Raw genomic sequence first — 115,343 nt, 5'->3', positions numbered from 1 at the left:
CATCTGCACCGCGGCCAGCGGATTCTCGAGCTCACGATCGCCCGAGTAACGCTTGTCGCCGAGCATCTCACCCTCAGGTCCCCAATAGATGTCCTCTTCCGGCTCCCAGATGTCGGCGCGGCCGAAGCCCATCCCGAAAGGCTTGAGGCCCATCGACTCGATGGCGCAGTTGCCGGTGAACACGAAGAGGTCGGCCCAGGAGATCGTGTTGCCGTACTTCTGCTTGATGGGCCACAGCAGGCGGCGCGCCTTGTCGAGGTTGCCGTTGTCCGGCCAGCTGTTGAGCGGCGCGAAGCGCTGCGTGCCGCCAGAGGCGCCGCCGCGACCGTCGCCGGTGCGGTAGGTGCCGGCGGCGTGCCAGGCCATGCGGATGAAGAAGGGACCGTAGTGCCCGTAGTCCGCCGGCCACCAATCCTGGGAGTCGGTCATCAGGGCGATGACATCGGCCTTGAGTGCCTCGACGTCGAGCTTCTTGAACTCCTCGGAGTATTCGAAGTCGATGCCCATCGGGTTCGACAGCGACGAATGCTGGTGCAGGATGCCGAGGTTCAGTTGGTTCGGCCACCACTCGCGATTGCTGTGGCCGATTGCGGGCTTGGCGGTGCTGCCGCCGTGCGCGACGGGGCATTTCCCGGCGCTCGCGCCAGACTTCGATTCCATGGCTGTTGGGTCTCCGCAGACGTTCGGTGGGGGTCGGCTACTGTGAACTCCGACGCCAAAATCCGCATCCGCAGCGGTTGGTTCCCGTTGGCGCTAGGGCCGCGTGACCGAAGGCGCCTCGCCGGCGAAGTGCTTCTGCTGGCAGCTCTCGCAGATGCTGTGCGTGACCTCGACGTGGTGCTCCTTGAAATACTGCTCGATCTTCGTCCAGTAGCCCTGGTCGTCGCGCACGTTGTGGCACCAGGCGCAGATGGGTAGCATGCCCGAGAGCTGCTGCACGTCAGCCAAAGCCTCACGCAATTCCTGGTTGCCAAGGCGCAGGTAGGCCACCAGCACGGACACGAAGAGCGCCACCATGAAGAAGCTCACCTCGACGTCGCCGAGCACCTGCACGAAGTCGTAGCGCTGCTGTGGGGTGCCGCCTCCGATCAGCTGCAGCGCCAAGGCCGTGCGATACGTGTGAAACAGCCCCTGCAGCACGAAGACCACGGCGGTGAACCGCGTGAGCCGCTGCAGCGTGAGCCGTGAGGTCCATAACGCGTAGGCCGAAGCCGCCGAGAGCGGCCCCCAAATCGCACCGTTGACGACGGTGCGCCAGCTCGAGGCGGCGTCGGTCGCGAGGAAGTAGGCGAGAAACCCGGCGTGGATGAGCACGGCCAGGCCAATCAAGCGCGGGCGCGGCGATGCCCCGGCCGTGCGACGCGAGGCGGTGAGCAGGAGGCCGTGGCCCACCGTGACCAGCAGGGTCGGGAAGAAGCGCGCCGACCAGTACGGCATCACCTCTCGCAGGGCGAACAGGAGATCGGCGAAGGTCAGCACCCACGCCGCGACGATCCAGTCGCGGATGTCGAAGCTGGCCGAGTGGTCGCGCCAATACTGCGTCAACAGCACGGCGAGGATCAGCGCGATGCCGAGATTGATGGCGTAGACCACCGGGGCCATCGGGATCACGGCGAAGCTCCCAGTTCGCGCATCCACGCCCCGATTGCGCGTTCGAAGTAGCGGGCGTTGAACAAGGTCCAGTCTTCGAGCCCGGCCGGCATGGCAAAGCGCTTGCCCGCCTCCTCGGCGCTTGCCCCGCGCGCAACGGCCGCCCGCGCCGCCTCCTCCACGCGGTCCAGCAGGCCAATGAATCGATCGAGGCCGGCGGCATCCGTGCGCCCGCCGTGTCCCGACACATACACGCGCTGATTCATCGCCCGCAGACGCCGCACCGACGGCCCGAGCCGCGATGGGATCGCATCCACGAAGTTCGGAAACATCCCGTACCAGACGAGATCGCCGCAGAACACGACGCCTGCATCCTCGACCACGACCACCAGGTCAGACGGCGTGTGCCCCGACATCGCGACCAGACGCAGACGTCGGCCACCCAAGTCCAGCACGCGCTCCTCATCGGCGGCGACCAGCTGGGCATCGCCGAGCAGCTCGGCGGGCGCGCTGGCATTGCGCTCCAACACGAGGTCGCGCGTGCCGGCCGTGCAGAGCAAGGCCGCGCCATTCTCTCGCGCCCCGCGGAGGCCACCAGTATGGTCGCCGTGGAAATGCGTGAGCACCACGTGCGTGGGCTCTCGCTTGGTCAGCACGCGCGACTGCTCGCGCACCCAGCGTGCGCCGACATCCCCCGCAAAGGCCTCGACCATCAGCACGCCATCGCGTCCAGCGACGAGGCCGCCGTTGCATAGCGTGGTGCGATCGGTCAACGGAGCGGCGAGGTGCGCCCACACACCGCTGCCGACGGACTCCATCACACCCCAGGGCTCGTGCTCTCGCGCCAGGGAGAACCCTGACAGCGCCGCCACCGCGCCGCTGGCGCTCTGCACGAATCGGCGACGATCCATGCTACAGAGTATCGGCGCGGCGCACGGCGTTCAGCAGCACGTCCACACCGTTGGCCACGTCCTTGGCCTTCGTGAATTCCCGCGGCGAATGGCTGATGCCACCCACCGACGGCACGAAGATCATCGCCATGGGGCAAATGAGCCCGAGCTCCTGCGCATCGTGCCCCGCCCCGCTCGGCATCCGCTGCGAGCTCAATCCCAACGAGTCGGCGCTGGCGTCGATGGCGGCCATCAAGCGGTCATCGGACATCGCGGGCTTGGAGCGTATCAGTTCCTGGAACTCGAAGGTGGTACCGGTGGACTGCCCGATCTCGCTCGCGATCTGCCGGAAGCGCGCCGCGAAGCGGTCCAGCTTGGCCTCGTCGAGGTCGCGGAGGTCGATGGACGTCTCGACGCGGCCGGGGATCACGTTCTGCGTGTTCGGACTGGGGATCATCCGGCCCACGGTCACCACCTGCCGCCCGGGCTCGGCGCGCACCGTCTCGTTGAGCGCCACCGCGAACTTTGATGCCGCCAACAGCGCGTCTTGCCGCTGGTCCATCGGCGTGGTGCCGGCGTGGTTGGCGAAACCGGTCACGGTCACCGTGTACCAGCGCAGGCCGACAATGCCGATCACCGTGCCGATGTCGCGCCCCGTGCGCTCCAGCGTGCCGCCCTGCTCAATGTGCAGTTCGAGGTAGCAGTGCACGCTGCCCTTGCGCCGCACCGCGGTCTCCAAGCGCGCGATGTCGCCGCCGATGCGTCCGATGCCCTCGCGGATGCTGACGCCGGAGCGGGCGACTGCATCGAGATTCACGGTCGCGACTTCACCGACGGCGCACTTGCTGCCGACGGTGCCGCCTTCCTCGTTGGCCCAGACGACGACATCGAGTGGATGTTGCAGCGCTTCACCGCGCTCCTTCAGCGTGCGCGCCACTTCGATCGCGGCGAAGGACCCCACCGGTCCGTCGAAGTTGCCGCCGTCGGTCACCGAGTCCACGTGCGAACCGATGATGATCGGCGTCGCGTCGCGCTGGCTGCCGTCGATGCGCGCCCAGATGTTGCCGGCGGCATCGACGCGCGTGGCAAGGCCCGCGTCGGCAAACAGCTGCTGGGTGAAGCGCCGGCCGGCGAGGTCCGCGTCCGAGTAGGCGACGCGATTGATGCCACCGGCGCTGCGGCCCACCTGGTCGAAGCGTGAGAGCCATTCGTTCACCCGCGCGCCGTCTGCGTGCAGCGCTGTCACGCGCCGAGACGCACCGGCGTGGCGCAGGATCATCGGGGCGGACGCGAGGGCAGCGGAGCGGGACAGAAACTCTCGACGCTGCACAGCGGCTCCGGCGTGATGGGGGCGACGGCTACGCTGCTATCACCGCCGACAGCAGCTCGTTCGTGAAAGATATCTCGTCTTCGATCACCGTGTGCGGCATGCCCGGATAGATCCGCATCGTGACGGCGGCGCCCATCCGCTCGAACTGCGCTGCCGTCTCGCGCACCCGCGACTCCGGAATGTGCGCGTCGACATCGCTGCAGCCGAGGAACACCGGCGTACCGGCAAAGTCACCGTCGGCCGACCACTGCGTGCCGTCCGGACCGACCAGTCCGCCCGAGTACGCGACGACCGCTCCGTATCGCCCCGGACGGCGCTGCGCCGCCGTGGAGGCGAGGCAGGCGCCCTGTGAGAAGCCGAGCAATACCACGCGTTCCTGAGGGACTCCAGCGGCGATTGCGTCATCCACCAAACCGTGCACCACCGAGAGCGCCGAGGTGATGCCTGGCTCGTTCCGCTCGATAGGCGCCATGAAACTGTAGGGATACCACGCGCCACCGTTTGCATCCGGCGCGAGATAGCACACGCCGGGATGCTCGAGCACGTCAACCAATGTCAGGATGCTCGCCGCAGAGGCCCCGCGGCCGTGCGCGAGGATAACTGCGGCCTTGGCTTGGTCGAGTGGCGTACCGCGCTGGAGTACCGGCTGGCCGGCGTGTGGTGGGACTGGTGTCGTCACGGTGAAGGGAGACGGGTTCTGCCCCAGAAACCTTCCGGCGTCTCGAGCAGTTCCTCGAGGCCCGTGCGCGTGATGGCCGCCGCAGCCTCCTGGTCGGCGAAGGTCAGCACGCGCTCCTCGTTCACCGAGAGCACCACGCGGTCGCGCATCAGCACGCGGCCGTCCACCAGCACCGTCGCGACATCATTGCCATTCGCGAAGTACGCCACGCGGTACAGCGGCATGTTCATCGGCACCATATGGGGCTTGAACCAATCAATGAGGATCACGTCCGCGCGCTTGCCTGGCTCCAGCGAACCGATCTCGTCCTCCATGCCCAGTGCGCGCGCCGCATCAACCGTCACCATCTCCAGCACCTTGCCCGCCGGCAGCACGGAGGCATCGCGAAAATGGAAGCGATGGTAGCGCATCGCCTGGAACATGTGGCGGAACATGTCGTAGCTGCGGTCGGGCGCCACGCCGTCCGAGCCGAGCATCACGGTGACACCGGCGTCGATCAGCTCGGTCGTCGGATTGCGCCCGCGAATCGAAAACACCGCGCTTGGATTGTGCGCGATCCGCGTGTTCGTACGCGCGAGGATCTGAATCTCCTCGTTGGTCAGTTCCGTGGCGTGCGAGAAGATCACGTCCGGGCCGGAAATGCCCAGCACCTCGTGCTGGAACTTGACCGTGCCGCGCGTATGCCCGTCCTGCGCAAAGAGTGCGCCATGCTTGCGCGCCAGTGCCAAAGCCGCTGCCGCCTCACGCTTCAGCTCCTCCAACTCGGCGCCACGCGGCGGCGCCGGCGAGACCGTCACCGTCGGGAACACCACCGCCGCCTTCACGCGCGAGTCGGGGTTCGCGTTCCATTTGGTCAACAGCGAGTCCGACACCGCCATCTGCTGCTCGAAGCTCACGCTGGTCTCGGTGGCCACACCACCATCCCACTGCGTGAAGGTCTTCGGGAAGGGTGGCCGTCGCGGCCCCACGGCAAGGATCCAGCGCAGGCCAACGGTGTCGAGCGCCGACATGTAGGCCTCGCCGTAGCGCACCTGGTCCGTGCGGTGGACGTTGTCGCCGCCGCCGAACAATGTGAGCGAGGTCGTGACGCCGAACTTGAGCTTCTCCACCGCGGTCAGCAGCGCGTCCGCACGCCAGAAGTCCACGGTGGAGCCGTTGGCGTAGATCTTCTCGGTGGCTGGATACCAACCGCCGTTGTCCGTGCCCATCGTCTTCACAAGGCCGTGCCCGGCGTGGCCGTGGCCATCCACGAGTCCCGGCATCACGATCTTCCGCGTGGCGTCGATGGTCTCGTTGGCGCGGTACTTGGCGCGCAGGTCGGCCGTGCTGCCCACCTCGACGATGCGCGTGCCACGGATCGCCACGGCACCATCCTCGATCACGCGGCGGCCCGAGTCCATCGTGATCACCGTGCCATTGGCAATCAGGATGTCCACGCGCTCGACGCTGGGCGCATCGCCCGACTGACAGGCAAGGGCTCCGAGCGCCAGGACACAAGCGATCAGCGGGCGAGTTCGAACCATCGTCAGCTCTCCTGGGTTGCGACCTGTGGGGTGGGCGCCAACCCGCCGGCCATCCGACGCGACGCCTCGATCTGCAGCAGCCACACGTTGAACAGGCAATGCAGCGACGTGGCCACGACGCTCGAGTACCAGAGCCACTCAAGCTTGAATCCGGGCAGGCTCGCCACCCAGAAGGCACCGGCGGCGAACACGCCGAGGCGCACGCCGCTGGAGATCACGGTGGGCACGGTGTTGCCCATCGCCTGGAACATGCCCGAGCAGGTGAAGATGATGCCCGAGGCCACGAAGTTCCACGAGATGATACGCAGGAACAGCGCGGCCACGCGAATCACTTCCGGATCATCCGTGAACGGCGAGGCGAGCCACTCCGGACGCCAGTGCGCGAAGCCCGTGGCCAGCGCCATCAACACGGTGCCAATCTTGATGGCCTCGAAGAAGGTCTGGCGCACACGGTCCGGCAGTCCGGCCGCGAGGTTTTGCCCCGCGATCGGCGCCGCCGCAAACGCCACTGCCATCACCGGCAGGAAGATCGCCTGCATCATCCGCTGTCCCACGCCGAAGCCCGCCTGCGCGGCCGAGCCGAAGTTGCGGATCAAGTAGTAGTTGATGCCGATCGAGAAGAACAGCAACAGGAACTCACCGCCCGCCGGCACACCGATGCGCATCATCCGGCCCCAAGTCGGCAGGTGCGGCTTGAGCTGCGTTCGGTCCAGCGCCACGTAGTGCTCGAGGCGCACGAAGTACCAGAGTAGCACCACCACCGCGACGAGCACGGAGATGGCCGTCGCCAGCGAGGCACCCAACACGCCGAGCGGCCGGCCGGTGCCCCAGCCCGCAATCAGGATCGGTGAGAGAATCGCGTTGAGCACCACCGTCAGCACCTGCACGATCATCGTCGGCTTGGTGATGCCCGTGCCGCGCAGCGCCGAGCCGATGGAGATCAGCGCGAACTGCAGGCCCATCGCCGGAAGGAACCAGACCATATAGTCGCGTCCCGCCTGCTGCGTGGGCGCGTCCGCGGCGAGCGTCATCAGATAGCGGTCGGCGAACAACCAGCCGCTGATCATCACGGCGGCGAAGGCGATCGCCGAGAGTGTGAGGCTCTGGTTGAAGATCAGGTTGGCATCCGCACGGTCCTTGCGGCCCGCCGCGTGCGCGATCGGCACCATCGTGCCGATGCCGAGCACCTGCGTCAGCGCCATGACAATGAACTGCAGGTTGCCCGCGGCGCTGACGCCGGCGAGGGCCACGTCGCCGAGGCGGCCGACGAAGTACAGGTCGACGAGGTAATACAGCGTCTGGAACACCATCCCGATGGCCATCGGGACGGCCATGCGGATGATGTGCTTGGGGATGGACCCCGTGGTCAGGTCGTGCACGAAACGCTCGAGGGGAAGACGGTACGCGGAATCTACAGCGGCTTCCGGTGAGCGCTTGGCGGTTCGCTAGGGGAACAGGCCCTCGACACCCGACGAGACCACCGGATACTCCTCGGCGCTGCGCCAGGGCAGCGTGGGCCACCAGCGTTCCAGTGGCGGCGGCAGCAGCGGGTCGACCATTGCGCCGGGTCTCGGCATCGCGAGGGACACGCCTTCACGCTCCGCGGCGGCCATCACCCGCTCGGCGGGTTCCGTCCATCCGTGCAGCGCGAGGTCGAAGGTCCCCCAGTGGATGGGCAGCATCAGGCCGCCGCGGGACATTCGATGCGCCCGCACCGCCTGCTCCGGGCCCATGTGCACGTCGCGCCAGAGATGGCTGTAGGCGCCGATCTCGAACATCGAGATGTCAAACGGGCCAAGGCGCTCGCCGACGACTGCGAACTCCGGCGCCAGGGAGCTGTCGCCGGCATAGTAGACTCGGCGCTCGCGGCCCGTGAGCGCATAGCCGCACCAGAGCCTGCGGTCGCGATCCGTGAACAGCGCCGACCGACCGCTGAAGTGGCGGGCCGGGGTGAGTGTCACCGTCACGTGCTGCAACTGCACCTGCTCCCACCACGAACGTTCGGTGACCTGCGCCTCGGGCACACCCCAGCCGGCGAGCAGCGCCGTCATTCCTGTCGGCGCGATGAACGGCAGGCCGCGCGACGCGAGGGTTCGGATGGTCGCCTTGTCGAGGTGGTCGTAGTGGTCGTGCGTGAGCAGCACCGCGTCGAGCGCAGGCAACGCATCAAGCGCAAGCGGCGGCGGAAAGAATCGTCGTGGCCCGAAGGCTTGACTGATTGAGGCGCGCTCGGCCCACACGGGATCCGTGAGTACCCGCACGCCTTCGACTTCGATGAGCAGCGTGGCGTGCCCCAGCCAGGTGACGCGAACGCCGTGTGCGGGCGCGACGGCGAAGTCGGCCCGCGCACGGCGTTCGATGGGGACTGGCTGCTCTGGCGCCGTCACGAAGCGCTCCGTGAACAGCGCGCGCAGCACCGCAAAGGGATTTGGCTGCCGGACGGGCAGCGCATTGCGGAACCGGCCGCTCCGTGGATCGCGGAGCGGCCGTTCCGGCGTCATTGGCCCTGGATGATCTGCCAGACGGCCGGCAGCGAGCCCAGCAACCACACGAGGCCCGCGCCCATGTAGGCCTTCGACTTCTCCACCTTCGCCGCGCTCACGAGTCCGATTGCGATCAGGATCGTGATCCATATGGTGAAGATGTCAATGCGACCGACGAAGTTGTAGATGCCCTGCGGCATCTCCGGGTCGAGGAAGCGCCCGACACCCCAGGAGAACTGATAGCGTCCCGTCCAGCTGGCCGTATCGAAGATCAGGCCCTGCACCGAGACGAGCAGCATCTCCAGCACCCGCGGCACATAGGCCAGCGATCCAATCATCACGCCCTTGCCGAAGCTGATCTCGCCGCCCATCACTTTGCCGGCGATCATCACGACGAGGCCCAGCAGTAGCAGGATCACCGGCATGAAGACGAGGCCGCCGTACTTCATCGAGGCCTCCATCATCGATCGCATGCCGTCGAGTTGGTCCGCCGTCAGGTTGGGGTTCTTGTCCATGGCCTGTGAGACGGCCAGCGCCACCTGGGCATCGAACACGCCCTGCATCATGCCGATGCTCGCGAAGTACAGCGCACACATGAGCACGGCGACGACAAAGAACGGTGCCCAGTAGCCGCCATTGGCGCGCCGGGCGAAGACCTTGGACGGGGTGAACCAGATGTCAATCAGATCCTCGACCAACGAGGCCTGCTCGGGCGGGGAGGTGACCGGTGCTTCGTCCGTCATCTCAGCTCCTGAAGGAGGGAGAAAAGTGTGGGGAGCCCCAACAAGTTGGGGCTCCCCACGGGGCGAGGCAAATGTTCGTGCTGTCCGGAGGCCTCGCTACGGCGTCACCGTGACCTGCATCGAGTCGGCGACGCCTTCGCCAGCCAAGACAATCCAGGTACTCCCGGCGGCCTGCGCGCGAATCGTGACCAAGGACGGCCCGGGTCGGCCATCCACGGACGCGATGGCCGGGTTGCGCGACGTGACAGTTCCGAAGCGGAAGCTTCCGCCCGGCAGATTGACGGGGTTGGAGAGCGGATCGCGCAGCGTGAAGGCCAGCGAGGTCGTGTTCCCCAATCCACTCAGCGCCTGGCAGCCAGGCGTTCGTTCGCAGCTCAGCGTCGCCGACACCGGGCGCTGGCGCAACACCACGGTCCCGGTGATGCTCGGGGCATACGGAGCGTTTGAGATGTATGCGCGCCAGGTCGCCACGGTCGGGATCAACCCGACCGCTGTCGTCGTACGGAACTCGCCTTCCGCCTCCGGCACCAGGCCGTACTGGCCGAACTTGATGAGCACGGGCGCCGATAGTGTCTCCCAGACGATGATGGCGCCCTCAGGCGGTTGCGGACGGCTCCGGATGACGATGCTGAACGTCTGCAGGGCCGCATCGATCGTGTCCGGCGAGCTGACAATCTCGAATTTGCTGCCGGACGCCGAATCGAAGTAGTTGCTCGGCTCGAGGGGCGGTTCGATACAGGAGGCGAGAAGCCCGGTGCTGGCGACGACGGCAAGGACTGGAAATCGCATGGGTGCGGCTAGAAGAAGGAGATGGAAAAGCCGAGGCCGCGGGGAGCGACGCCGACGCTGACGCGCCGCTGTGCATCGCTGGCATAGACTTGCATCGACGCGATTCGCTTGGCGTAGCGCGACTCCTGCCACAGCGCGTGCGCAATCGTCGCGCCCCAGACCACGTAGGTGGCGACTCCCACGACGTTGGCCAGCTCGTGTGCGCTGCGGGCCGTCTCGAACTCGGCGGACGGATCGCCCACCACGGCCTCGTATTCCTTGCGCAGCCGATCCGCATTGAGGTGGAGCGCCACGGAACCGATTGCGGTGCCAAGCACGAGCGCGGCCGGCATCACGCCGGAGCCGGAATAGTCGGCACGCAGTCGCCGGTGCGCACGGCCCGGGACCAGTCCAAGGACAGCCACCTCGCCAAGGGGCCAGGGCTCGCAGCGCGCCGGCGGCCGCACCTCCTCCATCAGCCGCTTCGTGGTGCTCGGTGCGCCCGCCGGAAGAGCCAGGCAGGGCTCTTCCTCCATGACTTTCCGCAGTGCCATGCTCGCCGCAGCTTCGTCGCCCAGCTCCGCGAAAGTGAGGCCGACCTGCAACCCGCTGGTGACACGGTCGGCCGAGGACAGGCGACGCCCAGCCAGCCGGGCAACGGCTTGGGCGGTGGCATCCGAATAGGCGCCGGCCTCGAAGCTGCTGCGCGATTCCCGCAGCGCCACGTTCTCCGGCGGCGGCAACGCGACCGCGAATCCCGTTCTGCCGGTAGCGGTGGCCAAGCGCTGGGCGCGCCAGGCAAGCAGCTCCCTCCGCAGCAGGTCCGTCAGTTCTTCCTTGAACGCAATCACCTCGGGAACGTCGTGCTCGGCGTTGTAGACCTTGAGCGAGAGCACGGGCGGCGTGCTGTCGCGCGGCGCGAGGTTCTCGGCGGAGAGGTACACACGAAGGGCGAAGAGGCCGTCCTGATCCACGTAGGCCGGCGCCAGGCGCGTGATCGCGGCGCTGCCGACGAGCGCCGGCTCCACTCTCGTGCTGCCGACAAAGACCTCCACGCTCTTGGCGTCCTGAGAGGCCAGCCCCAGCGTGTCCATCGAGGTGATGAGGCCCGCCTCGACCACGAGGCGTTCGCTCTTCTTCTCGATGCAGCCGCTGCGCCGCGTCGGCACCGGGACGATGGTGATGGACACCAGGGGTTGGCCAGCCGTCGCCTGCTCGAAGGACTGGAAGGCCCGCCCTTCGACAGCGCGCGCGAGGTACGGCGCGTCCAACCGAAGGCGCTCACTGCATCGCTCGAGCGCCTTGAGGAGTGAATCTGCGAAGCCAGGACGTCCGCGCGACACGGCAGACTGGACGAGGGCCAGGTACTGCTTCCCCTCGTGCAGGAACGGCGCGGCAACCACGCCACCAGCGCCAGCGGCGCGGTAGGCAGCGAAGCCGGCATCGCGGCTGTCCCAACTGATTGAGGACGGAGGCTCGATGGGCGGGCGCGGTGGGGCTCCAGTCGTGGGTGCCTGGGCTCTCAGGCCCACGGCGACGAGCAGGCACAGGGAGACGAGCAGCGAACGCGTCATCATGGGAGGCTGGTGATGGAAAGCGAATACATACCGATGTCGCAGGATGGCCGATCACGACGGCCGGTCACCACGATCTCGACGAAATCGTGAACAAGTACTTCCACGACGATCTGATCACCGGACCATGCGATCTCGCGCGTCTCGCCGGCCGCCGAGCGCACAATCAGCGGTGGATCGTCGTCCGCGACGCAGAGGTCGCCCGACGGCGGACCGCGGTACGAGACGCGGAACGTGGTGCCAGGCGGCGCATCGACGCGGAACCTATCGACGTCGTAGGGTGTCAGCGTCTCATTGATGGAGTCGCCGATGGCGAGTTGGGTGGGAACCAGCTCCGGCATCGAATCGATCGAGACGGCAATCACGCGGTAGCCGCCGGGGGCAGGCGCCGCCGCAGGCGAGAAGATCCGGCCGTGCAGTCGCACGGGCAGCACGCTGTCCGCGGGTACGGCGCGGTCGAAGAGCACGGTGGCGTATCCCTCGAGTCCCACCGCGTTCTGCCAATCCCCGACGGTGTAGACCACCGTGCCCACGGAGCCGGAGTCCGCCTCCAGCCCCACCAGCACCTGCGTCGCCTTGGATTGCGCCGGCAGCCGAAATACGTCGAGATCCCCCGGCGCATCGAGCCGCTCACCCGTCACCCAGGTATTCAGCGGCAGGTCGGGAGACACCCATTCGGGCGTCGAGTCCACGATCCAGGCAGTCAGGGCGTAGCTGGGCGTGGTGCCGTCGAGCGATCGCACGCGAAGCGCGAGGGCTCCACGCTCCGACGCGGGCGCTGGATGGATCGACGACCGGAACCCATCAGGTCCCGGCGCACCGAGCTCCGTCAGATGCGGCACGCCAAGGCCAAGGTCCGAGCCCAGCACCGTGATGCTCGTCGATGCGCTGGTCCGGAGCGCCAGATACTTGCCCTCCGGAACCGAGATTCGGAAATCGTCGACGTCGCCGGGAAAGTCGATGCTCTCAGCCGTGACCGTCACACCGTGGGTGAGCTCCGATGGGACGTTCTCGGGTTCCGTCGCGGGCCTCAAGAGGGTGAGCTCGTACCCGACGCGTAAGCCGTCGCGGTCGCCCGTGGTCGGCGCGTGAACGCGGATGATGGCGTCGCCCTCCTGCAGCGCCGGGGTCTGCGACTCCAGAATCGTCGTGCCGGAAATCGGGACCTCCGTGGGAGCCACACCAGGCAGCTGCACCGTGAGCGTGAGTGGCTGGTTCGGCACCGCATCCGGCACGACCCGTGCGCGCACGCCGCCGCCCGCCAGCACCGCGACGCGGAACTCATCCACGTCGCCCACTTCATCCACCTGCTCAACGACGGGCACATCGAGCGTCAGCCGCTCCGCCGCCAACTCCGGCGTCCGGGGCACGAGTAGGGGTAGCAGGGTGTAGGTCCCGCCCGACCATCCGGATATCGGCTCCAGCCGACTGACCGCGACGGTGAAGCGCGTGCTTGCCGTGGGTTCCAGGACCAGCGAGCGGGAATACTGCGGGTAGTTCGGCGCCGACTGGAAGCTGCTGAGGGGCGCGGTCACTGCCGAGGTTGCGCGCAGCAGGACCTGCGTCGACGGGGTGGCGCCGGCCATTGCCATGAACAGCACGACACGCTGATTCGCCATGACGTCAAGCACGAAGTGGTCGACGTCAAAGGCATCGTCCATCGCCTCGACAGTGGCGACATCGAGACGCAGCGTATCCGATGCCGCTTCCGGGCGCGTGGTGAGCGCTTCTGCCGTCAGTGTGAACGCCAGCGAACCGCTGCCTGCAGCGCGCGAGAGCTCGACCTCCAGTAGCGTGGCCACCGCCATCGCCCCGACCAGCGTCGCGTCGCGCGTCGGCGATGGCGCGGCTCCGTCGCTCGAGACGCGGGCAAGTTCAATCCCCGACGCACCGGTACGCACAACGGCAAGGACGGTGTCGGCGCTTGAGCCGCCAGTGCCTTGGAGGGCAAGGCGAATCGCGCGGCCTTCGGGTGCCTCGAGCAGGACGCGCACCGTGCCCGTCGCCGGAACCGTGCCCTGCAGGCTGGCGCCTAGCTGCAGGTCCGCTACGGGCTCCTCGCCCGGCTGTGGTCGCGTGATCGCGCCGTCGCTGCAGGAGATGCCGCCGACCACGGCCGCGCCGACAACGGCCGCCGCGACGAGACGCCAATGGGCCATCCGCGCCACGCTTGACTCCAAGAACGAGAATTGACGAACATCGCGTGAGTTGAGCGACGCGGAGTCTGCGTCCCAGACCTCAAGCTGTCAACGGCACTTTTGTGCCAGAATGCGCGAAGACCACCGCCGCGCGATGCGACAGTGGTCCCATTGGTGGCAAGACGCAGCCACGTCGACGCATCACACGGGCGGACGCCGATCCCTCATCTCACGCTGCCGACGCTCCACCTGCTCGCGGCGCATCGCATCGGGCGGCCCGGCCTGGCCGCGGGGAGCCATCGCGGCGCCCGGACGCTGCCCGGGCCGAGCCCCGCGCGCGGGACCTGCGCCCCGCACCCCACCCCGCGCCCCGCGCTGCTGCATCGCGCGCTCGTACCCGCGACGCTCGGCCTGCATCTCGCGCACCTTCTGGCGCTGGGCATCGTTCAGCACCCGCTCGGCTGCCGCACGCGACACCGAGTCGCGCTGGCGCAGCTGCTCCATCTGCGGCCGCAGGGCCTGCATCCGCTGCTGCATCGCGGCGCGGAGCGAGTCGCGACCCGCCTGCGTGGCCGCCGGCCGCTCACCACGCTCGGTGCGCTGACGCAGCTCCGTGCGGAGTCGCTCCTGCTGCTCGCGCATGGCCGCACCGGTGCGCTGGCGGTCGGCGAACAGGACGCGCTCAATGGAATCCAGCTGCGCGACCTGGCGCGGCGTCAGCTCCAGCGCGCGCCGCGCATTGAGGAGTTCGGTGACGCCAAGCGGGCGCGAGGCCGCGGCGCCAGGACGCTCGGGCGCGCGGCGGACCGTGCCGGCCTGCGCCTGCGCCGACGTGGCCGCCAGGGCCAGGGCGGTCCCGCCGAGTAGTGCGGCGGTCGTGAGGCTGCGGAGAGTGCTACGCATCGTGCTGCTCCTGAGGATGTTTCGTAACGGTGGGGGCACCGTGGACACCTAGGCAGACGCGCCCCTCACGGAATCGTTAAGATTCCGGCCTTATGCCCGCCCTGTTCCACGATCGCGCGCGCTTTCCCCGCGGATTCCGCTGCGCCAGCCGGAATGTCGGCCTCAAGCCGGAAGCGAAGGACCTGACGCTGTTCGTCTCCGAGGTCGAGGCGAGCGCCGCCGCCGTCTTCACGCGGAACCACTTCCCCGGCGCGCCCATCATCCTGGGGCGCGAGACCCTCAAGGGCGGCCGCCTGCGCGCGATCATCGCCAACAGCAAGGTCAGCAATGTGGCCACCGGCGCGGCGGGCGTGGAGAACGCGCGCCGCATGGCCGCGGCCGCCGCCAAGGAGCTGGGCACCGAGGCGAACCGCGTCCTCGTCAGCTCGACCGGCGTCATCGGCGTGCCGCTGCCGATCGAGAAGATCGAGCGCGGCGTGGTCGGGATGTCCGCCGACCTCCAGGACAATCCCTTGGTCGGCGCCGAAGGCATCATGACCACGGACACCTTCCCGAAGGCGATCTCGTGCAGCGTCGGCGATGCCACCATCACCTGGGTGGCGAAGGGCTCGGGAATGATCGAGCCCAACATGGCCACGATGCTGGCCTACATCTTTACCGACGCCGACCTCGACGCCTCCACGCTGCAGCGGCTGCTTGCCGACGCCGTCGGTCGCTCCTTCAATATGCTGAGCGTCGACACGGACACGTCCACGTCGGACACCTGCGCCATCCTGGCGAACGGCTTGGCCGGCGCGGTCGATGAACTGCAGTTCCGCGAAGCCCTACTGGCCGGTTGTCTCAAGATGACCGAGACGCTCGGCCGCGATGGCGAAGGGGCCGAGCACCTGCTGCGGGTCACCGTGCGCGGGGCCCGCGACGACGGTGAGGCGCGCAAGATCGCAAAGTCGGTGGTGAACTCACCGTTGGTGAAGACGATGGTGCACGGCGCGGACCCCAACGTCGGCCGCCTGTTGATGGCGGTGGGCAAGTGCTTCGACTGCATGATCCGGCCGGCGACCACGGATGCCTGGATCAACGGGCACCAGGTCGTGCGCAACGGCGAGCGCCTGTCCTTCGATGACGCCACGGTGCGGGCGGCGTTGAGTACCGAGGTGGTGGACCTCGAAATCGCCCTCGGCGTCGGCGATGCGCGTGCGGTGGCCTACGGCTGCGATCTCACCAAGGGCTACGTCGAGGAGAATGCGTCGTACTACTCAAGCTGACATCGGTTTCGATTCTCAACTGCATCGCCACAGAGGCACAGAGACACAGAGGGGTCGGTTCGTTCGAACGCCCTCTGTGTCTCTGTGCCTCTGTGGCCATCTGGTAGAAGCCTTCCGGGGCGCAGGACCCGGCGTTACCGCTCCGCCGGCAGCCGCTGCCTCTCCCGGTCCGCCATCAACTTGGTGACGAAGCGCTGGCCTTCCGAGATGCGCTCCACCTCGATGGCGATGGCATCCACGCCGGATTCAAGGCGGCGCAAGCGATCCGCCGTGTCCTTGTCGATCGTGTTCGTCACCGGCCCCTGCGTCGCGCGACGCCAGAAGAGGCGGGCGATCGAGATCGAGATGGGGGCCAGCACGAATATCGTGAAGACCACCGCGATAGCTGTGATGTCCGGTCGCATGGTGACATTGGGAAAGGTGACCCCCGAACCGCTAGACGTCTCTCGCAGATACTGGCCGGGCGCCGACGCCATCAGTTGACCCGTGCGCTCGATGTTGGACTCGATCTGCAGGATGCGCGCGTCCAACTGCTGCAGGCGCGCCTCCAGGCCCGGTCGCTCGGCCGCCGAGGCCTCGGCGAGCTGGGCAGCGATCTCGTCGCGCCGTCCCTGTGCGGAGATCAGCTGGTTGGACAGTTCCGTGCGCTGGGCGCGCAGGGCCTGCACGTCCGCCAGCGACTGCGGCACACCATTGATGATGGCCGTCGGCGCCGGCGCCTCCTGCGGGAGCTGTGGGATCGGCGGCGGCGGGGCCGGGGCCTGAGTCTGGGCGGCTTGAAGGGCTGGCATGAGCATTCCTACGGGCGAGGCGGGGTCCGGGTGTCAGGACGCGGAGCCGGGGGTCGTTCCGTGCCCGGACGCGCCAAGGAACGGTAGTACTCCTCCACCTCGGCGCGATACTCGCTCGGCACGGGTGAACGGGCCCCCAGCGCATTGCGCGACCCCGACTGCGGCGACAACTGGCGGTTCAGCGAGAGCTCGAAGGACTTGAGGCGCTCGAGCACGTCGGCCTGCAGCCGCTCGCTGGCCCGTGCATCGGAGATGCTGCGAGCCGACTCCAACTGCCTGAGGTCGCGAATCGCGCGGTCGAGTTCGGTTACGTCGACGCCTTGCTCGCGCGCCAAGTCGCGCAACTGCTCGGCCGCCTGTCGGCGAAGCCCGAACTCTCGGGAGAACTGACGCGCGTCGCCGGAGGAGAGATTGCCTGGCGTGCCGCCAGCGATTGCGCGCTGACCGTCGGCTCCGCGCTGCTGGCCGCCGCCTTGCTGGCCGCCTTGCTGGCCGCCTTGCTGGCCACCCTGCTGGCCCTGCTGCCCTTGCTGCCCTTGCTGCCCCTGCTGCCCCTGCTGGCCCTGCTGGCCCTGCTGGCCCTGCTGGCCCCGCTGCCCCTGCTGCCCCTGCTGGCCCTGCTGGCCCTGCTGGCCCTGCTGGCCCTGCTGGCCCTGCTGGCCCTGCTCACCTTGCTGTTCGCCTTGCGCGCCGCCCTCGCGCGCCTGCTGCATCCGCTCCTGCAGCGACTCCACACCTTGCACCAGCGCACGCGCCGATTCCCGCGCGCGCTCCTGTTGCCGTGCGGCTGACTCGCCACGCAATGCGCGCTCCGCGCCCTGCAGACTCTCCCGCATCCGTTCAAGGTCCTGCCCGATCTGATCCTCAAACGCGTTCGCATACTCAGGCGATCCACTGCGCATCACGCTGCGCGAGAACTGGATCTTGTCGCGAATGCGCTGATCGCGAATCACGTCAGCCCCTTCGCGCAGTTGGCTCGCCGCTTCGGGCTGGTCGCGCCGCGCCTCGCGTGACATCCGATCCGCATCGGCCTCGAGACGCTCCACGTCCTGGGCCAGTTCCTGCTTCTCACGATTCAAGCGATCCAGCGATTGTGCGCGCTGCTGCCCCGACTCGCGCTGCGCGCGCGACACGCCTTCCGCTACCTGTTCCTGGCGACGCTCGATATCCTCGGCGCGGTCCGCCAGCTCGCGCACGCCATCGGCCAGACCTTGGCTGCGCGCGTCCTCAAGCCGCCGCGCGGCACGCTCCAACTGCTCCAACGCCTGTTGGCCCTGGGCCTCGGAGCCCGTCGCCGCCTGACGCATTGCGTCGGCGGCCTGCTGCATCTGCCGCGCGGCCTCGGCCAACTGCGGATCTTGCCGCTCACGCGACAAGCGCTCGAGGCGACGCGCCTCCTCCTCTGCCTCGCGTGCCAGGTCACGCTGCGAACCCCCACCACCGCCGGACGCCGAGCGATTCATGCGGTCGCGCATCGCCTCTGCCTGGCGTTGCATCCGCTCGTTCTCCTGCTGCTGCCGGCTGGCCAACTGGCGCAGGCGCTCCAGCGTCTCGTCCACCTCGCGCGCGCGCGAGGCTTCCTCACCGCTGGCGCCTTGCTGCACGGACTCGTACTGGTTGCGCATCCGGTCCGTCTCCAGCTCGAACAGGTCGGCAAGATCCTCGGCGTTCGGCTGTTCACCGCCGCCGCCACCACCGCCGCCGCCCTGCTGTTGCTGCTGCAACTGCACATCGCGATACGCCGCGTCGGCGCGCTGCACCAAGGCCAAGGCGCGCTGCTCGTGCGGCAGCGCCTCGCGCGGATTCCGGCGGCCCAGCTGTTCCTCTGCCGAGCGCATGGCCGTCACGGCGGAGTCGAGCGCCGCGGCGATCGATGCCATCGTCGAGTCGGATCCAGCCACGCCGCGTCCCACCATCTGGGTCACCAGCGTCGAGACTTCTTCGCGCAGTCCACCTTGGGCAATCGCCAGCGTGGTCGCGTCCTCGCTGCGGCGGCGCTCCTCGGTGCGCGCGCTGTCGCGCATCACGTTGTAGGTGCCGGCAACAATGTCACGCTGCCGCCGCACGAAATCGCCCGCCGACTGCGCCTCGCCGCCCTGCCCTCCCTCTCCGGCACCGCCGGACTCCGCCTGCCGGTAATTCCTTGTGAAGGGCCGTACTTCCATGAAATAGATGTCGCTCTGCGCTGACTGCCCCGTGCCGTCGGTGGCCGCCGCATAGTAGGCGACGAGGTCCCCGGGCTTGAGGTTGATCTCCTCGAGCAACAACGTGTGCGCGCCTTGTGCTTCCATCCGCGGCGCGCTGTTGGCCGCACGGATGGTCACGCTCTGCTCCGGACCGCCATTCACGGCATAGCGCAACTCGATGCCGCGCACGCCATAATCGTCCGACGCAACCGCCTCGATCGTGATCTCATCAAACGGGCCGACCTTGGTGTCGCGGCCCGGCGTCTCGATGCGCACACCCGGAGGCCGGTCCTCCAACGCCTCCACGGCATACTGGATTCCTCCACTCACGCGGCGCCCGTCCTCAGACACGAGGTCGACGCGATAGAACCCACTGCGCTGCACGCGGAAGGAGCCACTCAACTGGCCGTCGGCGCCGAGCGTGAGTGGCACCGTCGTGCCGTCGTCGAAGGTCAGCGTGCCCTCACGCACCGGCCGAGTGACGGCGGGTCGGATGATGGCCGTCGTGCCGCGCACCGCGGCGATGTCGCCGCCGTCCTCGATCGACTCGGGCTCAAGCCCCGTGTACGCCGGATAGCGCAGTTCCACCCCCAGGCGCTCCACCGCCGGCAGGTCGCTCACGCGGATGCGGTGCGTGCGCGAGCGCACCCCTGCGGCCTCCACGTAGTACTCGGTCGGGGCGACAATATCGAAGAGCCGACTCGTGAAGGCATCGGCGTCGCGGCCCATCGGCAGGCGCACCCACTCGGCGGCACTGTCGGCTCGGAACACGAGCTCGGCGCCATCGGCGCTGAAGTGCTGTAGCGCGGCGCGAACATCGAGGGCTCCACCACGCGGCACGGTGACATCACCGGGGTCCACCGACACCAGCGGCGCAGGCGGCGTCGCCGCCACGGCAATGCTCCACGGGGCGAACAGCACGCGCCCCGCATCGCGTAGGCCGCCTGGCCCGAACAGCAGGGCCGCAAGCAACACGGCCGCGGCTCCGGCCAGCAGCTGCATCGCGCGCTTCTCCCGCGGCGCCTCCACGCGACGCGCCGCCGCCATCGGGCGAAGCTGTTGCACCGCGCCATCAATGACGCGTCGTGCCAGCGCCTCCGAACCGCCGATGTCGTGCCGCTGCTCGACCGCCGTCACCAACGCCTGCCGCAGCTCCGGGGCGTGCCGCTCCACGTAGAGCGCAAACTCGGCGTCCGACGCGCGCCGCAGCAGCGGCCGCACGAGGAACCAGTACGAGGCCACGATGACGACGAGGTAGCCGGCCACGCGCGTCGCCAGCACCGCCGGCCCCGTGATGCCCATCGTCCGCGTGATCAGCGCGCCAACGGCAAGCGCCGCGATCACCGCGATGAGCACGGCACCCGCGCCTTCCAGCGCGAGCCGTCGATTCCGTTGCCGCCGCAACTGTGCGAGCAGCCCGTCCAGTGCCTGTACCGATGTCACGTGACCTCCCCCTGCAACTGTTCGATGCTCGCACGTCTCGCCTGCGCGCGCCAGCCCCGACTGCTGAGCCAGGTCTCCGCCAAGAGGCAGAGCAAGGCTCCCAACAGGAGCAGGCGCCAGCCGCGCTGGCGAGTCTCCAACTCCAGGGCGGCCGCCTGCGCAGACTCGGCCACCCCCACGGCACTACCCTCGCTGGCGCCCAACAGCAACTCGCGCGGGTCAGCCTGTGTCAGATCCGACTCTTCGGCGGGCGCATTTGCCGCGACGATGGCGCGCGGCGCACCATCGACGCGCCCTTCGTAGGCGGCATAGATGCCGGGCTGCTCGAGCATCACGGACGCGGCACCATCCTCGGGCCGGATCAGCGCGCCGTCCGGCGCCACGACCACGGGTGAGCGGCGGACGCCGCGCGGGACCCAGGCTTCCCCGGTCCGACGCGCGGCAGGCGCGCCTTCGTGTCCGGATCCGTACAACGCCAATCGCCGTACCAGCGGCAGGAAGGCGGGCTGCAGCACCAAGTCGGCCTCGCGCGCATCGAGTGGCAGGGCGCTCACGATCACGCGGCCCTCGCCCTCCGCGCGTTCGAGCACGGCGGCGGCGCCATCATCGAAGCGGGCCAGGACATCGCTGCCGGCGGCCGGTTCCAAGCGTGCGTAGCTCCAGAAGCGCGGCGCGCCGAGTGCGGCTGGCGTCGTGCGGAACGGAGTGAAGAGCGGGTGGTCGCCGCGATGCTCACCGAGCACGCCTCCACCGGCAGCGCGGCGGTCGGCAAGGCCAACCGCAGTCGCAGCGCCGAACGCCAACGCCGCGCGACGTGCCGCGACACGGCCTCCGACGTAGTGCACGAGTCCGCCTCCCGCGCGGACCCAGTTGGCCAGGGCCTCGTCGCCAGGTGCGGGCACATCCCAGAGCACGACCATCGCCGCGCGGTCCAAGGTTGCGGCGTCGAGGGCAGCATTGCGCCGCTCGACGCGAACTTCGGGCGAACGGCCGATCGACAATGCACGCTCGAAGAACAACAGTTCGTCGCGGTCCAGGTTGCCCGGCAGCAGCGCCACCACGCGGATGGCGTCCTCGGCGGCGACGGTGAAGGCGAAGCGATCATCGCCGGGCAACTCGTCGGCGGTGAGTCGGACTTCGCCACGGACCAGGCCCGCCGGCGCGGGTACCGGATCGAACACGACGCCGCGCTCTCCGCCGGCGGCCAGGGTCAACTCGCGCGTGGCAACTTCGCGTCCGCCCAGCACGAGGGTCGCGCGCAGCGCGCGCGAGGCATCGAGTTCGTGCGCGACCAGTCGCGCCTGCACCTGCAGCGACGCGCGACCGTCCGAGGACACGCGACGCGCCTCGACGTCGGAGATTGCCACGTTTGGACGGCGCGCGGCGGCGACGACAACAGTGCGCAACGGCGCATCCTGCGGCCACTCGAGCCCCGCGGTGCCAGCCAGACCCGAACGTTGCAGGTCACTTACCAGGACCACCTCGGGCGCGGCGGGCGGCGCCGTGCTCAGCAGCCCGCGCGCAGCGCGTAACGCGGCACCCATCCGGGTGCCGCGTGGTCCGGGCGTGATTGCGTCTAGTACGGCGCGTAGGCTGCCATGGTCCGTCGTCCAGCCCTGCGCCACCGACGCTTCGTCATCAAAGGTCACCAGCGCGACGTGGTCGCCCGCGCGCAACCCGTCCAGCACCGCGCGCGCCGAGTCCAAGGCTGCCGCCCAAGTGGAGCCGTGCGACATCGAGAGTGAACGGTCGAGTACCAGCACGACGGCGCGCGTGCGCGCGCCGGGATCAACCGCGCTGACGCGACCGAAGTAGGGGCGCGCGAATGCGGCGACAAGCAGCGCAACCGCCGCGGCGCGCAACAACAGGAGCGGCCAGTCCGTGATGCGTCGACGATCAGACGTCCGGATTGGCAGCCGCACGAGGAACATCAACGACGGGAAGCGGGTCGGCGTCTCCTCGTTCCGGTCGCGGAGATGCATCAGCACGGGCACGCCGACTGCGACGAGCCCTGCGAGGAATGCCGGTACGAGAAAGCCCACTAGCGCACCCGCCCCGTCGAGAGCCGGTGGTCGAGGTAGGTGTGCAGCGCGCGGTCCAGCGGCTCGTTAGTGCGCAGGCGGATGTAGTCGGCACCGGCAGCCTTCATGCGCTTCTCCAGTGCCTCGACGTGCTCACGCCACAGTCCGAGATAGCGCTCGCGCGCCTCCTCGGGCCGCAACGGAAGGCGGATGTCACGTTCGCCATCCTCGAACACCAGCGGCGCATCGTATGGAAACTCCTCCTCCGCAGGGTCCACCAAGTGGAACACCATCACGTCGTGGCCGCGTGCACGCAGCGTGTCCACCGAGCGCCCGATGGCCTGGGGGTCATCGTACAGATCCGACACCAGCACGATGATGCCCGCGCGAGTCGCGAGGTCCGCCACACGATCGATGCAGCGCGGGATCGTGCCCTCGCCCGCAGCGGTCGCGCGGCCCAGCGCGTGCATCACCAGCTGCAGGTGTCGCGTGGACGGCGGGACCATCTCCTTCAGGCCGTCAGCGAACAGTGCAAGGCCGACGCGGTCGCCCTGCCGCTGCGCCAACCACGTAAGCGCGGCGACGAGCATGCGCCCGTAGGTGAACTTGTGCACGCCGCTGCCGGCATAGTCGAGACTGCCGGAGCAGTCGAGCGCAAACACCACGCCGGCGTTCGTGTCCGCGTCGTACTCCTTTACATAGAAACGGTCGGTGCGCGCGTAGGCCTTCCAATCGATGCGCCGCAGGTCATCGCCGGGCTGATATGCCCGGTGCTCGGCGAAATCCAGCGAGAGCCCTTTGCGCGCCGAGCGATGCAGGCCGTGCAGGAAGCCGTCGACGACCGTCCGCGCGAGCAGCGGCAGGTCGGCGATCCGCGCCAGCAGCGCGGGATCGAGCAGGGTGGTCGGCGCGACGGCGGTCATCGGATCCTAGAGCTTGGACGCCGGCTTCGGCACGGCGTTCACGAGCCGGTCGATCAGCGCATCGGCCGTGACCTTCTCGGACTGTGCCTGGAAGTTGAGGATCAATCGGTGCCGCAGCACGGGACGCGCCAACGCGGCGACGTCCTCGTAGGTGGCGTGGCTGCGGCCCTGCAGCAGCGCACGCGCCTTCGCCCCCAGCACCAACGACTGCGCGGCGCGCACGGAGGCGCCGTACGAGAGCCACTTAGTCACGTCGGCCACGGCGGTCGCGCCATTCGGGCGCGTAGCCCGTGTAATCGCCACGGCGTAGCGCGTGACGGGATCGGACACCGGCACGCGACGCACCACGCGCTGGTACGCGAGGATCTCGTCGCGCGAGACCACGGGTTGCACGGCGGAGCCCGGTAGGCCGGTTGTGCCCTTCACCACCGCGACCTCATCCTCTTCGGGCAGATAATCCAGCAGCACCTCGAGCATGAAGCGATCGAGCTGCGCCTCGGGCAGCGGATACGTGCCCTCGAGCTCAATCGGATTCTGCGTCGCGAAGACAAAGAACGGCGGCTCCAGCGTGTAGGTGCGCCCTTGCACCGTCACGCGCTTCTCCTGCATCGCCTCCAGCAGCGCGGACTGCGTCTTGGGCGGCGTGCGATTGATTTCGTCGGCCAGCAGCACGTTGGCGAACACCGGGCCGCGCATGAACGCGAGTCGCCGCTGCCCCGTGGCCGGATCGTCCTGGATCACGTCCGTGCCCGTGACGTCGGAGGGCATCAGGTCCGGCGTGAACTGGATGCGCGAGAAGGAGAGATCCAACGCCTGCGCCAGCGTCGAGATGAGCAGCGTCTTGGCCAGGCCGGGCACGCCGACCAGCAGGCAGTTGCCGCCGGCGAAGAGCGCGATCAGCGCCTGCTCCACCACGGCGTCCTGCCCCACGATCACCTTGCGCAACTCGCTGGCGATCTGCCCAGAGGCGGCATGCAGGCGGTCGGCCAACTGGCCGTCGTCGAGGGCGTCGAGCGAAGTGGATGCGGTGGTCTCGGTCACGTCTCTCCCCGTGGATGGGTTTGGTGCGGTGCTCAGCGCGTCAGTGCGTAGACGATGTAGTTGATGCCCAGCTTGTACGATTCGTTGGACAGGTCGATCGGGAACATCCCCTCGCCCGAGTACTCCCAGTACTCCGAGAGGTCATTGTTGTAGTTCGCGATGACCAACATCCGCTTGCGCGGGTCATTGTCCTCGAACAGGGCCCAGAACTCGGCCTTCACCCCGTAGTACGGATGGTCATAGTCCAGCGATGGGATCTTGAAGAACGAGTCGAAGATTGGATGCTCAGCCGTGAGTCGGATGAGCCGCAATTCGGGCATCACGCGGCGGAGCTGCCGTTCGAAGTTGTTCCAGGCCTGACCCGCGAAGTCGTCGAAGATGACGAAGCCTCCCTTGAGCAGATAGGCGCGCAGGCCAGCGGTCTCCGCCTCGTTCGGGCTCCAGTAGCCGGCCTCGGCCATGTAGGCGACGGGATACTTGAAGAGCTCCGGGTCGTTGAGCGAGATCACTACGCTCTCCGCCATGCGAACACGCACCGTGCTGATTTCCCCGAGGATCTTGGAGAAGTTGCGCTCGCCGCGCGGGTAGTCGTGCGCCCAGGGGACATCACGGCCGCGGCGCCCGCCAAATGCATCGATGGACATCGAATACCGGATGCGCGCGAAGGTCCAGCGGCCGTCGTATGGCACGTTCGGTGGCAGGTCCTCGGCGCTCACGCGATCGCGTCCGCGGCCACGGCCCTGGGCGTCGGCGTCCGTGCGCGGCATCGCCAACAGGCCGGCAACGACCGTCACGAGCAGCATGGCGCGGCGATCCGGTCTCATCTGGCCTCCGGTGTCCGCCGAAGCTCGACCAGCAGCTGCAGCGCCTTGTCGAAGCTCGGCGCCTGCTCCAGCACCGCCAGCACTTCGCGCCGTGCGCCCGCGGGATCACCGGCCTCGCGCAACGCCACGGCAAGCTGATATCGCGCCTCCAGCAGGTCGGCCGGGCGCAGCGCCACGATCACCCGCCGTTCGCGGAGGGAGAGGTCCGGCAGACCCGCGCGCACGGCTGCCTGCGCCAGCTGTGCGTGTGCGTCGACATCGTAGGGCCAGACAAAGATGACGCGCTCAAGCGCAGTGACCTCCGCCGCCGCCACGCCGCGCGCGGCGGCAGCCTGCGCCAGCGCCGTCAGTTCCTCGATGTCGGCGTCGCCACGCGAGAGTGCCCGCGGGTTTACGGCGCGCATCTTTGTGTCCAGGTACGTCTTGAAACGCGCATCGAACGCCGGCTCGTCCAGCCCAAGCACACGCTGGAACACCTGCGCCGTGCTCGCTCCCGTGGCCCACTCCCGCAGCATCCGACCCAGCGCCGGCGTGCCCCACTCCGTCTCGATCATCTCGACCACGAGTGAGGCCTGGTAATACGAGCGCCCCAGCTCGCCGGGATCGCGCGGCCGCAGAAAACCGTCGCCAATGCCGCTCACGGGCCGAAGGCGTTCGGCCCGCCACGCCGAGAGGAAGTCGGGCGTCGGCGTCGCACCCCAACCCTCGCGCGCACGACGCTCCTCGACGACGGATGCGCCCTCCGAGAACCAGCGCGGCACACGATGCCCGCTGAGCCCGAGCGTGAAGGTGTGCGCCAACTCGTGCCAGGCCGTGGAGCCCCAGTTAAAGGTCCCCTGCGCGCGCGCGGAGGGAGCGTCCATCGCCAGCGTCGTGCCGAAGCTCACACCCAGGGCACCCAGACCGGTGAGCCCTACCGTACGCACGGAGAAATCAGCCGCGCGGTCGAAGATCTCGAGCCGAATGGGCGTTGCCGGCCGATACCCGTAACGCGCCGCGAGCGAGTCGTACGCCTCCTCCAACAGCGGCGACAAATACGGCACCAGCACGCCAAGCTCGCGCTCGGGTCCGACAAACTCGAAACGTCCGCGACGTTCGCTGCGGAACGTCGCCATGTGGTCGAGCAGGTCGAGCGTGTTCTTGTGCCAGAGATGAAAGGGATCCAGCGCAAAGGCGCGCTCCAGCACACGCCGCCCGCCTGCGATATCGCCGCGACGGAGCTGGTTCGTGCCCAGCGCGCCAAGTGCGTCCACGTCCACAGAGTCCAGAGCAACGGCGCGCGCGGCAAACCCCTCCGCGGACAGGTAGCGACGCTGGCGCGACGCGGCCTCGGAGAGCATCACCCAAAACGCCGTGGGACGCGACGACACGCGTTCCGCCGACGCCTGGGCGCCCGCGAAGTTGCTGGAGTCGCCAGCGAGCCAGGCCACCGCAGCGATCACGCCCCAGGCCTCAAGACTTGTCGGATCCGCCGCGACGGCGCGGCGTGCGGCCGCGCGCGCGGAGTCGGGACGCTCGACGTCGAGCCAAAGGCGCGCGAGCAGCGTGTGCGCGGCCCCGAGCCTTGGGTCCAGCGTCGCGGCGCGGCTGGCCATCTCGAAGGGAGAGCCTTCTCCCGAGAAATCGGCCACGCGCGCGAGGCCGAGCAGCGCGCGCGGTTGGTCAGGCCAGCGTTCGAGCACCGCCTGATAGCCGGCCGCCGCATCCGGTGCGTTGTACCGCTCCAGGAAGAGATCTGCGGCGCGCAGCTGCGGCTCAACCCAGGCGGGATCGGCGGCGATCGCGGCATCGAAGGCTCGCAGCGCGCTGCGCACCAACTCCGCCGGCTGGCGCGCGCCCGTGCGCACGGCGGCGCCGTGCGCCGCGAGCAGGTAGGCGCGGCCGGCGGCATCGTGGTCGGCGGCGCTGCGCGTGTTGTTTCGCTCGTACGCCGCGACAACCGTCAGTGCCTCGCGCCGCGGCTCATCGCGCTCGCCGCGCCGGAACGCCGCCTCGGCGGCGTCAACGCGGGTCGCCAGTTCGCTGCCGCGCGGCGGCGCCGCGGCCGCTTGTGCGGCCAGGCTCGTGGCGGCGAACTGTGCGATCACGCAGAACACGCGCAGTCTCATGGCCGCCCCCCTGCTGCGCGGATCTCCGCATTCTTCTCGGCGATCTCGAGGAGCAGCCGCTCGAGCTCTGCTTCGTATGCCGGCGCCTCCATCTGGTCCTTCCGCGCGCGTAGCTGCGCCACCGCTTGCTCAAGCTCCGCGCGCTGCGCAACCAGCGCGCGCACACGTGGGTTGTCGGCCCCAACCGCCGGCGGCCCGAAGCTCACGCGTGCCGCCAACGTGGAGTCGCTGACCAACGGATGCTCTGAGCGCAGCGTCCCTGCTGTCTCGTACTGCCGATCCACTTCCGTGTCCGCAAACGCCAAGGCCTCAAGCACCGAGACGCGCCCGTCCTTGTCCGCGTCGGCGGCCCCGGTGCCGAGGCCGCGTGCGAAATGCTCGGCGAAGATGCTCTCGTTGCGCTCGTAGGCGCTGCGTGTGGCGGTCACGACCACTCGGCCCTCGCCGCGCAGTACCTCGACGAAATCGCCGCTGGCACTGGAGGCGTTCACGAACACGACCTGCTGGTTCGCAAAACCAGAAAGCCAGGCGCGGTAGTCGGCCGCCGTGGGATCGGGCCCCGGCACGTTCACCCGCGCGCCTTCGCGCTCTCCGCTGCCGTGCCCAATCAACAACACCAACACACGGTCGCCGCTCGCCACACGCTGCGAGAGCGCCAAGATCGCCTCGGCGATGCCTTCCTTCGTCGCGCGGCCACGGATGCGCGCGCGGTCGCGCGCGGGATCCTCGCCCAGCCAGATGAGGCTCGAGTCGGCGACCTTCCACTGCGTGCGCGCCGCGTCGAAGACTGCGGCGGCAGCGGTCTCGAAGGTGTTGGCGAATCGCGGTTCGCCGGTCAGCCCAGTGACGAGCAACACGTGCGTTTGCTGGGCCTGCAGGGTGCCCGCGGGCGCCGCCAGGGTAGCCAGAGCAAGCGCCGCCGCCAACGCTGCGGTGCGCCCCCGTGCGATCGCCCGCGCGCGCCTCACGCCAATCCCCGTGCACGGCGCCGAGCCCACTCGGCCCCGAGCAGCGCCGTCAGCAGCAGGAACAGCAGCGGCATGTCCCAGAGGTCCAACGACTCCCGCATCGTCACGCCGGCCTCCGTGTACATCACGTCCTCGGCGAGGCGGCCGGCCTCGGCCAGCGGGTAGTAGCGCGCCCCCGTCTGCTCAGCGATGCGACGCAGGAACGGCGTGCGCAGTTCCGCCTGCTCCACGTCCGCCGCCGTGTCATCGGCCAGCAGCGCGGACTCCACCGCGCGTGTCGTATCGCGCCCGCGACGCGCCTCCGCGTTCAGCGTGTGCAGCCCCGCCACCTCGGGAACGAACTGGCCCTCGTACACACCGTCGCGACCCAGCGTCCACTCGAGCGGCACCGTGCGAACCTGCCCATCCGGCGCTTGCACCGTGACCTCGACAGCCGCGTCGTTCACGTCGGCGAACTGCTCGTCGGCCAGGCGCGCACGCAGCGTCATCGGTTCACCGGGCGCGGCGATGGCGGGCACCGCCGCCACCTCGAGCCGATCCGACGACTCCTCGGACACCGTGCGGATCAACTGCCGCCAGAACGTCTCGAGCGTGCGGTCATCCACCGGCATGTCCACGTGCATACGCCAGAGCCAGGCGTCCTGCACGCCAAACACATAGGCCGTCCCACGACCGAATCGCTGGGATGCCAGCAAGGGCACATCATCGATGCTGCCTTCGCGACGGCCCGTGAGCAGCGCTGTCGCGCCCGGTCGCAGCGACCCGAGTCCATTGACCACGGTGAGCGGGGGCAACGAGTCCCATCGCTGCGCCGACGCAGTGTCCGAGGCGCCGAGCCGCAGGAACGACTGTGTGCGCCCGGCCACGGTCGGGCGCAGGCGATGCTCAGTGGCCGGCGCATCGTCGCCCAGTGTTGCCCGATCGAGCGCAATCGGCAGCACCTCCGCCACCGGCGTCCCGCGGAAACCGCCCTCGGCGAACGCGTTGCGTCCACCAAGTGCCAGCAGGCCACCGCCACGTTGGCTCACGAAATCGCCCAGCATCCGCAGCTGGTCCGCCGTGAAGAACGCGGCCTCGATGCTGCCGAGAATGATGCCGCGGAAGCGGAAGAGCTCCTCCCGCGTCGTCGGAAAGCCGCCCGCCAGCTCCAACGAATCGCGCACACCCAGCCGAAGGAACTTCCGCTCCGCACTGCGCAGCAGCGTGACAAGTTCGACGGCGCTGTCCCCAGAGAGTGCGCGCCGCATGAACGCCAATTCGGGCCGCGGCTCCCCTTCTATATAGAGGATGCGATCTGGACCGCCGCGCACCTGCACCACACCCTGCGCCTCATTGTTCTGGGCCACCGTCTCGCGCGGCAGTTCGGAGACCTTTACGGCCACGCGATGCACGCCCGGCGGCAGCGGATCCAGCGCCACCTGTACGCGGACAATCTCCTCGCGCGAGGGCAGCGTGACCGTCGTCTCACCCACGCGGCGCCCATTGGCCTCGGCCACCACAGTCACCCGTTCGCCACCGACGCCGCGCAATCGCAGCGTCACGTCTGCCAGCAGTGCGGCGCCGGCGAGCGGCCGCGCGGGAATGTTGAGGCGCTCGATCGCGACGTCGCGCGGGAATCGCTCGAGGCCGACACCCACGGTATGCACCGGCACGCGGCGGGCCCGGAGGCCGAGCAAGGCAGGTTCGATGTCCGCGCCGCCATTGTCGGCGCCATCGCTCACCAGCACGATGCCGGCCAGGGGCAGGCCGCCAAGCTCCTCGCGCGCGCCATTGAGCGCCGCGACGAGATCGCTGCGCGTGCCCGACGCCGTGAGCGAGGCCGCGCCGGCGGCAGGTCGCACATCCGCCGCGAAGCGATAGAAGCGCAGCGAGAACCGCTCACCAAGCGCCTGCACCAGCGCCGCCGAGTCACCAAAGGTGCCCTGCACCGCTTCGGCCCGCGTCTGCTCCCCGAGGTCGCGCAGCGTCATCGAACGCGAATCGTCGAGCAACACCGCGAGCACGTTGCGCTGTGGAACGGCTGTGCTCACGACGAGCATGGGCCGCGCAAGCATCGCGGCGACGATGAGCAGCGCCGCCACGCGAAGCCCGCCCAGCAGGACCCGGTCCAGCGTCCTCACATTGCGCAGACGGCGAGCGGCGACAACGGCGGCCACGACACCGGCCACGGCGAGCACGGCCAGCGCCCACGGCGGAATGGCCGGGCCCCAGACGAGCGTGCCGCGCTCCCAGACGCGCGGTGGGTACTTCAGCAGGAAGGCGAGGACGGCGTCCATTCCAAATGAGGTACGCAGGGGTCGGCACCCCCGCTGGCAGGTGGGACGTGCAATGTACGGTCGGTGCACGACTGCCGCGTCGGTGGCCCGCGGGTATCTTCCGTTCCGTACCCTTGCGTCCCCGGAGCGTTGCCCCGTGCGAATGGGATTGAACATCGCCGTCGTGGGCGGCGGGATCGCCGGCCTCTCCGCCGCCTGGCGCCTCAGTGCCCACCACCGCGTCACCTTGCTCGAGCGACATGCCGTGGCCGGGATGGACGCGCATTCGCTGGACCTCGAGCACGAAGGCGCCACACACCGGATCGACGTGCCGTTGCGCGTGCTCTACGAGGGCTACTATCCCACGCTGATTGCGCAGTACCACCTGCTCGGCATCAGGCTTGAACGCACGAACTACGCCGGCTCCTTCAGCGAGTTCGAGGGCGCGACCTACTACCGCTACGCCAACTGGTTGCTTGGCGGGCGTTCGATCCCGCTGCCCGCGACGCCGCTCGGCGCGACCGCGCTGCGCATCAACCGCGAGCTGCTGCGGTTCTATCGCCTGGCACCGGCCGCCCTCAAGACACTGCACGACGGCGATGAACCACTGGGCGCCTGGCTAGATCGCAGCGGATTCCACGCAGTGTTCTCCGAGGGATTCCTCATCCCGACCTTCGCCGCCGTCTGCACCTGCAGTGCTGCGGCCGTGCGGGCCTATCCCGCACGCGTCATCCTCGACTACCTCACGCGGGGGCTGACCTTTGGCGGCGTCCGCCGCGTGGTCCTCGGCACGCAGGAAGTTGTGCAGCGACTGACCGAGCCCGTGGCCGAGGCGATCTGTGGCGTGGCGGTGCGCCGGATCGCACCCGCGGCGGACGGCGTGCGCGTGGAGTGGGAGGGCGGCACGCGCCGATTCGACCACGTGGTCATCGCCACGCAGGCCAACCAGGCCGCGGGGCTGCTCGATGCCGCCTTTGCCCGCGAGCGCAGTGCACTCGAACGCTTTGCCTACGAAGCCAGCGAGGTCGTGGTGCACAGCGACCCGACACTGGCGCCGCGCGATCGCCGCCACTGGGCGCCGGTGAATCTGATCACGAGCCGCGAACACGACCGGCCGATGGCAACCATCTGGTTGAACAAGGTGCAGCCGGCGCTCAAGCGCGGCTCTGCCATCTTCCAGACCTGGAATCCTCTGCGCAGTCCGCGCGAGGAGACCGTGCGCGCCGCGGCGCGCTTCGAACGGCCCCTGGTCAACGCGGCATCGCTGGAGGGCGCGCGCGCCGTTCGCGAGCTACACGCGCAGCGTGACCGGCGGCTTTGGTTCTGCGGCAGTTATCTTGGGCCGGGCATCCCCTTGCTCGAAAGCGCGGCGCGCACCGCCCTCGAGGTGACCGACGCGATCAACGACGTCGCGAGTACGACGCTTCGACTGCCAACGCCTCTGTCCCGTCCGGCATGATGTTGAACATCCGGAGCAGCAACTGCTCCGGCGCAGGCGCCGAGAGTTCGAGCCGCCAACCCCAGTCCGGACCGGGCGGCGCGGGATAGGCACCCGTCGCGCGCAGCACGCCGTCCGTGGAGATCGGTCCCGTGCACAGCATCAGGCGCTGGCCATTGTGGAAGGAATCGACCCAGGCGGCATCGCAGCGAGCGGCCGCCACGTCCTCGCCTAGCAGGATCATGCCGTGGTGCGCGCTGCCCGCGTGCGACCACTCGTAGCGCATCGCGAGGAAGTTGCCGCCGGCTTCCAGCGTCGTGCGCGCGGTAGTGGCGCACGCGAACGCGGGGTCGGACGGCTTGAACCACAGCTTGTTGTGGCCCGTCCACTCGGCGACGCTTCGCGAGAGGCTTCCGGGTACGCTCATCGTCCTTCCAGTGTCTCGAGGGCCCGTTCTGCCTGTACCAGATGGCGCAGCTCGTGGCGCACGACGATCCGCAAGGCGGACCAGGCATCGTACTGCGCACCTGCCGCGAAGGGCGACTCGATCATCGCGCGATCGATGGCGAGCCCTTCGCTCTCGCGGATCAACTCACGCTCGTGCAGCAGGTGCTGCCGGAACGCCGCGGCCACCTCGTGCCGTGGCAGTGATCCGCCGGGCACGAAAGCCGCCGGCGTGCGCGTCCCGCCAATGACCCGCTGGCCGAGCCGTGGCGCCGGGCCGAGCATCAGGCGCAGGAAGCGCCCCAGCATCGTGCCGGAGTATCGGCGTGCACCGATCGCCGGCAGCTTGCGCGCCGCTGCCAGCGCGGCGTGCAACAGCGGCAGCATCGCCTCGGACGAGAGATTCAGGTGCGCCACGCACTCGGCCACCGACCATCGCTCGGGCGCGGGACGCTGCGACCAGCGCGTGTCGGAGACCCGCAGGTCCAGCGCGTCGAAGCGCGCCTGCACCGCCTCGGACTCTGCGAGTAGCTCGTGCAGCTGCTGGGAGGACGCTGAGCGCTGGGTCATGGTTCGACAATCTACGGGTTGCCTCGCCTGTTGGGGCGAGGGATGCGCGTGCATCTTCCCCTGAAGCAAATCACCCCTGCCGAGGTTCGGAATGCCCCGTCTGCCGCTCGCCGCTTTACTCAGCGCCGTCCTTGCCGCTCCCCTTGTCGCGCAGTCGCCGCTGCAGCGCGAGTTGGACCGTCGCGTCGCCGCCGTGAACGACAAGGTCGTGGCCTGGCGGCGCGACATTCACCAACATCCCGAACTCTCGAGCTTCGAGACGCGGACGGCCGGCCTCGTCGCGGCACATCTGCGCTCGCTGGGGATGGAGGTGCGGACGGGAGTCGGTGGCACCGGCGTCGTCGGCGTGCTCCGTGGCGGCCGGCCGGGACGCGTGGTGGCGCTGCGCGCCGATATGGACGCGCTGCCGGTCACCGAGCAGGTGGATCTCCCCTTCGCCTCGAAGGTGCGCACGACCTATCGCGGGCAGGAAGTCGGCGTGATGCACGCCTGCGGGCACGACAACCACGTCGCCGCGCTGATGGGCGCCGCCGAGGTGCTGGCGGGCATGAAAGCGCAGCTTCCGGGGACGGTGGTGTTCCTCTTCCAGCCCGCCGAGGAAGGCCACCCCGACGGTGGCGGCGGCGCCGAGCGCATGCTCGCCGACGGCGCGTTCGACAACCCGAAGCCGGAGGCGGTGTTCGGCCTCCACGTGTGGCCCGCGCCCGCCGGCACCGTGACGTACCGCAGCGGCCCGTTCATGGCGGCATCGAATTCGTACACGGTCACTGTGCACGGACGGCAAACCCACGGCTCGAAGCCCTGGGGTGGCATCGACCCCATCGTCGTGGCCTCGCAGATCATCGTGGGGATGCAGACCATCGTGTCGCGCCAGACGGACATCACGCTGGTGCCGTCGGTGGTCAGCGTGGGCGCCATCGACGCCGGCATTCGCAACAACATCATCCCCGACAGCGCGGTGTTCATCGGCACCATCCGCACGTTTGACGCGGCGCAACGCGATTCGATCTTCCGGCGCATCGAGCGCACGGCCACGCACATCGCGGCGGCCTCGGGCGCGCGCGCGACGGTGGTGATCGACTCCGGCTATCCGGTGACGGTGAACACGCCCGCCCTCACGGAGAAGATGTTGCCCACGCTGCGCCGCGTCGCGAAGGACGTGACAACCAGCGACCTGATCACGGGTGCCGAGGACTTCTCGTACTTCCAGAATCGTGTGCCTGGCTTCTTCGTGTTTCTCGGCGTGACGCCGATTGGCCAGGATCCGGCGGTGGCGCCCGCCAACCACTCGCCGCTGTTCTTTGCGGACGAGTCCGCGCTGCCGGTGGGCGTGAATGTGCTGGCGTCGCTGGCGTTGGATTGGCTGACGATGCATCCGGCGCGGTGAGGCGCGGCGCGGGTGCAGCCGCTCGACGGCGGACGTTTACGCCGCGAGCGAACTCCCGCAGCCCACGCAGAAGCGCGCCGTGTCGCTCTCCACCGGCGCGCCGCAATGCGTGCACGCAGCGCCCAGGTACCGTCCGCAATCGGAGCAGAACAGCGCATCGGGCTCGGGGCGCGGTCCGTGTGCGGGGCAGCTCTGCCCCTGCGCCCGCACCCGCGCAATCAAGGCCTCGGCGGGATCCGCCGCCCCGGCAATCGCCGCCGCACCGGCGTCTGCGGCCTCGCGCGCCTTGAGCTCGGCCAGCGCCAGCGGCGTGTACGTCGCCTTGAGCGCCGCGTAGTCCTCGGGCGAGAGCTTGCCCGTGGCCTGGTCGAACTCGACCTCGCGCAGCGCCTCCAGTGCACTCGCCTCGACGGGCAGCATCGCTGCCGACGTGACCGACTCGCCTTGCTCCTCCGTCGCCGGACGCAGCAGCGGCGTCAGCACGAACGCGAGACCCAGTGCCGCCAAGACTGCGCCCACAAGCAGCGGGATCACCTAGCCATCCTCGCGAAGCGCGCGCTCGAGCTTCGCCATATCGTCGGCACTCACGCCGGCCGGCACCGCGTCGGATGAGCCCGCGTCGCTGGCTGCACGCGTCGGCACCGCCGCCGCTGCCGCGCCGGCCGCGCTCGCCTGCGCCTTCGACGACCAGCGACGCAGCATCATCGTCAACACCACACCGCCACTCAGCAGCACCACGCTCGGCGCGAAGTAGCCCACCCAGTTGAAGCCTTGCTTCACCGGTGCGGTGAGCGCCACCTCGCCATACACATCCACGAAGGCCTGCTTGATCTCGTCGGCGGAGTAGCCGCCGTCCACCAGCCGCAGCACGTCGCGATGCATCGCCGGAGACACGCTGCAGGTGAAGTCCGTGGTGCGGCAGGTGTACACGTCGAGCACGCAGCTGCACTGGCACTTGAGCTCGTGCTCTAGCGCGTCGCGCTCCTCAACCGTCATCGAGGGCGTGGCGCCGGGCTTGGGATCCAGGCGCACGGGGCGGTACGCGCTCTGGTCCATCGGCGCGAAGTTCTGCGCCTGCTGCGCGCGCAGCAGCCGGGGCTGCGAGGCCATCGACGCCGCCAGTGCCGCCGCGGCACCGCCGACACCGACCAAGAACTCGCGACGGTCGAGCATCGTCATCAGACGTTCGCCGCCTCAGCGTGCTGCGGCTTGAGTTCGGTCACGTAGCCGCCCTGCCGCGCGCGCTCGGCCTGCGGCCACATCACCACGAGGCCGCCCACCGCCATCAGGATGCCGCCGATCCACACCCAGGCCACCAAGGGCGTGAAGTTGATGCGGATCTCCGCGCGGTCACCGATCGTGCCGGCGAGCACGAGATATACGTCCTGCCGACCCATCGTGAGGATACCGACCTCTGTGCTGGGCTGGAACGTCGGGTTGTTGCGTGAATCGAAGTGCTGCCGCTTCTCGCTGGTCAGCACGGGCATCGATTCGCCATTGCGGCTCGGCCGCAGTGCGATCGCCACCACGTCGCGGTTCAACGCCTTGAAGTTCGAGATGCCTTCGCTCGTGAAGGTCCACTCCGCGCCGAAGGGATCGCGGGTGGTGAAGGACTCGCCGTCGGCCAGCGTGACGTCGTGCTCCTGCTTGAAGGCCATGCCTGCAAAGGCCGCGAAGAGCAGCCCGATGCCCGCGTGCACGATGTAGCCGCCGTAGCGGCGACGGTTGCGCGACACGAGGTTGATGAACGCCAGCACGATGTTCTCCCCGTGCATCCGCATCCGCGCGCCGATGCCCTTCTGGAACTCCTGCGCGATGGTGCCGGCCACGAAGGCGCTCAGCCCCCAGGCCATCAAGGGATAGAAGCCGCGCACACCGAGCGCCATCAGCGCGCCGGCGGCCACGATGCCGATGAACGCCGGCACCGCAAACTGTCGCTGGATGTTCGCCACCGAGGCGCGACGCCAGGCGATCAGCGGCCCGATGCCCGTGAGCAGCAGCAACAAGAGGCCAAGCGGCACGTTCACCGTGTTGAAGAAGCTCTCGCCCACCGTGATCTTCGAGCCGCGCACCCACTCCGAGAGAATCGGGAAGAGCGTGCCCCAGAGCACCGAGAAGGCGATGCCCACCAGCACCAGGTTGTTGTAGAGGAAGGCCGCCTCGCGCGAAATCATCGCCTCGAGCTCGGCCTTGGCCTCAAGGTCCTTGAGTCGCAGCGTGACGAGCCAGGCCGTCACCACCAACGCAGCGACGAGGAACACGGCGAACCACATCCCGATGTTGCTTTGCGCGAACGAATGCACCGACTGGATCACGCCCGAGCGCGTGATGAAGGTGCCGAGGATGCTCAGCAGGAACGTGGAGACGACCAGCACCACGTTCCATTTGCGCAGCATCCCACGCTTCTCCTGGATCATGATCGAATGCAGGAACGCCGTACCGGTGAGCCAGGGCAGCAGCGAGGCGTTCTCCACCGGGTCCCACATCCAGTAGCCGCCCCAGCCCAGTTCCACATACGCCCACCACATGCCGAGCACGATGCCCAGCGTGAGGAATACCCAGCTGATCAGCGACCACTTGCGCACCGCGCCCAGCCACTCGGCGTCGAGCCGGCGCGTCACCAGCGCGGCGATGGCGAAGGCGAACGGGATCGACGTCGCCACATAGCCGAGGTAGAGCATCGGCGGGTGGATGGCCATCGCAGGGTTTTGCAGCTGCGGATTCAGGCCGCGGCCGTCGGGCGGCACCCAGTCGAGCCGTTCGAAGGGGTTCGTCGCGATCGCCGTGGCGGCGACGAAGAACAACAGCACCGCCGCGTTGGTGCCCGTGACCCAGGGCATCAGGGCACGGCTGGACTTGCGGTTGGTGAACGTCGCCGCAGCACCGTAGATCGCGAGAATCAGGCACCAGAACAGCATCGAGCCTGACTGCCCGCCCCAGAACGCCGAGATCTTGTAGACCACCGGCAAGTTCGCGCTGGTATACGAGGCGACGTAGCGCAGCGAGAAGTCGCTGCTGAGCAGTGCGCTCCAGAGACCCAGCGACGCGAGTCCGACAAATCCCGCCGCCGCGTAGAGCCCACGCTCACCCGAGCGGATCAGGTCCTGGCGCTGCAGGGCACCGCCGGCGAACGAGGTGGTGATCGCCCACAGGCCCATCAGCAGGGCGATCCAAAGCGAGAGTTCGCCGACGAGGATCATCTATATGAAAGCCGGAGGAGTGCCGACCAACGACTCAGCGCGGCGTATCGCCGCTCGGCGCGGGCGCCGGCAAGTCGTGGGGCGCTGCAGCGCCGCCTTCGTACGCCTTGCGCATGGCCTCGTAGCCCTCGGGGGCCTCTTCGTAGCGCGAGGCGCACTTGGCCAGCAGCGTCGTCGCCTGGAAGGTGCCGCTCGAGTCCAGTCGACCTTCCACCACGACCTCGACGGAATCGGAGAAGGTGTCCGGAATGATGCCACGATAGACGACGGGGTACGTCGCCGCGCCGTCGGTCATCTCGAACGAGACCTGGCGACCCGAGGGGTCGCGATTGACCGTGCCCGGGACGACTCGCGCGCCAACCTTCACGCCCGTGCCGACAAGAGTGGGATCTGCCGCGACCTTGGCCTGCAGCTCGGCCGGCATCAGGAAGTAGACACCGGTGTCCTTGATGGCACCGGTCATCAACACGCCAGCGGCACCCAGGACCACCGCGCCGCCAAGCAGGAACTTTGTACGTGGATGCATTGCGACTCCAAAGGGACATAGCCCGACTCGGGCAATATATACGGATGGGGTATCTTCGGCTCCCAAGGCAAAGGAACCCCTGACAAGGTGGACAAGGTCACAGGCGCGTCACAGGTCGGTAGCGTAGATTCGGCTGTCGCTGCCGGACGGCCACGCGCCGGAGCGCAGACCCCAATCCCCATCGATGGCCACACTGGCTGCCGGACACCCCGAGACCAACGAGGCAGGCGCACACGCGCTTGCCCGTGCAATAAGACGGCTCTCGGCCGGCGATTATTTCGTGGCGCTCTCGCTCGCGCACCTCTGCTTCCTGCGCGTCTGGCTCGAGATCCTCGCCGTCAACGGCCCCGGGGCGTACTTCCTCGATGTCTCGAACACTGACTTCGCGGCGGCGGCAATCAACACCTTGCTGCTGGCCCTGCTCTTTCTTGCCGCGGCCGCCGTTGGCCGCGCATATGGCGCGGTCGGGCGGGCGGTGCTGGTGTGGGCGCTGTTCGCACTGATCTTCGTGCAGCTGTTGGGCCTCGGCCCGACGCTATCCCCGGGCGTGTTTGCCCTCGTCGATCGCTGGCGGAATGGCCAGGTCGTGGATGCGCTGGTCCCGATCGTCGTGATGGCCTTGCTCGGCATCGGGATGTGGCGGCGAACGGACACCACGCTACGCATCGTGCGGCGCGTGCTGCTGGTGCTCGCGCCCTTCGCGGCGGTGACCTTGGGCCGCGCCGCCTGGGCAGTGCTCGCGGTCGACCCCAGCGACGCGCTTGCCGCCGAGGCGCCGGCGATGGGGAGTAAGGTTCCCGAACGGGACGGACCGCGTGTCGTCGTGATCATGATGGATGCCCTGAGCCGCCGGCACGCCATCGACGCGCGTCCGGCGGACCTGCAGCTGCCGGAGCTCGATCGGCTGCGGGCACAGTCCATCGACGCGACCCAGGTCTCGCAGTTCGCGAACAAGACCATTCTCTCCGTGCCTGCGATGCTGACCGGCCTCGCGGTCGAAAACTCCGAACCGCAGGACGCGGATGAGTTGCTGATCACGGTGAACGGACGCGCGCGACCGTGGTCCAAGGCACCGAACGTCCTCCAGTCCGCGCAGGCACTTGGTGGTGCGGCCGTGATCGCGGGCTGGTATCACCCCTACTGCCGGGTGTTCCGGAGCCTCGATGCCTGCTCCAGCTACCCGACCCGAACGGTGGGCTCACGTGCGCGGCACACGGGCTTCTGGCGTGCGGTGGTGGACCAGCAGCTGGCACTGATCCCCTACGTGAACCTTCGGATCCGCCAGATCGACATCGTCGAGGAGCAGGTGGCCGACGCGGAGCGTGCGGTCACGCTCGGGGATCGTGGGCTGATCTTCCTGCACCTGATCGTGCCCCACACGCCGTGGATCTGGGACGACGAGGACGACGAGTTCACGCTCACGGAGTTCGACCCCGACGGCTACTACGGCAACATCGCCCTGATGGATCGTGTGCTCGGCGACCTCCGCGCGCGGATGGAGGCCGCCGGCAAATGGGACGACACGGCGGTGCTGTTCCTCTCCGACCACATCATGCGGTATCGCCCGGACTACCTCGAGGAACCGGACGACCCGCGGATCCCGTATATCCTCAAGCTGCCGGGCCAGCGCCAAGGCGCGACCTTCGACCGCCCACTGAACGCGATCATCACGCACGACCTGCTGGAGGCACTGCTGCGCGGGGAGTTGACGAGCGAAGCCGAGGCAATGGCCTGGCTCGCGGCGCGCGAGACTACGGGTCGAGCTGTCGCAGCGTCACCGCCGCGCTGACACCACCTGCGGCGTCGGCCGCGAGATCCTTCCAGCTGAAGTATCGACCGTCGGCGCGATCATACAGCTCCTTGCCGACGCCGACGCCGAGCGTGACCGCGCCCGCCCATCGCGAGGCGTCGGCGTAGCTCAGCCCCGAACTCCGCAGCGTCAGGTGCGTGCCGGTCTGGACCAGCGCCGAGGCCACGAAGTGCAGCGCCTTGTCGCGGCCGAACCATCGGTCACCGTCGTGTTGGCGCTCCGGCGGCGCGCCGAAGCTGAACGACCCCAGCACAAACACGAGGGCGAACTTCATGCGCCCTCGCGATCGCGCGCCCAGTGCACCGCCGCGCGCACGGCGCGACGCCAACCCGGCAGGCCATCGCGCGCGACACTGGCTCCGCGCGCCGGTTCGAAACGACTGAAGCGTCGTGAGGCATGGAATGCCGCCGCATCCTTCCACACGCCGGCGGCAATTCCCGCCAGCCCCGCCGAGCCCAGCGCCGTGGTTTCGACCAGGTCGGGCCGCTCGACGGGAACGCCGAGCACGTCACTCTGGAACTGCATCAGCCAGTCGTTCTCGGCGGCACCGCCATCGACCCGCAGGACGTCCAACGACGCGCCACTCGCGCCGCGCATCGCCTCGAGCACGTCCGCGGTCCCGTAGGCCATCGCCTCCAGCGCCGCGCGCACGAGATGTTCGCGCGAAGTCCCGCGTGTCAGCCCGACGATCGTACCGCGCGCGTCCGCCTCCCAATGCGGCGCACCGAGGCCGGTGAGCGCCGGGACGAAGTACACGCCGTCGTTGCCCTCGAGCGATCGCGCCATTGCCTCCGTCTCGCCGGCCTTGCCGACGATGCCCAGACCATCGCGCAGCCACTGCACCGCCGCACCCGCGATGAAGATGCTGGCCTCCAGCGCGTACTGCGGCTCCCCGCGTGGACCGCAGGCCACCGTCGTGAGGATGCCCTGACCCCCGGCGGGCCGTCGTTCACCCGTGTGCAGCAACAGGAAGGCACCCGTACCGTAGGTTTGCTTGCTCAGCCCCGACGTCCAGCAGCCTTGGCCGAACAGCGCAGCCTGTTGGTCGCCGGCCACGCCGCGGATCGGGATGGCGTGGCCAAGGTGCGCGGCGTCAGCCGTCCCGAAGTCACCGGACGAGGCGCGGACCTCCGGCAGGATACCGCGCGGCACGTTGAACAGCGCACAAAGCCGGTCGCTCCAGGTGTGCGCGTTTATGTCGTAGAGCATCGTGCGCGAGGCATTCGTGTGCTCGGTCGCGTGCACCGCCCCGTTGGTGAGCTTCCAGATCAACCAACTGTCGATGGTGCCGGCGGCGAGGGTCTCGGGCGCCACACCGCGCGCCTTCTCGCGCAACAGCCATTCGAGCTTGGTGCCGCTGAAGTAGGGGTCCACCACGAGACCGGTTGCCTGATAGATCGCCTCCGACTGTCCCGCCTCACGCAGCTCCTGCGCGCGCTTCGTGGTGCGGCGGTCCTGCCAGACGATGGCCTTGTCCAGCGGCCGACCCGTCTTTCTGTCCCAGAGCACGATCGTCTCGCGCTGGTTCGTGATGCCGATCGCCTCCGGCACCACCTTCGCCGCCGCCAGCGCCTCGCGGGCCGCTTCCATCGTGCGCGCGAAGATCTCCTCGGCGTCGTGCTCCACCCAGCCGGGCTGCGGGAAGTGCTGCGTGATCTCACGGTAGCCACGGCCGACCACGCTGCCATCCTCGGCAATGATCAGCGCGGTGGAGCCAGTGGTGCCTTGGTCGAGCGCGAGGACGTATCGCATCGCTTAGGCGGGTGGAGGGGTGATCGGGAGGTGGTCGAAGCGGAACGGCGGCACCAGCACGCCGCGCTCCGTGACGATGTGCGTGATCAACGCCGCCGGCGTGACGTCGAAGGCGGGATTGTGCACGGCCACGCCAGCGGCCGCCACGTCCTGGCCGGCCAACTGCGTCAGCTCCTCGGCGCCGCGCGTCTCGATGGGGATCTCCGCACCCGTCGGCGTCTGCGCGTCCACCGTACTCGACGGCGCGACGACCACGAAGGGAATCTGGTGGTGCCGCGCCAACACGGCCAATCCATAGGTCCCGATCTTGTTGGCCACGTCCCCGTTGGCGGCGATGCGGTCGGCGCCGACGAGCACCACATCCACCTGACCCGCCGCCATCAGGCTCGCCGCCATGTTGTCGGCGATCAGCGTCACCTGCACACCGGCGCGCGAGAGCTCCCAGGCGGTGAGCCGCGCTCCCTGCAGCAAGGGACGCGTCTCGTCCGCGTAGACCGACACTCGCATACCCCTTGCGTGCGCCGCATAGACCGGCGCCAGTGCCGTGCCAATGCCCGCGGTCGCCAGCGCACCGGCATTGCAGTGCGTGAGGATGCGCGCCCCGTCCTTCAGCAACTCGAGCCCGTTGGCGCCAAGCGCGGCGCACATCGCCTCGTCCTCGGCGCGGATGCCCTCCGCCTCGTGGCGCAGCGCCGCGACCAGGGGCTCGAGCGCGATCGCCGGATCGCGATCCAACACCGCGAGCATGCGGTCGAGCGCCCAGCCGAGGTTCACCGCCGTTGGGCGCGTGGCGCGAAGCAGCGCCGCGCCATCACGCACGAAGGTGCGGGCCATCGCCACGTCGGCGATGGCAGCCGTGCCGCCCTCGGCGCTTGTCGCAACGCGTGTGGCGGCGGCGAGTCCCATCGCGGCCGCGACGCCGATGGCAGGCGCACCACGCACGGCCAGCGTGCGAATGGCATCCGCCACCGCCTCCACGGTCCGCAGGTCCACTTCGACCACCGCCGACGGCAGCAACCGCTGGTCCACGATGCGCAGCGCCCCCTCAGGCGACCAGCGCAGGCTCTGTACGACCGGTTTTTCTGTGGGCACACCCGAATGTATAGATTGCACCTGCGTTCCCGACAGCCGACCGCCCTTCACGCGAGCGACGATGACCATCCCGTTCACTTTCCTCACGCTCGACGTTGCGGACCGCATTGCGACCGTCACGATCAATCGCCCCGACAAGCTCAACGCGCTCAACGCCACGGTCATCGCGGAGTTGGACAAGGCGTTTCAGCACCTGGCGACGGCGGACAGCGTGCGCGCCATCATCCTCACCGGCGCGGGCCGGGCCTTTGTGGCGGGCGCGGACATCGCCGAGATCGCGGAGGCTGCGGACGGTCCGGCGGGCCTCGAGTCGCTTTCCGCCGTCGGCTCGAAGGTGTTCACGCGCATCGAGCGGATGAACAAACCGGTCATCGCCGTCATCAATGGCTTCGCGCTCGGCGGCGGCCTCGAGTTGGCGCTGGCCTGCCACCTGCGCCTTGCCAGCACCACCGCGAAGTTCGGGTTCCCCGAAGTGAAGCTCGGCCTGATTCCCGGCTACGGCGGCACACAGAGGCTGCCACGGCTGGTCGGGATGGGACGCGCCTTCCAGTTGATCCTCAGTGGCGGGATGATCGACGCCGACCGCGCGGAGGCCATCGGCCTCGTGAACGCCGTGTACCCGCTCGAGGCCCTCAGCGACGTGGCGCGCAGCATGGCGAAGGAGATGGCGCAGCAGGGCCCACTGGCACTGGCCCACGCGATCCAGGTGATGACCGGCGGGACGGCGCTGCCGATGGACGAGGCGCTGGCGCTGGAGTCGCGGCACTTCGGGGAACTCGGGCGCACGGCCGACATGCGCGAAGGCACGCGTGCCTTCCTCGAGAAGCGCGCGCCGAACTTCAGCGGGGCCTGAGTGCCGGTCGCCGCGCGCCTCGCGTCGCTGGCGATCTCGGACTTCCGCAACATTGCCGGCGCCGAGCTGCAGCTGCCGGCCGATGGCATCGCGCTTGTCGGCGAGAACGGACAGGGCAAGACAAATGCGGTCGAGGCCATCGCGTACTTTCGCCTCCTGCGCTCGATGCGCGGCGCGCGCGATCGCGACCTGATTCGTTTCGGCGCGCCGGCGTTCCACCTGGCCGCCGAATTCACCAACGTTCCGGCGCTGCGGGCCAGCGTCGGCGTGGACCGCGCCGGGCGCAAGAAGGTCACGCTCGACGGCGCCGAGCCGGAGAAGCTGACGGATGCACTTGATGCGCTGCCCTCTGTGTCGTTTGAGCCCCGCGACGTGGACTTGATTGCCGGCGCGCCGGCCGAGCGGCGGCGATACCTCGACATCACGCTGGCGCTGACCTCCGCGAGCTACCTCACCGCGCTGCGGCGGTATCGCGCGGCGTTGCTACGCCGCAATGCGGCACTCCGCGAGGCGACCAAGCGCGGCGCGGCGCGTGAAGCCGTTGCGGCCGTAGCTGCGTGGGAGCCCGCGCTGGCGGAAGCGGGCGCGACGCTGGTGCAGCAGCGCCGTGCCTGGGCCGCAGGCCACGCAGAACACTTCGCCACGCTCTGCGAGGCGATCGGCGAGACCGCGCCCGCGACGCTGCACTACGCCGGTACCGCCGCGGAGTCGTGGGATCCGCGCGCCGAGCTCGCGGCGCTGCTCGAACGTCAGCGCGAGCACGACATCCGTCGTGGGCTGACGCAGGCCGGTCCGCATCGTGACGACCTCTCGCTGCTGCTTGACGCCCACGACCTCCGGCAGGTCGGCTCCGCGGGGCAGCAGCGCACGGCGGCCATCGTGCTGCGCATGCTCGAGTCGGCGACGCATCGCGAGGCCACCGGCGTGATTCCGCTGCTGCTGCTCGACGACCCCTTTGCCGAGCTCGATCGCCGGCGCACGGCGCGCATCCTCGCGCTGCTTGAGGAACAGGGCGTGGGACAGTGTGTCATTTGCGTGCCGCGCGAGGACGAGATTCCCGCACGGTTCACGAAACTGGAGCGCTGGAGTGTGCGCGCCGGCAGCTTCGCGCGCGCGACGACGGGCGCCTCGGCGGGAGCTGCGACGTGAACCGCGCGCCGATGGCCTGCCTCACACGTCGCGATCGATGAGCGCCGCCTTCTTCAGCGACGACGACGGCCGCGGCGGCAAGGCGCCGAAGCCCATCGCCGAGGTCCTGGCGAAGCTCTTGGCGGATCGTGGCCTGGATGCGGACGTCGCCCGCGCGGAGGTGTTGTCGCTGTGGCCAAGGCTTGTGGGGCCGCAGATCGCTGGCGTGACGCAGCCGCGGATGATGACGGACGACGGCACGTTGGTGGTCGCCGTGCGCACCAGCGCCTGGATGCAGGAGCTCTCGCTGATGGAGCGTTCGCTGATGGCCAAAATCAACGCCTCGGAACCGCAGACCCCGGTGCGAAAGATTCGCTGGGAGATGATGCGCTAAGCGCTTGCGGGATGGGCACTTGCGGCTTGTGAAAAACGTTGCTTTCGGGGTCGCGACAGGTTAGTTTTCTGGGTCGCTTTCGGGCGCGTGTTTTCGGGATTTTTTCGCGCGATTCCCCACCACCATTTTGCGCTTCTAATGGCCAAGACGAACGACGTCGCCGACTCGCAGTACGACTCCTCCGGCATTCAGGTACTCAAGGGACTCGAGGCGGTCCGCAAGCGCCCCGGGATGTACATCGGCTCGACGTCGCATCGCGGTTTGCATCACCTCGTCTATGAGGTCGTCGACAACTCGATCGACGAAGCGCTCGCCGGCTTCTGTGACTCGGTCATCGTCACGATCCACGGCGACAACTCGATTTCCTGCACGGACAACGGCCGCGGCATCCCGGTCGACATCCATCCCACGGAGAAGCTGCCGGGCGTCGAGCTCGCGCTCACCGTGCTGCACGCCGGCGGCAAGTTCGACAAGAACACGTACAAGGTGTCGGGCGGCCTGCACGGCGTCGGCGTGTCGGTGGTGAACGCGCTGTCCGAGACGCTCAAGGTCTGGGTGAAGCGCGACGGCAGCGAGCACTACATGGACTTCGCCCGCGGGGCCACGACCACCAAGCTCAAGGTGCTCGGCAGCGTGAAGCCCAAAGACACCGGCACCAGGGTCTGGTTCAAGCCCGACCACCAGATCTTCACCGAGCTCGAGTACGACTATGCCACGCTGGCATCGCGCCTGCGCGAGCTGTCGTTCCTCAACAAGGGCGTGACAATCGTCCTCAAGGACGAGCGCGAGGGGAAGGAGAAGGAGGAGACCTTCCACGCCAAGGGCGGCCTCAAGGAGTTCGTCGGCTTCCTGAACCAGAAGGGCCGCACGCTGCACAACGAGATCGTGTACTTCGAGGGCGAGAAGGACGACATCGGCATCGAGATCGCCCTGCAGTACAACGACGGCTACAACGAGAACGTGTTCTCGTTCGTGAACAACATCAACACGCACGAGGGCGGCACGCACCTCACCGGCTTCAAGTCGGCGCTCACGAGCGTGATCAATAAGCACCTCGACAAGTCGTCCTTCGCCAAGAAGGACAAGGAAGTGAAGCTCTCCGGCGACGACGTGCGCGAGGGACTCACGGCGGTGATCTCGGTGAAGGTCCGCGAGCCGCAGTTCGAGGGCCAGACCAAGACCAAGCTGGGCAATTCCGAGGCCGAGTCGGCGGTGAAGACGACGGTCAACGAGTGGTTGAGCGCGTACCTCGAGGAGCACCCGCGTGTCGCCAACGCCGTGCTCGACAAGGCGCTCAGCGCGGCGCGCGCGCGCGAGGCGGCCCGCAAGGCCCGCGACCTCACGCGCAAGAAGTCGGCGCTCGACGTCGGCAACCTGCCCGGCAAGCTCGCCGACTGCTCGCTGTCGGATCCTGCCATGTGCGAGCTCTACCTGGTCGAGGGCGACTCCGCCGGCGGCTCGGCCAAGCAGGGACGCGACCGCATGTTCCAGGCGATCTTGCCACTGCGTGGCAAGATCCTGAACGTCGAGAAGGCCCGCATCGACAAGATCCTCTCCAACGAGGAGATCCGGACGATCATCACGGCCATCGGCGCGGGCATCAAGGAGGAGTTCGCGCTCGACAGTGTGCGCTACCACAAGGTCATCATCATGACCGACGCCGACGTGGACGGCGCGCACATCCGCACGCTGCTGCTGACGTTCTTCTTCCGACAGATGCCGGAGCTGATCGACGCGGGGATGGTCTACATCGCACAGCCGCCGCTCTACTCGGTGTCCAAGGGCAAGGAGATCTACTACGCCTACGACAACGAGGAGCGGGACGAGATCGCCGCGCGCATGGGCAACGGCGAGGGCAAGTCGCTGAACATCCAACGCTACAAGGGTCTTGGCGAGATGAACCCGGACCAGCTCTGGAAGACGACGATGGACCCGGAGACCCGCACCATCCTCAAGGTGACGATGGACGATGCGTTCCAGGCCAACGAGGTGTTCCAGACGCTGATGGGCGATGAGGTGGAGCCGCGGCGGCAGTTCATCGAGACGAACGCCAAGTTTGCGTCGAACCTCGATATCTGATGCGCGGAGAGGCACCGTAGGGCGCGTCGCGCCCTACGGTGCCGGCGACTCCGTTGCGACGAGGCGTAGCGCCTCGCGGACCCGGTGTGGCGCCCCCTCGATGCGCCAGGCGACGCGCCCCGCCGGATCAACCACGATGATGGTGCTTCCATGCCCGATCGCACCCGTACGTTCGTCACGGACGCGCGGGACGCGCCAGAGATCCAGCTGCCGATTCACCTCCGCAATCTCTCCGGAGAGAAAGCGATCCTCGGGGCCGAGGCCCCATTGCTGCGCGAGGGTCGCCAGACGCTCCGGCGTATCTCGCCAGGGGTCCAGCGTGACGACGAGGAGCGGAAGCCCCGCGGCGCCAGCATCCACGCGTGCGCGCTTGGCGTGGTCGACGATCACAGGGCAGATGTCATCGCAGTGGCCAAAGGTGAACGTCAACATCACCCATTGCCCACGATAGTCGCGCAGCGCCGTGGGGTTCCCGTGCTGGTCGACGAGTTCGAGCACGGGCGCGTCCGCGCTGCCTCGCGCGGGCAACGGCGCGTTGACGTCGAAGGGCTCACCGACGGCGACGCGTGCGCTCGACACGCGGTGCGCGGCAGCCCCCAGACCCAGCGCGAGTGCCAGGACGACGGCGCCGCTCGCCAGACGCCCCGGGAGCCGCTGGTGCAGGCGGGTCAGGCCGTCCCGAAGTTCACGGCCCCAGACGATCCCGAGGATGGCCAGCAGGCCCAGTGGCTCACCGATGAGCAACACCCATCCACCCGCGTGCGGCAGGCCGTCCGAGGTCGCGCCGAAGCAGACCTCGCGCGTCGCGAGTAACCAACGCGGAGCCTCCGCGGGCAGCGGCCAGAGCGCCAGCGCCCACCACGCGGCGGAGACGGCAAGGATCACGACGAGAGCCACGACCGCGAATGGCGGCCGTGGCCCCGCCGCATGCATCACCCGACCTTCCACAGGAACGCCAGCAGTTTCCAGTTCGTGAAGTAGTACGTCATGAAGGCCACGAAGAAGATGCCGACCAGCACGACCGTGCCAGGCGTCGGGCCCATCCAGCCACGCGCCGGTGCGTGCAGCTCCTCGTTCCGGGCGTCGGCGTCAACGGCGTGCACGGGCGGATGCGTGAGCCCCTGCGGAACGCCGACCATGGCCGAGCCCTTCGTGATCGTCCCGATGGGCTCGCCGAAGAACACCGACTTCACCGCAATGGCGATGAATCCGAAGGCGCCCGTGACCGCCAGGATGCCGCCGATCCCCATGATGGCCAGCATCAGGTCCACGGCAGGGCTCATCTCCACGTTGAACATGGCATCCTGGAACGAGTTGTCCCAATGCCGCCGAGGCACCCCGAAGCTTCCGGCGAAGGTCATCCCCATCGAGAGGAGGAAGACGCCGAACGAGAAGAGATACGGCTGCCACTTGGCGAATCCCCAGAACGCGACCTTGCGCTGGAATATCAGCGGAAGGAGGTAGTAGGTCGCCCCCATGAAGGCGAGCGCGGTTCCGCTCACGACGGTGGCATGGAAGTGGCCCGGCACCCGCAGCGTGTTGTGCACGATGATGTTGATCTGCTCGGTCCCGATGGTCACGCCCGTGATGCCACCGACGAACCCAAAGACGACGACCGAGAGCACGAGGGAGCTGAAGCCCGGGTCACCCCACGGCGCACGGATGAGCCAGCCGAACATCCCCTGCGTGAAGCCACGGAGACGCTGGCCCAGCTCCATCCCCGCGGGCACGGTGAATCCGTGGATCATGGAGGCCAGCACCGCCATGTACATGAAATACGAGGTGTTGGTGATCTTCCACGCCGGACCGAAGCCGGGATCCACCAACAGGTGGTGGGCGGACGCCATGGAGATGAAGAGCACGTACAGCACGAACGCGCTGCGGCTCACCTTCTCGTTGAGTACGACGGCGCCCACGGTGAGCGCGCCGAGCATGTACCATATGGCGACCATCGCCGCCATGTTGATCTGCTGCGACGAGTGGCCGAGCCCCCACCAGATCATCCGGTAGACCTGCGGATCGATGCTGTCGACGATGCCGAGGGACCAGAGGAAGGTCGGGATGTAGATGATGGCGCCGTGCAGCAGGGTAATGACGGCGATGATAGCCGCGGTCACGGCGCCATAGACGACCAAGGGCATCGAGCCCTCGTAGCGGCGCTCCCGCTTGGCAATCGTGATGGTCGCGAAGAACTGCGCCGTCACCAGCAGGGCCCCGACGGCGAACAGGATGATGCCAAGGTAGAAGACCGGGTGCGCCTTCAGGGGAGGATACGACGTGAAGAGCACGTCGGCGCGGCCGGTCCACTGGGCCCACTGCACCATCAGCGTGCCGAGCAGCATCAGGCCGAAGTTGAACCAGCCGAAGCGTGGCGCGGCGGGCCGTGCGTTCAGCAGCACGGTCCCCGCAAACCACAGCACCGCCATCTCGAAGTAGATGATGAAGAAGATCAGCATGTTCATCCCGTGCACGCCCAGCAGCCGGTAGTACCAGGTGGCCGGGAGCAGATGCACCGCCTGCCAGCGCGTGAGCACCAGCAGGAGCGCCGCGGTGGCGCCGATGAGCAGCGTGACGACGGAAACGACCGCGTTGGCCTTGATCAGGCCCTCGACCGCGCGGTGCACCCTGCGACCGGTGGATTGGCAGGTGCGGAAGTCCTCCCTCGCGGCTGGCGCGGTCATCGGTCACCTCCGTTGAGGACCTTCGCGCCCCCGTTGTCGGCGACGGTCTGGCCGTCGGCGTCGACGACGATCATCCGCCCGACCATCGTGTGGTGGCCGATCCCGCAGAATTCATTGCAGATGATCCGAAAGTCGCCGCTTGCGGTTGGCGTCACCCGCAACCCGTAGTCGTAGCCGGGCACGACCTGGAAGTTCACGTTCAACGGGTACAGGCTGAACCCGTGGTTCACGTCGAGCGCCGAGAGGTGGAGGATGTACTCCTTGTCCTTCTCGAGCTGGAGGATCGGATACCACTGGAACGCCAGCGCCGTGAGGTAGATATCGCTGCCGGGCGGCGGCGCGACGATCGGGATCCCCTTGTCCACGCCGACCTGGTACTGCGTCGCGAACGCGACGGTGCGCGCGTAGAATGCGTTGGGGTCGACCTTGGTGCGGATGCCCGAGGGATTCTGGCCGCCCTTCCAATGCCAGAGCGGCATCATGGCGAAGAGCACGAGGCACCACGCGAAGGCGATGCCTACCCAGACTTTCTCCGTCTTGTGGGCCGGACGCCACCAGACGCCGGGGACGGGGTCGAGTCCCGTATGGACCTTGGTGAGCATTGGCGCCTCAGGGGAGTGTACCGTCGGGCATCGTGAGAATCTCCCACATGCCCCACCCGGTGTAGACGACGAACATCACGACGATTCCTGCGATGAGCAGGAGCCAGACGTTGTCGAACAACCGCTGCATCAGCGGGATGCGCTCGTCGGCGCTTGGAGGATTCGGATCCATCGGCAATGCACCTCGTTCCAGGGCGAGACCCACAGGGACTGGACGGCCTTTGGTTGCGGGTAGTGTGCGCCTTCTGTAGATAGGGCGCAAGCAGGAAATCCCCCTCCCGTTCCCGAGAGGTTTTCTCAGGATGCGCTGGCTCGAGCGGTTCGTGCGGAGGATTGTTCGCGGTTCGGATGCCCTCATGCATCGGCTGCTGCATTGGCGCTGGAATCCCCTGCACCAGAGCGGCGCCTTGGCGTCGTGGCTGCTGCTGGTGTTGTTCGTCACCGGCACGTACCTCCTGCTGTTCTACCGGGTCGGCGCACCGGCGGCGTCCGTGCAGCGCATCGCCGCGGATCCCATCTTCGGCGCATGGGTGCGCACGCTGCATCGCTACGCCACCGACGCCTTCTTGCTCGCGGCGGGATTGCACGCGCTACGGTTCATCGGCCAGTCTCGAGAGTGGGGCCCCCGCGCGCTGGCGTGGGTCAGCGGTGTGTTTCTCGTCGGCGTGGGGCTGGCCTGCGCGTGGACGGGGTTCGTGATGGCGTGGGACAGCTTCGGGCTGCGCCTCGCGGTGGCCGGTGCCGACCTGTTCGACGTGCTCCCGATCCTCTCCGAACCCGTGGGCCGCATGTTCGCCGGCGACAGCCAGCCCCCCCAGGCGTTCTTCTTCCTCAACCTGTTCGTGCACATCGCGCTGCCGTTGGCGATGGGCGCCGGGTTGTGGCTGCACACGTCGCGCGTCGCCCGGCCGACGCTCGCTCCTCCGCCGGTCCTGAAGTGGAGTGCGACGGCACTGCTCACGCTCGTGGCCGTGGTGATGCCGGCGCCGCTTGGCCCCGCCGCCGATGGACTCGCGCTGCCGGCCACGACACCGCTCGCCCTGACCTCCGCGTGGTGGCTGCCGCTCGCGGAGGCCAGCGAACCGTGGCTGACCTGGGTCGCCCTGGCGTCACTGACGGTCCTCACCCTCGCCGTCCCGTGGCTCGCCCGCCGACCACGCGAGGGATCGTGGGCGCCGAGTTGGGTGAATCCGCGCCTTTGCACGGGCTGCGACCAGTGCACGCAGGACTGCCCCTGGGGCGCCATCCAGATGGTGCCGCGCGAGGACGGCGACGAGCGCCTCGTGGCGCTCGTCGACCCCGAACGCTGCGTCAGCTGCGGCATCTGCGCGGGTTCCTGCGCCCCCATGGGCGTCGGGCCGCCAGGACGCACGGGTCGCGACCAGCTCGCCACGACGCGCGACACGACCCTGCCCGCGCTGGCGGACCGGACTCGCGACCAGCGGGTGGTCGTCGTCCGCTGCACGGAAGGTTCGGCGGGATTGGCGCGGCGCCTCCGCGCCGCCGGCGCGTTGCTGCACGACATCGCGTGTGTCGGCAACCTGCACTCATCCGTGGTCGAGCTGCTGGTACGGCAGGGCGCCGCGGGCGTTCTCGTGCTTGGCTGTCCGCCGCGAGACTGCGTGGGGCGCGAGGGCCCCAAGTGGCTGGAGCAGCGTTTCTACCACGACCGGGAGGCTGAACTTCAGGACCGCGTGGACCGCTCCCGTGTCGCGGTCGCGACCGCCGCGTTGGGCTGCGACGACGAGGCGCTCGAATCCTTCGAGCAGTTCCGTCGACAGGTGCTGACGCTGCAGGCACCGGTCGAAGAGGCCAGCGTTGTCCTGCAAGAGGCCTGCGTGCCAGCCGCGCTGGAGGAAGAGCCGTGAACCCACTTCGCCGCTTGGCCGCGGGTCTCGCGCTCGCCCTGGCCCTCTGGGGACTCGCTGTCAGTTCCGGCGTCGCGGTGGCGTGGCACGCAGAGGACGCGGCCGCACTGCGGCTCTCGTGGAGCGTGAGGCCCGAGCGAGTTGAGCGCTGCCGGACCCTGAGTGAGCAGGAGCAGGCGCAGCGACCCGCGCACATGCGCCAGTCGGTGGTCTGCGAGGGCAGCAGCGCGTCGTATGCGTTGACCGTGGGGATTGACGAGGTCTCGCGCGATTCCGCGCGCCTGCGCGGCAGCGGCCTACGCGGTGACCGTGCGCTGGCGACACTCCGTGACTATCCCGTGGCACCCGGTGCCCACCGCGTCCAGGTGCGCTTCGAACGGATCGAGCCCGTGGACTCCGCCGTCGCGCGCTCCACGGCCGTGCCGCCACTCCTGCAGTTCGACTCCACGCTCACGTTTCGCACGGGAGCCGTGCTGCTGCTGACAATCGAGGATGGGCGGTTCGCCCTCCGGAACGGAAGTGGAGGTGTTGACGCTCGGCCTGGAGTCCCGCGATAAGCGCCAGCTTGCCCGGCCTCGTCGCCGCGGTTGATGGACTCGCCGCCGAGTCCCTGCTTACCCAGTCGTCTTCGTCTCCGTGGGAAACGGGTGGCGCCGCAACCGAATGATATCGTCCTCATCGCGCTCGGTGATGTACAGCCAGCCATTGCCGACACCGACCACCTGCTCGTTGCCCCGCAAGGTGAAGGTGCCGACGAGCCGGGCCGCGCGATCGACAAGCAGGTAGGTCATGTTGGGGAAGTCCGCGCTCTTGCTGCGGCGGATCAAGAGCTGCCCGTTCGGGCCCGCGAGCACCGCGCCGTAAGCCAAGGGAAAGGGCGGCACGAACTCGGGGAAAGCCGGCGACGGCGGCTCAGGAACTCCCGCCGGCCTCGGCACTCCCGGCGGCAGTGCACCCGCGGACCGCCCGCCGTTGCGCCGCTCGAACGCCCGCCGCTCACGGGCCGTCACGGGAATTCGCGGCACGGGAAGCGAATCCCCGCGCAGCCATTTGCCGTCGGGCAGGCGCCAGTCCACGCGAAAGGGGTTCAGGCGAGCAATGGCGAGCGCGCCGTCGGGGAAAAGTACGAAGGCCTCCTCCGAGGGCATCAGCTGCGTCGTGTAGCTCGAGGAGGCAATGATCCGCCCCTCCGCGTTTGTCTGCTGCGACAACTGCCGGGCGGAGAGGCGGAACTTGGTCACGGTGTCGACCGCGCCCGTCTTGCGGGAGACGAGCACGACCGCCCCGCTGTCCCGCTCCGTCTGCATCGTGATCCCGTCGCGCCGCGACGGCTCGACCCGCCCCAAGACGCGTCCCATCGCATCCGCGCCGTAGATGGCGCTGCGGGTGGCCTCCACTGCGGGGTCGTCCGGCGGCACCGTGGCCACGATGCGGTCGCGGTGGAACAGCAGCCAGCGCCTGCTGAAATAGTCGACCATGAGGCTCGAGTCCGCCCCCATCGCGTGGACGAGGGCGACCATTGTGAACTCGCCCGGCCCTTTTCCCTTGCGTCCGATATCGCGCGCCGACCCATCCCGAAAGTCCAGCAGCAAGAGACGATCGTCCCGCCCGTCAGAGACAATCACGCGCCCGTCACTCAACTCCCGCACGGAGCCCACCGACGTGAACTCATGCGGGTGCACCGCATCCGCGGGCCTGAGCGTGATCGCTGGAATCCGCTGCGCGCCCAGCGGCGCGGTGCTGACCGCGAGCAGGAGAACCGCAAACACTCGACGCATCGACAAGACTCCCGGGAGTGACAGGAGCCAAATACTGCACCGAGTACTGCACCCGTCCAGATGCAGCGCGCCCGTCTGCCCTAGGCTTCCACAACCCCGCGACGCCCCAGAGCCCCCGAAAAGAACACAGAGGGCCCGACATCACGCCGAGCCCTCCGTGTCTCCGTGCCTCCGTGGCAAAGCAGTTCCAACTCAGCCCGTAATCGAAACCGCCCCGCGCTTGAGCTGCGCACCAAACCAGAAGTGCGCCAACGCCAACCAACCAAACACCACACCCGTCGCCGCAATCGTCGCGAAGTGCAGCGTGGCGTCGAGCCCGCCGGTTGGAACGGGACGGATGAACCAGTTGAATCCGAGCCAGGCGGCGATCAATCCACCGGCGGCTCCCAGCGCCCCAAGGGCGGCCAACTTCTCGAAGTTCTGCATGGTCACTTAATGTGCACCCGGCCCGGCCAGTTCCTCCACCCCTGCCTTGGTCACGCGGTGAGAGACCAGCGGCCGAGCCGCCACCGGCTCCTCGCCCATCACCACGGCCTGCCGGAGCGCCTCCTCGGCAGCCTGGCGCCCCGGCAGGTCACGCGCGTGGATCGTCGCCACAGGCTGGCCCCGCGTCAGCCGCATGCCGGGTCGTACGTGCAGCACGATGCCCACCGCGGGGTCTACATCGTCCTCCACGCGCAGCCGGCCACCGCCCAGTGCGATAATCGCCCGGCCAATGGTGCGTGGTTCCACGCGCTGCACGATGCCCTCGCGCGCCGCCTCGACGCGCTCGCGGATCGGCGCGTGCGGCAGGATGGCCACGGGATTGTCCACCACGCCCGGATGCCCACCCTGCGCCTGCACCAACGCGCGGAACTTCTCGATGGCGTCGCCGCTGGCGAGTGCGTGCTCGACCTTGGCCTTCGCATCCGCTGACGATGCCGCCACTCCGGCCACGAGTAGCATTTCCACCGCCAGCGCGACCGTGACATCGTGCACGTCACGTGGGCCATCACCGCGCAGGACGCGGATGGACTCCTCGACTTCCAGCGCGTTGCCGCAGGCCTCGCCCAAGGGCGCATCCATATCAGTCAGCAAGGCCACCGTCGGGCAGCCTCGCCGCTCGCCTAGCCCGATCATGGTTTTGGCCAGCGTCAGCGCGTCGTCGAGCTTCGGCATGAACGCACCGGCGCCAGTCTTCACATCAAGCACCAGACCCGTGAGCCCCTCCGCCAACTTCTTGCTCATGATGCTCGCGGCAATCAGCGGAATCGCCTCCACCGTCGCCGTTGTGTCGCGCAAAGCGTAGAACTTCCGGTCAGCCGGCGCGATCTCCGCCGTCTGGCCGATCATCGCCACCCCAAGCTTCTCCACCTGCTTTGCCGTCTCGGCGAGCGACAGTCCGGTTCGGAAGCCGGGGATGGACTCGAGCTTGTCGAGGGTGCCACCCGTGTGCCCGAGCCCGCGGCCGGACATCATCGGCACCGCGACGCCACAGGCCGCCACGATCGGCGCGAGGATGAGCGAGACCTTGTCGCCCACGCCGCCGGTGGAATGCTTGTCCACCCGCGGCACCTTGAGATGGTCGAGGTCCAGGCGCTTGCCGCTGTCCAACATCGCGGTGGTCAGCGCCTCCAGCTCCTCGGCGTCCAACCCGCGAAAGAAGATCGCCATCGCCAGCGCAGACATCTGATAGTCCGGCACGACGCCCGCGGCGTAGTCGCGCATCAGCCGGTGCCACTCCGTGGCCGTGATGCGCCCTCCGTCCCGCTTGCGTTCGATCAGCTCGACGACCGTCATGCCCGGCTCCCCTGCCCCAGCGCGGCGTTAGATTCCTCTGTACTCCCTAAATCAACGGCGCGACGCGCCAGGAGTCCATCCAGATGCTGATCTCCAAGCAGATGAATGCCGCGCTCAATACCCAGGTCGGGAACGAGCTGCTGGCCAGCAACCAGTACGTCCAGATCGCCGCGTACTTCGACGCCGAGGGTCTGCCGATCCTCGCCAAGCACTACTTCAACCAGGCCGCTGAGGAGCGCGACCACGCGATGCGCTTCGTGCGCCTCATCCTCGATGGCGGCGGCGACGTGAAGATCCCGCAGGTGCCGGCGCCCAAGCCGTCGTTCAAGACGGCGATGGAAGCCGTGCAGCTCGCGCTCGACTCCGAGCTCAAGGTCACCGCGCAGATCAACGACATCGTGGACCTCGCCGTGAAGGAGCGGGACCACATCATGAAGAACGGCCTCGACTGGTTCGTGAACGAGCAGCGCGAGGAGGTCACCTCGGCGGACACGCTCGTGCGCATGGTGAAGCGCGCCGGCGAAGCGGGACTCTTCCACGTGGAGGCCTTCCTGCGTGACGGTGGCCTCTCCGAGGAAGGCGACGCGGGCGCGGCCGGCTGAGTTCGGCCGCGCCGTCCCCCGCGGCGCGCGCCGCCGAGCTGCGCCGGCTCCTCGAGCGGGCGCAGCACGAGTACTACGTCCTCGACAAGCCCTCGCTCAGCGACGCCGAGTATGACCGGCTGTTCCGCGAGCTGCAGGCCATCGAGCGCGACCATCCCGAGCTTCGCGACGCCGACTCGCCCACACAGCGGGTCGGCGCCGAGGTTGGGGAGAGCCATCTCGCCAAGCACGCGCATCTCGTGCCGATGGCGTCGTTGGACAATGCCTTCGACGAAACGGAACTCGCCGAGTGGGATGTCCGGCTTCGTAAACTGGTCGGCGATGCCGTGGATGCCGATGGCTACTGCTGTGAACTGAAGATTGATGGCGGCGCCGTGTCGCTCACCTACGTGAATGGCGAGCTCAAGACCGGCGCCACGCGCGGCAACGGCAGCGTTGGCGAGGATGTCACCGCCAATGTGCGCACGATCGCCGACGTCCCACGCCGGCTCGAGGGCAGCGGCTGGCCACAGACCATCGAGATCCGCGGCGAGGTCTATATGGAGTTCGCCGCATTCGAGCGCATGAACCGTGAGCGCGCGGCCGCTGGCGAGCCGGTGTTCGCCAACCCGCGCAACTCGGCGTCGGGCGCGCTGCGCCAGAAGGATCCGCGAGAGACGGCACGCAAGCCGCTGCGCTTCCTCGGCTACGCGTTCGCCGTGCCCGGTGCGGGCGAGTTGCCGTTCAAGACGCAGTGGCAGTTGCTGGAAACCTTGGCAGCGTGGGGCATCCCGACGCCACGGCATCGCCGCGAGTGCAAGACGCTGGATGAAGTGCACGCCTGGGCTCGGGAGCTCGAGTCCACACTGCGTCCCGAGTTGCCGTTTGCCATCGATGGCGGCGTGGTGAAGGTCAATCGGCTTTCGCTGCAGACCGAGCTCGGGATGATCGGCGGCCGCGTGCCGCGCTGGGCCATCGCACGCAAGTTCGCGCCGGACATCGCCGAGACGCAGTTGCTGGACATCGAGGTGCAGGTGGGACGCACGGGCGCGCTCACGCCGCGCGCGGTGCTGGCGCCAGTGGAAGTCGGCGGCGCGACGATCACCTACGCGACACTGCACAACTTCGACCTTGTGGCGGAGAAGGACCTGCGGATTGGCGACACCGTGCAGGTGAAGCGTGCCGGCGAGGTAATTCCGCAGATCCTTGGGCCGGTGCCGGAGCGGCGCACGGGCGCTGAGCGCGTAGTGAAGGCGCCGACCCAGTGCCCCATCTGCGGCACTGCGGCCGTGCGCGACGAGGAGGAAGTCGCCAGTTACTGCCCGAACCTCAGCTGCGCCGGCCGACGGCTCGAGGCGCTCGCACACTTCGTCTCACGTAGCGGGATGGATATTCGTGGGCTCAGCTACCAACGGCTTGAGCAGTTGATTGGCGCCGGTCTCGTGCAGGACGCGGCCGACATCTACACCATCACGGCCGAGCAGCTGGTGCCGAGGAAGGGCGAGGACGGCAGCGGTGTGCCGGGCTTCCAACAGAAGAGCGCACAGGCGCTGGTGGACGCAATCGAAGCGTCCAAGCAGCAGCCGCTCTCACGGCTACTCAACGCCGTCGGCATTCGCCACGTGGGCGCCGAATCCGCCAAGCTGCTCTCGCGCAGCTTCGGGACCATGGAGGCGCTGGCCGCAGCAAGCGTGGACGAGATCGAGGCCCTGCACGGCGTCGGCCGCGTGATGGCCGAGTCGGTCCGCCAGTGGCTGGACGAGCCGACGATGCAGCAACTTGTGCAACGGCTGCGCGACGCGGGCGTACGCATGGACGAGCCCCGCGCCGCCTCGGCGGACGGTGTCTTCAAGGGGATGAAGATCGTCTTGACGGGGACGCTACCGACGATGTCGCGGCCCGAAGCCACCGAGTTGATCGAGAATGCCGGCGGCAAGGTGACGAGCTCGGTGTCCAAGGCCACGGACCTGGTGGTTGCGGGCGCCGAGGCGGGCAGCAAGTTGGAGAAGGCGCAGCAGTTGGGTGTGACCGTGATTGACGAGAATGAGCTCAAGCAGCGGCTCGGGCTCTGAGATGCGTACCGTGAATTCGTGGAGCGACTGATGCCGTTCGCCCTTGGGACCTCTGCCCTGTCTGCCATTCCGCGCGCGTCGCTGACGACGCTGCGTGCCTCGCTGGTCCGCGACATGGGCGATGGCTTCGCGACCGTGCTGCAGGAGGCGGGCTACGCCGGCGGCGAGTCCGTGCTCGCGGCGATGCGTGACTGGTGCGCCGCCAACGGCGTCGGCGCGCCGGAGACGCTGGCGTACTCACAGTTCCAGGTTGCGGCCGCGCGATTCTTCGCGGACACCGGCTGGGGCGGCGTCTCGCTCGAGCCCATCGGCGATGCCGCGGTGGCGTTCGACTCCTCCGATTGGGCCGAGGCCGATCCGGCCGCGAAGATGCCGTATCCGAGCTGTTACTACACGGTGGGGATGCTGGCCGACGTGTTCGGGCGCGTGGCGGGCGGACCGATGCAGTGCCTGGAGGTCGAGTGCCGCTCGGTTGGCGCGGAGCGCTGCCGGTTCCTGCTGGCGAGCCCTGAGGTGATCGGGCACGTGTATCAGCGGATGGCCGCCGGCGTTGGCTATGCGGAGGCGTTGAAGGAACTCGCCTAGCGCGCGACACGTCGCCGCACCGAGCGCGGCCTCACTCCACGACCACCGTGCCGGACATCGAGGCACCGTGGATGCTGCAGAGGTACGTGAATGTTCCGGTGGACGGGAACTGCCGTTGATAGGTGCCGGAGGCCTGGTTCGGTGACGTGGGGCCGTCAGAGAAGGTGACGTTGTGCGTTGAGGCCCCGGCCATCCAGGTCCAGGTCACGGTCGTCCCTACCGCGACCGTTCGACTCGTCGGTGAGAAGAAGTTGTTGCCCACGCTGACCGCGTTGGGATCTGCCGGCGGGCCGGTTGGCGACCCCGAGCCGCCGCCGATGTTTCCGTCGCCGCAGGCGGCGAGGGCCACAGCCAGCGTGCACGTGAGGCGCCGTGACGACGCGATCACACGCTCGATTCGCGCGTGGGGCGCTCGAGATGGGACACCGATTGGATCGCTCATCGACAATCTCCCGCTCATCCGGTAGCAGGGAATAGTCCGTCGTGACTTGACTACCCGTCGGGTGCGCGAGATTGTCACCGGAGACGTTGCGCGGGTGAGCGGCCAGCTACCACAACAGCTTCCATTGGCGCTCGCCTGCTGGCGGGCGTTGGCACTCGGGCTCGCGATCCTCCTCTGGTGCGTGTGGGATTTCCTGATGCTTGCGCGGCGGCACGGCAAGGCGTGGGCAGCGCACGTAGCCAAGGTCCCGCGTTGGCTCGGACCGCGACATATTCGTGGTGACACCCACAGGACCGAGGCCCCGTGAAGAAGCTACTCGTATTGATCGGCACGACGCTCGGCTCTGCCCTCGGATGGTGGATGGGCAGCGGCGTGGGAATCATGACCAGCTTCATGTTGAGCATGGTCGGGTTCGGGGTCGGGATGTGGGTCGGTGCGCGCATCGCGCGGGACTACGGTGCGTAGCGACTTGTTCACGCCGAGCGCTTGACCTCGTCGCCAGGTCCCCTTACCCTTCGCGTCCGCCACTGACGGCGCACCAAGATCTTCCTATGACCGCACGCCTCCACAACCCAATCGGTCGATTCGATCGACAGCCATCCGGCGCAGGGACCGGGAGCTTGGCCACGCACTGACGCGTTGTCGCTCCCGCTCTTCGGAGCGTGCACACGCCCCGCCTGCGCACTCGTCGCCGGCGGGGCGTTCTGCATCCGGCCGGCCGACCCACCCTCTTCAGGCCGGGATTCCCATGGTCAACCGTATCACCAACACCTACGAGCGCGGGCCTCCGCGCGCGCCCGTGGACACCTACGCGGTCATCGAGACCTGCAACGAGTACGTGCCCGTCTACGGCTGGATGGCGGCGCGCGTCATCACGCAGCTGCAGCGTCTGTGGACGCCGCGGTGGATCACGTTCCGCGACATCGCGGGCACCGTCTACACCGTGCGGTCGAAGGACATCCGCGTCGTACGGACCTCGTCGCCCAAGACGCGTGCGATGGTGCGCGCGTTCTACAAGGCGCTCGACGAGGAGCGCGAGAAGGACTCGCCGTGGGAGTGATGCCCGCTCCCACGGCGGGCTTTCGCGCAACGATCCATCGTTACCGCACCGCGAATCGGAAGATGCTGCCGAAGAACGACAGGATATTCCCTCTTCGGCAATCTTGAACCCTCGCGAACGCGCATATCGGCAGGAGATTCCCATCGCCTAGGCTAAAGCCACACAACGACTTGGCCGAGACTCTGTGGTGTGACGTGATGTAGCCACACGTCAGTTGCACCTACCACCTGAATCTCGCCCAATGCACGCCAGTCGCAGCATTACATCCAAGATCACGTGGACGGTCGCGGCCATCATGGCCGCGTTCACCATCTCCACCCTGCTGTTCTATAGAGCCCAGCAGTCCAGCGCGCTGAACACGGCATTTGAGCACGAGGTTGGGTCGGTCGCGGAGACCGTCTCTCTCGGCGTGTCACTCAGCCTTGGCTCGGGCAACTTCGCCGGCGTCCAGAAGGCGCTCGCGTTCGCCACCGCGCGCGACGACGTCCGTTTCGTCGCCTTGATGCGCGATGGATCGCCGATGGCGAGCCAACCCTCAGGCGTGGAGTTGACGCCCGAGTTTCTGGCCGCGGATTCGTTGGTCGTTGCCACAGCGGATGTTGAATCCGACGCGCTCACCGCGCAGGTCATCGTCGGCGCGAGCAAGGCCGGCCTCCGAGCTTCGCAGCGCCGGATGGACCTGATCTCGGTCGGCGTTGCGCTGTTCGCGCTGGTGCTCGGCTGGTTCGCCGCCTCGATGCTGGCGCGTCGCATCGCCGCACCGATCGTGGCCGCGTCGCGCTCCTTCCAGAAGTTCGCCAACGGTGACCTCGGTCAGCGGCTGGAGGTAACCAGCGAGGACGAGCTTGGCGACCTCGCCAGCGCCTTCAACGAGGCCGCCTCGTCCATCGCCGGCATCGTCCGCGAGATTGCCGGCTCGGCGACATCGGTCACGGAATCGTCACACTCGCTGTCGGGCGTCAGCGCGACCCTGGAGCAGAACGCGGCATCCACCGCCAGCCAGTCGACGCACGTCTCGCAGGCAGCGCGGCAGGTGAGCGAGCGCGTCAATCACGTGCTGCGCAGCGCCGAGGAGTTGGGTTCCGGGATCCGCGAGGTCTCCGGCAACTCGACCACCGCGGCCGATGCCGCGCGTTCGGCAGTGCAGCTCGCCAACGAGACCAAGACCATCATGGATCAGCTCGCCGAGAGCGGCGTGCAGATCGGGCAGGTCATCAAGGTGATCACGTCGATCGCCGAGCAGACGAACCTGCTGGCGCTGAACGCGACCATCGAAGCCGCCCGCGCTGGTGAGGCCGGCAAGGGCTTCGCCGTCGTGGCGAACGAAGTGAAGGAACTCGCGAAGGGCACCGCGTCGGCCACCCAGAGCATCCGGGAGACTGTCGAGGGCATCCAGCGCGAGACGGGTGTGGCGGTCGACGCCATCGCCCGCATCACGTCCGCGATCGAGGAGATCAGCGGCGTGCAGACCAGCATCGCCGGTGCCGTCGAGGAACAGACGGCCTCGACGTCGGAGATCAACCGTGTGGTGGCCGAGGTCTCGCGCCAGAGCTCGGACATCGCCACCCACATCGACGATGTAGCGCGCATCGCCCAGGACACGACGGCGAGCGCGCAGTCCACGCAGGATGCCGCAACCCGGTTGGAGCAGGTGGCCGCCGGACTCCAGACCCTCGTGCGCCGATTCTCGTTCGGCAGCGAGTCCATCACCGAGTCGCCGCGGTCCGGCGACATCACTCCCCGTGCGCAGGCCACGTCCGGTCGCGCGGCCAACCACACCAAGCAGGAGACCCACACGATGAAGAAGTTCGCAGCGAGCCTGGCGTTCCTCGCCGTGCTCACCGGCGGATCGCTGGACGCCCAGAGCTCCGACCGTCTGTCCATCTACGGCTACCTCACGCAGGGCTTCGCCGAGTCGAAGAGCCTGCCGATCTACGGCCTCAATGACGCTGGCACGACGGACTATCGCGCGATGGCGCTGCAGTTCCGGTACTCGCCGAGCGACAACAATACGCTGGTCGTGCAGCTCGGCCATCGTCGCCTCGCAAATTCCGCAGTGCAGACGGTGGAGCCCGATGTCTCGCTCGACTGGGCGTTCTACCAGACGCAATGGGCGGGCAACACGGTGAAGGTCGGCCGCATCCCGATGCCGCGCGGCCTCTACAATGAGGTGCGTCAGGTAGGCGTACTGTTCCCCTTCTTCCGCGCCTCCAAGGCGTTCTACTCCGAGGGCCTCGAGACCATCGACGGCGTCTCGCTGAACCGCGATTTCGCGCTGGGCGGCTTCGACCTCGCCGGCACCGTCTACGGCGGTGGCTATGACATGAAGGTCGAGCTGGTCGACGCCAGCGGCCCGTACCTGCTCACCGATCGCCATCGCGATGCGCACGGCGCCCAGCTGCGCCTGCGCACGCCGATCTCCGGCCTGCGCTTCAACACCGACATCGTGCGCAGCCGCACGGCGGGCTCGGGCACGCCGCTGCAGATCGCGACCGCCTCAGTCGACCTCTCGCGCAGCCGCTACTTTGCGCGCTACGAGTGGGAGCTGGCCGTGGCGCGCAACGGCGCCGGCGACAAGAGCACCGAGTACGGCGCGTGGTACGCGCAGGCCGGCTTCGGCGTGACCTCCAAGCTGTGGCTCAACGCGCAGCTGGAGTCGAACACGATGACCCTGCACTACCTCCCCACGCCCGCACCGGTCGAGTACGAGAACATCAATGATGTGGCCGCCGGTGTCGTGTACCGCGTGTCGCCGAAGCTGCTGCTCAAGGCCGAGCACCACTGGTTCAAGGGCTACCAGCTCGACGTCGCCACACCGCCGATCAACGGCATGGGCCAGGCGCTGCCCGGCGCCAAGACGAACTACTTCATCCTGAGCCTGTCGACCGCGTTCTAAGCGGCCGCCACCACCGTTGGCGGGGCCTCGCGGCCCCGCCCCACCATTTCCCGGAGACTGGGACCGATGTTGAAGATCAGCAGGATCCTGGCGGTGCTTGGCGTGCTCTTGCTCGCCGTGCCGCAGGTTGCAGAAGGCCAGGGCTATCAGGTCATCGTGAACGCGGGGAACTCCGCGTCGTCCGCGCCCAAGGCCGTTGTGTCGAAGATGTTTCTCAAGCAGCAGAAGAGCTGGCCGGCGGGCGGCAGTGTCACGCCCGTGGACCTCGGCCGTGAGGCCGCCCCGCGCGCTGCGTTCAGCACCGGCGTGCACGGTCGCTCGGTGGCGAACATCGAGGAGTACTGGCTGCAGCAGGTGTTCGCCGGCAAGGACGAGCCGCCGGCAACGCAGCGCGACGATGCCGCGGTGATTTCCTTCGTGGCTGCGAACCCTGGCGCGATCGGCTACGTGTCGGCCGGCGCGACGCTGCCTGCGTCCGTGAAGCGACTGACGGTCGAGTAGTCGACTGATGTGAAACGAGGGACCCGCGCCGAGGCATCGGCGCGGGCCCCTCGTTGCGTTTCGACTAGCGAACCAGCGCCGTCAAGGCCGCGCGGTCCAATAGCCGCCCCTTCGTCACCACGGCCTCGATGCGCTTGGTGTTCGTGATGTCGGCCAGTGGATCCGCCGACAGCAGCACGAGGTCGGCGAGCATCCCGGGTGCGATAGTTCCCATCTCGCCGGCCTTGCCGAAGAACTCGGCGGGCCGCAACGTGGCCGCGCGCAGCGCCTCGATCGGCGGCAAGCCCGCGCGCACCAGCATCTCGAGTTCGTTGTGCAGACTGTATCCTGGCGCCGCAAAACCGATCGGCGTATCGGTGCCCGCGCCAATCGGCACGCCAGCGTCGTGCATCTGCTTCACCAGGTGCAGACTGAACTCGCCGTACGTGTTGTCTCGCATGGGACCAGCAGCCTGCGTAGCGCGTTGACCGGCCGTCGCCCACTCTGTCGCGACGTCTTGGGGAAGCTTGTCGAGCGTCGCCTGCCAATCCGTGCGCGTGAACGGCGGCTGAATGCCGAGCGCATTGAGACGCAGCGTCGGCACCTGGATCGTAGTGCCCATCGCGGTCAGCACCTGTGCGCACTCCGCCTCGTTGTACGCCGCCACCGCCGGCAGGCGCTGCAGGTTGTGCAAGCTGGTGCGCAGCGTAAAGCCGTTCACCCGCTCCGTGTTGCGTAGCCGCCGCCGACGCTCGGCCAACAGCGCGTCAGGCCTCGACGCACAGTCCATCTCGATGTTCCGCAGATGCTCCAGCGACTGCACGCGCGGCCCGACTTCGCGTGCGCGCATGGACAGCGGCACGTGCCCGTCGATCGGCAGGTTGCGCGCGCGGGCTTCGGCGACGAGCACCTCGAAGACCTCGGGGCTCACCATCTCATAGATCTTCACGAAGTCCACGCCCGCCTCGGCCAGCCGCGCGATGTTCGCGCGCGCGGTCGCCACGTCGGGGTTGGCGATGCCGAGCGCGGGACGGCCCTCGCCCGTGTAGACGACGTACTCACCATCCAGCAGCGGGCCTGCGTAGAACACACGGGGAGCCGTCGCGGAGTCAGCACGCATGGGAGCCACCGCCGCCAGCACTGCCTGCAACTCACCGCCGGTGTCACGGACACTTGTGATGCCGTGATTGAGGAACAAGCCGGGCATCGCCGCTGTGAGCCGCGGATCATACGTGAGATGGACGTGGAAGTCCCAGAGCCCCGGGATCAGGTAACGTCCCGCGCCATCGACCGTATTCGTGGCACGCACGGACTCACCGGCGTCCTGTACGGCGACGATGCGGCCGCTGTCCACGACCACCGTCTGCCCGGCGCGCACGCCGTGCACGGCATCGATCACCGTCACGTTGCGGATCGCAAGGTCGGCCGCGCGCGGCGAGCAGGCGGACAGCGCGGCAGCGGCCGCGAGGGAGACGATCCCGATGGAGGCGAGCTTGGGCATTCGTGGGGGCGGGTTGGAGGGTCGGCGAAGAATGTAGGCCGGGCCGACTTGACCCGACAGCGCGAATCCGGGTCAGCGAAGGCTCAACCCGGGAGTGCGCGTGCCGCCTGCGGCGTGCGGCCCGTCCAACGCCGATACGCCCGGGTGAACGCCGCCGGTTCCGCGTACCCCAAGAGGAAGGCAATCTCAGAGCAACTCAACGAGCGGTCCTGCAGCAGCATCTCCGCGCGTGCGCGCCGTACCTCGGCCAGCAATGCCGAGAAGCTGGTGTCCGCGTCCGCCAGTCGGCGGTTCAGCGTGCGAGCCGACAGGGCGAGGCGACTCGCCACCGCGCCGATCCGAGGCTCTCCACGGGCAAGCAGCGTCGCGATCTCGTGTCGTACGCGGCCGCAGGTGTCATCCTCCGCTGGCAGCTTGGCGAGCAGTTCGGCGGCGCGTGCCGCGAGGTACCCGTGCAGGCGGGGATCCGCGCGCCGCAGCGGGCGATCCAACAGCGTCGCATCGAAGGCGATCTCCAGCATCGGCCCACCCCAGGACACCGGTGCCGCGAACCAACGCTCGTGGCGTTCGGGATTCGTCGGGCGCGGCAGGGGATACGCGACGAAGCGAACCCGAATTGCGTCGCCCGCGAGCGTACGCAGCACGGAGAGCACCGAGGCCGCCTGCGCGTAGACCGGCTCTCGCAGCGCCGCGAATGGTGGTGGCACCGGCCGCGACAGGACCATCAGCGCGCCCTGCGGCGCGTCGCGCAACGACAGCGTCGGCACCACGCCCGGGTGCACCACCGCACGGAATCGCTCGAGCCAGGCCAGTGCCTCGCGGACGGTAGCCTCGTGCTGCATCGCGTAGCCCACGACGCCCATGCCTGAGACGCCGAGCCGTGCGCCGATCTCGAGGCCGCGTGGCTCCCTCGAGAGATGTGCCCAGAGTGCGAGGTGCTGGCTGAGCGGCACACGGGCATCCGGATCCGCGAGCACGGCCGGGTCACCGCCCCAGGCGAGCAGCAGCGCCGCGCGGTCGAATCCGACGGCCACGGCCGCCTCGACCACCGCCGCATCCATCGCGCTGAGCACGCTCTCTGGCATCGCCGCAGTCTCGCCGCTGGCCGCCAAAGACACAAGGATGGCGGATTCGGACAACGCTGCGGCCGCGCCAGCGCCGTAGGCTCCTGCAGCGAGCCACGCCAAGCAACGGAGAGGGGAGAATGCGAATCGAGGACATGCGGGTCACGGTCGTTGGTGCCGGCGTAGGCGGATGCGCCGCCGCGCTGATGATGGCACGCGCCGGAGCAACCGTGACGCTGCTGGAGCGCGTCGAGCGGGCGCAGGCGGTTGGAGCGGGGATCGCCATCGCGGCGAATGGCTTTGCCGTGCTGGAGTCCCTGGGACTCGGGCCCGCGCTGACGGATGCCAGGCCGGTGGCGGAGCCGCGCATCGTCGATGGCAGCGGTCGGACCCTGTTGCGTCCGCCCGGCGATGCCGGTGTGCGGATGCTCCGCCGCGCCACGCTGCAACGCGTGCTGCTCGACGCGGTTGCAGCGGAACCTGGAATCCAGACCTGCTTCGGCGCCGAACTCATTCAGGCAGCGGCGGACGGCACGGCGTTCGTCGCACAGGTCGATGGCACGGAGCGCGCGATCACTGCCGACCTCCTCATTGGCGCCGACGGTGTGCATTCGCGGTTGCGCGCGGGCCTGGATGTCGGTGCGCGCCTGCAACCTGACGGCATCGCCTATGTCCGGGCACTCGTGCCCGCACGGGCGCTGAACGAGGAGGCGTGGTGCTCGGCTGGCGTGTTCGGCAGTTTCGATGTGGATAACGGCGCCTACCTCTACGCCTCGGCGGGAACCCCGAGCACCGCGGCGGCCGTGGAGCGGCACGACCTGGCGGCTTTTTGCAGCGCGTGGTCGCGCGCGTATCCCGCGGCAGCTCCATTGCTCCAGCAGCTGACGTCGTGGAACGAACTCATTCTGAATCGTGTCACCACGGTTCACTGCGCTCGATGGTCGCAGGATCGCGCGGTGCTGCTCGGCGACGCGGCGCACGCGATGGCGCCGAATCTCGGACAGGGCGGCAACAGCGCGCTCGTCGATGCCGCGGTGCTGGTGGACGAACTGTTCAAGTCGCCGGACTTGCGGGCTGGCCTGTTGTCCTACGAGCGGCGACGCGGGCCGGCCGTCGCGAAGGTGGCAGCGCTCTCGGCGCGCCTAGGCGCGCTCGCGGAGGAGACGCGGTCCGTGCCGCGTTGGCTGCGCGACCGCGTCCTGCTGCCGTTGGCCGGTCGCCTCGGAGGTGATCCCACGGCGCAGGTGCTGCAAGAGTCGCCGGAGACGCTGCGGGCCATCGGTCGCCGGGCCGCCGTGCGCCGCCCGGCGACTCTGGCAACTAGCGACCGAGCTTCTCTCGCGTAAAACGCCGCGAGTAGACGTTCGGTGGATTACTGCCATTCGACATCTCGAAGGCCCGCTCGTAGAGCTCCTTGGCCTTCGCGGCGTTGCCCATCTTCTCGTACGTCATGCCGAGCAGCACGACTTGGAAGGGATCGTTGCGGAGGGCTTCCACCGCCTTCGTGAGTTCGCGTTCTGCGGTGGCGAGGTCCCCCGTGTAGAGCGCCACGTAGCCCACTAGGTAGGGGAAGTAGCGCTCCTGCGCCTCGGCCATCTCCGGGTCCGAATCCAACGCGCGTCGCGCGTCGACGATGTAGCGCTCGGCCGCGGGCTTGTTGCCGCGGCGCGCCTCGATGCGCGCCATCGCGTGGGCCAGGCGGTAGTCCCAGAGCGACTTCGGGTGCGTGCGTGGCGCGGGCTCCATGTTGCCGAGCTCCGAGCCGCGACGGTAGTAACGCTCGGCCTCGTCGAAGAAGCCCGCGTCGTGACAGACGCGCGCGGCTTCATTGGCCATCTCGCCTTCCTGATAGTGCGCGTTCTGCGGTTCGACCGCTCGCTGCGTCCGCCAGTAGGCAATCACGCGTTCCTCGTGCTCGATGACCTTGGCGCAGTTGCCATCGTAGCCGTAGGACATCGCCATGCGGCGGTTGGCGGCGGCGCGCGCGGCCTCGTCGGGCGCGTTGTCGATCAGCTTCTGGAAGATGGCGCGGGCCGCCGTGTGATTGCCCTCGGCGTCGAGGCGTTGGGCGGTCCGCAGCGAGTCGGCGCGCGGGTTCGAGGCGCGCTGCCCTTGTTGGGCCGCAGCGGCAGCCGGCACGAGCGCGAGAGCCAGCGCGGCGGCGAGCACCGTCGCGCGCGGGGAGGTGGTGATGGTCATGGCGATGCCTCCTGTATGCACGTCAGGTAGGGGAAGCGCGCACGAGACTGCGCGCGCCTAACCAATGGTACGCAGCGCACAGGGAACCTGCTCAGCCCCGCGGGGCTTGTTGCCTCGTATGCCGATCCAACCCCTTGTTGCCGCCTCCGTCGACGAGCTCGCCGCGATGCCAGGCACGACCGTCGTTTACAAGCACTCGCCGACCTGCTCGCTCTCCTGGGTCGCCGCGCAGGAGGTCGCGCGACTCGTCCGCGAGGATGATGTCACGGTCCACCAGGTGGACGTGTTTGCCCAGCGTGCGATGGCGGACGCCATCGAGTCACACTTCCACGTCCGGCACGAGTCGCCGCAGATCCTGATTTTGGAAGGCGGGCAGGTGGTCTGGCACGTGTCGCACCGGGCGGTGACGGCGGCGCGGATCCGGGCGGCGCTGGCAGGACAGCGCGAGGGCGTGGGGGCGAGATTCTAGAGCCCCTCGTACTTCGGATTTGGCACGAGCTGCCCGCCGACGATCGTCTCGCGATCCCAAGGCAACACGATCTGTGCCTCAGTCTCTAGTGCGTAGAAGTCCGGCTCGTACGGCCCGGTCTTGAAGCTCACCGCGGTCCTTACCTCCCGCGCCCCGGCATTGACGATGGCGGCAATCGCCAGCCGTAGTGTCTCGCCGTTGTTGCAGGTCTCATCGACAATCAACACGCGGCGACCCACGACATCGGCCGGCGCGCCGGAGAGCACCGCAGGCGTCTCACGCACCGCCTCGGCCCGATACCGGCGGCTGACAATGATGGAGTGGAACGGCCGATCCATCATCGCCGCAACCACGGCACCAGGCACGACGCCGGCCGTGGCCACGCCGACCACGAGTTCCGGGTCAAAGCTCTTCGACACCTTGAGCGCCAGCGCGCGCGAGAGCTCACCGAACAGCGGCCACTCCACAAGCATCGTCTCGCGGGGAGCGGCAGGGGCGGAAGGGCGGCGCGCAGGCATCGTCGGCTCTCGGTGATGGGTGCTTTGCGCAACATACCGGCCGGTGCAGAGGGCCGGAACCGGCGCGGTTGCCCACCCCCCTGCCCATCTATAGCTTCCCGCCGACGCCCGCTTTCGCCCCCGAAACTCGCCTATGTCCTTCTGGGACCGCCTCTTCGGCGGCCGCACCGACACCTCGCAGGATCGGAAACGCCTCGACTACCTGAACGAGGCGTTGGTGTTGGAGCGTCAGGGCGACTTGGACGCCGCGGTCACGTCGTACCGGCTGGCCCTCCGCGAGCGTCCGGACGACCTCAAGGTCTTGCAGAACCTGGCGATTGCGCTGAGCCGACTGGGGCGAGTCGAGGAAGCGATTCGCGCCTATCGCAAAGCCCTCGAGATCGACCCTTCGCAGGCCGGCGCGCACTACGGACTCGCCTATCTGTTGATCAAGCGCGGGGACCCGCAGTTCGCCGTGAAGCACCTGCGTGCATTCCTTGCGCACCCTCCGTCGGGGCCTGACGCCGAACGTTGGGTGGCACACGCCCAGCAGACGCTTGACCAGTTGCAGGCCGCCGACAGTACGCCACCCTCGCCCGGGACCTGACGTTGGGGAGCATTCTCGCAGTCGTGAGCCAGAAGGGCGGCGTCGGCAAGACGACCACCGCCGTGAACCTCGCCGCCGCCTTCGCCCGCCGTGGCATGAAGACGCTGCTCGTGGACGTGGACCCACAGGGCTCCGTGCGCTTCGGCGCCGGCCTCCGGAAGGGCCACCCAAGCTATGGCTTCGCGGACCACCTCGCCGGCGAACGCTCGCTGCGCGACGTGCTGCTGCCGACCACGCTGCCCTGGTTGCGCGTGATGCTGGCCGGCAGCGTCACTGACCTCGCCGACCACACGAACTACCAGGAGCAGATCGCCGCCTCGGACCTGCTGCCGCGGATGCTCGCCGCGGCCAGCGAGCGCTGCGACATCGTCGTCGTCGACACACCGCCCGGCCTGGGACCCGTCACGCGCCGCACCCTGGGCTCGGCCAACCGCGTGCTCATCCCGCTGCAGGCCGAACCGCTGGCGCTGCAGACCACCCCACAGATCCTGCGTGGGGTACAGGACATCGTGGCCACGCACGAGCAGCTCGTCTTTGACGGCATCCTGCTGACGATGTACGAGGCGGGCAACCCTGCCTGCGAGAGCACGGTCGAGTACATCCGCGAGAAGGTGCCAGCCCACTTGATGCTCGACGTGGTGATCCCGCGCAGCCCGGCCATCGCCGAGGCGTTTGCGGCCGGGCAGCCGGCGGTGGTGCGCTCGCCGGCGGACGAGGCCTCGCAGGCCTACGTGAACCTCGCCACGCGGCTCGCGGAACGGATCGGCATCCCGGAATGACGGCGCGCCGTGGCTGGCTGCTACCGCTGGCCCTCGTGGCGGCGGCCACGGGTGGTTGCCTTGAGCTCACAGGCACGACCAGCGGCGTCTCCGCCATCGACTTCACCGGCATTCCCTTCCCGTCACTCGTCACTGGTGACACGATGCGCGACACGAGCGGCGCTGCCGCTCCCCTGCGCGCCACGGTTTACGACGGAAGCGGAGTGGCCATCGCGGACGCCGATGTTCGCTACGTCTCGCTGGATACCGGCGTGACAATTGACACCGCAGGCGTGATGGTGGCGGCGCGACGCTCTGGCGCGGTACGCGTGGTGGCGTCGTACAGCGGACTGCAGTCGCAGCAGCGCAGCATCACGGTGACGCGCGCGCCTAGCGATGTCGTGCCCGGCCCGACCGCCGTCGGGTTCGAGTACCGCATTCCAGACGGCAGCGCGAACGTCAGCCCCGCACTCACGCTCGCGCTGCACACCACGGACATCGTCGGCAGCGAGAACGCCAATGTGCCGGGTTGGCTCGTGCGATGGCGCATCATCTATAACGGCGACACCTTGGCCCCGACGGACACCTCCACCGCGGCGCTTTGGGCCGCTTCCGGCCAGCGGCACACGCTGTTCGACACGACCAAGACGGACGGCGGTGCCTCGCGCCGGCTGCGGGTCTACACCAACTTGTTGCCGCTGCAGCCCGACAGCTTCATCGTGGTCGCAGAGATCAAGTACCTCGGCGCCCACGTTGCGGGTAGCCCGGTGCGGTACGTTGTCACCATCACGCCCCCCACGCTGTAGCGCCAGCAGGATTCCCCAGCGGAGCACAAGCCGATGATTGCCAGCGGCGGTCCCCGTCCCACGCCAGGGACACTCACGCAGCTCTTCTTCGACGCGGTCGAGCGGCATCGGCTGCCGAACGCCTACCAGGTGAAGAAGGACGGCAAATATCAGCCGATTTCCCACGACGAGGTGCTGCGTCGGGTCCGGCAGGTCGCACTCGGGCTGGGCAGCCTTGGCGTGCAACGCGGCGAGCGCGTTGGCATCATGTCCGAGAACCGTCCTGAGTGGGCGATGGCGGACTGGGCCTGTCTCTGCTCGGGGATGACAGATGTGCCGGTGTATCCGACGCTACCGGCGGACCAAGTCGTCCACCCACTGAATGACTCCGGGGCAGTGGCGCTGTTCGTCTCCACGGCGGACCAGGCAGCCAAGGCCGCTTCCGTGCGCGACCAACTCAAGACGGTGCGCACGATCATCAGCTTCGTGGAGCCCAAGCCGGCCGGCGCCGACATGACCTTTGCCGAACTCGCGGCGAAGGGCGCGGCACTCGACTCGGACGCCAAGGCCGCTGAGTTCAAGCAGAATGCACTCACGGTGAAGCCCGACGACCTCGCGACGCTGATCTACACCTCGGGCACCACGGGCCTGCCCAAGGGCGTGATGTTGACGCACGACAACATCGCGTCGAACGTCGAGGGCTCGAAGCAGAAGGTGCCGGTGCGCCCGGGCGAGGTGGCGCTCAGCTTCCTCCCGCTCTCGCACATCTTCGAGCGGATGGGCGATTACCTCTTTTTCGCGATGGGCGTGAGCATCGCCTATGCGGAGAGCATCGACACCGTGCCGCTCAACCTCTCCGAGGTGAAACCGCACTTCTGCATGTCGGTGCCGCGACTGTTCGAGAAGATGTATGCGCGCGTGCTCGAGAACGCGGTGAGCGGCGGCGCGGTGAAGGCCAAGATCTTCCATTGGGCCGTGGCCGTGGCCGACAAGTGGGCCAACCAGAAGCTCGCGGGCCAGGAGCCGGGGGGCCTGCTGGCCTGGAAGTACGGCATCGCGCAGAAGCTGGTGTTCTCCAAGTTGATTGAACGCACCGGTGGTCGGCTCCGCTACTTCGTCTCGGGCGGTGCACCGCTGACGCCGAGCATCAACAAGTTCTTCTACGCGGCGGGGCTCAAGATCCTCGAGGGCTACGGCCTCACCGAGACGTCACCCGTGATTGCCGTGAACAGCGACGATGCCTTCCGCATCGGCAGCGTGGGCAAGCCGGTCGCCGGCGTCGAGGTCAAGATCGCCGAGGACGGCGAGATCATCACGCGCGGCCCCCACGTGATGAAGGGCTACTACAACCGGCCGGACGCGACGGCCGAGGTGATCGACGGTGAGGGCTGGTTCCACACCGGCGACATCGGCGTGCTCGAAGATGGCTTCCTGCGGATCACGGACCGCAAGAAGGACATCATCGTGACGGCGGGCGGGAAGAACATCGCGCCGCAGCCCATCGAGAACCGCATCAAGACCAACAAGTACGTCTCGCAGGCCGTGATGATCGGCGACAAGCGCAAGTTCCCGGCCGTGCTCATCGTGCCGAACTGGGACAACCTCGAGAAGTGGGCAGCGCTCAAGAACATCATCTGGACGGACCGCAAGCAGCTGCTCGAGATGCCGACCATCAAGGCGAAGATGGAGAAGGAAGTGCTCGGGACCGTCGAGGGCCTGGCGAGCTTCGAGAAGCCGAAGAAGATCGGCCTGCTCGAGCACGACTTCTCGATCGAGCGCGGCGAGTTGACGCCGAAACTGAGCGTGAAACGAAAAGTCGTGGATCAGCAGTACAAGACGCTGATTGACTCGCTGTACACGGGCGCGGACTAGCGGCGCCGGCGAGTCGCGGGCCTGGTCGGACTAGGCGCGGCGCAGCGGCACGATGCCGCTTGCGCCGCGTTCGACTTCACCGACCCATTCACGCTCGTCGCGGGCCAACTCGCGCACGGATGCGGGCCGTTCCAGCGGCAGCGCGCCGACCACGCGTCCGCCTGGCGCCACGCCACGCACGACGTCGAGCAGCAGTGGCATCGGGGTGCTGGCACCGATCGCCGCAGCACGGAAGGTCGCATCGCTGAAGGGCAGCACTTGCTGCGCTCCGCGTACCGCTGAGACGCCGGACGTGCGCGGCGCCGCACCCAGCACCACCGCACGGACGTCGATTTCGGCCACAAGCGCTGCGGCGAAACGCGCATAGTTGCCGACCAAGAGCACCGCACCACCGGGCTCGGCGAGCCCGAGTAGGGCCACCAGCCTGAGCAACTCCTCCTCGCCTGGCAGAGCGTCGGTTGATGCAACGCTGTCCGACGCGCCGGGAAGGAGCAGGTCTCCATCGGCGAATCGTGCTTCTAGCCGACACACGGGGCAGCCCGCGACCCCATCGAGCAACTCGCGCTCGACGGTTCGCTGCGCCACAACCACGAGTGGCGTGGCCGCGTGTGTGCCTGGACAGCGGAGCCGTTCGGCCAGTTCAAGCCGCATCGGCGGGGTTCGGTCGGGACCGCATCGGTGGTAACTTAGGGAGTTCCGCGCGGCTGCAGGCACCCGCGCGCTGTCCCCCGGTCCCGCCCCAATGCTCGACTTCGCAAAGTCCGAACCCTACACGCTCGGCGTCGAGGTCGAACTGGCCATCGTCGACCGCCAGACGCTGGAGTTGGCCCCGAAGGCCGCGCAGCTCCTGAATGCCTGGAGCGGCCCACCGCGACTGAGCCCGGAGTTCTTCCAATCCATGATTGAGATGAACACTGGCATCTGTCGCGACGCCGCCCACGCGGAGCAGGACCTGCGCGATACGGCCCGGAAGATGATGCCCGTGGCCCGCGAGCTGGGCGTGCGCTTTCTCTCGACCGGTACGCATCCCACCGCACGCTACCAGGAGCGCAAGCTGTTCCCGCACGAGCGTTACCACGGCCTCGTGGCGCGCAATCAGTGGATCGCCCGTCGGCTGCTCATCTTCGGCTTGCACGTGCACGTGGGCATGCCCGACCCCGAGACGGCGATCGCCGTGCAGAACGACCTCCTGCACGATCTCGGCCTTCTCCTCGCCTGCTCCGTCAGTTCGCCCTTCAATCAGGGCGAGGTCACCGGACTGGCGTCGTCGCGCATCACGGTGTTTGAGGCGCTCCCGACTGGCGGCATGCCGCAGCTGGTGCACGACTGGACCGAGTTCTGCGAGTTGGTGACGACGCTGCAGCGGGCACACGCCATCACATCACTGAAGGACCTCTGGTGGGACATCCGTCCCAGCCCGCGGTACGGCACCGTGGAGATTCGCGTCTGCGACGGTCTCGCGTCGCTGCGCGAGACGGCAATGATCGTGGCCCTTGCGCAGAGCCTTGCCAAGCGCGCCGGCGCGCGCGTGGCCTCAGGGCAGGAGCGCGGGCTCCCGCCCGCCTGGCGCGTCCGCGAGAACAAGTGGCGCGCCTCGCGCCACGGCCTGGAGGCGGAATACATCACCAGCAACGACGGGGATACGATGCCGGTGCGCGCGTATCTCAAGCAGACGCTCGAGGAGCTGACCACGGACGGGTACATGGAGCGTGACAGCGTGTACGCGAGCATGCTGCAGGCCCTCGCCGACGGTGGCCCCACGAGTGCCGAGCGGCAGCGGGCGCTCTATGAGCGCACGCGGAGTTTCGAGCAGGTGACGCTGTCGCTGGCGGACGAATTCGAGAACGACCTCAACGCCGGCATGGGAGCGGGCTGAGGTCTCGCGCGCTTCACAGAATTTGCGATTCCCGTGGCTTTCACCTAATTGCCACAGAGGCACAGAGACACAGAGGTGCCAGGGCGCGACCAGCCCTCTGGGGTTTTCCAAGGAGCAAAGACTGTGGGGCTCGGCGGAAAGATCTCTCCGCCGAGCCCCATTTGACGTTCGCGTGGAGAAGACCCGAAGGCCGTTTCGTGCACCAAGGCTCTCTGTGTCTCTGTGCCTCTGTGGCCAGCAGTTCGCGGTTCCTCTCCAGAGGAATCTCAGCTCCGCGACAGCCGCAGCTCGTCGACGTCCACGTGCGCGGGCCGCGTAACGGCCCAGAGCACCGCGTCGGCCACATCCTCGGGCCGCAGCATCGCCGCCCGGCTGGGCAGTCCGTCCGACGCGTCGGGATCGTAGGGATCCCAGATCGGCGTATCCGTCGCGGCCGGCGACACCAGCGTTGTGCGCAGGCCCGTCCCGCGCGTCTCGGCGCGCAGCGCCTCCGTTGCCGCCCGCAGCGCGTGCTTGCTGGCCGCGTAGACGGCATTCGAGGGAAACACGTGCCGGTCGGAAATGCTGCCGATCATCACGACGTGGCCGCCTGGCTGCGCGCGCATGCCCGGCAGGAACTCGCGCGTCAGTCGCAGCGGCACGGCGGCGTTGAGCGCCATCGCCGTCGCGATGTCGGCGTCCGTGCTCGCGTCCACCGTCGCCAACGGAAAGGTGCCCGCTGCGTGTACGAGGATGCTCGGATCCGCCCCGCCCAACACCTCGCGTGCGGCCACGGCGACCGTGGGTACGGCGGCATCCTGTGAGAGGTCCGCCGACACGACGGCGGCCTCGTGCGGCAGTGTCGCCGCCAGGGCCTCAAGGTCGGACACGGAGCGCGCCACCAAGACCACGCGCGCCCCGGCTCCCGCCAGGGCGCGCGCCACCGCCGCGCCGATGCCGCGCGACGCGCCCGTGACCAGCGCCGTACGGCCGGCCAGCGCGCCACTCACCGCCGCGGACCGTGCGCCAGGCGCAGGAACTCGTCGCGCGTCATCGGATCGTTGCGGAACGATCCCTTGAGGGCCGAGGTGATGGTCCTGGAGTTCTGCTTCTCTACGCCGCGCATCATCATGCACAGGTGTTCGGCCTCGATGACGACGCCGACACCTTCGGGTCGCAGCACGTCCTGGATGGCCTGCGCGATCTGTTCCGTGAGCCGCTCCTGCACCTGCAGGCGCCGCGCGAAGACCTCGACGATGCGCGGCAGCTTCGACAGCCCGACGATCCGCCCCTGCGGGATGTAGGCGATGTGCGCCTTCCCGAAGAACGGCAGCATATGGTGCTCGCACATCGAGTAGAGCTCGATGTCGCGAACCATCACCATCGACTCGTGCTCCTCCTCGAACACGGCGTCGCCGATGACATCCTCGACGTTCATCTCGTAGCCACGCGTGAGCCAGGACATCGACTTGGCCACGCGCTCAGGGGTCTTGAGCAATCCCTCGCGCGCGGGGTCCTCGCCGATCAGCTCGAGTTCGCGACGGACGAGGTTCTCGAACTCCAGCATGCGGTCGGCATTGCTGCCGACCGCGGCCTCGAACGCGTCGGGGGCGGACGCGGCCCGTGCCGCGGCGCGAGCGCGCTCAGCGGCCGTCGTATTCGACATAGTGGTTCTCCGTCTCCCAGAGCTTGAGGCGCACGAGGCGCGCCGGGGCCAGCTTCGGCGCGAGGACGCGCCAGCATGCCAAGACCAAGTTCTCCGTCGTCGGGATGGTTCCCTGCATGAACGGCACGTCGAGGTTGAGGTTCTTGTGGTCCACATGCCGCACCAGTTCGTCCTGGGCGATGCGCTTCACCTCGCCGAGGTCCAGCACGTAGCCCGTCTCGGGATCCACCCGGCCTTCGACCGTGATCTCCAGCGTGTAGTTGTGCCCGTGCCAGTTCGGATTGTTGCACTTCCCGAAGGTGGCCTGGTTCCGCTCATCGCTCCACGAGGGATTGTAGACGCGGTGCGCGGCATTGAAACGGACGAGGCGGGTGACGGTGACAATGGGCATTGCGATGGGACGACGGTGGACCACGGCGAGGCAGCGCCAGCAGGACTACATTAAGCGTGTCGCCGTGACCGCGGTTCCGCGAGTGGCAAACGCACCGACGCCTCGGGGCGCGGGGCCTCGAGGCGTCGGCTAGGAAGGGGAGCGAAGAGGGTTTTTGAAGCCCTGTCGAATGGATGAGGCCCTCACCCTGTTGGCGTCTTCCCGGCGTCCGGGCATGACGGTTGCAGAGATGTCGGATCCGTTTCGTAGGACTTATCGGCTCAAAAAGTAGATCTCTCCGTCCCGTAGATCGTGGGAGGAATGTAGGAGCGCCGTCGGCGCCGCGTCAATCACCCTTGCATCACAGTTTCGACACGCCCATGGATCTCTTGACCGTCATCGGCATCGGTATGCTGGCGCTCTGGGCCGGCGGCACCTTCCTGTGGGAGGCGCCGGGCTTCATTCACCTGTTTCTCACGCTTGGGGTGTTCTTCATCGTGTTTGGCGCGGTGAAGCGCGGAGAGCGCGCCCGCAAGGCCAAGTAGCGCGCCGTCTCAGATCTCCCAGTTCGACAGCGCGATACCCTCGCCACCGCTGGCCTCGCCCGCCCCGGTAAGCGTCATCCGAAGGTCCGTCCAGCGCACCCGCGCCCCGTGCGCGACGAGCACGCGAAATGCGGACGAGAACTCCCCCTGCACGCGAAACGCCGCACGCAGCGCCCCGCTGCGGCGCGCCTGCACCCGCACGAGATCCACCAAGGCCATCAGGTCGTCCGGCGATGCGGCGACGAGCTTGAGCACACGCAGCTCCTCACGGCTTCGACCTTCCACCAACGGCACGTCGTGGTACAGCGCGAAGCCGCGCAGTCGCCTGTCGGCGTCGCGATGCAGGACCACGTCGCCGATGGCGTGGTGCAGGCTGACCGCAACCTCGCGCGTGTAGTCCGCGCCGGGACGTGCGCGCTCGGTGAGCGCGCGCATCTCGTTCATGGAACGCTCGCGGTCGCCGGCGCCCAATCGACCCAGCAGTTCCGGGGGCGCTGCGCCACCTGTCCCGTCCATCGTCACGGTGATGGTCAGCGGCGCCGGCAGGAATCCCAGTCCGGCGTAGAATCCGATGTTGTCCATCGTCCGGGGCATCGTCTCGAGCCCTATCGTCGTGCAGCCCACGCGCCGCAGATGCTCGATGCCCGCGCGCACGATGGTCGCCCCCAGTCCGCGGCCCTGCAGGTCGTCGCGCACCGCCAGCGGGCCCATCCAGCCCTCGCGGCCCGAGGCGTGGGCGAGGTTGAACGCCGCCAAGGCGCCGGCGCCATCGCGCCAGAGCATCGCACCCTCGCCGGCGCTCTCCAAGGCGAAGCGCCAGATGGCCGGATTTAGCGGCGGAACCCGAACCCCCGACATCCCGTCCCGACGATAGCGTTCACTGAACGCCTCGCTAAACAACTCGTTCAACGGCGCGATGTCCTCGACCTTGATCGGGAACGGACCGCCGATTCTTGTCGCCGGCTCCGTCACGCGACAGCCTCCGACCCAAGGAGATGCATTTCGGCCTCCACGGGATCAGGACTGGTGACCACCGCCGCCCCGGTCGCCGGGTCCACACCGATCTCGATCACGCGGTCAAGCCCGTCGCGGACGCCTTCGATGTGCGTGATGACGATGACCTGGTCGAAGCGGTCCTGCAGGCCACGCAGCAGCGACACCACGTTCGCCCGCCGCACGTCATCGAGCGAACCGAACACCTCGTCGAGCACCAGCAGCGAGAACGACTGCCCAGCGCGCTCGGCGATCATCTGCGAGATGGCCAGTCGCAGCACCAGGTTCGCGACGTCCTCCTCGCCGCCCGAAATGACCGGCTTCGGCACGCCATCCTCGAGCACCACGAGGCGATACTTGTCGTCCAGCTCCAACTCGCTGTACCGCGCATCCGTCAGCGTACGCAGCAACTCGCTGGCGATCTCCGAGATGTCGGGGCGCAGCTGGAAGTTCAGGTCGTTGCGCAGCTCGGAGTAGGCACGGTGCAGCTCCTCGTGCAGCCGTCGCTGCTCGTCGAGCGCGGCGACCTTGGCCGACAGCGAGTCGAACTCCGCGCGCTCCTGCTCGGCACGCTGCACCGCGGCCTGCGCCAGGTCGCGGCCGGCGCGCGCAGACGCCGCCTTCTGACCGGCCTCGGCATGTGCCGCCGATACACCCTCGTGCAATCGGCGCAGCTCGGTGTAGTCGCCATCGGGTACGCTCAGGCCCTTGAGCCGCGCGGCCGCGCCGGCGCGCCGCTCGGCCAGCGCCGAGCGCTGTTCGCGGATCTGCGACTGCTCCGCTTTCAGTGCGGATTCGCGCTCAATCTGATGCTGCAGACGACTCGCCACCTGCGCGGCCTCACCCAGGCGCGCGCGCTCGGCTTCGAGGGCCTTGTGCTCCGCTTCGTCGTAGCCTTCCGGTATTGCGGCGATCTCGCCGGCGATCGTTGCCAGCCGCGCGCGCTTGTTGGCGAGCTCCTGCTCGACGGTCGCCAAACGCTTGATGTCGCCCTTGAGTTCGGTCGCGCGCCGCTCGAGTGTGCTCAGCTCGCCCTGCAGCGTCCGCCGCAGCTCATCGAGATGCGCGATGTCCGCCGGCATCGCCTCCAGCTGCTCCCGCCGCGTCTTGAAATACGACCCGTCAGCCTCGGTAGTCTCCATCTGGCGCTCCAGCACATCGAGCACCGCGCGGAACTGTTCCCCCAGCGGGCGCGTGCAAGTCGGACAGTTCCCCGCCTCACCGGCGTTGAGCAGCGTCTCGCGCTGGTCGCGCAGGTCCTGGTACGTCGCGCGCAGCGTGCGCAGCCGACCCTCGACGCTCTCGCGCTCGCGCACCCACTCCGTGCGCCGCAACTCCAGCTTGGACTGCGCCGCTTCCAGCGCTTCGCGCCGCTGGGTGAGTTGCATGACGACATTCGGCTCCTCGGCCACCGTGAGGCGCAGGCGCTCCGCTTCGGTCTCGAGGGCCGCGGCATCGGTGGAGACGTTTGTGCGCGAGGTCAGCAGCGCGCGACGCCGCCCCTCGCCCGCCTGCAGCGTGCGCTGCCGCTCGAGTGCCTCGGTCACCGCCGCAAGGCGCTCGACCTCCGGCTGCATCGGTGCCAATTGCTCGCGCGCGGTCGCAATGGCCTTCAGTTCATCGCCGACGCCGTGCTCGGTACGGGCGAGCGCACCGTCCTCGCCATCGATGCCCGCGAGTTCGCGCTCGACACGCTCCCGCTCCTCGCGGCCGGTCTGCGCCGCGAGCCAGCGCGGCGCGATTGCCGCCAACGCCTCTCCCGTCTCGGTTTCCAGCCGCTCGGCATCCACGACGCGCGTCGTCGCCTCGCGCAGCGTGGCCTGTGCGCTGGCGAGCGCGCCGAGCACGGCGTCACGCTCGGGCATCCCGCTGCGCAGGCCGGCGATCTCGCTGGTGAGCTCCTTGCGCCGCGCCGCGCAGAGGTCCTGCGCCACGCGCAGCTTCTCGTAGCCCAGCACACGCGAGAGAAACTGCGCGCGCTCACCCGACGTCAGCGCCTGCATCACGGCCAGTTCCTTCTGGCCCGTGAAGTAGGTGTTGAAGAACTCCGTCTTCGTCATCCCAATGCGGCGCTGCAGCATCTCGGCAACGGCAGTCACCGACACCGCGACCGGTTCCTCGCCGCCATCGAGATAGAGCTCCGCGCTGGTCAGCCCGCGGACCACGCGGTAGCGATGTCCGGCCAGCTCGAACTCCAGCTCCACGCGCACGGGCGAACGCGGCGCCGCGCGCTGGAAACGGATTGAGTCGTTGCCGCCGCGCACCGTGCCGCCGCCGTACAGCGCCCAGGCGATGGCCTCGAGGATCGTCGACTTGCCCGCCCCATTGGGGCCGATGATCCCTGTGAGTCCCGAGTAGAACTCGAGGTCCGTGTCCGTGTGCTGCCGAAAGTTCGTCAGCCGCAGCCGCGTGAGTCTCACGGGTCACCGCCTGGCAGGGCGCGCGCCAACTCCGACTGCTCGGCTTCATCGAGATAGCGCAGCCCGAGCGCGAGGAACTCGTCGCGCGAGACGCCGTTCGGCAGCGCACGGGCCGCCAGCGACTCGCGCAGCGTCTCGGCCAGCGACGGGCGACGGCCGGGCGCGCCCGTGCCGCGCTGGCGCACGACCTGCGGCCGCCGCGTGTCGAGCTGGAAGTTCAGCGCGCGCCGCTGCAGCTCGCGCAGTGCCTTGTGGTCGATCTCCCGGGCGATGTGCCGCGGGACGTTCGTGATTACCAGGCGCAGCACCTTGCCGTCGATGCCGTCCGGAACGCGGTCCGCAGCCTTCTGGATCTGCGCATCGAGGTCGGCCGCGGACATCCCGCGACCGTCCACGGCCGGGAGGTCGATGAACGGCCGAGAGACTGGCAGTGGGTGGAAGGTCTGCTTTCCCGTGGCGAGATCGCGCTCGATCATGCCCTTGCCCGGCAGCTTCGCCGCCTTCTCGGCGGCCAACTCGCCCCAGGGGTTCGTGCTCGTGTAGTCCAGCGAGCCCGAGTAGTACACGTGCTCAGCGATGCGCGTGTACACGTGGTAGTGCCCGAGCGCGACGTAGTCCCAGCCGGTGCGCGCAACATCCTCGACCGGGATTTGCATCGCAGCGCGATCAGGATTCTCGCCCTTCGCCGCCTGTGGAATCGCACCCGTGACCTCGCCGTGCAGTAGCAGCACGTTGTACTTGGCCTCGGGGTCCGGTGCGAAGTCCACCGTGCCCGGCGGCAGGTCCGGCACGGCAAGCACCGAGAGGTCGAGATCCTCGAAGGCAAAGCGCTTTGCCTCGCGGTCAGCCACGTGGATGCCCAGCGGTGCGGCGAAGAGGCGCAGGATGCACACCGTCTCGCTCGACCGCGGCATGTCGTGGTTGCCAGCCGCAATCACGACCTTCGTCTGCGGCAGCGCCTGCACCAAGCGCGCAAACTGGTTGAAGGCGTGCAGGATCGACGTGTTCGTGGGACGCACCGTGTGGAACACGTCACCACCGACGAGCACGACCTCCGGCGCCACCTCGATGATGCGGTCGATGGCGCGCGCGAACGACTTCGCGACATCGGCCTCGCGCTGGTTGATGCCGGCCGCGGTCTGCCGCTGGAACTGGCGGAAGCCGAGGTGCAGGTCGGAGAGGTGGATGAGGCGCACTCTCCGGGGGAATCTACGGCCTCACCCTCGGCGCGGGAGGCAATGACGCGCTATCGAATCGAGGGCCGTGCGGCGGACGACTGGCTCGCCCTAGCCGCCATACGGGTCGTCTTCCGGGGTCGCCCGTAACGCGGGCGTCGGCGCGCGCGACACGGCCTGTCGGTCCACACGCTTGCGCAGCTGCGAACGGAAGAAGGCCAGTACGTTTTCCGGGCGCGTTTGGATCGTACGGTTCCGCGCCTGGATGATCTCGTCCTCGCTGTCGCCGGCCAGCGCGAGCTCCTTTTGCACGGCTGCCAGGGTGATGTTTGGGTCCAGTCGCCGCAACGCCCGCGTCAACGCCGCGTCCAGCGGCAGGTCCTCGGCGGGCGGGAATCGCTCCACGCCCTCACGCCCCGCCAGCACCGCCGGTCGCGGGAAGCGCACAAAGATGGGCTGGCCGAAGTGCGGGTGGCGCACCATCAACTGGCCCTTCTCCAGCGTGGCGAGCCTCGCCTTCGTGGCCGGCGCCAGGGTCTGGTAGCCCGGCGTGGCCAACTCGTCAGGGTCCATCCGGCCGTACAGCGCGGTCCCGCTGTTGCCGACCACGCGTCGATGCACCTGCGAGCGGAACTGTTGCGCCCCGAACAGCACCATCCCCAGGTAGCGTCCTCGCTCCGCGATGTCGAGCAGCATCTTGCGCACGTAGGTGTCGGGGCCGTCGTTCGGCGCGTACTTGTTGAGCTCGTCGACGAAGACCACGACCTGCGAGACGCCAAGCTGCCGCTTCTCCAGCGACTCACGCAGCTGCGAGACCACGCGCGCGAACACCAGGTCCTGCGCGTCCTCCTCGAGGTTGGCGACATCCACCACGTAGACCGCGCGATCCTCGAATTCTCCGAACGGCAGGTCGGAAACCGTGCCGTCGTCGGTGACCAGCCCCTTGCAGCGCGTGGAGATGTTGCTGAGGCGGTTGCGGACCTTGCGAATGGTGGCCACATGGTGTGTGCGCCAGACATCGCTCTGCCGCTCCCGGTTCTCGATCCCCCGCAACAGGTCGGAGAACCAGCGCTCGAGGTCGCCGAAGGTGCGCACTTCGGCGCGCAGGCCGAGCTCGTCGTCAGTGAAGACCTGGTCCAGCACACGCTCCTTGATGAAGTCGATCAGCGCATCGGCCTTGGCGTCCACGTCATCCTTGTTGAGCAGGACCTCGGCATACTCGAGTGTCTCGCGCAGGCCCCAGGTCAGCGGCTGCACGTTGCCCTGCAGCGCCTCGTTCGAACGCAGCGTCGCCAGCTGGTAGCCCTTGGCCGTCCACGGCGCGAAGTAGCGCACGTTCCGGAAGGGCTCCGCCGGGATCCCCAGTGCCTCGTAGATCCCGCGATCGGTCTCATCCAGCTGTGAGGCAGGCTGGTCAAGGAAGCAGAGATCGGGGCCCTTCACATTGAAGCAGACCGCCGCCACCCCGCCCTTCTCCTGCGGGAAGTGCGCGAAGATGCTCGCCAGCAACCACTCGACGGCACTGGTCTTCGTCGCCAGTCCGGACACGCCCGAGATGCTGAGGTGCGCCGCCTCGGGCCCGAGCAGGAAGTCGGCATCGAGGTGCACGCCGGCCTGGGTGCCGCCCGCGCGATACATCCCCACCGGAATCGCCCGCCGCTGTTCGCCCTGTGCGTAGCTGTCCATCCGCAGCGCGGCCTGCACGTCGGCCTCGCTGGCCAGGTGCACGCTGCCCATAGGCACCGGCTGCAGCGGCTCCTCTGGCACGTGGCGCAGCACGGCTGCCGTATAGAGCCGGATCTCCGTGCGCTCCGTCGGCGCGAGCTGCGAGGCGCCCGGTTGCCCATCCGCACCCAACACATCGTGTAGCGGCGTCTGCAGGTCCGTGTAGCCGAAGCCCTCGGTCACCACTCCATAGATGGCCGGCAGCACGCCATTGATCGGGCGCTCCGAGTCCACGCGCACGATGGTCCCGATACCCACCGGGGCGTCCAGCGCGGTCCAGAAGTGGAACTCGTGCGGCGTGTTGGGCCGGCGCTCGGTGGCCACCACACGGCCAAGCACTTGGGGCGATGTTGGCGTCGTCATGGCAGGATGGCCGAAAGGTATTCCTCGCACTCGCGGATGCCGTAGACCATCACGTCCCAGCGCGCATCTGGCAGCGACACGGGACTGCGCTCGGCGAGCAGCCAGCGGGACACCAGGTCGGCGCGCGCGCTGAGAGATATGGGGTCCTGCGCCGACACCTCGACGCGCACGAGACCGAACATCGGCCCGCGCGATGCGGACGTGCGCAAGCGCAGGTACCAGGTCGCCACCGGGAATCGCCGCGGCGACGACAACACCACGGCGGTCGTGCGCTCGCCTTCGCGGAGTCCGAGCACCAAGGGCAGCGACTCACCCGGGGCGTAGAGCGTGCGATGCGACTTGACCACGCCGACCACGGCCTCGCTCCGTGCCACGGCCTCGCTTCCGGAGATGCCGCCGTCAATCAGCAGAGTGCCGGAGCCGCGCTCCGTCCACACGGTCGCCAAGGCCAGCTCGGCGCGCTCCCGTCGACGCTGCACCGCCGTGAGCGCACGGGCGGCGAGGTCGCTCGGATGCCGCGGCGGCTCCGCACCTGCTTCGAGGTCGGCCAAGGTATCCACGACCTCGCAGCGCGACGCCAGTCCCGCGACCCACGCGGGATCCAGAAGGGCCGCCGGAAGGAAGCAGGCGTGGCTGCGCTGCGGCTCCTCCCAGGTGCGAAGTCGGCGCCCGTCGCGGACTCGCACCGCCGCCGCCACGGCACCGTGGACGACGGGGACCGTCCCGACGTGCGCGCGCACGGTCGAGCGCTGGATGCCGTCCAGAAACGCGGAGATGCCGACCACCGGCGGCCCCGTGACCGCCCGGACTTCCACGGCCTGCCCTTCCACCGGGTCGGCAGTCTCAATCCGGGGGGACGCCTCGGGCTCCCGGACCTCCAGCGGGCTTCCTTGGGCGGCCGCCGCGACGCCGCTGGCGCGCAGGGCGGCGAGGATACCGCGCGCGCTTGCCGCCCCCTGCGACGGGTCATAGCTTGGCTGGATGCGGCGCACCGCGCTCATCGCGAGCATCCTAGCCCTCATCATCGCCTGCGACAAGCAGACCCGCGCCCCCGACGACGCGGAACGCGAGGCGTTCACCGACCTCACGGACTCCTCGACCGTCCTCTTCCAGGTCTTCGGACCCCGCGAGGCGCCGAAGCTCGCGCCCATCGCCGTCGTCCGTGGGGGCAGCTTCGAGCCGCTGAGCCTCAGCGAGACCGGCTGGCGCATCGTCGATTCCAGCCTCTTTGCGATGGGCCGCCAGTACGCGATGTACCGCAATGGCCTGGCGGCCGGCACACTGGAGATCGTCCGCGGGATGTGGCCGGCGGACAGCGCACCGCTGTATTCGGTGCCCGGATGCAGGCGCATCGTCCCACACGCGCTGGGCCTGCTTCGCCCGACCGTCTCGCTCGAGGAAACGGTTGAGCTACTGGCTTCCTCGCGTCCGCTGGCGCAGCGCGTCGACAATCGCGCCGTCCCGGCCGGCGCGGATGCGCAGGGCCGCAGCTTGGCCAGCGCCGTGGCCTCCGCCGCGAATATCGGCCCCGAAGACCTGAACGGACTCGACTACCACGCGCGCTGGATCCGCACCGGTGTCGGCGCCGCGGGCCGCACGCTGCTCGCCAGCTACATCGACCCGAACGCGGGTGACTTGGGTCCCGGCGCCGGTAGCACCGCGATGGTCCTGGTGCTCGCCGAGGATTCGGCGGGCACGCTGGTGGCCAGCTACAGCCACGCAGTGGTGGGCGAGGCGCGCACGGTGGAGTTCCAGCGCCTACAGAACTTCGCGGACGTCGACGGCGACAGCATCGCCGAACTGTTCGTGGAGTCCTGGCGCTACGCCGCGATCCCCTCGCTGGTCATCCTCAAGCGAGACGGCGCGCGCTGGGTGGAACGCTTCCGCGTCGGCCTCGACTGGTGCGTGGACGGCCGCTAGGGCCTCAGTCCACGCCCATGTCCCAGGCCTGCTCCAGGTCGGCCTTCGAATAGGCCCGGAACGCCGTCAACGTCGTCGTCTTCACGAGCCCCGGCACCTTCGGGAACCGCTCGGTCACGATCTCGGCGATCTGCTCGTACTCGGCGACCTTCACCATCGCGATCAGGTCCCACTCGCCGGATACCGAGAACACCTCGGTGACGCCGTCGATGCCCGCCAGGGCAGCCGCGGTCTTGGGGATGAGCCGCGGCTCGGCTTGGATGAGGACGATGGTCGTGATCATGGCGGCGTGGGGAACGGCGGGACGTTGAGGAACCAGAGACCGGCGATATGCGACTTGCCATCGAGCTCGAGCAGCAGGTCGCGTGCGACCCGCACCGTGCGCGTCGCGCGCGTGGGGCCGACACGGAAGTGTATCGTCTGTTCGGGGGCATCGGCCACCGCCCGGATTCTTGCCTCGACCTCGACGGCGGCCAGACCGGCATCGGATCGACGCTGGGGCACGTGCATGCGGCCGGCAGCGATCCCCTCGGGCAGCGGCAGCGTCGGCACCGTCTTCACGTCGGGCCACACTGCTACCTCGACCGCCGACAATCGCCCGCCGCTCAGTTCCAGCGTGAGCCAGGCCCCGTCGCCGCCCTCAATGTCGATGGAGCCGTTCAATCCCTCGCTCACAGCGGTCGCGCGCAGTGTCGCGACAAGGATGTCCGTGTCGGCGTCCCAGCGGTAATCCACGCCTGGTAGCGCGGCCTCAGCGACCTCTTCCACCCGCACCTCAAGTGCCACGCTGCGCTCCTGACCAAGGTGCGCCGAGCCTATGGCGAAGGGCGGCGGCGAGGCCCATCATCCCATCGCGTCCGCCGTCGCCGCGATGCGGCGGCAGGCCTCGATGACCTGCTCGCGATCGGCCGCGTACGACACGCGTACCCAGTCCGGTGTGCGGAAGGCAGAGCCGGGCACGATGGCGACGCCCGCCTCGTCGAGCAGCCGCGCGCAGAACGCGGCGCCAGCGTCCGGCACCGATCCGGCGCCGGGAGCCTTGAGATAGAAATAGAACGCACCCTGCGGCGGCAACACGGTGAGCGCCCGCGAGGCCTGCAGGATAGGCAACGCCGCGTCCCGCCGGGCCTTGAACTCGCGGACCATCGCGGCGACGGCGTCGTCCACCGGCGCGCCCAGCGTGAGGGCCGCCAACGCCGCGTGCTGCGAGACCGTGGCCGCGTTGGACGTGGTATGCGACTGCAGCGCCGTCATCGCCTTGGAGACCGCGGTCGGCGCCACGGACCAGCCAATGCGCCATCCGGTCATCGCCCAGGCCTTGGCGACACCATTCACGACAACGAGGTTGTCGCGCCGCGTGGCCACGTCGAGGGCACCAGGCGCAGCGCCGTCATACGAGATGCGCTGATAGATCTCGTCGCTGATCACCCACCAGCCACGTGCTGCGGCGAGGTCGAGAATGGCCCTCAACTCCTCCGCCGAATACACGGAACCCGTGGGATTCGACGGCGAGTTGAGCATCAGGCCTTTCGTGCGCGGTGTCGCGTGTCGCTCGAGCCGCTCGGGATCCACCTTGAAGCCGCGTGCCGGGTCGCCGTGCACCTCGACCGACGTCGCCCGAGCCAGCGAGACCATCTCGTAGTAGCTGGTCCAGGCGGGCGTCGGGATCAGCACCTCGTCCCCGGGACCGAACAGCGTTACGCAGGCATTGTAGAGCGTCTGCTTGCTGCCGCCGGACACCACGACGTCGGTGGCGCCGATGGCACCGTCGCCGCGGTAGACGGCCTGCGCCTGCTGCGCGATGGCCTGCCGGAGCTGCAGGATGCCATCCACCGCCGTGTAGCGCGTGGCGCCGGCATCGAGCGCCTGCTTCGCCGCCTCGATGATCGGCGTTGGCGTCCCGAAATCGGGCTCACCCGCGCCGAGATCGATCACCTCGCGCCCCTCTGCGCGCAGCGCCTTGGCCCGCTGCGACACGGCAATCGTGGCGGACTCCCGCAGCTCGGCGATGTTGGCCGACGGCTTGAAGGCGAGCGGACTATATTTCACGAGCGAAGGTTATCCCGCCGCTCAGGCGGACGCCATTATTGAAAACCGAGGACTGCAGTGACCGCACCGAATCGCGCGACGGCTGGGGCCGTCCGCTCTGCCCATGTGGCCTATTTCCTGCCCCCTGATTGGGGTCGCATCGCCCGTCACGCCGCGCCCGCGCTCGAACGCGCGACCGGCGACGCCACTGCGGTCCGTCTGCTCGTCCTCGTGCCCGATGCCGGCGCCGCGGTCGCGCTCACGCGAGCGCTCGCCGCGCTTCCGGCCGCTTCGAACCGCCGCCTGATTGCCGCGACCTCGCCCGCACGCTTGCAGCGATTGCTGGGCGTCGCCGCCGCCGATGCGGTGGTCGGCACCGCCGAGACGCTGGCCGCCGCGCTTGGCGCGAGCGCCCTCAAGCTCGACGCCGTCACGCAGGTGGTCTTCGCCGCCGCCGACGAGATGGACGCGGACAGCGAAGCCCTCGCCGCCGTGCTCTCCGAGGTGCCGCGCGAGGCCGCGCGCCTGCTCACGGCGCTGGTCGCCACGCCTGGCGTGGAGTCGGTGATTGAGCGCTATCTGCACCGGGCGCGCCGCGTGGTGGAGGATGTCGCACCCGCCGAGGGTGCCGCCGTGGCGCCGACCGTGCGCTATCTGACCGTGAGCGGCGACCCGCTGGACGTGCTGCCGGCCGTGCTCGACGAACTCGATGCGCCCTCGGCGGCCGTGCTCGTGACCGACGCCGATCACATCGCGGGCGCGCGCGCCGCCCTGGCCGCCATTGGCTACCCCGAGAGTGCGCTCGCGCACGTAACCGACAGCGACGTCGCCGCGAACACCGCGCTCGTCGTCACGCTCGGCGTGCCGGGTGCCACAGCCTGGCAGAAGGCCGTGGATGCCCAGCCGGCGCAGATCGTCGCCATCGTCGCGCCACGTGACCTCGAAGCGCTGCGCTTGCTTGCCGGCAGCGCTGTGCCCCGCCCGCTGGCCGACCGTGCGAGCATCTCCCGCGCCCGCGCGGCCGAGATGCGGCGCCGCGCCGAGCTGCGGGCCGAGCTCGCCGAGGGCATCCCCTCGCGCGAGGTGCTCGCGCTGGAGCCGTTGCTGCGTGAGTACGATGGCTTGGAGATCGCCGCGGCGGCGCTACGGCTGCTGGAGCGCACGCGTGCGGCACAGGCCGAGTTGGTGACGGCGGCCGAGCAGCGTGTCCGCTCGCAGATGCGCGAGGCGCAGAAGGAAGCCGAGGCAGCGCGCGGCGACGAGCGTCCGCGCGGCGGTTTCCGTGGGGGCGATGACAAGCGTGGCGGCTTCCGCGGCGGCGACGATCGTCCGCGCGGCGGCTTCCGGGGCGCCCCCCGTGGCGCCGATGACAAGCGGGGCGGTGCGCGTGGTGGTGACGACCGCGGCCCGCGCGGCGGCTTCCGAGGCAGCGACGATCGTCCGCCGCGCAGCGGCGGATTCCGCGACCGCGACAGCAAGCCGCGCGGTGGCAGCGACCGCCCCCGCAGCCCGCGTCCGCCCCGTGATCGGGGCGACCGGTGAGCGCGTCGTTCCAGCTCTCCGGCGGCTGGGTCGAGGTCATCGCCGGCGTGATGTTCAGCGGCAAGAGCGAGGAGCTCATTCGCCGTGTGCGTCGCGCGATGATCGCCAAGAAGCGCGTCCAGGTGTTCAAGTCGCATCTCGATGATCGCTACGCCGGTGGTGTGTACGCCGTGGGCTCGCACGACGGGCGCACGATCGAAGCAATCCCCGTGGACTCCTCGCAGCAGATCTCGTTGCGCTTGGACCCCCTGGCGCAGGTCGTCGCCATCGATGAAGTGCAGTTCCTCGATGCCGGTGTGATTGCGTTGGCGAACGATCTCGCGCTGCGCGGCCGCCGCGTCATCCTCGCCGGCACCGACACGGACTTCCGCGGCGAGCCGTTCGGCCCGATGCCGCAGTTGCTCTGCGTGGCCGAGGTGGTGGACAAGCTGCACGCCATCTGCGTGCTCTGCGGCGCGCCGGCCTGCCGCAACCAGCGGCTCATCGGTGGCAAGCCGGCGCCGTATGACTCACCGGTGGTAATGGTCGGCGCGGCGGAGGCGTATGAGGCGCGGTGCCGGGCCTGCCACGCGGTGGGCGCACCGGACGAGCAGCAGCTGAAGCTGAGCTGAACTCAACGGCAGACGGAGGACGGAAGACGAAAGAGGCGAGGCCGTACGGCCTCGCCTCCTCCAACCTTCGTCCTTCGTCAGCTTAGCGCTTCAACAACACTTCCTCGAAGTACGCAATCGCCCGCTGGTCCCGCGACTGCCCGAGCCAGAAGATCGCGCTCTTGCGAATCTCCGGGTCGCGATTGGAGCGCGCCACACGGATCAGCACCGGCACGGCCTCATCCGCTGGCCGCTGCGAGATCGCGAACACGGCGCTCTTGCGAACCTCTCGGTCCTCATCGGACTCGACGATCTCGGTCAGCCCCTGCGTGGCCGCCTCGCCCGCCGCCTGCGCCACCCAGAAGGTGGCACTGCGCCGCACGCGCTGCGGGCGGTTGTCGTCCTTTGCGATGTCCAACAGCGCGCGCCAGGGGTCGGGCGCGTTGCCGATCACCGACGCAAAGACGGCGTCCTCCGCCACCTTCGCCTCGGCGCGCTGCGCCAAGCCAACGAAGTAGCGGCTGGCCTCGGCGGCGTCCACCATGCCGAGATCCAGGTCGGCGGAGCCGCGCCACGAACCGCCGACATAGCTACGGATGTCCGTGACCTGGCGACGCGAGACATCCATCGCCACGCGCACCGGGCCTGACTCGCAGTCATTTGACCACTCGGCCCTGCTTCCGTTGCGCGTCGTGTAGGTACGCTCACGTCCGTTGTCGATGCTGATGCTGCCGCGCCCGTTGCCGCAGACGCCGTCCTTCGCTTCGAACGAGAGCCGCACCGTGCCGCTACCGACGGCCGCAATCCGATCCGCCAAGGACTGGGCCGCGAGCGGCGCCGCGACCATCAGCGCCGTCGCCAGCGCCAGTATCCGGTAAGACGTTCCCCGCGTCATCGTCCGGCCCTCACATCGGTTTGTTGATGATCTCTTCCAGGATCGCCGCCGCACGCGGGTCCTTCGACTGCCCCAGCCAGAACAGCGCCTGGCGACGCAGCTCGCGATCCTGCTCCTTGCGGGCGATGTCGAGCAGCTTGTCCACCGTCTTCGAGTCGCCACGCCGCTGCGACAGTGCGAAAATCACCTGCTCGCGCAGCTCGCGGTCGTTCGGGCTCGAGTCATAGATGGCCGAGAGATCTTCGGCGGAGGCACCCGACTGGCCGGCCCAGAACAGCGCCTGCTTCCGCGTCTCGGCGGAGAGCTGACGGTCCTTGGCGCGGTCGAGCAGCCAGCGCGAGTTCTCCTGATTGCGCTGCTGGGCGATCGAGAAGATCACCTTCTCACGCAGCTGGTCCGTCTCGATGGTCGAGAAGACCTGCTTGAGGAAGGCGGCATTCTCCTCATTGCGCTGCTGGCCGAGCCAGAAGATGGCCTCGCCGCGCAGTTCGGTGGACACGTCGCGGCGCATCGCGAAGTCTCGGAGGATGGCGCTGGCCCGCGGGGACCGCGTCTGCGAGAGGGCGAAGATCGCCTTCTTCTGCACTTCCTCGTCCGGCGCGTCCTTCACAAGGATCTGCTCCAGCACCTCGACCGCGCGCTCATTGCGGGTCTGCGAGAGCCAGAACACGGCCTCGCTGCGCGTGGTCGGATCGGGATCGGTCTTGGCGGCGCTGACGAGGATGTCCACCGCCTCGTCGGAACGCTTCTGGGCGACGAGGAAGACCGCCTTGCGCCGCAGGTACTCCGAGCAACGGTCGCGGCGCTCAAGCACACGCTTGAGGATCGGCAGCGCCGTCTCGGCATTCATTTGGAGCAGCGCGTTCAGCGCCTCGATGCGCTCGTCCGTGATGACGTCCTCGCACTCCTGCGGGATGTCATCGCCGCGACGGCCACGCGAGGTCCGCGCGAGGTCGCGCTGCGCATCGCGCATGTCGCGCTGCACCTCAGCCAGTTCGGCGCGCAGCTCGCGGCGCATCTCCGGCTCCATGCGGGCCACCTCGCGCGCCACCTCCGCACGCATCTCCGGCGACACGCGATCGAGCTCCGCGGCCACCATCGGCAGCACGTCGGCCGCGACGGTCACGCCCAGCTGGGCGGCCGACGCCGCCAGTTCGGCGATGGTCATCGCCGCCTCGGAGTCGCCGCTGCGCGCGAGGCGTCCATTGAGACGCGTCAGCAGGTGGTTGGACTCGCCGGAGGTGTAGGTGGCGCTCTGTGAATAGTTGTCGCGCTGCTGCTCGAGCGCGCGCACTGCGGCACGCAGGTCGTTGTTGCCGCCGTTGCGCTGCTGTGCGAAGGCGTACCAGTAGAGTGCGTCGCCGGCGTAGGCCGAGCGCGGGTGTTCCTTCGACAGGCGCTCGAAGATCCGCGCCGCCTCGCGCCAGGACTCATCGGCGATGGCGATGCGCCCGCGCCGCCAGAGCGAGTCGGCGGTATCGAGTGGGGCATAGCTCGGGGCCGGGATGCCGGGCTCGCCGGCGGGAGCGGCCGGCAGGGCGTGCGCGCCAACCGACGCGGCCGTGACAAGGGAGAGAAGTAGCAGTTTCATACGATGGTCCTCAGATGCCGGCCGCGCTGGCGCGGAGGCGGGTCAGGAGTTGTGTCCGATCGAGCGTGCGATCGATCAGTTCACGCTCGTTCACCGCACCGCCGGAGCGCTGCACGAGTTGCACGAGCACGGTTTCCAGGTCTTCCAACAGGCGACGGCGCACGGGGTCGTCGCCGGCAGGGGAGTCAAGCAAGAGACGGGTGTTGCTGAGCATGTCGCGCGCCCACTTGCCGGTGAGGGAATCCATCACGGCATCGCGGGGAGTGGCGGCGATCACCGACACCAGGGCCTCGGCGCGCACCAGGTGCTCGCGCGAGACGATCTGGAAGGCTTCGGCGCCCTCGCCGTTGGACTCGGCGCCGCCATTGGCGGCCGGTGACTGCGCGTTGCCATTGGCGACGAGTCGCGCTGCGGCCGGCCGCTGGGCCCGCGTGCCTGCACGCGTCGCCGAAGCGGACGGATCGCTGACCGGCTGCGCCGCGGGAGCATCCGTGCCGAGCGATGCGCCTGCGTTGCTGCCCTCAACAGAAGGGGACGGCGAGACCGGCATCGGATCCGTCGCCGGCAGGGTCGAGGACGAAGGTGCGCTGGCCACCGTGGCGACGTCTCCGCGCTGAAATGCCACACGACCAATCGCGACGCCAATGAGCAGCGTGGCGGCCATGCCAAGCCAGGGTGCGTAGCGCAGTCCCGGACGCCGCGCGGCGAGGGACGTTACCTGGACACCGCCTGCGGCCGGACGCTTGGCGCGTGCGGCAGCGACCACTTCCCACATCTCGTCGCGCGGCGTCGCCGACGGCGGCGCGTTGTACGACCGCGCCTCGCGCTGCAGGAACTCCTCGAACTTCTCGTCGCTCATGACGCCCACTCCCCGGCGAAATCCGCCAGTTCCGTGCGCAGCCGGGCCCTCGCCCGGAACAGCTGCGCCTTCGATGTGCCCGGCTGGATGCCCAGCGCGGTTCCGATCTCTTCGTGCGTGTAGCCCTCGACATCGTGCATCACGAACACCGTGCGGTAGCCGTCCGGCAGGCTGTCGATTGCCGCGCGCAGCCGGTGTTTCAGGTCCGGCTCCGCTTCCCGCACCGGGATCGTGACTTCCGGCAGCTCATCCCCCGTCTGTTCGCGGCTGTGGATGCGCTTCACCTTCTTGAGCCCGTTGAGGATCACCGAGGTCGCGATGCTATGGAGCCAGGTCGCGAACGCGGAGTCCCCGCGGAAGTCGCCGAGCCGGTCGAAGGCCCGGATGAAGGTGTCCTGCGTGAAGTCCCGCGCGAGCGTCTCGTCCCCGGCCATGCGCCAGGCCAGTCGGTACACACGATCCACGTGCGCGTCGTACAACGCACGTTCGGCTCGGGTGTCGCCCCGGAGGACGTCGGCGATGAGTTGGGCGTCTGTCACGGGGTGGGATGCGCGTGCAGGACTTCGTGAACGACCTAGAGACAATGCGAGGTCGGAAAGGGTTGCGTGCGCCGCCCGGCCACCGTCAGTCACCCGTGGCCAGCTCGCAACTCGCGCTCCTTCAACGACTTACGGTTACCCCTGCAGGAGGCCTCGAGTGCTGTCACCCAGCGCCACCAACCGCGTCCCTAGAGGGTCGCGCCCTTGAGTCGCAGCAGCAGGCTTCGGATGAGCGCGGGGTTTCGCGCCTGCGACGGCGAGAGCTCGATGACTCGGGTCACGCGATAGCGATTCGTCAGCGGGAAGAACGGCGGGCGATTCGCCGTGGTTTGGCAGGGATCCGCGGCGCCTGCGTAGCGCATCCCGGTGTCGTTGCCGTTCCAGAGCGGCGTGTAGCGCTGCATCGCTGCGCCCCCGACCAGGCGGAAACATCCACCAGCCGTGTTCCCGGAGGCGTCGTGTGGGCAAGACAACGCGGCGGATGACACGGCGGCGGCTGACGACGGGTTCTCGACACCGACCGTACCTGTGAGGCTCATCAGGTTCGCGTGGATGCGAACATCGCGCTCTCCCCCGAACGGGCGAACCAAGCTTGAGAACAGCGTGCGGTAGATGCGCCGTGGACGCATGAGCGCATTGTCGGCGACTAGGATGTCGCCGACCGCGACAATGCCCAGTCGATTCGAGCAAGGCGGCAGGGTGGCGTCGCTCGGCGAGCGCTCGTGCACGAGCGACTCAAGGAGCACGACGCTGCCATCAGCCACCAGGGTAAGTTCGCCGCGGAATGAGCCCGATACGAACAGCGGACCGGCAGTCACCCGCATTACGCCGCGAGAGGCCGCATTGTAGGTAGAACCCAAGGGCCAGAGGTAGGGAAGCTCGGCTGCCTGCCGAATCGTCGAAGCGATTCCCGACACGGCGGTGCCCCCGAACGTCCTCCATCCACCAAGCGTCGAATGCGTGCCGCTATCGCACCTGCCGCTGGTGCCGCCCGTAGAGAAGGAGCACGTTCGCGAGCGGGGCGTAAACGTGGTGTCGGTGCCGCCGTATCCGAACGGGGCGCTGGCGGGCCAGCCCCCCGCCGGCGTTACGACCCCCCAAGGCACGGTGTCCGCGGCCGTCCCCGTCACCACGCCGATAGCGTTCGTCATTCGCTCACTCGTGAGCAAGAACGGACTTCCCACCGGAAAGCAGCGTGCCGTTGGCTGCTCCAGGATATCGCTGACCGCGTTGTGATCATAGTTGTCCATCGAATTCATGAGGCCACTGCCGACCGATGGAAAATTCGGAGAGCCCGTCCGCTGAATAACGTTTCGCGCCCAGGCGGCCCGGTGCGTTGCCACCGGGAAGAAGTGCCATCGACTGTCGCGCCAGTAGAACGCACCGCACTGGTTCTGGACCATCGGGTCGTTCCAGGGCCGAGCGTAGTAGAAGAGATACCAGGTGCTTGGATCGAGACTGACGCGCAGGCGCGACGTGTCCGCTCCCGTGGCCAAGTCGAACACGCGCGCAAAGCCTTCGCCGGCATCCACCGTCCCGTTGCCGTTGGCGTCGAAGTTCAAGAACTCCAGTCTCGAGCCTCGCACCCAGCCGAACCCGCTTCCGGAGATGGGCGCAAACGAGAGATTCGCAGCCGAGGCAAGTGTCGTCATCCAAGCGTAGGTCGAGTCCCGCGGATACCGGATCCACGGTCCGGCGGAGCTCGTATCGGCGTAGGTCGCACTGCCGCTATATCCGCCGGTCGCGGTCAGCGTGTCCCTGTAGACGGCCGCCGTCGCCGCGGTGGTCCCCGAGCGCCAGACATCGTTCGCGTGCACGCGGCCGAGGACGGTGGCCGGCCCAAAGGTGCTTCCCGACGGGAACGAGTCCACGAAGAGGGCATAGCGCGAAAAACTCTCGCGCTGGAGATCCATACGTCGGACGTGCCGCGTCCCGCCATTGTCGTACGCAGTGGCGATCAGCGTGACGTGCGGCAAGATCCGCCCGGTGGTATCCCCGGTTGCAGCCGCGTAGACGTTCACAGCGACGTCTTGAGGCAGGCTCCCGTCCGCGCGCGCGATGACGAGTCCTGCCGCGACTTGTGTCATGCCCGTGTCCGGGATGGCCAGCGTCGTGTCGAAGGTGAGCCGCGCACGGACCATCTCCAGTGCGGACTCCGACGCCAGCCGATACTCACGTTCCCGATCGTAGAAGCGCGACATCAGCCCCGCGCTGGACGACATGAAGATTGCCGCCACGGCCAGCGCAGCGACGGCAAGCGTCATCAGTAGAACCAGTACAAGCGCCGACCCGCGCCGCGCTCGAGCGGCCGGCCTCATCACGGCAGCGTCAAGTTCGAGTTATGCTCGACGATGCCCGAGAGACCGTGCCCACAGTCCACCGCCTGAATCCCGTACTTGACCGTGCCTGCCACGTTGGGAAAGTGATGCTCGTAGCGATAGTTCGCGACACCACGGGCGGGAATTGTCGCCACCACCCGGCGAGGCGCACCCACGGTGTCCACCCGCAGGGTCACGAGATAGGTCCGCACATCCGATGCCCCCGCGCCGTCGTCACTTGAGCGATTCCACGACACGCGGACATGGAAACTGGTCGACCCCGTCTGCAGGCTGACGGCAACACCGGCCGGATTGCTCGGCGCCGCCCCACAGTCGGCCGAGCCCGTCACAATGGCCGGGAGCACCGTCCGCCACTGCACCGTGCGAATCACGTCGGCGCCATCCACCCGGTTCCGAAAGAACCCACCCACGCGCAAGCCGACCGCACGCACGTTCGCGATGCTCGTCGAATCCCAGTACAGGGGCAAGGTCGCGGTCGCCACGCGCGCCAGCGAGTCCGCACTGGGCACATAGTAGGAGAAGAACGCCGAATCAGCCGGAACGTGGATACCGCGCACCACCTGTGTGGAATCCCGGGAGTTCACCCGGCGATACAGCACGTACACATCGCTGCGTCCCGTCACCGTGTCCGGCCGCAGGAAATACATCACCGTCTCGTTCCGGCTGGCCGACCCGTCCGCTCGCGCGTAGTTCGCCGTCGGATACGACCGCGCCACCAGCGGCAGGGCTGCGGCATTCGCGGTGGTCCAGGACTCGGTCAGCGCCGCCGGCGCACCGGCTTCCACCTCCAGCGCCTCCGTATCCGTCGAGTCGGGCGCGAGCACGTTCGCATTGAACGCGATGGCCATCGGCCCCGCCATCACCAAGCGTGACTGCCCGGGGTCAGCCTGCACCAACCGTAGTTCCTTGTCGATCGCCCGCTGCGCATACCGCGCAACCTGCTCGGCATCGAGGCGCCCGGCATTCGTCCCCAGCGCCCGCGACTGCGACCGCACAAACGGCAGCGTGATCGCAAACACCGCCAACGTCAGTGTCATCGCGACGAGGATCTCGACAAGGCTGAAGCCGCGGCGAGGGCGCTGGACGACGTTCATTGCGCCCCGATCACCGCCGTCTTGCGCATCGGCGAGGTCAGCACGTCCGCCGTGACCTCAACCGTCACCGTGACGATATCGATCGTGTCGTTGGCCAGCCGCACGGCCTGCGTCGTGCGCGTAAAACCGGGATAGTTCTCCATCGATGGGTTCGCCGCCGCGCCGGTTTCCGACACCCCATTGAACGTGGCGACCAGCGTCCGGTAGTTGCCGTGGCTCCGCACCACCTCGATCCGCGCCGTCGCCAAATCGCTCGCCATTGCCAGGTTCGCCGCATTGCGATTCGCCCGCGTGAACCCCTGCCCAAACCGAGACAACGCCAACATCACCCCCGAGAGGATGACGATCGCGAACAGCACCTCGATGAGTGTCATGCCGCGGCGGCGGTTGGGAGCAGAGCGCATGGATTCCAAACTATAGAGAATGTGGCCCGACCTAGGACGAGCGGACCCCATCCGACCGTCACATCGTGATATTGACCTTTGACCGTCAACACGCGATATCCCTGCCATGGCCACGCTCGCCGTCATGCTCACGGACCCCCGTGCCCTCCAACGGCTCGATGCCGCCGTTGACGGCGAGCACGTGGTCCGGCACTGCGCCTCCTGGGAAGCCCTCGAGGCGGCCTGCCAGGACGATACCATCTCCCTTGCCATCCTCGACCTCTTCACCGAGGGCAAGGCGCACTTCGATGTCATCCGCCGCCTCAAGCTGCGTGCCGAGCGCCTCACGTTGGTCGCGTACGTGACGGTCGGCCCGGAGCGCGCCCGCGACCTGTTCGACGCCGGACGCGCGGGGCTCGACGGCCTCCTCATCGCCGGACAGGACGACACCCCGGCCGCGTTCCGCGCCGTGCTCGAGCGCGCCGAGGCGCGCGGCGCCGCGCAGCTGCTCCGGCCGCGCATCGCACACCTCACCGGCACCGTACGCGACGCCGTCATGGTCTCCGTCACGAGGGCCCACCTGCGCCTGACGGCGCAGCGCCTCTGCGAGATCCTCGGTGTCTCAAAGCGCGCGCTGCTCAAGGCCCTCGAGGATTCCGGCTGCCCAGCGCCGGCAAAACTCATCACCTGGGGACGACTCATCGTCGCGGCGCAGATGCTCGAGGATGGCCAGCGCACGGCCGATGGCGTCGCGCGGCTGCTGGATTTCCCCTCAGGCTCCGCGTTCCGCAACACGACGCAACGCTACCTGGGCGCCACCCCGCAGGAAATCCGCGACAAGGGCGGCGCCAACTGGGTGGCCAACCGGTTCATTGCGGAACTCGGTCAGTAGTCGCGACGCCGCCAGTTGCCCGTTGCGTAGCTCCAGAACGCCGTGCGCGCCGTCGCACCAGTGACGGCCAACGCGCGCAGCTCCTGCGGCCGATTGCTCACGGTGCCCACATAGAGCACCACATCGCCGGAGAGCGAACCATTGGGCGCGATACGAATCGCGCGCTGCAAGGGGTTTCCGGTCTCGATCACGCCCGGTCCCGTCAGGTAGAACTCCGGCGAACCGTCGATTGAGACCGCCGGCGTGAGGAAGTGCGCACCGTCCAGGCCACGGTAGGTCACGGTCTCACCACTCGAGGCCGTTCCATCGCCGTCGGTATCGAGCAGCACCCGCACGCGGTCGTTCGCGGCGTCGAACATCACCTGCACGTTGATGTTGCGCTGGATGGCCGTCTGCTGCGCCCCGATCAGCACGTTCTGCAGCATCCGGATGTTCGAGTCCATCCGGTAGCCGGAGTTGGTGACCCGCGTGATCGCCCAGGCCCCCACGATGCCGATGAGGGTCATCACCAGCAGGATCTCGATCAGCGTGAAGGCGGGGCGGCGGGACACGGTGCGCAATCTATCGCGCCCTGATACGATTGTGCGATGCACGTCATCGGCCTCACCGGCAACATCGCCTCGGGCAAGTCCACCGTTGCCGCGCGGCTCGCCGAGCTCGGTGCGCCGATTGTCGACGCGGATGTGCTCGCGCGCGAGGCGGTGGCCCCCGGCTCCCCGGGGCTGGCAGCCATTACGCGGCGCTGGGGCGACGCCGTCGTCACGGCCGATGGCCAGCTTGACCGCGCCGCGCTGCGGCGCATCGTGTTCGCCGACGCGGGAGAGCGCCGCGCCCTCGATGCGATCGTGCATCCCGAGGTTGCGCGACTGCGCGACGCAGCCGTCGCACGACATCGCGCGGCCGGAGCCCCGGTGGTGGTCTGCGACATCCCGCTGCTCTTCGAGGCAGAACTCGAGGAAAGCGTTGACACCATCCTGCTCGTGCACGCGCCGGCCGCCGTGCGGCGCGAGCGACTCGTGCGGGAACGGGGACTGAGTCCGGACGAAGCCGACGCGATGATCGGCGCGCAGATGCCCAGCGAATGGAAGCGCGAGCGCGCGGACCACGTGCTCGAGAATGCCGGCACGCGCGAGGAACTGCTGGCTGCGGTGGACCAGCTCTGGCCCCGCCTGCTCTCGCCCTGATCGGCACGCGCGGCAACATCACACCAATGCTTGATTCTCCCCCCAGCGACGGGTAGCCTTCCCGCTGCAGGCATTCATCCGATTCCCCGCCCCACTCCCCCCGACCGGAGCCGCGCGTGTCGTCGATCCCCCAGGATCTGCTCTATACGAAGGACCACGAGTACGTGAAGAAGACCGACGCCGCCGGCGTCGTCCTCGTCGGCATCACCGACTACGCCCAAGGCGAACTCGGCGACATCGTGTTCCTCGACCTCCCCGCCAAGGGCAAGAAGGTCGGCAGCCACGAGGTCTTCGGCACCATCGAGGCCGTGAAGGCGGTCTCCGAGCTCTACTCGCCCGTCGCCGGCGAGGTGGTCGAGGTCAACGCCAAGCTCGACGGCGAACCGGCCCTGGTGAACAACGACCCCTACGGCGATGGCTGGATGATCAAGCTCAAGGTCTCCGAGTCGGACCTCGCCGGGCTGATGTCTGCGGCTGATTACGCCAAGTTGCTCGGACAGTAAGGGCGAACTGCGAACTGCTGCCACAGAGGCACAGAGACACAGAGGTGGTCGTGACGCTTCCCTAGCCTCGGTGTCTTCTTGCTAGAGGAACTGAAAGGGGCCCGGCGGACAGACCTGTCCGCCGGGCCCCTTTCCAGTTGCAGTTGCCGTTGCGGTTGCAGTTCCCAAGAAACCCAGGCGCTCTCGACCACCGCAGAACGAGCACCGCGACACACTCACCCGCTCACCGAACCCTCCGTGTCTCTGTGCCTCTGTGGCAAAGACTCAGCGCACCGATCCAGACGACAAAGAGACGTTGGGCGACGACTCAGGCCGACGCATACTCTTCAATCGGCGGACACGAGCACACGAGATTCCGGTCCCCAAACGCGGACTCCACTCGACCAACCGCAGGCCAGAACTTCGCATCCCGCACCCAAGCCAACGGGAACGCCGCCCGCTCACGCGAATACCCGCGCGCCCAGCCATCGCTGATCACCACTTCCTGCGTGTGCGGCGCGTGCGCCAGCGGATTGTCCTCGCGGCCCAACACCCCGCGCTCGATGTCCCGCACTTCCTCGCGGATCGCGATCATCGCCTCGCAGAAACGGTCCAGCTCCGCCTTCGACTCGGACTCCGTCGGCTCGATCATCAGCGTGCCCGCCACCGGGAACGAGACCGTCGGCGCGTGGAAGCCGTAGTCCATCAGCCGCTTCGCGATGTCCTCCACCTCAACGCCTGCCGCCGCCTTCAGCGGCCGCGTGTCGAGGATGCACTCGTGAGCCACGTGGCCATTCTTGCCCTTGTAGAGCACCTCGTAGTGGCCCTTCAACTTGTGCGCCACATAGTTGGCATTGAGGATCGCCACCTTCGTCGCCTCGGTCAGCCCTTCGCCGCCCATCATGTCGATGTACATCATCGAGATCGGCAGGATGCTCGCCGAGCCCCAGGGCGCCGCACTCACCGCACCGATGCGCTGTTCGCCGCCCAGGTCCACCACCGAGTGGCCGGGCAGGAACGGCGCCAAGTGCGCCACGACGCCGATCGGGCCCATGCCCGGGCCGCCACCGCCGTGCGGGATGCAGAAGGTCTTGTGAAGGTTCAGGTGGCAGACGTCCGCGCCGATGTCGCCCGGACGGCACAGCCCCACCATCGCGTTCATGTTCGCGCCGTCCAGGTAGACCTGGCCACCGTGCTCGTGGATGATCGCGCAGATGTCCTTGATGCTCTCCTCGAACACGCCGTGCGTGCTGGGATACGTCACCATCAGCGCCGCGAGGTTCGGCCCGTGCTGCTCAGCCTTCGCGCGCAGGTCGGCGACGTCGATGTTGCCGTTCGCGTCGGTCGCCACCACCACGACCTGCATGCCGGCCATCACGGCCGACGCCGGATTCGTGCCGTGCGCCGACTGCGGAATCAAGCAGATGCTGCGATGCCCCTGCCCACGCGCCTGATGATAGGCGCGGATCACCAGCAGGCCGGCGTACTCACCCTGTGAGCCCGCATTCGGCTGCAGCGACACCGCGGAGAATCCCGTCACCTCGGCCAGTGCCTTCTCCAGGCGACCGAACATCGAGGCATAGCCCTGCGCCTGATCCGCCGGCGCAAAGGGATGCAGTCCGCCTACCTCACGCCAGGTCACCGGGAACATCTCGGCCGTCGCGTTCAGCTTCATCGTGCAGCTGCCGAGCGGGATCATCGAATGCGTGAGCGAGAGGTCGCGCGACTCAAGCCTGCGCATGTAGCGCAGCATCTCGGTCTCGCTGTGGTGCGTCGAGAACACCGGGTGCGAGAGGAACTCGCTGCGGCGGGCAAACGCGTCGGCGAAACCGAGCTTGAGCCCTGCCTGCATCGCCTCGAGGTCCAACCCGTGCGGCTGGCCGAGGTTGAAGGCCGTGAGCAGGTCCGACACATCGGCCAGCGTGGTGTTCTCGCCCATCGACACGCCGAGGTGCTTGCGGTCCACGGCACGGAGGTTGAGGCCGAGTTTGCCGGCCGCCTTCACGATCTTGCGAAGGTTGCCACCGACCTGCACGGTCACCGTATCGAAGTACGTACCGTGCACCGGCTCCATCCCCAGCTTCCGCAGCCCCTCCGCAAACAGCGCCGCACGCCCGTGCACGCGCCGCGCAATGCGCACCAGGCCCTCGGGCCCGTGCCAGACCGCATACATCCCCGCAATCACCGCCAACAACACCTGCGCCGTGCAAACGTTGGACGTCGCCTTCTCGCGACGGATGTGCTGCTCACGGGTCTGCAGCGCCATGCGAAGCGCTGGCTTGCCCGACGAGTCGCGCGACACGCCGATGATGCGCCCCGGGATCTGCCGCTTGTAGTCGTCCTTGGTCGCGAAGAACGCCGCGTGCGGGCCACCAAACCCGAATGGCACACCGAAGCGCTGCGAGTTGCCCACCGCCACGTCAGCGCCCCATTCGCCCGGCGGCGTCAGCAGCGTCAGGGCGAGCAGGTCCGTCGCCACGATGACCAGGCCACCCGCGGCGTGCGTGCGCTCGCAAAGGTCGCGGTAGTCCTCCACGGCGCCGGTCGTGTTCGGATACTGGATGACGATGCCGGCCGTGTGCTTGTTCGGCTTCATCTTCGCCACGTCCACGACCTTCACCGTCACGCCACGCGCCTCGGCCCGCGCCGTCACCACCTCGATCGTCTGCGGATGGCAGTCCTTCGCAATCAGGAACGTGTCGCGCCCGTCCTTGCCGACAATGCCGTGCACCATTGTCACCGCCTCGGCGGCCGCCGTGCCTTCGTCGAGCAACGAGGCGTTGGCGATCGGCAGGCCCGTCAGGTCGCTGACCACGGTCTGGTAGTTCAGCAGCGCCTCGAGGCGGCCTTGGGCGATCTCCGCCTGATAGGGCGTGTAGGCCGTGTACCAGCCGGGGTTCTCCAGGATATTGCGCTGGATCACCGCCGGCGTGTGCGTGTCGTAGTAGCCCATGCCGATGAACGAGCGGCGCACGACATTGGCCGACATCTCGGCACGGAAGGCGGCAAGCGCGTCCTGCTCTGACTGCGCACCGGGCAGCGCAAGCGGGCGCCGGAAGCGGATGTTCTCGGGGATGGTGGCGTCGATGAACGCATCGAGCGACGCATAGCCAAGTGCGGCGAGCATCTCGGCCGTCTCGTCGGCCGAAGGTCCGAGGTGGCGCGAGACGAAGCTGTCTGGCGCAGCGGGCGCGGAGAACGAAACGGACACGTGGGCTCCTCAAGGGGCCGACGGCCCCGGGTCACCGGATTTCGAAAAGAACGGTCGGGAAACGGGACGGCCGGCTGGCAGTCGGCGCCCAGACAGGAAAGTTAGTCGGGGCGGAAGCCCTCGCGTAGATTGCCCCGCTGACAGGTCCCGCACCCCCGGAGGATCCCCGTGTCGTCGACCCGCATCGAAGTCGCCAAATCCGGCATCAGCTTTGGCTCCGCACTCGCCATCGCGATCTCGTGGAGCGTAAACAAGTCCGTACTCTGGGCCATCGTGCACGGCATCCTGAGCTGGCTGTATGTGATCTACTACATCATCGTGCGCTGATGGCGATGGCAGCGGCGGGGTCCGCCATCGTCGCGCCCGACGCACGTTGGGCACCGCTGCACCACGTCAGGGCCTGGCGGGTGATGCGGTCCGGACCGGCAGACGGGCCAACCAACATGGCGACGGATGCCGCCCTGCTCGACCTCGCGCGCGAGACTGGCATCGCCACGCTGCGGACCTACAGTTGGGATGCGCCCACACTCTCGTTCGGACGGCACGAGCGCACGCGCGGCCGATTCAGCCCAGGTCGATTGGACACCGCGGGAGTCGCGGCGGTACGACGGCCCACCGGTGGACGCGCACTGCTGCATCACCGCGAACTGACCTATTCTGTCGCCGCACCGGCGGGCGATGCCCCACTCAGGGCCCGCTACGAAGCGGTCAATCAGCTGCTTAGCCTCGCACTCCAGCAGTTGCGCGTCGAGGTCACGCGCGTCGAGCGCCGTTCCCTCACCCGTCCCGACGCCGCCGCCTGCTTCGCCGAACCGAACGTTGGCGAACTGGTGGTCGACGGACGGAAGCTCGTCGCCAGCGCGCAAGTCGAGGCGCCTGGCGCCTTCCTGCAACACGGCAGCATCCTGCTCGACGACGACCAGGCGCGCATCGCGGACCTCAGCGACGCTCCCGGAACGCTGCAGACGCACGCGACCTCATTGCGCACGCTGCTCGAGGCAGACGTCACCTTCGCGGATGTAGCCGCTGCGCTCGAGGCGAGCCTGCAGCGACTGACGGCGGCCGACGTGGCAGCCGGGCTCGTGACGTTCGAGCCACTGGCACAGTCGATTCCGCAGGAATCGGAACGCCTCGCCACGCATCGCGCCCACTTCGCCGATCCGGCGTGGACCTGGTCCCGCTAGTCCCCGCCCACCTGCCCCGACCATGACCCGAGCACTCGCCTTCCTCGCCCTCGCGGGCCTTGTCGCCTGCGGAGACCGCGGCGCTACCGCTGGCGGCGGCACCATCATCCTCGGTGCCGCGGCCGATGCCGACGCGCTGCTGCCAGGCATCGTCCGCTCCGTGCAGGGCCGCATCGGCAGCGAACTGCTGTTCGATCGCATCGCCGAAATGGGCCCGAGCCTCGAGACCGCCGGCGACCGTGCCTTCGAGCCGATGCTGGCCCGATCCTGGGACTGGAGCGCCGACTCGCTGACGCTGACGCTGCACTTCGACCCCGCCGCCCGCTGGCACGATGGTCGGCCCGTGCGCAGCAGCGACTACTCTTTCGCCCTGCGCGTGGTGCGGGAGCCCAACCTGGCCTCGTCGATTGCCGCCGACGTCGCAGGCATCGACTCCATCACCACGCCGGACAGCGTCACGGCCGTGGTGCACTACGCGACCCGCGACGCCGAACAGTTCTACGCCGCATCGCTGCTGGTGCCGATTCCCGAGCACATCTACGGCTCCGTCGCCCTCGCGGACCTGCGCACAAGTCCCGAGGCGCGCGCCCCCGTCGGCAACGGCCGTTTCCGCTTCGTGGCCTGGGAGCCCGACGTGCGCATCGAGTTGCGCGCCGTGGAAGACCACTACCGCGGACGCGCGAAGCCCGACCGCATCATCCTTGCCAAGAGCGCCGACCCGGCGAGTGGACTCGCGCGCGTCTGGGCCGAGGAGACGGACGTCTGGGATCCGCTGCTGGCCGACGTCCTGCCGGAGGCCGCGCGCTATCCGCACGTGCGCGTGTATTCCGGCCCGGGATTCGACTACGGCTTCGCCGCGTTCAACTTCCGCGCGAATGGCAACGTGAGCCGCCCGCATCCGCTGCTCGCCGACGCGCGCATGCGCCGCGCGCTCTCGCTCGGCACCGACCGCGCGGCCTTGGTGCGCACGGTGTTCGACTCCACGGCCTCCGTCCTCCTCGGACCCTTCCTCCGTGCACAGGCGACGGCGGATACCACGCTGCGCCAAATTCCCCACGACCGCGCGGCCGCTCAGGCACTGCTCGACTCACTGGGCTGGCTGCCGAGTCCTGATGGCATCCGACGGCGTAATGGCGTTCCGCTGCGGGTGTCCCTCCTAGTGCCGACCTCCAGTGCGCCGCGCAATCGCGCCGCGGCCGTACTCCAGCAGCAGTGGAAGGAGATCGGCGTGGATGCCCAGATCGAAAGTCTCGAGTTCCAGACTTTCCTGGACCGTATGGCGGCCGGCCGCTTCGACATCGCGCTGCAGTCGTTCCGCAGCACGCCCTCGCCGCGCGGCATTCGCAGCGTGTGGGGCAGCCCAGCCATCGCGGGGCCGTCGCGCCAGAACGCTGGCCGCTACGCCAGTCCCGCCTTCGATGAAGCGGTGATGGACGGACTTGGCGCACTCGATCCCGCCGCGCGCCGGGCCGCGTTCCGACGCGCCTACCAACAGGCCATCGACGATGCCGCGGCCATCTGGCTCTTCGAGTCGCGGAGCAATGTCGCGGTGCATCGCCGCTTCACCCCGCCGCTGTGGCGGTCCGATGCCTGGTGGCTGACATTGTCGGAGTGGACACTCGACCCCGCAGCGCGCCTCCCGCGCGACGCCGCCCCTTCTCCCTGAGCCACGGCGACGTGGGTCGCCTTCTCCTCGACCGACTCCTGCAGGCGCTGCTGGTCGTGATCCTCGTGGTCACGACCAGCTTCGTCGTCATCCGCCTCGCACCCGGCGACCCCTTCGCACAGCAAATGGAAGCCGAGGGCGCCGGCGCCGAGCAGCGCGAGCGCCTCAAGCAGGCCTTCGGCTTCGACCGCCCCATCGCCGAGCAGTACCTGCGCTTCGTCGCCAACGCAGCCCGCGGCGAGTTCGGGTTCTCTACCTCACGCAACACCGAGGTGCGCGAGGTGCTCGCGCGGGCCCTGCCGCCCACGCTGCTGCTGATGGGGCTGGCGCTGTCTATCGGACTCCTGGGTGGCATCGCCCTCGGCGCCTGGCAGGGATGGCGGCCGGACAGACTCGCCGCTCGGCTCACCGATCGGCTCGGTCTCGTCGCAGTCTCGATCCCCGAGTTCGTGCTGGCCCTGTTGCTGCTCCTCGGACCCGCGCTGGCCCTACGCTGGTTCCCCGTCAACGGGGCGCGCAGCCTCGTGCCGCCCGCTGAGCCGCTGCCCGCCTTGTTCGACCGCCTGCATCACCTGGTGCTCCCCGCCCTTTCGCTTGCCCTCGTATTGACCGCCGTCGTCGCCCGGCACCAACGCGCCGCGATGGACGAGGTTCGCGATGCGCCGTTCGTGCGCGCGGCCCGCGCACGGGGAGTGGCGGAATCCACGCTGCTGTGGCGGCACGCCCTGCGCAGCGCACTCGTGCCCGTGCTGACGCTGGCCGGCGTCATCCTCCCGTCGCTGGTCGGCGGCGCGGTCCTCGTCGAACGGGTGTTCGCCTGGCCCGGAATGGGATCCGTGCTCGTCGATGCGGTGACGGCGCGCGACTATCACCTGGTCGTCGGCGCCGTGCTCGTGGGAAGCGTTGCCGTGGTGTCGGGCACGCTGGTGGCCGACCTCGCCCTCTTGTGGGCGGACCCCCGGCAACGGCGCACGTGAGCCGACTGCATCCCGCGCGGCAAGCGCTCGTCGTGGTCGCCGTGCTCGCATCGGTCGCCGCGCTGGCACCGCTGCTTGCACCGTATGACCCCAACGCGCTGCTCGCCGATGGCGCGCGCGTCTCGATGCCGCCGAACGCAGCGCACTGGCTGGGAACCGACACGCTCTCGCGCGATGTGCTCAGCCGCCTGCTGTTCGGCGCACGCATTTCGCTGGGCATCGCGTTCCTGGCCGTCGGATTGGCGGTCACGCTCGGGACCGCAGTGGGCGCCACGGCCGCGCTGGCAGGTCGCTGGGTCGACACCCTTCTGATGCGATGCACGGACGCACTGTTGGCATTCCCGCGGATCCTGCTGCTCCTGCTGCTGGTGGCATCGCTCAACAGCGTGTCTTCCGTCCTGCTGGGCGTCATGATCGGTGCCACCGGTTGGATGACGACCGCGCGTCTGGTGCGCCAGGAGACTCGGCGGCTCCTGCAGACCGAGCACCTCAAGGCCACGATCGCCATCGGCCTCCGCCGCCGGCACATCCTCGTCCACCACTTGCTGCCGGGACTCGCGCCAACGCTCGTCGCGGCGGGCACGATTGCCCTCGCCGCGGCCATCCCGCTCGAAGCGGCCCTGTCGTTCCTTGGGCTCGGCGTGCCCACGCCGCAGGCCAGTTGGGGCAACATCATCAACGAGGCCCAGGGACAGCTGCTGCTCCGCTGGTGGCTCGTCGTCTTCCCAACCCTGGCAATCGTCGGGACCGTTGCCACGCTGAACATCGCCGCCGAGCGCCTGTTGGCCCGCCAGCGCGAGCGGAGCCCGTGACCGATCTCCTGCTCGAAACGCGCTCACTCGGCGTCGAAGTGCCATCCGGCGAGGGCTGGGTCCCGCTGCTTCGGGACGTCGGCCTCAGTCTCCGCGAAGGCGAGGTCGTCGGCCTGGTCGGCGCGTCGGGTGCCGGGAAGTCGACATTGGCCCAGGCAATGCTGCGGCTCCTCCCTGCGGGCGGCCGGTTCACCAGTGGCAGCGTGCTTCAGTGGCGTGGCAGCAACCTGACGGCGGCGTCGGAAGGCCACTGGCGCGCGGTGCGGGGGCGCGGCGTGGCGATGGTTCCACAAGAACCCGTGCTCGCGCTGACGCCTTCTCGGCGCGTCGGAGACCTGTTGGCAGAAGGCATCGTGGCGCACGGCCTGGCGGACGCGCGCGAGGCCGCGGCACGCGTCGAGTCGGTGCTTGGTGATGTCGGCATCGCGGGTCCGGATGCGGCGATGCGCCGCTACCCCCACCAGTTCTCCGGCGGGCAGCGGCAGCGCCTGCTCATCGCGGCGGCGCTCGTCCTCGAACCACGGCTCATCATTGCCGACGAACCGACGACGGCTCTCGACCCCACCCTCCAGGCCCAGGTGCTGGACCTGCTCGAGGCCCATCGCAAGCGCAGCGGTTGCGCCCTCCTCCTGATCTCACACGACCTCGACGTGATCGGTGAGCGCGCCGCGCGCGTCCTGGTACTCGACGGCGGTCGGATCGTCGAAGATGCGCCGACGTCAATCCTGCTTCGCGCGCCGGCGTCCGACGCAGCCCGGCGCCTAGTCGCGGCGCGCCGCGCGCCGCGGCGCAATCGCGGTGGCGCGGTCCCCGAGGCATCTGCCCCGGCGGCGGAATCCACGGCGCCCGAGCCGTCGCCGCGCTTCCTCGTCGCTGAAGACATCGTCGTTCGATACCGCGAGCGTCGGGCGACGCAATCGCGCCGCACGAGCATCGATGCCGTCGCCGGTGTGTCGCTGGAGTTGGCGCGTGGTGAGGCACTTGGACTGGTGGGTGAGTCCGGCTGTGGCAAAACGTCGCTGGCACGGGCCCTCTTGCGCCTCGGCCCAATCGACGAGGGACGCGTCCTCGTTGACGCGGTCGACCTCTCGGCGCTCAGGCACGAACCGATGCGGCGGCTGCGGCGCCGCCTGCAATGGATTCCGCAGGACGCTGGCGCATCGCTCACGCCGGACCGCCGTGTCGATTCGCTGGTGGCGGAGGGACTTGTCGCGCACGGGCTGGCAGAAGGGTCAGAGGCAATGCGCCGAGCAACCACGCTGCTGGCCTCCCTCGGGCTCCCCTGGCGCGTCGTGACGGCACCAGCAGGAACCCTCTCGACCGGCGAACGCCAACGCGTTGCTATCGCCCGCGCGCTCGCCTTGGAGCCGGACCTCCTGATCTGCGACGAACCCGTGGCTTCGGTGGACGCCGAGACGCGGGGGGCGCTGCTCGACCTGCTGGCTGATCTCCGACAGTCGCGAAGGCTTGCGTTGCTGGTGATCTCCCACGACCTCGACGCCGTGCGTCGTTTGACCGATCGCGTGGCGGTGATGTACGCGGGTCGCATTGTCGAGGAAGGACCCACGGCAGCTGTGCTCTCCGACCCGCGGATGCCGTACACGACTGCATTGCTCGCCGCGGAACCGACCGGCGACCCGGACCGTCGGGCCGCCACGAAGACGCTGCGTGGCGAGGTCAGTCGGGACCTCATCGCCGCCGACGGCTGCGCCTTCTATGGACGCTGCCAGCACCCGGCGCGGGACGCCGCCTGCGCCACGTCACGTCCCGCGCTCGAGACCGTGGCGTTGAACCACAGCGTCGCCTGTTCGAAGCTCGTCTGGGCGTGACGCGCGTCACGTCGAGCGGCGTGTGATACGCAACACGGAGATTGCGCACTGCGCGCCGTGAGGGAAGTCCCTAGGATGCTTGCCGTACGACCCGGGTCAGCATCCTCTCGCACAGGGATCTCTGTATGTCCTTCCTTCGTCTCCGATTTCCGCTTCTCGCCGTCGCCGTCGCGCTCGTCGTCGCGAGCTGCGGCGAGGCCGCGCCGACCGCGCCCAGCGCACCACAGGCGACACTCGCGCCGACGGACTCTGCGCTGATCCTCGGCCGCATCTACCGCGGGCTTGAGGGCACGCTGCTCTCCTGCTCTGCGTTGCCCGCTGCCAGCAACAGCAAGACCATCGGGCCCGCCGGTGGCGTGCTCAACGTGGGGCCACACCGCCTGATCGTCCCGGCGGGCGCGCTCGACAGCGCCGTCACCATCACGGCGACTGCGCCATCGAGCAGCACGCGCCGCGTGGAATTCGCGCCGCACGGGCTGCAGTTCGAGCGCGCCGCGACGCTTCAGATGAGCTATGAGGGATGCGGCCTCCTGGCGCTGGTCCTGCCGAAGCGCATTGCGTATGTGGATGGTAGCCTGAACATCCTCGAGTTCCTGCTCTCGATTGACAATCTGTGGACGCAGACGGTCAGCGGGCGGCTGGATCACTTCTCTGAGTACGCAATCGCCTGGTAAGGAACGCGTGAGCCTGCCCCGGTCCTCCACTCCACTCGCGGGTCGCGCCGTCAGCGCGCGGCCCGCGTCGGACGTACTGGCCGCCGCACGGACGCACGAGCGGGCGGGATGCGTCGTGGAAGCGATCGAGGCCTACGACGGAGCAATCCGCGCGGCGGAGCGAGATCGGCAACCGACCGTTCTCGCGGAGGCACTGCGTCGCCTTGCCATCCTGCGACACACGCGCGAAGAGCGTGCGGAGGCGCGCGCACTCTGCCTGCGAAGTTTCGAAGTCGCGTGTGACGACCACAACGACCTTCTCGCCGCCGAGGCGCTGAACACACTCGGCGGAATGCTCGTCCGCGAAGGCGCCCTCGGCGAGTCCGCCGAACGCTTCCTCGAAGCCATCGCCCTCGCCGGCGACCGCGTCGAGATCCGCGCCCGCGCCGAGCAGAACCTCGGCATCCTCGCCAACATCCACGGCGACCTCGAAGAAGCCTTCGCCCGCTACGAGCGATCGCTCGAAGCCTACCGCTCGGCCAATGACGAGCACGGCTGCGCCCTCGCCTACCACAACCTGGGCATGGTCAGCGCCGACTCCGACCGGCTCGACGAGGCGCAGGGCTACTTCGGCCAGAGCATGGAGATCGCCGAGCGCGCCGGCGACCTCCGGCTGCAGGGTCTCTGCCTGCTCAACCGCTCGGACGTTGCCGCGGTGCAGCAGCGCTACGAGGAGGCGCGGCGCGACGCCGAGGCCTCACTGGTCATCTTCGATCAACTCGGCGCGCCCGGCCACAAGTCGGCGGCCTATCGCGTCATCGGTGTCGTCTACCGCGAGACGGGCAAGCTGGCGCTGGCCGAGTCACGCTTGCGTGCGGCCATTGACCTCGCCGAGAAGTCCGGCACGGTGCTGCATACGGCGGAGGCCACGCGCGACCTCGCCCTCGTCTACCAGTCGATGGGCCGCAACCAGGACGCGCTGCTCCTCCTCAACCGCTCGCACGAGCTCTTCGGCCAGCTCGACGCCCGCCGCGACCTCATCAACGTCGGCGGCAAGGTCGCCGAGCTCGAGGGCAGCTACCTCGCCCTCGTGAAGGACTGGGGCCAGAGCATCGAGTCCAGCGACAGCTACACCTTCGGCCACTGCTCGCGCGTCGCCGACATGGCCGTCGCCGTCGCCAGCGAGCTCGGCCTCGACGACCTGCAGCGCACCACCGTGCGCCTCGGCGCCTACCTGCACGACCTCGGCAAGGTCCGCGTGCCGCACGAGGTGCTCAACAAGCCGGGTCCGCTCACGCGCGACGAGTTCGAGATCATCCAGATGCATCCCGTTTGGGGCATCGAGATGCTCGAGGGCATCGAGTTCCCCTGGGACCTCAAGCCGATCATCCGCTGGCACCACGAGAAGTGCGACGGCACCGGCTACCCCGACCGCCTGCGCGGGGACGAGATCCCACTCGGTGCGCAGATCGTCGGTATCGTGGACGTCTACGACGCGCTCACCACGAGCCGTCCGTACCGCGCCGCGCTGTCACACGAGGTGGCGATGGCCGAGATCGCCAAGATGGGACCGAAGTCCTGGGCGCCGCAGGTGGTGGAGGCGTTCCACCGCGCGATGGCGGCCAGCGAGTTGCTTCGCGCGGCCTAGCGGCGCCGCGAACGCGCAAGAGCCACGAGGAGTCCGAAATCGTCGGCCGCAGAATCACACGGCGTCGCGCGCGCCCGAGGCGCGGTCCTTGTCATACGGCTTTTTGAGCCGCCGCCGCAGCATGTTGCCGGCCTCGGCCTCCAGCGCCTCGCGGTTCAACAGGCGCGTGCCATCCGACTCCACGGCAATGATCCCTTTGGTCGACATTGCCGAGATCGTGCGGGACACCGTCTCGCGTGAGGAGCCTACCATCTGCGCCATCACCTGGTGCGTGGGCAGGTCGCGGATGACGCCATCCGCGCTCTTCGACGACAGGTCGAGCAAGAGGTTCGCCACGCGGCCGCTGGCGTCGAGCAGCATCAGCCCACCGATCTTGTGGTCCGCCTCCAGCAGCCGCCCGCAGAGCGCGCGCAGCAGGCCGAAGGACATGTCGGGCAGGTCACGAATCGCCTTGCGGAGCTCGTCGCGTCTGAGCACCAGCAGCTTCGTGTCCTCGGTAGCGATCACGCTGGCCGCGTAGGGCTCGTCGTCCAGCAGCGTCATCTCGCCGAAGAAGTCCTGCTTCTGGACCAGCGCCAACACCACCTCGCGCCCATCCTCGGCCACCAGCATCACTTTCACCTGGCCTTCGAGCACGATGGCGAAGAAGTCGCAGGGATCGTGTGCGAAGCGAATGACATTGTTGCGCACGTATCGGCGCTCGCTGAACAGCGGCGCCAGCAGTTCGAGATCCGAGTCGCGAAGCTGCGAAAAGAGAGGGACCGTGCGGAGAGTCTTGGCGAGGCTCACGGTGACCGAGAAAAAGGGCGACGGGGTACAGCGGCAAACATAGCGTCAACGCACGACAGGGGCCGGATGTTTGCCACGTCTTCCGTCAGGGCCAGTGCCGTGCCAGCTTCCCGTGTTCGTCTGGCGCCAGATCGCCTGATGTGGCGCCGACCCGAATCCCTCCCCCGGACCCCATGACTCCCAGCGCCCAGACCGCCGCGCCAGCGGCCGTGACGCCAGAACTCGCGCCCTTCGTACAGGACAAGAGTTTCTTCGGCCACCCCCGCGGCCTCTCCACGCTGTTCATGACCGAGATGTGGGAGCGCTTCTCCTACTATGGATTGCGCCCCCTGCTGATCCTCTTCATGGCTGCCGCACTCAATGAGGGCGGTTTCGGCTTCGAGCGAACGCAGGCCAGCGCAATCACCGGCATCTACGCCGCCAGCGTGTACCTCGCCTCGCTGCCCGGTGGCTGGATCGCCGATCGCTTGCTCGGCCTGCGGCGCGCCATCTTCATCGGCGCGCTACTCATCACGGCCGGACACACGAGCATCGGACTCTCCGGCTTCGCCGGCGCAGGCGCCGGAAAGGTCTTCTTCTTCCTCGGCCTCGTGCTCATCGTGCTCGGCACGGGCCTGCTCAAGCCGAACATCTCGGCCATCGTCGGCGACCTGTATCCCGAGGGCGGCGCGCGCCGCGACGCCGGTTTCTCGATCTTCTATATGGGCATCAATACGGGTGCCTTTCTCGGCCAACTCGTGACCGGCTTCCTCGGCGAGCGTGTTGGCTGGCATTGGGGCTTCGGTGCCGCAGGCGTCGGCATGGCCTTCGGCCTCCTCTGGTTCTGGATGCGCGCCAAGCCGACGCTGGGCCCCATCGGTCACGACATCGTGCGGGATCCCGATCCGGCGGTGCAGGCCAAGCGAGAGCAGTCCGTGAAGACCTGGACCTATGGCGGACTCGCCCTGCTCGTCGCCGTGTTCGTGGCCGGTGCCACGGGGCTCCTGACCATCGATGCGATGGTCCTCGGCCAGTACATGACCTTCGTGCTGGTCGGCATCGCCGTGGTGTTCTTCGGCTACATCTTCCTCGCCGGCGGACTCACGGCGGACGAGAAGAAGCGTGTCGCGGTGATCTTCGTGCTCTTCGTGTTCGCGGCCATCTTCTGGGCCGCCTTTGAGCAGGCGCCGACCTCGCTCAACCTGTTCGCCAACGACTTCACCGACCGCAACATCCTAGGCTGGGAGATGCCCGCCACCTGGTTCCAGTCGGTGAACTCCGCGTTCATCATCCTGCTGGCGCCGGTGTTTGCCGCCGTCTGGGTCTGGATGGCGAAGCGCGACATGGAGTTGTCGAGCCCCGCCAAGTTCGCGCTCGGGCTGGCGTTCGCCGGTCTCGGCTTTGCGCTGATGATCGTGGCGGCCAACAAGGTCGTCGCCAGCGGCGGCAC

General features: G+C 68.5%; 105 protein-coding genes (2 of these 105 running past the window's edge). 40 read left to right on the top strand and 65 right to left on the bottom strand.

What is annotated here, in order from left to right; genetic code table 11:
* From katG to KF709_09960, 13 genes are all read right to left on the bottom strand, one after another.
* Positions 1 to 660: the 5' end (the start) of a catalase/peroxidase HPI gene (gene katG / locus KF709_10020; GenBank protein MBX3174739.1), read on the bottom strand. The gene continues 1,551 nt to the left of window position 1, outside the view; the window shows 660 of its 2,211 coding nt (coding positions 1-660); it begins with the start codon at positions 658 to 660; its stop codon lies beyond the left edge, outside the window.
* Positions 661 to 753: 93 nt separating this feature from the next.
* Positions 754 to 1,611: a hypothetical protein gene (locus tag KF709_10015; GenBank protein ID MBX3174738.1), complete on the bottom strand. Its 858-nt coding sequence runs from the start codon at positions 1,609 to 1,611 to the stop codon at positions 754 to 756.
* Positions 1,608 to 2,501 carry an MBL fold metallo-hydrolase gene (locus tag KF709_10010; GenBank protein ID MBX3174737.1) on the bottom strand — a complete coding sequence of 298 codons (894 nt, stop codon included), beginning with the start codon at positions 2,499 to 2,501 and terminating at the stop codon, positions 1,608 to 1,610. The genes KF709_10015 and KF709_10010 overlap by 4 nt, the downstream gene beginning before the upstream one ends.
* A 1-nt stretch (position 2,502) precedes the next feature.
* The gene (locus KF709_10005; protein MBX3174736.1) at positions 2,503 to 3,759 is read right to left on the bottom strand and encodes a Zn-dependent hydrolase; all 1,257 of its coding nucleotides are present in this window, start codon (positions 3,757 to 3,759) and stop codon (positions 2,503 to 2,505) included.
* Positions 3,760 to 3,838: 79 nt separating this feature from the next.
* Entirely contained in the window at positions 3,839 to 4,489 is a 651-nt protein-coding gene (locus KF709_10000; GenBank protein MBX3174735.1) for an alpha/beta hydrolase, read from the bottom strand.
* Complete coding sequence (locus tag KF709_09995) at positions 4,486 to 6,012, bottom strand: amidohydrolase family protein (GenBank protein ID MBX3174734.1); 1,527 nt, start codon at positions 6,010 to 6,012, stop codon at positions 4,486 to 4,488. Before KF709_09995 ends, KF709_10000 begins: the two co-directional genes overlap by 4 nt.
* Positions 6,013 to 6,014: 2 nt before the next feature.
* A complete protein-coding gene (locus tag KF709_09990) occupies positions 6,015 to 7,391 on the bottom strand; it encodes an MATE family efflux transporter (protein MBX3174733.1) in 1,377 nt (458 codons plus the stop codon).
* Positions 7,392 to 7,457: 66 nt separating this feature from the next.
* Positions 7,458 to 8,513 (bottom strand): MBL fold metallo-hydrolase, encoded by a 1,056-nt coding sequence (locus KF709_09985; GenBank protein ID MBX3174732.1) that lies wholly within the window; start codon positions 8,511 to 8,513, stop codon positions 7,458 to 7,460.
* Positions 8,510 to 9,238 carry a YIP1 family protein gene (locus KF709_09980; GenBank protein ID MBX3174731.1) on the bottom strand — a complete coding sequence of 243 codons (729 nt, stop codon included), beginning with the start codon at positions 9,236 to 9,238 and terminating at the stop codon, positions 8,510 to 8,512. Before KF709_09980 ends, KF709_09985 begins: the two co-directional genes overlap by 4 nt.
* A 96-nt stretch (positions 9,239 to 9,334) precedes the next feature.
* Positions 9,335 to 10,027, bottom strand: coding sequence for a hypothetical protein (locus KF709_09975; protein MBX3174730.1), 693 nt, complete (start codon positions 10,025 to 10,027; stop codon positions 9,335 to 9,337).
* An 8-nt stretch (positions 10,028 to 10,035) separates the two neighbouring features.
* Positions 10,036 to 11,580, bottom strand: coding sequence for a hypothetical protein (locus tag KF709_09970; protein MBX3174729.1), 1,545 nt, complete (start codon positions 11,578 to 11,580; stop codon positions 10,036 to 10,038).
* Positions 11,580 to 13,739, bottom strand: a complete 2,160-nt coding sequence (locus KF709_09965) for a hypothetical protein (protein ID MBX3174728.1) — start codon at positions 13,737 to 13,739, stop codon at positions 11,580 to 11,582. The genes KF709_09970 and KF709_09965 overlap by 1 nt, the downstream gene beginning before the upstream one ends.
* Positions 13,740 to 13,919: 180 nt before the next feature.
* Positions 13,920 to 14,621, bottom strand: coding sequence for a hypothetical protein (locus tag KF709_09960; GenBank protein ID MBX3174727.1), 702 nt, complete (start codon positions 14,619 to 14,621; stop codon positions 13,920 to 13,922).
* Between the two features lie 92 nt (positions 14,622 to 14,713).
* Between KF709_09960 and argJ the strand changes: the two genes are divergently transcribed.
* Positions 14,714 to 15,886 (top strand): bifunctional glutamate N-acetyltransferase/amino-acid acetyltransferase ArgJ, encoded by a 1,173-nt coding sequence (gene argJ, locus KF709_09955; protein ID MBX3174726.1) that lies wholly within the window; start codon positions 14,714 to 14,716, stop codon positions 15,884 to 15,886.
* A 134-nt stretch (positions 15,887 to 16,020) separates the two neighbouring features.
* On the opposite strand, the gene KF709_09950 is transcribed toward argJ, so the two are convergent.
* Genes KF709_09950 through KF709_09910 form a run of 9 tightly spaced genes read right to left on the bottom strand, consistent with a single transcriptional unit; the run spans position 16,021 to position 30,467 of the window.
* On the bottom strand, positions 16,021 to 16,677 hold the full coding sequence (locus KF709_09950) for a hypothetical protein (protein MBX3174725.1): 657 nt from the start codon (positions 16,675 to 16,677) through the stop codon (positions 16,021 to 16,023).
* An 8-nt stretch (positions 16,678 to 16,685) separates the two neighbouring features.
* On the bottom strand, positions 16,686 to 20,306 hold the full coding sequence (locus tag KF709_09945; protein ID MBX3174724.1) for a hypothetical protein: 3,621 nt from the start codon (positions 20,304 to 20,306) through the stop codon (positions 16,686 to 16,688).
* Positions 20,303 to 22,348: a VWA domain-containing protein gene (locus KF709_09940; protein MBX3174723.1), complete on the bottom strand. Its 2,046-nt coding sequence runs from the start codon at positions 22,346 to 22,348 to the stop codon at positions 20,303 to 20,305. Before KF709_09940 ends, KF709_09945 begins: the two co-directional genes overlap by 4 nt.
* Positions 22,348 to 23,250: a DUF58 domain-containing protein gene (locus KF709_09935; protein MBX3174722.1), complete on the bottom strand. Its 903-nt coding sequence runs from the start codon at positions 23,248 to 23,250 to the stop codon at positions 22,348 to 22,350. The genes KF709_09940 and KF709_09935 overlap by 1 nt, the downstream gene beginning before the upstream one ends.
* A 6-nt stretch (positions 23,251 to 23,256) precedes the next feature.
* Entirely contained in the window at positions 23,257 to 24,291 is a 1,035-nt protein-coding gene (locus KF709_09930; GenBank protein MBX3174721.1) for a MoxR family ATPase, read from the bottom strand.
* 32 nt (positions 24,292 to 24,323) lie between these two features.
* A complete protein-coding gene (locus tag KF709_09925; GenBank protein ID MBX3174720.1) occupies positions 24,324 to 25,115 on the bottom strand; it encodes a DUF4159 domain-containing protein in 792 nt (263 codons plus the stop codon).
* Entirely contained in the window at positions 25,112 to 27,223 is a 2,112-nt protein-coding gene (locus KF709_09920; GenBank protein MBX3174719.1) for a hypothetical protein, read from the bottom strand. The genes KF709_09925 and KF709_09920 overlap by 4 nt, the downstream gene beginning before the upstream one ends.
* The gene (locus tag KF709_09915) at positions 27,220 to 28,191 is read right to left on the bottom strand and encodes a hypothetical protein (protein MBX3174718.1); all 972 of its coding nucleotides are present in this window, start codon (positions 28,189 to 28,191) and stop codon (positions 27,220 to 27,222) included. Before KF709_09915 ends, KF709_09920 begins: the two co-directional genes overlap by 4 nt.
* The gene (locus KF709_09910) at positions 28,188 to 30,467 is read right to left on the bottom strand and encodes a hypothetical protein (protein ID MBX3174717.1); all 2,280 of its coding nucleotides are present in this window, start codon (positions 30,465 to 30,467) and stop codon (positions 28,188 to 28,190) included. Before KF709_09910 ends, KF709_09915 begins: the two co-directional genes overlap by 4 nt.
* Positions 30,468 to 30,603: 136 nt before the next feature.
* Between KF709_09910 and KF709_09905 the strand changes: the two genes are divergently transcribed.
* On the top strand, positions 30,604 to 31,905 hold the full coding sequence (locus tag KF709_09905; protein MBX3174716.1) for an FAD-dependent oxidoreductase: 1,302 nt from the start codon (positions 30,604 to 30,606) through the stop codon (positions 31,903 to 31,905).
* Here the strand turns inward: KF709_09905 and KF709_09900 are convergent.
* Both KF709_09900 and KF709_09895 read right to left on the bottom strand, forming a co-directional pair.
* The gene (locus KF709_09900; GenBank protein MBX3174715.1) at positions 31,847 to 32,311 is read right to left on the bottom strand and encodes a DUF1579 family protein; all 465 of its coding nucleotides are present in this window, start codon (positions 32,309 to 32,311) and stop codon (positions 31,847 to 31,849) included. The genes KF709_09905 and KF709_09900 overlap by 59 nt on opposite strands.
* A complete protein-coding gene (locus KF709_09895; protein MBX3174714.1) occupies positions 32,308 to 32,898 on the bottom strand; it encodes a DinB family protein in 591 nt (196 codons plus the stop codon). The genes KF709_09900 and KF709_09895 overlap by 4 nt, the downstream gene beginning before the upstream one ends.
* 91 nt (positions 32,899 to 32,989) lie before the next feature.
* Between KF709_09895 and KF709_09890 the strand changes: the two genes are divergently transcribed.
* Positions 32,990 to 34,285 carry an amidohydrolase gene (locus tag KF709_09890; protein MBX3174713.1) on the top strand — a complete coding sequence of 432 codons (1,296 nt, stop codon included), beginning with the start codon at positions 32,990 to 32,992 and terminating at the stop codon, positions 34,283 to 34,285.
* Between the two features lie 36 nt (positions 34,286 to 34,321).
* Here KF709_09890 and KF709_09885 read toward each other — a convergent pair whose 3' ends face one another.
* From KF709_09885 to KF709_09870, 4 genes are read right to left on the bottom strand one after another with little or no spacing between them, the layout of a single operon-like run.
* Positions 34,322 to 34,819, bottom strand: coding sequence for a zinc ribbon domain-containing protein (locus KF709_09885; protein MBX3174712.1), 498 nt, complete (start codon positions 34,817 to 34,819; stop codon positions 34,322 to 34,324).
* Positions 34,820 to 35,464: a cytochrome c-type biogenesis protein CcmH gene (locus tag KF709_09880; protein ID MBX3174711.1), complete on the bottom strand. Its 645-nt coding sequence runs from the start codon at positions 35,462 to 35,464 to the stop codon at positions 34,820 to 34,822. It abuts the gene before it with no gap.
* Positions 35,464 to 37,485: a heme lyase CcmF/NrfE family subunit gene (locus tag KF709_09875; protein MBX3174710.1), complete on the bottom strand. Its 2,022-nt coding sequence runs from the start codon at positions 37,483 to 37,485 to the stop codon at positions 35,464 to 35,466. The genes KF709_09880 and KF709_09875 overlap by 1 nt, the downstream gene beginning before the upstream one ends.
* 34 nt (positions 37,486 to 37,519) lie before the next feature.
* The gene (locus KF709_09870) at positions 37,520 to 38,011 is read right to left on the bottom strand and encodes a cytochrome c maturation protein CcmE (protein ID MBX3174709.1); all 492 of its coding nucleotides are present in this window, start codon (positions 38,009 to 38,011) and stop codon (positions 37,520 to 37,522) included.
* A 184-nt stretch (positions 38,012 to 38,195) separates the two neighbouring features.
* Here KF709_09870 and KF709_09865 point away from each other — a divergent pair, with 184 nt between their 5' ends.
* Entirely contained in the window at positions 38,196 to 39,800 is a 1,605-nt protein-coding gene (locus KF709_09865) for a sulfatase-like hydrolase/transferase (protein ID MBX3174708.1), read from the top strand.
* On the opposite strand, the gene KF709_09860 is transcribed toward KF709_09865, so the two are convergent.
* Genes KF709_09860 through mtnA form a run of 3 tightly spaced genes read right to left on the bottom strand, consistent with a single transcriptional unit; the run spans position 39,763 to position 42,734 of the window.
* On the bottom strand, positions 39,763 to 40,095 hold the full coding sequence (locus KF709_09860) for a hypothetical protein (protein MBX3174707.1): 333 nt from the start codon (positions 40,093 to 40,095) through the stop codon (positions 39,763 to 39,765). The genes KF709_09865 and KF709_09860 overlap by 38 nt on opposite strands.
* A complete protein-coding gene (glpK, locus tag KF709_09855) occupies positions 40,092 to 41,573 on the bottom strand; it encodes a glycerol kinase GlpK (protein MBX3174706.1) in 1,482 nt (493 codons plus the stop codon). The genes KF709_09860 and glpK overlap by 4 nt, the downstream gene beginning before the upstream one ends.
* 3 nt (positions 41,574 to 41,576) lie before the next feature.
* Positions 41,577 to 42,734 (bottom strand): S-methyl-5-thioribose-1-phosphate isomerase, encoded by a 1,158-nt coding sequence (mtnA, locus tag KF709_09850; GenBank protein MBX3174705.1) that lies wholly within the window; start codon positions 42,732 to 42,734, stop codon positions 41,577 to 41,579.
* Here mtnA and KF709_09845 point away from each other — a divergent pair.
* The 4 genes from KF709_09845 to gyrB all read left to right on the top strand — a co-directional run bounded on the left by KF709_09845 (position 42,733) and on the right by gyrB (position 47,119).
* Positions 42,733 to 43,518, top strand: a complete 786-nt coding sequence (locus KF709_09845) for an enoyl-CoA hydratase/isomerase family protein (GenBank protein ID MBX3174704.1) — start codon at positions 42,733 to 42,735, stop codon at positions 43,516 to 43,518. The two genes, mtnA and KF709_09845, sit on opposite strands and share 2 nt — an antisense overlap.
* Positions 43,519 to 44,667 (top strand): DNA replication and repair protein RecF, encoded by a 1,149-nt coding sequence (gene recF / locus KF709_09840; GenBank protein MBX3174703.1) that lies wholly within the window; start codon positions 43,519 to 43,521, stop codon positions 44,665 to 44,667. It abuts the gene before it with no gap.
* A gap of 37 nt (positions 44,668 to 44,704) precedes the next feature.
* Entirely contained in the window at positions 44,705 to 45,040 is a 336-nt protein-coding gene (locus KF709_09835; protein MBX3174702.1) for a DUF721 domain-containing protein, read from the top strand.
* Positions 45,041 to 45,178: 138 nt separating this feature from the next.
* Positions 45,179 to 47,119, top strand: coding sequence for a DNA topoisomerase (ATP-hydrolyzing) subunit B (gene gyrB, locus KF709_09830; protein MBX3174701.1), 1,941 nt, complete (start codon positions 45,179 to 45,181; stop codon positions 47,117 to 47,119).
* Between the two features lie 33 nt (positions 47,120 to 47,152).
* On the opposite strand, the gene KF709_09825 is transcribed toward gyrB, so the two are convergent.
* From KF709_09825 to KF709_09810, 4 genes are read right to left on the bottom strand one after another with little or no spacing between them, the layout of a single operon-like run.
* Positions 47,153 to 48,016 (bottom strand): SCO family protein, encoded by an 864-nt coding sequence (locus KF709_09825; GenBank protein ID MBX3174700.1) that lies wholly within the window; start codon positions 48,014 to 48,016, stop codon positions 47,153 to 47,155.
* Between the two features lie 35 nt (positions 48,017 to 48,051).
* On the bottom strand, positions 48,052 to 49,800 hold the full coding sequence (locus KF709_09820; GenBank protein MBX3174699.1) for a cbb3-type cytochrome c oxidase subunit I: 1,749 nt from the start codon (positions 49,798 to 49,800) through the stop codon (positions 48,052 to 48,054).
* Complete coding sequence (locus KF709_09815) at positions 49,797 to 50,402, bottom strand: hypothetical protein (GenBank protein MBX3174698.1); 606 nt, start codon at positions 50,400 to 50,402, stop codon at positions 49,797 to 49,799. The genes KF709_09820 and KF709_09815 overlap by 4 nt, the downstream gene beginning before the upstream one ends.
* A gap of 7 nt (positions 50,403 to 50,409) precedes the next feature.
* The gene (locus tag KF709_09810; GenBank protein ID MBX3174697.1) at positions 50,410 to 50,574 is read right to left on the bottom strand and encodes a hypothetical protein; all 165 of its coding nucleotides are present in this window, start codon (positions 50,572 to 50,574) and stop codon (positions 50,410 to 50,412) included.
* A 184-nt stretch (positions 50,575 to 50,758) separates the two neighbouring features.
* Here KF709_09810 and KF709_09805 point away from each other — a divergent pair, with 184 nt between their 5' ends.
* Positions 50,759 to 52,270, top strand: a complete 1,512-nt coding sequence (locus KF709_09805; GenBank protein MBX3174696.1) for a hydrogenase iron-sulfur subunit — start codon at positions 50,759 to 50,761, stop codon at positions 52,268 to 52,270.
* Positions 52,267 to 52,827: a hypothetical protein gene (locus tag KF709_09800; protein MBX3174695.1), complete on the top strand. Its 561-nt coding sequence runs from the start codon at positions 52,267 to 52,269 to the stop codon at positions 52,825 to 52,827. The genes KF709_09805 and KF709_09800 overlap by 4 nt, the downstream gene beginning before the upstream one ends.
* A 57-nt stretch (positions 52,828 to 52,884) precedes the next feature.
* Here the strand turns inward: KF709_09800 and KF709_09795 are convergent, their stop codons facing one another.
* The 3 genes from KF709_09795 to KF709_09785 form a co-directional block, all read right to left on the bottom strand.
* A complete protein-coding gene (locus KF709_09795; GenBank protein MBX3174694.1) occupies positions 52,885 to 54,048 on the bottom strand; it encodes a hypothetical protein in 1,164 nt (387 codons plus the stop codon).
* A 192-nt stretch (positions 54,049 to 54,240) separates the two neighbouring features.
* The gene (locus KF709_09790) at positions 54,241 to 54,480 is read right to left on the bottom strand and encodes a hypothetical protein (GenBank protein MBX3174693.1); all 240 of its coding nucleotides are present in this window, start codon (positions 54,478 to 54,480) and stop codon (positions 54,241 to 54,243) included.
* Complete coding sequence (locus KF709_09785) at positions 54,481 to 55,827, bottom strand: thymidine phosphorylase (GenBank protein ID MBX3174692.1); 1,347 nt, start codon at positions 55,825 to 55,827, stop codon at positions 54,481 to 54,483.
* A gap of 83 nt (positions 55,828 to 55,910) precedes the next feature.
* On the opposite strand from KF709_09785, the gene KF709_09780 reads away from it, so the two are divergent.
* The 3 genes from KF709_09780 to KF709_09770 are packed head-to-tail and all read left to right on the top strand — an operon-like array spanning position 55,911 to position 59,065.
* Positions 55,911 to 56,429, top strand: a complete 519-nt coding sequence (locus KF709_09780) for a ferritin (GenBank protein ID MBX3174691.1) — start codon at positions 55,911 to 55,913, stop codon at positions 56,427 to 56,429.
* Positions 56,426 to 58,480 (top strand): NAD-dependent DNA ligase LigA, encoded by a 2,055-nt coding sequence (gene ligA, locus KF709_09775; protein ID MBX3174690.1) that lies wholly within the window; start codon positions 56,426 to 56,428, stop codon positions 58,478 to 58,480. The genes KF709_09780 and ligA overlap by 4 nt, the downstream gene beginning before the upstream one ends.
* A 30-nt stretch (positions 58,481 to 58,510) precedes the next feature.
* Positions 58,511 to 59,065 carry a hypothetical protein gene (locus tag KF709_09770; protein MBX3174689.1) on the top strand — a complete coding sequence of 185 codons (555 nt, stop codon included), beginning with the start codon at positions 58,511 to 58,513 and terminating at the stop codon, positions 59,063 to 59,065.
* Between the two features lie 31 nt (positions 59,066 to 59,096).
* Here KF709_09770 and KF709_09765 read toward each other — a convergent pair whose 3' ends face one another.
* Positions 59,097 to 59,507 carry a hypothetical protein gene (locus KF709_09765; GenBank protein MBX3174688.1) on the bottom strand — a complete coding sequence of 137 codons (411 nt, stop codon included), beginning with the start codon at positions 59,505 to 59,507 and terminating at the stop codon, positions 59,097 to 59,099.
* A gap of 303 nt (positions 59,508 to 59,810) precedes the next feature.
* Between KF709_09765 and KF709_09760 the strand changes: the two genes are divergently transcribed.
* From KF709_09760 to KF709_09745, 4 genes are all read left to right on the top strand, one after another.
* Positions 59,811 to 59,972, top strand: coding sequence for a hypothetical protein (locus KF709_09760; GenBank protein ID MBX3174687.1), 162 nt, complete (start codon positions 59,811 to 59,813; stop codon positions 59,970 to 59,972).
* 283 nt (positions 59,973 to 60,255) lie between these two features.
* Complete coding sequence (locus KF709_09755; protein MBX3174686.1) at positions 60,256 to 60,567, top strand: hypothetical protein; 312 nt, start codon at positions 60,256 to 60,258, stop codon at positions 60,565 to 60,567.
* Between the two features lie 241 nt (positions 60,568 to 60,808).
* Complete coding sequence (locus KF709_09750) at positions 60,809 to 63,463, top strand: methyl-accepting chemotaxis protein (GenBank protein ID MBX3174685.1); 2,655 nt, start codon at positions 60,809 to 60,811, stop codon at positions 63,461 to 63,463.
* Between the two features lie 66 nt (positions 63,464 to 63,529).
* A complete protein-coding gene (locus KF709_09745) occupies positions 63,530 to 63,964 on the top strand; it encodes a hypothetical protein (protein MBX3174684.1) in 435 nt (144 codons plus the stop codon).
* Between the two features lie 64 nt (positions 63,965 to 64,028).
* Here KF709_09745 and KF709_09740 read toward each other — a convergent pair whose 3' ends face one another.
* Both KF709_09740 and KF709_09735 read right to left on the bottom strand, forming a co-directional pair.
* Positions 64,029 to 65,444, bottom strand: a complete 1,416-nt coding sequence (locus tag KF709_09740) for an amidohydrolase family protein (protein MBX3174683.1) — start codon at positions 65,442 to 65,444, stop codon at positions 64,029 to 64,031.
* Between the two features lie 83 nt (positions 65,445 to 65,527).
* Positions 65,528 to 66,529, bottom strand: a complete 1,002-nt coding sequence (locus tag KF709_09735) for an AraC family transcriptional regulator (protein MBX3174682.1) — start codon at positions 66,527 to 66,529, stop codon at positions 65,528 to 65,530.
* A gap of 119 nt (positions 66,530 to 66,648) precedes the next feature.
* Between KF709_09735 and KF709_09730 the strand changes: the two genes are divergently transcribed.
* Positions 66,649 to 67,854 (top strand): FAD-dependent monooxygenase, encoded by a 1,206-nt coding sequence (locus tag KF709_09730; GenBank protein ID MBX3174681.1) that lies wholly within the window; start codon positions 66,649 to 66,651, stop codon positions 67,852 to 67,854.
* Here the strand turns inward: KF709_09730 and KF709_09725 are convergent.
* Positions 67,829 to 68,707 (bottom strand): tetratricopeptide repeat protein, encoded by an 879-nt coding sequence (locus KF709_09725; protein MBX3174680.1) that lies wholly within the window; start codon positions 68,705 to 68,707, stop codon positions 67,829 to 67,831. The two genes, KF709_09730 and KF709_09725, sit on opposite strands and share 26 nt — an antisense overlap.
* 118 nt (positions 68,708 to 68,825) lie before the next feature.
* Between KF709_09725 and ytxJ the strand changes: the two genes are divergently transcribed.
* Positions 68,826 to 69,176: a bacillithiol system redox-active protein YtxJ gene (gene ytxJ / locus KF709_09720; GenBank protein MBX3174679.1), complete on the top strand. Its 351-nt coding sequence runs from the start codon at positions 68,826 to 68,828 to the stop codon at positions 69,174 to 69,176.
* Here the strand turns inward: ytxJ and KF709_09715 are convergent.
* Entirely contained in the window at positions 69,173 to 69,694 is a 522-nt protein-coding gene (locus KF709_09715; GenBank protein ID MBX3174678.1) for a phosphoribosyltransferase, read from the bottom strand. The two genes, ytxJ and KF709_09715, sit on opposite strands and share 4 nt — an antisense overlap.
* A 133-nt stretch (positions 69,695 to 69,827) precedes the next feature.
* On the opposite strand from KF709_09715, the gene KF709_09710 reads away from it, so the two are divergent.
* The 4 genes from KF709_09710 to KF709_09695 are packed head-to-tail and all read left to right on the top strand — an operon-like array spanning position 69,828 to position 73,695.
* Positions 69,828 to 70,280, top strand: coding sequence for a tetratricopeptide repeat protein (locus KF709_09710; GenBank protein ID MBX3174677.1), 453 nt, complete (start codon positions 69,828 to 69,830; stop codon positions 70,278 to 70,280).
* A 23-nt stretch (positions 70,281 to 70,303) separates the two neighbouring features.
* The gene (locus KF709_09705; GenBank protein MBX3174676.1) at positions 70,304 to 71,059 is read left to right on the top strand and encodes a ParA family protein; all 756 of its coding nucleotides are present in this window, start codon (positions 70,304 to 70,306) and stop codon (positions 71,057 to 71,059) included.
* The gene (locus KF709_09700; protein ID MBX3174675.1) at positions 71,056 to 71,844 is read left to right on the top strand and encodes a hypothetical protein; all 789 of its coding nucleotides are present in this window, start codon (positions 71,056 to 71,058) and stop codon (positions 71,842 to 71,844) included. Before KF709_09705 ends, KF709_09700 begins: the two co-directional genes overlap by 4 nt.
* A gap of 33 nt (positions 71,845 to 71,877) precedes the next feature.
* A complete protein-coding gene (locus tag KF709_09695; protein ID MBX3174674.1) occupies positions 71,878 to 73,695 on the top strand; it encodes a long-chain fatty acid--CoA ligase in 1,818 nt (605 codons plus the stop codon).
* Positions 73,696 to 73,725: 30 nt separating this feature from the next.
* Here KF709_09695 and KF709_09690 read toward each other — a convergent pair whose 3' ends face one another.
* Entirely contained in the window at positions 73,726 to 74,346 is a 621-nt protein-coding gene (locus KF709_09690) for a hypothetical protein (protein ID MBX3174673.1), read from the bottom strand.
* Between the two features lie 91 nt (positions 74,347 to 74,437).
* On the opposite strand from KF709_09690, the gene KF709_09685 reads away from it, so the two are divergent.
* Positions 74,438 to 75,571, top strand: a complete 1,134-nt coding sequence (locus tag KF709_09685; GenBank protein MBX3174672.1) for a YbdK family carboxylate-amine ligase — start codon at positions 74,438 to 74,440, stop codon at positions 75,569 to 75,571.
* A 266-nt stretch (positions 75,572 to 75,837) separates the two neighbouring features.
* Here the strand turns inward: KF709_09685 and KF709_09680 are convergent, their stop codons facing one another.
* The 3 genes from KF709_09680 to KF709_09670 are packed head-to-tail and all read right to left on the bottom strand — an operon-like array spanning position 75,838 to position 77,607.
* Positions 75,838 to 76,560 carry an SDR family NAD(P)-dependent oxidoreductase gene (locus KF709_09680; protein ID MBX3174671.1) on the bottom strand — a complete coding sequence of 241 codons (723 nt, stop codon included), beginning with the start codon at positions 76,558 to 76,560 and terminating at the stop codon, positions 75,838 to 75,840.
* Positions 76,557 to 77,216 (bottom strand): GTP cyclohydrolase I FolE, encoded by a 660-nt coding sequence (folE, locus tag KF709_09675; GenBank protein ID MBX3174670.1) that lies wholly within the window; start codon positions 77,214 to 77,216, stop codon positions 76,557 to 76,559. Before folE ends, KF709_09680 begins: the two co-directional genes overlap by 4 nt.
* Positions 77,194 to 77,607 (bottom strand): 6-carboxytetrahydropterin synthase, encoded by a 414-nt coding sequence (locus KF709_09670; protein MBX3174669.1) that lies wholly within the window; start codon positions 77,605 to 77,607, stop codon positions 77,194 to 77,196. The genes folE and KF709_09670 overlap by 23 nt, the downstream gene beginning before the upstream one ends.
* A gap of 359 nt (positions 77,608 to 77,966) precedes the next feature.
* Here KF709_09670 and KF709_09665 point away from each other — a divergent pair, with 359 nt between their 5' ends.
* Positions 77,967 to 78,131: a hypothetical protein gene (locus tag KF709_09665; GenBank protein ID MBX3174668.1), complete on the top strand. Its 165-nt coding sequence runs from the start codon at positions 77,967 to 77,969 to the stop codon at positions 78,129 to 78,131.
* 9 nt (positions 78,132 to 78,140) lie between these two features.
* Here the strand turns inward: KF709_09665 and KF709_09660 are convergent, their stop codons facing one another.
* The 5 genes from KF709_09660 to KF709_09640 all read right to left on the bottom strand — a co-directional run bounded on the left by KF709_09660 (position 78,141) and on the right by KF709_09640 (position 85,808).
* Positions 78,141 to 79,103 (bottom strand): GNAT family N-acetyltransferase, encoded by a 963-nt coding sequence (locus tag KF709_09660; GenBank protein ID MBX3174667.1) that lies wholly within the window; start codon positions 79,101 to 79,103, stop codon positions 78,141 to 78,143.
* Positions 79,100 to 81,544 carry an SMC family ATPase gene (locus KF709_09655; protein MBX3174666.1) on the bottom strand — a complete coding sequence of 815 codons (2,445 nt, stop codon included), beginning with the start codon at positions 81,542 to 81,544 and terminating at the stop codon, positions 79,100 to 79,102. The genes KF709_09660 and KF709_09655 overlap by 4 nt, the downstream gene beginning before the upstream one ends.
* Positions 81,541 to 82,740 carry a DNA repair exonuclease gene (locus tag KF709_09650; protein ID MBX3174665.1) on the bottom strand — a complete coding sequence of 400 codons (1,200 nt, stop codon included), beginning with the start codon at positions 82,738 to 82,740 and terminating at the stop codon, positions 81,541 to 81,543. The genes KF709_09655 and KF709_09650 overlap by 4 nt, the downstream gene beginning before the upstream one ends.
* Positions 82,741 to 82,830: 90 nt before the next feature.
* On the bottom strand, positions 82,831 to 84,807 hold the full coding sequence (locus tag KF709_09645; protein MBX3174664.1) for an ATP-binding protein: 1,977 nt from the start codon (positions 84,805 to 84,807) through the stop codon (positions 82,831 to 82,833).
* Positions 84,804 to 85,808, bottom strand: a complete 1,005-nt coding sequence (locus KF709_09640) for a hypothetical protein (GenBank protein MBX3174663.1) — start codon at positions 85,806 to 85,808, stop codon at positions 84,804 to 84,806. Before KF709_09640 ends, KF709_09645 begins: the two co-directional genes overlap by 4 nt.
* Here KF709_09640 and KF709_09635 point away from each other — a divergent pair.
* Positions 85,789 to 86,727 (top strand): hypothetical protein, encoded by a 939-nt coding sequence (locus tag KF709_09635; protein MBX3174662.1) that lies wholly within the window; start codon positions 85,789 to 85,791, stop codon positions 86,725 to 86,727. The genes KF709_09640 and KF709_09635 overlap by 20 nt on opposite strands.
* A 4-nt stretch (positions 86,728 to 86,731) precedes the next feature.
* Here the strand turns inward: KF709_09635 and KF709_09630 are convergent, their stop codons facing one another.
* The 3 genes from KF709_09630 to KF709_09620 are packed head-to-tail and all read right to left on the bottom strand — an operon-like array spanning position 86,732 to position 88,776.
* Positions 86,732 to 87,010, bottom strand: a complete 279-nt coding sequence (locus KF709_09630) for an Lrp/AsnC ligand binding domain-containing protein (GenBank protein ID MBX3174661.1) — start codon at positions 87,008 to 87,010, stop codon at positions 86,732 to 86,734.
* Positions 87,007 to 87,513: a hypothetical protein gene (locus KF709_09625; GenBank protein MBX3174660.1), complete on the bottom strand. Its 507-nt coding sequence runs from the start codon at positions 87,511 to 87,513 to the stop codon at positions 87,007 to 87,009. Before KF709_09625 ends, KF709_09630 begins: the two co-directional genes overlap by 4 nt.
* A 57-nt stretch (positions 87,514 to 87,570) precedes the next feature.
* Complete coding sequence (locus tag KF709_09620) at positions 87,571 to 88,776, bottom strand: pyridoxal phosphate-dependent aminotransferase (GenBank protein MBX3174659.1); 1,206 nt, start codon at positions 88,774 to 88,776, stop codon at positions 87,571 to 87,573.
* Positions 88,777 to 88,833: 57 nt separating this feature from the next.
* On the opposite strand from KF709_09620, the gene KF709_09615 reads away from it, so the two are divergent.
* Both KF709_09615 and KF709_09610 read left to right on the top strand, forming a co-directional pair.
* Complete coding sequence (locus tag KF709_09615) at positions 88,834 to 90,297, top strand: hypothetical protein (GenBank protein ID MBX3174658.1); 1,464 nt, start codon at positions 88,834 to 88,836, stop codon at positions 90,295 to 90,297.
* Positions 90,294 to 90,908, top strand: coding sequence for a thymidine kinase (locus KF709_09610; protein ID MBX3174657.1), 615 nt, complete (start codon positions 90,294 to 90,296; stop codon positions 90,906 to 90,908). Before KF709_09615 ends, KF709_09610 begins: the two co-directional genes overlap by 4 nt.
* Positions 90,909 to 90,990: 82 nt before the next feature.
* On the opposite strand, the gene KF709_09605 is transcribed toward KF709_09610, so the two are convergent.
* From KF709_09605 to KF709_09575, 7 genes are all read right to left on the bottom strand, one after another.
* The gene (locus KF709_09605) at positions 90,991 to 91,782 is read right to left on the bottom strand and encodes a HEAT repeat domain-containing protein (protein MBX3174656.1); all 792 of its coding nucleotides are present in this window, start codon (positions 91,780 to 91,782) and stop codon (positions 90,991 to 90,993) included.
* 10 nt (positions 91,783 to 91,792) lie between these two features.
* The gene (locus KF709_09600) at positions 91,793 to 93,373 is read right to left on the bottom strand and encodes a HEAT repeat domain-containing protein (protein MBX3174655.1); all 1,581 of its coding nucleotides are present in this window, start codon (positions 93,371 to 93,373) and stop codon (positions 91,793 to 91,795) included.
* Between the two features lie 10 nt (positions 93,374 to 93,383).
* Positions 93,384 to 94,232 (bottom strand): hypothetical protein, encoded by an 849-nt coding sequence (locus KF709_09595; protein ID MBX3174654.1) that lies wholly within the window; start codon positions 94,230 to 94,232, stop codon positions 93,384 to 93,386.
* Positions 94,229 to 94,771, bottom strand: a complete 543-nt coding sequence (locus tag KF709_09590) for an RNA polymerase sigma factor (protein ID MBX3174653.1) — start codon at positions 94,769 to 94,771, stop codon at positions 94,229 to 94,231. Before KF709_09590 ends, KF709_09595 begins: the two co-directional genes overlap by 4 nt.
* A gap of 188 nt (positions 94,772 to 94,959) precedes the next feature.
* Positions 94,960 to 97,035, bottom strand: a complete 2,076-nt coding sequence (locus KF709_09585) for a hypothetical protein (protein MBX3174652.1) — start codon at positions 97,033 to 97,035, stop codon at positions 94,960 to 94,962.
* Between the two features lie 53 nt (positions 97,036 to 97,088).
* Positions 97,089 to 98,204, bottom strand: a complete 1,116-nt coding sequence (locus tag KF709_09580; protein ID MBX3174651.1) for a prepilin-type N-terminal cleavage/methylation domain-containing protein — start codon at positions 98,202 to 98,204, stop codon at positions 97,089 to 97,091.
* Complete coding sequence (locus KF709_09575) at positions 98,201 to 98,608, bottom strand: type II secretion system protein (GenBank protein MBX3174650.1); 408 nt, start codon at positions 98,606 to 98,608, stop codon at positions 98,201 to 98,203. Before KF709_09575 ends, KF709_09580 begins: the two co-directional genes overlap by 4 nt.
* Before the next feature lie 106 nt (positions 98,609 to 98,714).
* Here KF709_09575 and KF709_09570 point away from each other — a divergent pair, with 106 nt between their 5' ends.
* Entirely contained in the window at positions 98,715 to 99,479 is a 765-nt protein-coding gene (locus tag KF709_09570; GenBank protein MBX3174649.1) for a helix-turn-helix domain-containing protein, read from the top strand.
* Here KF709_09570 and KF709_09565 read toward each other — a convergent pair.
* Positions 99,473 to 100,030, bottom strand: a complete 558-nt coding sequence (locus KF709_09565; protein MBX3174648.1) for a type II secretion system protein — start codon at positions 100,028 to 100,030, stop codon at positions 99,473 to 99,475. The genes KF709_09570 and KF709_09565 overlap by 7 nt on opposite strands.
* 36 nt (positions 100,031 to 100,066) lie before the next feature.
* On the opposite strand from KF709_09565, the gene coaE reads away from it, so the two are divergent.
* On the top strand, positions 100,067 to 100,663 hold the full coding sequence (coaE, locus tag KF709_09560) for a dephospho-CoA kinase (GenBank protein MBX3174647.1): 597 nt from the start codon (positions 100,067 to 100,069) through the stop codon (positions 100,661 to 100,663).
* A gap of 116 nt (positions 100,664 to 100,779) precedes the next feature.
* Positions 100,780 to 101,166, top strand: a complete 387-nt coding sequence (gene gcvH / locus KF709_09555) for a glycine cleavage system protein GcvH (protein MBX3174646.1) — start codon at positions 100,780 to 100,782, stop codon at positions 101,164 to 101,166.
* A gap of 307 nt (positions 101,167 to 101,473) precedes the next feature.
* Here gcvH and gcvP read toward each other — a convergent pair whose 3' ends face one another.
* Complete coding sequence (gene gcvP, locus KF709_09550; GenBank protein ID MBX3174645.1) at positions 101,474 to 104,356, bottom strand: aminomethyl-transferring glycine dehydrogenase; 2,883 nt, start codon at positions 104,354 to 104,356, stop codon at positions 101,474 to 101,476.
* A 168-nt stretch (positions 104,357 to 104,524) separates the two neighbouring features.
* Here gcvP and KF709_09545 point away from each other — a divergent pair, with 168 nt between their 5' ends.
* From KF709_09545 to KF709_09510, 8 genes are all read left to right on the top strand, one after another.
* Positions 104,525 to 104,683 (top strand): hypothetical protein, encoded by a 159-nt coding sequence (locus KF709_09545; GenBank protein ID MBX3174644.1) that lies wholly within the window; start codon positions 104,525 to 104,527, stop codon positions 104,681 to 104,683.
* The gene (locus KF709_09540; protein MBX3174643.1) at positions 104,683 to 105,540 is read left to right on the top strand and encodes a hypothetical protein; all 858 of its coding nucleotides are present in this window, start codon (positions 104,683 to 104,685) and stop codon (positions 105,538 to 105,540) included. Before KF709_09545 ends, KF709_09540 begins: the two co-directional genes overlap by 1 nt.
* A gap of 22 nt (positions 105,541 to 105,562) precedes the next feature.
* Positions 105,563 to 107,206: a hypothetical protein gene (locus KF709_09535; GenBank protein MBX3174642.1), complete on the top strand. Its 1,644-nt coding sequence runs from the start codon at positions 105,563 to 105,565 to the stop codon at positions 107,204 to 107,206.
* 11 nt (positions 107,207 to 107,217) lie between these two features.
* A complete protein-coding gene (locus tag KF709_09530; protein MBX3174641.1) occupies positions 107,218 to 108,183 on the top strand; it encodes an ABC transporter permease in 966 nt (321 codons plus the stop codon).
* Positions 108,180 to 108,995 carry an ABC transporter permease gene (locus KF709_09525; GenBank protein ID MBX3174640.1) on the top strand — a complete coding sequence of 272 codons (816 nt, stop codon included), beginning with the start codon at positions 108,180 to 108,182 and terminating at the stop codon, positions 108,993 to 108,995. The genes KF709_09530 and KF709_09525 overlap by 4 nt, the downstream gene beginning before the upstream one ends.
* A complete protein-coding gene (locus tag KF709_09520; protein MBX3174639.1) occupies positions 108,992 to 110,824 on the top strand; it encodes an ABC transporter ATP-binding protein in 1,833 nt (610 codons plus the stop codon). The genes KF709_09525 and KF709_09520 overlap by 4 nt, the downstream gene beginning before the upstream one ends.
* 125 nt (positions 110,825 to 110,949) lie before the next feature.
* Positions 110,950 to 111,498 carry a hypothetical protein gene (locus KF709_09515; protein ID MBX3174638.1) on the top strand — a complete coding sequence of 183 codons (549 nt, stop codon included), beginning with the start codon at positions 110,950 to 110,952 and terminating at the stop codon, positions 111,496 to 111,498.
* A 7-nt stretch (positions 111,499 to 111,505) separates the two neighbouring features.
* Positions 111,506 to 113,125 (top strand): tetratricopeptide repeat protein, encoded by a 1,620-nt coding sequence (locus KF709_09510; protein MBX3174637.1) that lies wholly within the window; start codon positions 111,506 to 111,508, stop codon positions 113,123 to 113,125.
* A gap of 54 nt (positions 113,126 to 113,179) precedes the next feature.
* Here the strand turns inward: KF709_09510 and KF709_09505 are convergent, their stop codons facing one another.
* The gene (locus KF709_09505; GenBank protein ID MBX3174636.1) at positions 113,180 to 113,914 is read right to left on the bottom strand and encodes a Crp/Fnr family transcriptional regulator; all 735 of its coding nucleotides are present in this window, start codon (positions 113,912 to 113,914) and stop codon (positions 113,180 to 113,182) included.
* 173 nt (positions 113,915 to 114,087) lie between these two features.
* Here KF709_09505 and KF709_09500 point away from each other — a divergent pair, with 173 nt between their 5' ends.
* Positions 114,088 to 115,343 carry the 5' portion of a peptide MFS transporter gene (locus KF709_09500; protein ID MBX3174635.1) on the top strand. Its footprint extends 319 nt past the window's final position, so the window shows 1,256 of its 1,575 coding nt (coding positions 1-1,256); the start codon lies at positions 114,088 to 114,090; its stop codon lies off the right edge, out of view.

This window comes from Gemmatimonadaceae bacterium (assembly GCA_019637445.1).
Taxonomy (GTDB): Bacteria; Gemmatimonadota; Gemmatimonadetes; order Gemmatimonadales; family Gemmatimonadaceae; genus Pseudogemmatithrix.
Note: the sequence above shows the minus strand (reverse complement) of the source record. Positions and strands in the feature narration are given on the sequence as shown.

Bases quoted from the DNA above. Each gene is read 5' to 3' on its own strand.
- KF709_09865 (MBX3174708.1), top strand. From the start codon at position 38,196: ATGGCCACACTGGCTGCCGGACACCCCGAGACCAACGAGGCAGGCGCA.
- KF709_09535 (MBX3174642.1), top strand. From the start codon at position 105,563: ATGACCCGAGCACTCGCCTTCCTCGCCCTCGCGGGCCTTGTCGCCTGC.
- KF709_09815 (MBX3174698.1), bottom strand. From the start codon at position 50,402: ATGCTCACCAAGGTCCATACGGGACTCGACCCCGTCCCCGGCGTCTGG.
- KF709_09875 (MBX3174710.1), bottom strand. From the start codon at position 37,485: ATGATCCTCGTCGGCGAACTCTCGCTTTGGATCGCCCTGCTGATGGGC.
- KF709_09710 (MBX3174677.1), top strand. From the start codon at position 69,828: ATGTCCTTCTGGGACCGCCTCTTCGGCGGCCGCACCGACACCTCGCAG.
- KF709_09575 (MBX3174650.1), bottom strand. From the start codon at position 98,608: ATGCGCTCTGCTCCCAACCGCCGCCGCGGCATGACACTCATCGAGGTG.
- KF709_09630 (MBX3174661.1), bottom strand. From the start codon at position 87,010: ATGATCACGACCATCGTCCTCATCCAAGCCGAGCCGCGGCTCATCCCC.
- KF709_09810 (MBX3174697.1), bottom strand. From the start codon at position 50,574: ATGGATCCGAATCCTCCAAGCGCCGACGAGCGCATCCCGCTGATGCAG.
- KF709_09900 (MBX3174715.1), bottom strand. From the start codon at position 32,311: ATGAGCGTACCCGGAAGCCTCTCGCGAAGCGTCGCCGAGTGGACGGGC.
- KF709_09740 (MBX3174683.1), bottom strand. From the start codon at position 65,444: ATGCCCAAGCTCGCCTCCATCGGGATCGTCTCCCTCGCGGCCGCTGCC.
- KF709_09645 (MBX3174664.1), bottom strand. From the start codon at position 84,807: ATGACGACGCCAACATCGCCCCAAGTGCTTGGCCGTGTGGTGGCCACC.
- KF709_09980 (MBX3174731.1), bottom strand. From the start codon at position 9,238: ATGACGGACGAAGCACCGGTCACCTCCCCGCCCGAGCAGGCCTCGTTG.
- KF709_09805 (MBX3174696.1), top strand. From the start codon at position 50,759: ATGCATCGGCTGCTGCATTGGCGCTGGAATCCCCTGCACCAGAGCGGC.
- KF709_09785 (MBX3174692.1), bottom strand. From the start codon at position 55,827: ATGACGGTCGTCGAGCTGATCGAACGCAAGCGGGACGGAGGGCGCATC.
- KF709_09585 (MBX3174652.1), bottom strand. From the start codon at position 97,035: ATGACGCTTGCCGTCGCTGCGCTGGCCGTGGCGGCAATCTTCATGTCG.
- KF709_09640 (MBX3174663.1), bottom strand. From the start codon at position 85,808: ATGAGCGCGGTGCGCCGCATCCAGCCAAGCTATGACCCGTCGCAGGGG.
- KF709_09685 (MBX3174672.1), top strand. From the start codon at position 74,438: ATGCTCGACTTCGCAAAGTCCGAACCCTACACGCTCGGCGTCGAGGTC.
- KF709_09690 (MBX3174673.1), bottom strand. From the start codon at position 74,346: ATGCGGCTTGAACTGGCCGAACGGCTCCGCTGTCCAGGCACACACGCG.
- KF709_09870 (MBX3174709.1), bottom strand. From the start codon at position 38,011: ATGCATCCACGTACAAAGTTCCTGCTTGGCGGCGCGGTGGTCCTGGGT.
- KF709_09920 (MBX3174719.1), bottom strand. From the start codon at position 27,223: ATGAGACTGCGCGTGTTCTGCGTGATCGCACAGTTCGCCGCCACGAGC.
- KF709_09795 (MBX3174694.1), bottom strand. From the start codon at position 54,048: ATGCGTCGAGTGTTTGCGGTTCTCCTGCTCGCGGTCAGCACCGCGCCG.
- KF709_09895 (MBX3174714.1), bottom strand. From the start codon at position 32,898: ATGACCCAGCGCTCAGCGTCCTCCCAGCAGCTGCACGAGCTACTCGCA.
- KF709_09665 (MBX3174668.1), top strand. From the start codon at position 77,967: ATGGATCTCTTGACCGTCATCGGCATCGGTATGCTGGCGCTCTGGGCC.
- KF709_09965 (MBX3174728.1), bottom strand. From the start codon at position 13,739: ATGGCCCATTGGCGTCTCGTCGCGGCGGCCGTTGTCGGCGCGGCCGTG.
- KF709_09600 (MBX3174655.1), bottom strand. From the start codon at position 93,373: ATGAAACTGCTACTTCTCTCCCTTGTCACGGCCGCGTCGGTTGGCGCG.
- KF709_09880 (MBX3174711.1), bottom strand. From the start codon at position 35,464: ATGACGATGCTCGACCGTCGCGAGTTCTTGGTCGGTGTCGGCGGTGCC.
- KF709_09925 (MBX3174720.1), bottom strand. From the start codon at position 25,115: ATGAGACCGGATCGCCGCGCCATGCTGCTCGTGACGGTCGTTGCCGGC.
- KF709_09755 (MBX3174686.1), top strand. From the start codon at position 60,256: ATGGTCAACCGTATCACCAACACCTACGAGCGCGGGCCTCCGCGCGCG.
- glpK (MBX3174706.1), bottom strand. From the start codon at position 41,573: ATGCGATACGTCCTCGCGCTCGACCAAGGCACCACTGGCTCCACCGCG.
- KF709_09985 (MBX3174732.1), bottom strand. From the start codon at position 8,513: ATGACGCCGGAACGGCCGCTCCGCGATCCACGGAGCGGCCGGTTCCGC.
- KF709_09975 (MBX3174730.1), bottom strand. From the start codon at position 10,027: ATGCGATTTCCAGTCCTTGCCGTCGTCGCCAGCACCGGGCTTCTCGCC.
- KF709_09860 (MBX3174707.1), bottom strand. From the start codon at position 40,095: ATGAAGTTCGCCCTCGTGTTTGTGCTGGGGTCGTTCAGCTTCGGCGCG.
- KF709_09635 (MBX3174662.1), top strand. From the start codon at position 85,789: ATGCGGCGCACCGCGCTCATCGCGAGCATCCTAGCCCTCATCATCGCC.
- KF709_09515 (MBX3174638.1), top strand. From the start codon at position 110,950: ATGTCCTTCCTTCGTCTCCGATTTCCGCTTCTCGCCGTCGCCGTCGCG.
- KF709_09970 (MBX3174729.1), bottom strand. From the start codon at position 11,580: ATGACGCGTTCGCTGCTCGTCTCCCTGTGCCTGCTCGTCGCCGTGGGC.
- KF709_09695 (MBX3174674.1), top strand. From the start codon at position 71,878: ATGATTGCCAGCGGCGGTCCCCGTCCCACGCCAGGGACACTCACGCAG.
- KF709_09605 (MBX3174656.1), bottom strand. From the start codon at position 91,782: ATGACGCGGGGAACGTCTTACCGGATACTGGCGCTGGCGACGGCGCTG.
- KF709_10010 (MBX3174737.1), bottom strand. From the start codon at position 2,501: ATGGATCGTCGCCGATTCGTGCAGAGCGCCAGCGGCGCGGTGGCGGCG.
- coaE (MBX3174647.1), top strand. From the start codon at position 100,067: ATGCACGTCATCGGCCTCACCGGCAACATCGCCTCGGGCAAGTCCACC.
- KF709_09835 (MBX3174702.1), top strand. From the start codon at position 44,705: ATGAGCGCCGCCTTCTTCAGCGACGACGACGGCCGCGGCGGCAAGGCG.
- KF709_09700 (MBX3174675.1), top strand. From the start codon at position 71,056: ATGACGGCGCGCCGTGGCTGGCTGCTACCGCTGGCCCTCGTGGCGGCG.
- KF709_09670 (MBX3174669.1), bottom strand. From the start codon at position 77,607: ATGCCCATTGTCACCGTCACCCGCCTCGTCCGTTTCAATGCCGCGCAC.
- KF709_09890 (MBX3174713.1), top strand. From the start codon at position 32,990: ATGCCCCGTCTGCCGCTCGCCGCTTTACTCAGCGCCGTCCTTGCCGCT.
- KF709_09595 (MBX3174654.1), bottom strand. From the start codon at position 94,232: ATGAGCGACGAGAAGTTCGAGGAGTTCCTGCAGCGCGAGGCGCGGTCG.
- KF709_09745 (MBX3174684.1), top strand. From the start codon at position 63,530: ATGTTGAAGATCAGCAGGATCCTGGCGGTGCTTGGCGTGCTCTTGCTC.
- KF709_09960 (MBX3174727.1), bottom strand. From the start codon at position 14,621: ATGCGTAGCACTCTCCGCAGCCTCACGACCGCCGCACTACTCGGCGGG.
- KF709_09750 (MBX3174685.1), top strand. From the start codon at position 60,809: ATGCACGCCAGTCGCAGCATTACATCCAAGATCACGTGGACGGTCGCG.
- KF709_09910 (MBX3174717.1), bottom strand. From the start codon at position 30,467: ATGGACGCCGTCCTCGCCTTCCTGCTGAAGTACCCACCGCGCGTCTGG.
- KF709_09770 (MBX3174689.1), top strand. From the start codon at position 58,511: ATGCCGTTCGCCCTTGGGACCTCTGCCCTGTCTGCCATTCCGCGCGCG.
- KF709_09725 (MBX3174680.1), bottom strand. From the start codon at position 68,707: ATGACCATCACCACCTCCCCGCGCGCGACGGTGCTCGCCGCCGCGCTG.
- KF709_09765 (MBX3174688.1), bottom strand. From the start codon at position 59,507: ATGAGCGATCCAATCGGTGTCCCATCTCGAGCGCCCCACGCGCGAATC.
- argJ (MBX3174726.1), top strand. From the start codon at position 14,714: ATGCCCGCCCTGTTCCACGATCGCGCGCGCTTTCCCCGCGGATTCCGC.
- KF709_09570 (MBX3174649.1), top strand. From the start codon at position 98,715: ATGGCCACGCTCGCCGTCATGCTCACGGACCCCCGTGCCCTCCAACGG.
- KF709_09735 (MBX3174682.1), bottom strand. From the start codon at position 66,529: ATGCCAGAGAGCGTGCTCAGCGCGATGGATGCGGCGGTGGTCGAGGCG.
- mtnA (MBX3174705.1), bottom strand. From the start codon at position 42,734: ATGGTCATCGTCGCTCGCGTGAAGGGCGGTCGGCTGTCGGGAACGCAG.
- KF709_09820 (MBX3174699.1), bottom strand. From the start codon at position 49,800: ATGACCGCGCCAGCCGCGAGGGAGGACTTCCGCACCTGCCAATCCACC.
- KF709_09715 (MBX3174678.1), bottom strand. From the start codon at position 69,694: ATGCCTGCGCGCCGCCCTTCCGCCCCTGCCGCTCCCCGCGAGACGATG.
- KF709_09780 (MBX3174691.1), top strand. From the start codon at position 55,911: ATGCTGATCTCCAAGCAGATGAATGCCGCGCTCAATACCCAGGTCGGG.
- ytxJ (MBX3174679.1), top strand. From the start codon at position 68,826: ATGCCGATCCAACCCCTTGTTGCCGCCTCCGTCGACGAGCTCGCCGCG.
- folE (MBX3174670.1), bottom strand. From the start codon at position 77,216: ATGTCGAATACGACGGCCGCTGAGCGCGCTCGCGCCGCGGCACGGGCC.
- KF709_09935 (MBX3174722.1), bottom strand. From the start codon at position 23,250: ATGACCGCCGTCGCGCCGACCACCCTGCTCGATCCCGCGCTGCTGGCG.
- KF709_10005 (MBX3174736.1), bottom strand. From the start codon at position 3,759: ATGATCCTGCGCCACGCCGGTGCGTCTCGGCGCGTGACAGCGCTGCAC.
- KF709_09730 (MBX3174681.1), top strand. From the start codon at position 66,649: ATGCGAATCGAGGACATGCGGGTCACGGTCGTTGGTGCCGGCGTAGGC.
- gyrB (MBX3174701.1), top strand. From the start codon at position 45,179: ATGGCCAAGACGAACGACGTCGCCGACTCGCAGTACGACTCCTCCGGC.
- KF709_09540 (MBX3174643.1), top strand. From the start codon at position 104,683: ATGGCGATGGCAGCGGCGGGGTCCGCCATCGTCGCGCCCGACGCACGT.
- KF709_09995 (MBX3174734.1), bottom strand. From the start codon at position 6,012: ATGGTTCGAACTCGCCCGCTGATCGCTTGTGTCCTGGCGCTCGGAGCC.
- KF709_09580 (MBX3174651.1), bottom strand. From the start codon at position 98,204: ATGAACGTCGTCCAGCGCCCTCGCCGCGGCTTCAGCCTTGTCGAGATC.
- KF709_09950 (MBX3174725.1), bottom strand. From the start codon at position 16,677: ATGCCAGCCCTTCAAGCCGCCCAGACTCAGGCCCCGGCCCCGCCGCCG.